The organism is Methylocaldum sp. 14B (assembly GCF_002005105.1).
Taxonomy (GTDB): domain Bacteria; phylum Pseudomonadota; class Gammaproteobacteria; order Methylococcales; family Methylococcaceae; genus Methylocaldum.
Map to the genome: position 1 here is coordinate 57,672 of NZ_MSCV01000006.1, position 113,274 is coordinate 170,945.

Here is a 113,274-nt window from a genome sequence, read left to right on the forward strand (position 1 = left end):
CCGTGGTGCCTTTCGGTCAGCAGATTTTGCCGGGCGACAACATCGGCAGCATCATCGCGGCTGATCTCGCACGTAGCGGACGCTTCAAACCTTTGCCGGAAAGCGAAATGCTGGAAACGCCGACGTCGCCGGAGCAGGTTCGATTCCGCACCTGGCAAGTGTTGGGGCAGGATCATCTGGTCATAGGGCGGGTACAGCCCGGTGCCGGCAGCCAGTACGAGGCCGAGTTTTTCCTGTACGACTCGATAAAAGGTACGCTGCTGACCAGCGCCAGAATCCCGTTCAATGCGCCGGAGACGCGCCGCACCGCGCACCGTATCGCCGACGTCATTTATCAGCAGTTGACCGGCGAGCCCGGCGCGTTCGCTACTCGCGTGGCGTACGTAACCGTGACCGGCAGCGGCCCTCGCGATCGGCAGTACCGTCTCCAAATCGCCGATACCGACGGGTATAACCCGCAAACCATCATCAGCTCGGTCGAACCGATCATGTCCCCGGCCTGGTCGCCGGACGGCAAGCGGATCGCTTACGTGTCGTTCGAGAACAAGACCTCGGCCATCTTCATCCAGACCCTTGCGACGGGCGAACGTCAGAAGGTGTCCGACGCGCCCGGCATCAACGGGGCGCCGGCCTGGTCTCCGGATGGCTCTCAATTGGCTATGACCCTCTCCAAGGATGGCAACCCTGATGTTTACGTGATGAATTTGGCGTCCCGCTCTTTGCGCCGAATTACGGATCATATCGGCATCGATACCGAGCCGAACTGGTCGCGGGATGGCGGGAGCATCGTATTCACGTCGGATCGAGGCGGGAAACCGCAGCTCTATCTCGTGTCTTCCTCCGGGGGGCCGGCGCAGCGCTTGACCTACGAGGGAGAATACAATGCGCGCGGAGTGTTCTCGCCCGACGGACGCAGCATTGCGATGGTCCACGGCAATGGCGGCGATTACCGGATCGCCGTGATGGATTTGCAGACCCGTACATTGCGCGTGCTAACCAAGGGGCGTCTGGACGAATCGCCGGGTTTTGCGCCTAACGGGAGCATGATTCTTTACGCCTCGAAGAGCGGCGGAGTAGGGCAGTTGGCAGCCGTTTCGATAGACGGCAGGGTTCAGCAGAGCCTTCGTATCGACAGCGGACAAGTGCGCGAGCCGGCGTGGTCCCCGTAAGGCGGCGTTGGCGGGTTTCGTGAGAAGGGCGGAAGCTTAGAAAAAACAGTAGGTCGATTTTTATCTTGCTAGTGGGGAAAACAGATGAAACTTGTCAAGACTGCATTGGTTGTCGCTATGATGTCTCTTGTCCTTAACGGTTGTAGCTCGAAAGGCGGCGTGCAAGAGGAGGCCGGCGCCGAAGCGGGCATGGAGGGCGGGCCCGGCGGCCCGCAGATCAGCAAGTACGGCGAAGGCACGGATGGCGGCGCATACGGTCCGGGCGGCGCCGGTTACGGTCCGGGTGCGGGCGGGACCGGCGATCCGATGCTGGATGATCCGTCCAGTCCGTTGTCCAAGCGAGTCATCTACTTTATGTACGATAGCTACGAAGTGCTGCCGGAGTATCAGCAGGTCGTCAGTGCTCATGCGAATTATCTGGCTTCCCATCCGGAGCGCAACATCATTCTGGAAGGACATGCGGACGAGCGGGGCTCTCCCGAGTACAACATCGCGTTGGGCGAGCAGCGGGCCAAGGCCGTAGCCAAGATGATGCAGTTCCAGGGCGCTAATGATGGCCAGGTCCAAGTGGTCAGCTTCGGCGAGGAAAAACCTGCCGTATCGGGTCACGACGAATCGGTTTGGCAGCAGAATCGTCGGGTGGAAATTTCCTATTCGGGACGTTAACCGTATGCATCTAAAAAAGCCGGTTTTCACATTGCTGTTTTTGGGATCGCTGCATGCGACGATTTCGAGTGCCCAGCAGTACGACCAGATATACGATCGAAGGTACGATCAAAATCAAACCGGCTACGGGGTGGCTACCCTCGAGGAGCGCGTCTCTCAGTTGGAGAGGCGTCTCTCGGGAAACACCTTGATCGAAATGTTCAATCGGATGGAGCAGTTGCAGGCTGAAGTCCTCAAGCTCCGCGGGGAAAACGAGGAGCTTGCCCATCAGCTCGAAGAGCTGAAAAACCAGCAACAGGCTATGTATACGGACTTGGACCAGCGTATGCAGCAGTTGTCCGCCGGCGGTTCCGCTGCGCCGCAGGCGCCCCTCGATCAGTCCGCTTCGCCCGATGGCGCGGCCCCGACGGAAGCGACCGCGTCTCAGGCACCGGCGCCACAAGCGCCCGTTTCGCCTGGCGATCCGGGAAATCGCCAGGCGGCCTATCAAAAGGCTTTCAATACATTGAAAGAAGGAAAATATCCGGAAGCGGTCAAGGAATTCAAAAACTTCATCGCGGCCTATCCGACCGGCGAATACGCGGACAATGCGCACTACTGGCTTGCGGAAGCGTATTATGTCAGCCGCGATTTCAATACTTCGCGCGACATTTTCCGGAAACTGATCAAGGACTTTCCACAGAGCAGCAAAGTGCCGGACGCTCTGTTGAAAATCGGTTTCATCGAGTACGAAATCGGCCAGAAGGCGAACGCGAAGGAACTGCTGACCGAGGTCGTCAAGCGTTATCCCGATTCCAGCGCCGCAAAGATGGCGGAGAAACGGCTGGATAAGCTACGGCAAGAAGCAAAGCGCTGATTTTTGGCAGCGCCTGATTAGTGAATCAACTTCGAGTAACCGAAATCTTCTACTCCCTGCAAGGGGAGTCCCGCACCGTTGGATTGCCGACGGTCTTCGTCCGTTTGACGGGATGTCCGCTGCGTTGCGTGTATTGCGACACGGCTTACGCCTTTACCGGCGGCCAAAAGATGTCCATCAACGAAATCGTGGCTGAAGTTGGGACCTACCATCCGGGTTATGTGACCGTCACAGGGGGCGAGCCGTTGGCGCAGCGCGGGTGTCTCGTCTTGCTGGATGCGCTGGTCGAGAAAGGCTATGAGGTTTCGCTGGAAACCAGCGGGGCTCTGGACGTGTCGGACGTCAACCCGAAAGTCGTCAAGGTTCTGGACCTCAAGACGCCTTCGTCCTGCGAAGAGTCGAGGAATCTCTATCGCAACCTGAACTATCTCGATCGGAAGGATCAGCTCAAGTTCGTCATCATGAACGAGGCCGATTATCAATGGGCAAAGGCCAAGATGGATGAATACGGCTTGTCGGATCGTTGCGAAGTGCTCTTCTCGCCGGCCATGGGCGCGCAAGATCCAGCGGAACTCGCCGACAAGATTTTGCGCGACCGTTTGCCGGTTCGTTTCCAAGTACAGCTACACAAGATCCTCTGGGGCGACACACCCGGACGGTGATGACGATGATGAAAAAAGCGGTTGTTTTGCTCTCCGGCGGACTCGATTCGGCGACGACTCTGGTTATCGCGAAGTCGCAAGGATACGAGTGTTACGCCCTCAGTTTCGATTACGGACAGCGCCATGGCGCGGAGCTCCATGCCGCCCGGCGCGTGGCGCAGAGCTGCGGCGCGATCGAGCACAAGATTATCCGAATAGGTCTCGGCGAGTTCGGCGGCTCGGCGCTCACCGACACCCGCATCGCCGTGCCGGAGACTCCGCAGGAAGGCATTCCGGTCACTTACGTACCTGCGCGGAATACCGTCTTTCTCGCATTCGCCCTCGGCTGGGCGGAAGTCTTGGGCAGCGCGGACATTTTCATAGGCGTGAATGCCGTCGACTATTCCGGCTACCCTGATTGCCGGCCGCAGTATATCGAGGCTTTCGAGCGCCTGGCGAACTTGGCGACCAAGGCCGGTGTCGAGGGGAAGCATTTCAAGGTACATGCGCCGTTGATCACGCTCAAAAAGGCCGAAATCATCCGCATCGGGACAGATTTGGGCATCGATTATGCTTTAACGGTGTCATGTTATTCGGCCGACGATGAAGGGCGAGCCTGCGGTTCGTGCGACTCGTGTCGATTCCGAAAAATCGGTTTTGCCGAAGCCGGTATTTCAGATCCCACGCGCTATAAATCCTAAAGATCGAATGGTTCGGCTTCCGCTATTTGCCCGGCATTTTGCCGCTGAGCGAATAGGCGAAAGCGATCACTTCGGCCACCGCAAGATAGAGTTCCCGCGGAATTTCATTGCCCAGCGGGACCTTGGCCAACACGTTCGCCAAACCCTCGTCCGCGTGCAGCGGAATATTGTGTTGCCGCGCCCGCTCTATGATCTGCTCCGCGACCGCACCTTTGCCCTTTGCGGTCACGCGCGGGGTGCTCTCTCCGTCGTAATGCAGGGCGACGGCGATATCGGGAGGATTGACCAGCCGGGTCATGCGCGGATATCCAGGATCGGCGGGGAGGGATTTTCGGAGCGCGGCGAATCGGGCGGTCGATCCAGCGCCGTCAGTTGACCTACGGCTAGCCCTGCGCCATGCAGTCGCGCTCTAAGACGTTCGCACTGCTCGCGGATGAGGTCGGATGTCGTTGCCGTGTCGCTCCACAAATAGGTGTCGATCCGGTCGCCCTTCAAGACGACGCGCGCACAGAACGTCCCGAGCCCCGGCGGGTGCAATTCCAGCGTAAGCGACCAAGAGTCGGGACTCTCCGCGCTGCCGGGCTTCGCATCCTTGGTTATCAGCAGTTTTGCCGCGTCCTTATGCTGTCCATCGGTAAAAGGGATTTCCAATTGCCAAACAGATGGCGCGGCATCGTTCCTGGGCAGTGACGCAAGCTGATCCATGACCACCCTGGCGATTGCGGCTTCGACTTTTTGCGCGATACGTTCGGCTCCGCGTTCATTCCCCTGCACGAGTTCGTTCTGTTCGTCCGGTGACGGAAGAGTCTTGCGGCGTGCGGTGGATAATTCGTGCTCCGGGGTGCGCGGCGTCGCGAGCTGCGAGTCTCCAGGCAGTTTCGGTGAATCCTTTTCGCCGCGCTCCGCAGTTCGCGCGATTCGCTCATCCGCGAGCGCGATATCTTCGGATGTGCCGGCGTCTTCGAAACGAAACTCGGTTAGTTCCGCTTGCTCTTCGGCATCGGCGCTGAACGGTCGGGTTTGAATCTCTCCTCCGTCCGCCGTAGTGCGGGGCGTATCGGGGATAGCGTCCGCACTGGTCCGAAGCACCTTCAGCCTATCGAGAACTCGGAGCAGTTGCGCTTTGAAATCCGAATCGGCGAATTCGGCCGACGAATCGGCATTGTCGGCGAGCTTCGCTTCAAGAAATATCCCCGAGTTCAATAAACCTTTTTCCAAGCCCTCGGGTGTCGCCAACTCGGATTTTTTCGGGATCGAGGCCAACAGATTTTCTAAAGCTTGTGTGATCGGGACGGGCAACGGGGACGTTTGTCTGGCCTGCGCGACTAGGCGGTGGAGTTCCTGGATCACATCGGCGAGCGGTTCCTGTTTCGGCAAGAACAGGCGTAAAGCCTGCTGAACCGTCGATTCCGGCACATCGGCGCCGGAATCGCGCGGCACGATGCGAAGCTCGGGCGTGGTGCCGAGCTTGACCACCTCGAGTTCGAGTATCTGCCCCGGCTGGAGGTTCGCGCTGCTGTTTGCCGTAAGAGTGCGGCCGCCGGCGTCGAGTCGGAGAAGGAAGCTGTTGTCCTTGAGTTGTGTCTCAACGACCGCTCGAAGAATGTCCCCGAGCTTTAGCGGCTGCGCCCCGGCTTGAAGCAGGGGAGTCGTCGGGACGAGGACAGGCAGCCGGATTTCCATTTGTGTCAACGTGTAAGCATTTGCTGAATCTGCAAAATTTCTTCCTTGGCAAGACCGAGCACGTCTTTGCTCAAATCCGTCGCCGCTTGTCCCTCCATGAGTTTGCGATAAGCCGGAATTTCATCCATGCGGGGGTATTTGTGGATCTGCAGCGTGCCGACGAAGCTGTGGAGCTGGGACAGAATGACCAGATCCGTATAATCCGGAGCGCCGGGGTGATCGCGAAACCAATTTTCGGCGTGGACCGTCACATCTTCGAAATCCGGAGGAAAATTCCACTTCCGTAAGATCATCGCGCCTACGGGGGCGCGCAAGGTTTGTATCGCCTGGTCGAGATGGCGGGGATCGGCGATCAATTCCGGATGCCGATCGGCGAAGGTGAGCACGGGAACGGTGCCGATATCGTGAACCAGCGCAGCCAGCATCGCCCGATCGGGATCGAACCCCCTGGTCTTATGGGCGAGCACGGCACAGATGGCGGCGACGTAGCTGCTGTGCGCCCACAGTTCATGCATCCGTTTCCGGATCTGGGACGACTTGGCGATAAACACCGCTTTCAAGGAAAACGTGGTGATCAAGTGCTGCGCCGCCTTGAGCCCGAGTCGCGTCAGAGCCTCGGGGCAGCTCTCTATTTTCTTGCGGCCGTGATAAAGCGGACTGTTGGCGATATGAATCAGCCGTGCGGTAATGGCCGGATCGATTTGAACGACCCGCGCGATCTTCGAATTATTCGCCCGGTCGTCGTTGATGGCCTTGCGTATCTTGAGGGAAATGTCGGGGAGCGTGGGCAGCACCAGTTTCTTCGCCCGCATTTCCTGGTAGCAAAGCTGCAATAATGGGTTTTGAAGAGTATCTGCCGTCTCGAGAGTCATTACGAATGGAATGCGTTCGTTGGATCGCCGATGACACTGAATCCGGGAAAAACAATAAGGATAGCCTGGTTCCGGTCCCTCGGTAACATCCCTCGATCTTCGCGATAAAGGAATACACCGGATTTTGGTATTATTAGCGTTCCTCCACCCTCTAGTCACTGAGGGCCGACGGCAAAAGTCGGCAACTCTAAGTACATTCCGTAAATATTTGCGGAATCTCGACAGATTGGTGGGGTTGTCCTGCAGGTTGCCTATGCCGCAAGACTTCCCTGAATGTACTTAGTCTTTTTTCAGGATTATTCGAATGACCATACGCACCCGATTTGCTCCCAGCCCTACGGGTTACTTGCACGTTGGCGGCGCGCGCACGGCGCTTTTCTCCTGGCTTTACGCACGCAAGCACGGCGGCACCTTTATCCTGCGCATCGAGGATACGGACTTGGAGCGTTCCACGGTCGACGCGGTCAATGCGATTCTGGAGGGTATGACCTGGCTCGGGCTGGAATACGACGAAGGACCGTTTTATCAAACCCATCGGTTCGAGCGTTATAAAGCCATTGCCCAGCAATTGCTGAACGAAGGCAAGGCCTATCATTGCTACTGCACTAGGGAAGAGTTGGATAACCTCCGTGCCGAACAACTGGCACGCAAGGAAAAGCCCCGCTACGACGGCCGTTGCCGCCATCGTACCGAGCCCCGCGAAGGCGTTCAGCCGGTGATGCGGTTTCGCAATCCGGACGACGGCGAAGTCGTCATCGAAGATCTCGTGCGTGGCCAAGTCATTGTGAAGAACAGTGAATTGGACGATCTCATCATTCTCCGCTCGGACGGTACCCCCACCTACAACTTCACGGTGGTGGTCGACGACCTCGACATGCAGATCACCCATGTCATCCGCGGCGACGACCATCTCAACAACACGCCGCGCCAGATCAACATTCTGAAGGCTTTGGGCGCGCCGCTGCCGAAATACGCTCACGTGCCGATGATCTTAGGGCCAGATGGAGCCAAGCTATCGAAACGCCATGGAGCGGTCAGCGTCATGCAATACCGCGACGACGGCTATTTGCCCGAGGCGCTCATCAATTATCTGGTGCGCCTCGGCTGGTCCCATGGCGATCAGGAGATCTTTTCGGTGGACGAAATGATCGAGCTGTTCGATGTTAACGACATCAATCATTCGGCCTCGGCGTTCAATCCGGAAAAACTGTTGTGGCTGAATCATCACTACATCATGCACAGCGATCCCTTGCATGTCGCGCATCATCTGCGCTGGCATCTGGGACAACTGGACATCGATCCCACTCGGGGGCCCGATCCCGTCAGGGTGGTCGAAGCGCAGCGCGAGCGGTGCAAGACCCTGGTCGATATGGCGAAGGCGAGCGTCTTCTTTTACAAAGAGTTCGAAGCGTACGACGAGAAGGCCGCCAGCAAGAACCTGACCGCCGATAATCTCGGGGCGCTGCAAGCGCTGGAAACAAAACTCTGGGCGCTGGGTAACTGGAGCCGAGAGGCGATTCACCAGGTGGTCGTGGAGACGGCGGAAACGCTTGGAGTGAAGATGGGCAGCGTCGCTCAGCCGCTTCGGGTCGCCGTATCGGGAACGACGGTATCGCCTCCCATCGACCTCACCCTGGAGTTGTTGGGAAAAGATACGACGCTCTCCAGGGTCGGCCGAGCCATCGCCTATATCAATAAAAAAGCCTAGACAAACGCGAAGTCTTTCTTTAATATTCGCGTTCTCGATCGCGTGGGGCCATAGCTCAGCTGGGAGAGCGCAACAATGGCATTGTTGAGGTCGCGAGTTCGATCCTCGCTGGCTCCACCACTCGCGGATTGACCAATCAAGTTCCTTGTCCCCATCGTCTAGAGGCCTAGGACACCGCCCTTTCACGGCGGTAACAGGGGTTCGAATCCCCTTGGGGACGCCACGTTTATATAACCTTGGGGCAGCAAGGTCCCAACGGTCGTTTGTCGTTCCGCCAGCAAGACTTTCTTGCCGTCCCGTTCCACCGGAATACGCCGAATCGGTTCCTTGAGCAGTTTCCGGAGCGCCTTTCGTGCCGCGGCCACATCGCCCTGCATCTGGATCTTGAAGCATCCAATCTCGTCATGAAGTTGCTGGCGAAGCTGGCGCGGATCCCATGCGGCCGGCGTTTCGCTCAAACGCCTCATGTCCTCGTCAAGGCTTTGGATCCGGGGTTCGCGTTTGGGGGTTTCTGCGAGGATGCTGGTGGACGTCTGGCCCGAGGCAATCAGCGCCATGAAGTTGGCCAGTTCCTTTTTGAGCTTTTGGATCTCGCCCAGATAGTCGGGCGGCTCAGTCGTCAGGGCTTGCTTGATGAGGCTCAGGGCCTTTTCAATCACATAATCGATCGCCTCGGACGTGAGAATCGTCACCCGGGACCGGACAGGATCTCCTGATCGAGCGTCTCCACCCGGACTTTGTGATCGTTCACGCAGACGCTGGCGCCGCGGCTGTGGTGGTACGAACAGTCATAGTAGTAGTGATTCCGCTTGCCGCCCAAGGCCACGATGTTGCTCCCGCAAAGACTGCTGCAGGCCAGGCTCGAGAGAAGATACTTCGATTCCTTCGGGGATCGGGGCGATAGAAGCGCTCGCCTCCGGTCGCTTTGAGATAATTTTGGGGCGCCGCTTCGAGCCGGCCTGGACTTCATCCCGGAGGTCTTGAGATACGATGGCGAGCTTCGGGCCGACGGATTTCGAGATGGTCCGCCTGGGGCATCCGCTTCTTCGCCGATCCGCCCTGACGGGTGTTTCGGTACTCGCCAAACGGGATTCACCCGAGATAGCGCCGCCGACGCAGCATCGGTTGGATCGCCGCTCAGGGTCTTGACCAGGGTGGTATAGCGATGTCCACCCGCATACATCTGAAAGATCGCACGGATACAACCTGTTCGGCCTGGGTGTTTGTTCTCAATTGATTTTCGGGACTCCGTACCCATATCGCCATTGCTCCGACTGGTCCTTATTCATCCGTTGTGAAGTTAAGTTCTTGAGCTTAAGCTCCAAATTTCTCGTTATTAATGATTGATGCTAAACCATGAAACGACTGGTTGTGATCGATATCGTTGGGCTTAATCCTTCGCTCTTGGGCGAGCACACGCCACATTTGAACCGGCTGATTACGGATGGATTTGTCGCTAATTTGGAGCCGGTTTTTCCGGGCGTGACGTGTACCGCCCAAGCATCGATGCTGACCGGTTCCCTTCCCCGGGAGCACGGAATAGTCGCCAACGGCTGGTATTTTCGCGATCTTGCCGAAGTATGGTTCTGGCGTCAGTCCAATCATCTCGTCCATGGCGAGAAGGTTTGGGATGCAGCGAAAATGTCCATCCGCGATTTCAGCTGCGCTCAACTCTTCTGGTGGTACAACATGTACGCTGACGTGGAGTACTCTGTTACCCCACGCCCCATTTATCCCGCGGATGGGCGGAAAATTCCGGCGCTTTACTCGAATCCCGCAGATCTGCACCGGAGGATCGAAGCCGAATTGGGTCCTTTCCCGATGTTTAACTTTTGGGGCCCGGCGGCGGACTTACGATCGTCGAGCTGGATCGCAAATGCCGCCAAATGGACGTTCGACCATCATCCCTGCAAACTGCAACTGGTGTATCTGCCGCACCTGGATTACAACCTTCAGCGCCTCGGGCCGGCCGATCCGCGAATATGGGAAGACGTCCGCGCCATCGATGCCGTCGCGGGAGACTTGATCGACCACGTTAGGGCTCAGGGAGCCGATGTTATGGTGGTCTCCGAGTACGGCATCGAGCCGGCCACGGGCTGTGTCCATATCAATAAAGTTTTGCGCGAACAGGGCTACATCTCCGTGCGCGAGACCCTCGGCTACGAGTTGCTGGACTTCGGCGCGTCGCGCGCCTTCGCCGTGGCCGATCATCAGATAGCCCATGTCTACGTGCGGAACGCTTCGGACAGTCCTGCCGTGGAACGCTTGCTTGGCACGGTACCGGGTATCGAGCGAGTACTGGCGGAGCAGGGAAAAGCCGAAATGGGCCTGGATCATCCGCGCTCCGGGGAATTGATCGCCATCGCCGAACCCGGGCATTGGTTCAGCTATTACTATTGGCAGGACGATGCGAAGAGTCCTGACTTTGCCCGTACGGTCGATATCCATCGCAAGCCGGGCTACGATCCGGTGGAGCTTTTCGTCGATCCGGACATCCGGTGGCCAAAGCTCAAAATTGGGTTTCGGCTGCTCCAAAAGCAACTAGGCTTCCGAATGTTGATGGATGTGATTCCACTCAAACCGGACCTGGTTAAGGGCACTCATGGCCGGTGCCACCAATCGGCTGACTTGAATCCCGTTTTGATCTCTTCCCGGCGCGACTTTGCGGTTGATCAGTTGCCGATAACCGGAATTAAACAACTGATATTGAATAGCCTTAATTGACAGCGGCTTCCGTAGAAGCCATTCACTGGATTTAGGGTCTACCGGTCCATGGTCATGGGTTCGCCTCCGGCATAGCTCACCATCATTTCTTCATTTGAAACTTCGGCGTTCATTCTTCCGGTTATCTCAGTCGTTCGCACATGATCGTCGGGGGCGCGATCTTCGCCCTTAGGCAAGCCGGGGGCCGGGCCCTATTGAATCAGGCGATAACCACGAGCGGTGATGTACGGGGCGGGGTGGCAACGGAAGTTCCGGCACTCTCGGCTATCGAGGTGGCTTAAACCGGAGTTGCAATGTCAAAAATTTTTACATACCAGAGTTCGGTGCGGCGTGCTCAATCTTCAATACAAACATGTGCTTAGGTGTATCAGTCTGAGAACACTCGTTAAAAAACCTCACCGCGAGTGTCGAAATCTTTTACGGTCTCGCCGGCCGATAAGGGACCTGAGTTGCTAAAGTTCCCTGCATCACACAAAAAGCTCCATAAAATCAATTTATTATCATATCTGTTGCATTTATGGCACAGGCCTTGCCTTGTACATGAGGCAGTTATGGTCGGCAAGTCATTTGAGTCGTCCGTACGCTTCTGATGTTCGACGGTAATAAGCGCTTATCCCGGTAGGCCGCTCGCTCGGAGTGACGTCGACGGGTTTCGAGCGCCAACCATAGGGCGTCTACGAACAAGCCCATTTTGTCCGCTTTGATTGGGGAAGGATCCGGATGAAAAGTCTTCTAAAAGCCAGTCTTGGCTTGCTCCTTATCTGTTCTGGTTCGAATGCAAGTGCGACGGTGATTCGCTATCAGGCGATCGATCTCGCCGACAGCGTGGTCGGTCAGGATCTCTGGCAATACCGCTATGACGTTAGCGGCTTGCCCGGATCGGCCGTGGGGTTCGATGTGTTCTTCAATCTGAGCGAGGGCTACCAGGCGGGCGACTTGAGCGATCCGCTGGCGCCCAATGGCGACTGGACGGTCGTCCTCCTTCAGCCCGACCCGGTCCTGCCGGACGACGGCCGTTTTTATGCCGAGATCGTCGCCGTTTCGCCGGTTCTACCGAATCTTCCCGATACTTATTTCAGCGTCAACTTTGTCTGGCCCGGGACCGGAGCCCCGGGTGGGCAAAGCTTTGCGATTTACGATGCCAACTTCGACATCCTCGAAGCCGGGCGCACCAGACCGTTCGGTGAAGCGATCCCAGAACCCGCGGTTCCCGCGTTGCTGCTCGTAGGACTGTTCGGATTGACCTGGTTTCGGACCCGGCGCAGCCAACGCGAGCTTTCCAAGCCGTAGCCATTTTTCCGCTGCCGGATTGTTGGCAGTGACAAAAGCGGCTCGTCTACACCTGCTGCCTACTAAATCTGAGGGGAGATAAGGATTATGGCGATGTCCATGCAGACCGATACCTACAAAGGATTTCTCGAGCATTTCAACGAGACCGCGCTATTCCGCTTTTTCGCGCGGCTTTTAATCTTCACTCAAATCTTTCTCGGTCTGCCGGCCCCCGCTGTTGCTGCAACGCCTTCCGACTCTCCATCATCCGCGGCAGTCACCGAGTTAGCGGTCACCGGGACCTACCAGCTGATCGGGTCCAAGCGCGTGTCCAGCACGCTGATCGACTTTACCTACCGCGCGGAGATCACCAACAGCGGTACGGAGACCTTCCCCGACGTCGCCGCCACCGTGGTGAGCCAGGCCGCCAGCACGATGATCGTCGATGGCGCGGTGTTTTTCGGCGAAGTAACGGGCGGCGCGACGCTGTTCAGTCAGGACACGTTCACCATTCGCCAAAACCGCACCGTCCCGTTTAATCCGAACGATTTGGTGTGGACGGTCCAGGCCAATCGAGCCCCGGCAGCAAACGCGGGGGCCGGCCAAACCATGGCCGTGGGCGGCACCGTCACCTTGGACGGCAGCGGCTCGTCCGATCCGGACGGCGATGATCTCACCTATGCCTGGTCCTTCGTGGCGGTCCCCCCGGGTAGTACGGCGCAGCTCAGCGATGCCGCCGCCATCAAGCCGACGTTTGTGATCGACCGGCCCGGCGACTACACCCTCCAGCTCGTGGTCGATGATGGCAAGGCATCCAGCCTGCCGGCCCAGGTCACGATCAGCACGCTCAATACTCCGCCCGTGGCGGTGGCCCGTCTGAACCAAGCGGTTCGCGTGGGACAAACCGCGCAGCTCGACGGCAGCGCATCATCGGATGTCGACGGCGACCCCCTGACCTTCCGATGGACCCTCACGAGCCAGCCGGCGGGCAGCACGGCGATTCTGTCGGATTCAGCCACCGTGACACCGACCCTGCCGATCGACAAGGCCGGCCAGTACACGGTCGAACTCATCGTCAACGACGGCACCGAGGACAGCACTCCGACGCCGCTCATCATCAGCACCGAAAACACGCCGCCGGTGGCCCATGCCGGGTCGGACCGCAAGATCGCGCTCCAGGCGGAAGTGGTGCTGGACGGCAGTGCCTCCATGGACATTGACGGCGACACCCTCAGCTTCTTGTGGTCGCTGATCGGAAAACCGGCCAATAGCACTGCCTCTCTCTCCGATCCGAGCCTGGTCAAACCCAAATTCACCGCCGATCTGCCCGGTGATTATGTCGCCCAGCTGATCGTCAATGACGGCAAAGCCAACAGCGCGCCGGCCTCGGTGATCCTGACGACCGAGAACACCAAGCCCGTGGCGAATGCCGGCACTCCTCAGACGGTACCTCTGCAGACTACTGTTACGCTGGACGGAAGTCTCTCCTCCGATGCCGAGAACGACCCTCTGACCTACCTATGGTCATTGACGAGCATTCCGTTCGGCAGCGCCGCCACATTGTCCGACCCTGGCGCGCAACAGCCGCAGTTCCTGGTCGATCTCCCCGGTTCGTATATCGCCCAGCTGATCGTCAACGATGGTCACCTGGCGAGTGATCCCGCGAACGTCATCATCAGCACCGAAAACAGCCGGCCGGTAGCGAATGCCGGACCCGACCAGGAGGTTAAAGCAGGCGATGCCGTGCAGCTGGACGGCGGCGCCTCCGGCGATGCCGACCACCACCCCTTGACCTACCAGTGGTCGTTCACGGCCAAGCCCCAGGACAGCACGGCCACGCTGTCGGATCCTGCCAGCGCGACCCCCACCTTCGTCGCGGATCGGACCGGCGCCTATGTGCTGCAACTCATCGTGAACGACGGCCAGCTCAACAGCGAGGCCGACACGGTCACGATCGAGGCCAAGCCGGTCATGGTCACGGTACCGAATGTGGTCGGTGAGACCCAGGCGGCGGCCGAGGCCACCCTTATCACCGCGCAACTGACGGTGGGCGCGATCACCGCACAAGCCAGCGACACCGTGCCCGCCGGAACCGTGATCAGCCAGGCTCCGGTGGCCGGCACCGAGGTGGAGAAGGCCAGTGCGGTCACCCTCGTGGTGTCCACGGGCCCGGCGCTGGTCAGTGTGCCGAACCTGGTCGGTCAGACCCAGGCGGCGGCCGCGGCGGCGATCAGCGCCGCCCAGTTGACGCTCGGCGCGGTCACCCCCGCGTCCAGCGACACGGTCCCGGCCGGGCAGGTGATCAGCCAGAATCCGCTGGCCGGGGCGTCCGTCGCCAAGGGTTCGGCGGTCAACCTAGTCGTTTCCTCCGGTCCCGCCCTAGTCACTGTGCCGAATGTCGTCGGCCAAACCCAGGCAGCGGCCACGGCCGCCATTACCAGCGTCGGACTGAGCGTCGGTATCGTCACCCAGCAGAGTAGCGATACGATCCTGGCCGGCAGCGTTGTCAGCCAGACACCGGTCGGTGGAACCAGCGTGGCTGCCGGTACGCCGGTCGACCTGATTGTCTCTACCGGGGCTGCGCCGGTGGTTCTGAGCCAGCTCACGGTAACTCCACCGAGCCCCACGATCCTGGTGGGGCAGACCCAGCCGTTCAGTGCCATCGGCACCAACAGCGACGGCACCGGTCAAGACATGACGGGGCAAGTGACTTGGGACAGCAGTAATCCGTCAGTGGCCACCATCACGGCCGATGGGGTGGTCACGGCCCTGACCGAAGGTAGCACGACGATCCGTGCCAGCCAGGGCGCGATCGCTGGCACTACCCTCCTAACCGTCAGTGCGACGGTCTCGGATACCACTCTGCCGACTGCGGTCCTCACCGCTCCCGCGGCAGACAGCACCGTGACCGAACCGACGGAAGTCAAGGGCACGGCGAGCGACGCCAACTTCCTGAAGTACGTACTCGATTATGCTCCTGCCGGCGAGACCCATTTCACTGTGCTCGCGACCGGTACGACGCCGGTGGTTAACGGCACGCTCGGCACCTTCGATCCCACGCTGCTGCTCAATGATCTCTATACCCTGCGCCTGACCACCTATGACAAAGGCGGCAACACGGCTCAGGTCAGTGTGCAGGTTCAGGTGGGCCGTGACCAGAAAGTGGGCAATTTCAGCCTGGCTTTCCAGGATCTGAACATCCCGGTTGCCGGCATTCCGATCACCATCACCCGGGTTTACGACAGCCGGGACAAGACGAGCGGCGATTTCGGCTTCGGTTGGCGGCTGGATCTGCAGACTTTGAGACTGCGCGTCAATCGAGAGCAGGGCTCGGGTTGGCAGGTGAACAAGAGCGGCGGCTTTTTCCCAACCTACACCCTGGTGCCCAACCAAAGCCATGTCGTCAGTATTACTCTGCCGGACGGCAAGGTAGAGCAATTCGACCTATCGACCGAGCCAAGCAGTCAGCTGTTGTTCCCGCTGGATTTCGTCACCCCGGTCTACAAGGCGCGGCCCGGGACCCTCGGCAAGCTAAGACCTCTAAGCGGCGGCATTTTCGTCTCCGGCTCGCAGCCCGGGGCAGTAACTTTGTTGGACGATGGCGACTTTTTCACTGTCTATAATCCAACTACCTTCGAATACAGCACGCCCGAAGGTCGTGTATTCATCATTAACAAGGATTCAGGTGTGCAAAAAGTCAGCGATGCTAACGGCAATTCGTTGACCATCGGAACGACGGGTATCATGCATTCCAGTGGCAAAGGCATCACCTTTACCCGCGATAGCCAAGGGCGTATTACCAAAATTACCGATCCTAATGGGAACGTAATTCAATATGCTTATGATGTCCAGGGAGACTTGATTACCCATACCGATCCTGAAGGTAACAGCACGAGATTCAAGTACAACTTCAGCCATGGCTTATTGGAGATTCGTGATCCGCGCGGTAATGTGCCTGCGCGTAACGAATATGACGCCGAAGGTCGGCTAATTGCAACGATAGATACTAAAGGAAACAGAGTTGAGCTAATTCATGATGTGGCCGGTCAGCGGGAAATTCGTCGAGACCGTAATGGCAATGTTACGGTTAGCACTTATGACGATAAGGGCAATTTGACCTCCGAAACTGATCCTTTAGGTAATACGACAACGCATACTTATGACGATCGCGGAAACGAGCTGTCAATCACCGACCCTTTAGGCAATCGAAAGACGTTTACCTATGACCAGAATAACAACCGGACTTCCGAGACCGATGCTGGCGGTAACGTCACTACCTATACCTACAATACCCGGAACCAGTTATTGACGATAACCGATCCGCTCGGGCGCAAAACGGTTAACAACTATGACGCCAAAGGAAATTTGATCAGTACCGTGGACCCAGCGGGAAATACAACCTCCCATACCTATGATGCGCGTGGGAATCGAACTTCTACGCAGGACGCCGAGGGTAATCTCTTTAAATATGAATATGATGCTTCCGGGAATAGAACTAAGTATATCGATGCTGCCGGGAACATCACGACCTATCAATATGACGTTAATGGCAATAAGACCTCCGAGTCCTCATCCAGGACTGACACAAATGGGAATGTGGTTGTCGTTACTACAAGCATGCTCTACGACAAACGCAATAAGCCGATTGAGCAGATCGATGCACTGGGTAACTCGGTAAGGTTCACATATAACAGTTTGGGCAAAGAGGAGACCTTTACCGATAAGAATGGCAATCGGCTAACCCGATACTATGACGACATCGGTAATCTCATTCAAACCACTTATGCTGATGGAACCTTTGAAGCGTATACCTATGATGCGGAAAACAATCGCATAGGTTCGACTGACAGGGCCGGTCGGATCACAAGCTATGAGTATGATGGCAACAACAGGCTGGTCCGTACCCAGTTCCCCGACGGCACTTCAGAAACCAGGAGCTATAACGCAATTGACAAGGTGGGTTCGATCACGGATCAAAATGGGCATACTACCCGGTATGACTATGATGCCGTTGGCCGCAAGATCAGCGTCACCAATGCGTTAGGTCACGTAACGCGCTATGCCTACGATGCCAAAGGCAATCAGGTCTCCATGACTGATGCCACCGGCAACATAACGCGCTTTGAATATGACCTGAACGATCGGAAAACCAAAACCGTGTTCCCAGACGGAACCTTCAAGGTGTTCGCTTATGACACGCTTGGCAGGAAAATTTCGGAGAGCGACCAGGCCGGGAATATCACGCAATTCGCGTACGATGCACAGGGAAGATTGATAAGAGTTACGGATGCGCTCGGCGGTGTAACTCAGTACGCATATGATGAAGTGGGAAATCGGACAGCCCAGATCGATGCTAACGGTCATCAGACTACATGGACTTACGATGGTCTAGGGCGAATTCTGAGTCGGACGTTGCCGTTGGGCATGACGGAAACTTTCACGTACGACGCAAACGGTAATATTTCCACGCATACCGACTTCAAAGGACAGACTATTTCCTATTCGTATGATTCGAATAATCAACTTATTTTGAAAACTCTTCCGAACGGAAGCCAGATAACGTATTCCTATACTCCAACCGGTAAAGTGACGACCATCGTTGATGATCATGGCGTTACTACCTTCGAATACGATCTGCGGGATATGCCCGTGAAAGTGGTGAACGCCGATGGAACGATACTGGAGTACCAGTATGATGCGAAAGGTAACCGAACATCGGTAACGCTGCCGTCGGGTACCATTAACCATGAGTTCGACGCAATCAATCGTCTGATAGCCGTTACTGACACTCAAGGCCGAGTTACGCGGTATTCATACGACAATGTGGGTAATCGGACGCGGATCGAATATCCAAACGGCAGCAAAGCAAATTACGGCTACGATGCATTGAACCGACTTACGAGCCTTTCCCATGTGACAAGCGACGGCAGCGTTTTGGCAGGGTTCGAATATATCCTGGATGCCGTCGGCAATCGCACAGCCGCAACTGAGGAAGGTGGAGTCAGGACCGATTATTCGTACGACAAACTGTACCGGTTGACCCAAGAGCAGATCACCGAATCCGGCATCGTGAGAAAAGTGGTTTCCTATACTTACGACGGTGTCGGGAACCGGTTATCCAAGACGACCGATGGCGAGGTCATTAATTACGTATACGATGACAATGACCGGATGATCAGCGAGGGAGTGGTAACGTATAGCTATGACGCCAACGGGAATCTCATTGAAAGGTCGAACGGCGGGTCGGCGTCTCAATTCGAGTTTGACTACGAGAATCGCATGGTCAAGGCGACCGAGCCAGGAAACGTCACCGAATATATCTACGATGACGACGGGGTGCGAATCGGTACTGTGCGTAACGGAGTGACATCATCCTATCTCGTGGATAAGAACCGGGAGTTACCCGAGGTACTGGAAGAGCGTGACTCTGCCAACGGGCTCATCGTGGTCTATATTCATGGCGACGATCTTATCAGCCAGCAACGCGGCACCGAGATTCGTTTCTACCATTACGATGGCTTGGGCAGCACGCGCTTGCTGACGGATTTTGGCGCCGGGATCACCGACCGCTATGCTTACGACGCATTCGGTAATCTGCTGAATTCCTCCGGAATTACCGATAACCGGTATCTGTTTACCGGTGAAGAGTTCGATCCAGAGACGGCTTTCTATTACCTTAGAGCCCGCTATTACGATCCGGGTGTCGGGCGCTTCACGTCGATGGATAGCTTCCAGGGCAACATCTATGATCCGAAATCGCTACACAAATACGTGTATGCAAACGGAGATCCGGTTAACTTGGTGGATCCCTCGGGACATTTTGCGGGTGTAGCGATGGCGATGCCGAGCATCAGCATAAGCATTAGCATCAATACCGCAGCGATCGCGAGCGCGGCGCTCCTTCTCGCGAAGGTGACGCTGGCCGTTGCCGGTGCCGCGGTTGCCGCCTGCGCTTTGAATGCCGCGCTGTCCTTCTCGACGGCAATCGGCTCGGGCGGGGCGTGCGATGTGAGCAAATTCAATATCTTCTACTCGGGCATGGATACCCCGTTTACGACCGCTCATATCGCATCGGCGATAGCGACCGGCGCGCCCGCATCGCCTTTGCGGCGGATTTCGCCGCCACATTCCAGAGCTTGGCTGCGGAGCGATCCGCGCTGTTCCGGAAACGTTGCAAGCCAGACTTTATTGTGGTGCGATGAGTATCCATTCGCATCCACTGACCGGGGTGGACAGGCAAATGGCCCGTCGCTGATGTTGGTTCCAGCGGTGGAGCAGATGTATCAGGGAGGTATGCTGTCGGCGTTCTACTTTGCTTGTAACGTGGTCGCCAACGATCCGTTGAACGGCGTTTTCGGAGTCGTGCCCGGAACACCGACAACCTCGTGGCAATGTAAGTAACCGCTTCGGGTGTGCCAGGTGGGTTTATGCTAAGGGATGAAAAGATTTATCAGATCTGGATGTTTGCTTGAGGTAATCGTGGCGGTCGCCCTTTACCTGGGGGCATATTCCGCCGGCCTGCGGTTACCCAATTCGGAAAACGCCGATCTAATGACCGGCCAACCGATTGACACTGAGTGTTTTATTCATTCTGCCGTGGACGACTGTTTAAACAATGCCCTTGGCCGGATCCTTGCCGCGATGGAGCGGAGTGGATATCCGTTGCCTGGTCTACTCAGACCCGGGTTGTCAGATAGGGACCGACAGGCCGTGTTAGCGGATTTCCCGTGGCAACTGCCGCGAGAACTCGACCGTTTCTATGCCTGGCGAGATGGAGTGGCCGAAGGGGCGAAGGTGGCTGAACTTTTTCCCGGCGGCACAATGTTAACTCTCTCCGAGGCTATGGCAATCTACAAGCTGCAAATCGAAACCGCGGCTCGAATCGCCACACTAGCCAAGATAGAACCAGACAAACTTTGGAGTTCGCGGTGGTTCCCGGTGTTTGTCAGTCACGGAGATTTTTACGTCGTAGAAGGTTCCGATCGGCCGATCGAGGTGTCCCCCGTTTACTTCATTACGAACGAGGACCGCATACCAGTCAGAAGATACGCAAGCCTTTCGGACATGATGGAGATCGTCGCTAGATGTTTTGAGCAGGGTGCCTTTCGAGTTGGCGATTCCGGAATCTTGCAGGAAGATATCAAGAGCGTTGCCGCCATAACCGCGGGTTATCGTGTGGTTAGTAACCAGGCTCCGGAGATTGGGAATATGAGTGAGATCGAACGACTAGTTCACATCCTGGCCTCCGCCGATGGCGAAGCGAGGGGAGAGGCTGCCGGCAGGCTGATGGAACTGCATGACGAGGCAGCCATACCACTGTTAGCGCAAGTTATCCGTAGCGCTGATCCGAGCGCTAGGGAACTGGCAACCCGAGTGCTGGCGGAACTCGGCGGCGACTCGGCCGTTCCGCCATTGCTAAATGCCCTCAAAGATCCGGAGGAATCGGTGCGCGGCGAGGCTGCCGCAGCGTTAGGACAACTTAGGCGGCCTCAGGCTGTCGATGCGCTCATCGTGGCGCTAGACGACCCCGCGACTTCCGTACGCATGCGCGCCGTGTGGGCTCTAGGAGAGCTCAAAGCCCATGATGCCGCGGTCAAACTGGAGGCGCATCTTAAGAAGGAAGAGCATATTCCTTTGCGAAACGCCATCATCCAGGCTCTGGGAAAGATCGGCGATACCTCCGTAATACCTGCATTAATCGAGTTCGTGAAGGAGTCTCCGATGGAGACCCGGATACTCGCCGCAGCAGCCTTGGGGGAGTTTGGGGGCGACGAGGCTGCGGGTGCGTTGCGGTTCGTTATCGAGGAGCAGGATCGCCTGGAGCAGACAAACTCCGGTAATACGAGCCTGGACAGCATTATCAAACTCCAGCAGGCGCGGCAGCTAAAACTGGTGTCGCAGCAGTCACTAGCCAAGATCGACAAGGGTAGGAAATGAGCTTTCGCCAGTTGTCCTAATGAAGCTGGGTAAAGTAGGGGACGGGTTGCCATTAGTTTAGCGCCGGTCTGTCTGTTGCCACCCCTTTTGTCTGGCATTGCGTCACAAACTGCGACAACGTCAAGTTGGCCTGTCCCGTCTCATCTCATCGGACCATGCCTACGCTTTTCCGTACGCGGCTTTCCAATGGTCTTCGCAACAAGGCATGTGCCGATCGCCAAAGCGCCTTTGTCGGCAGTCTAAAAAGTCCATTGCGTACATAGATCACAGGTCCCGAGAAGCGATGTATCCATGTGCTCGCTCCTGGCTTGTGATGATGCAGCAGATAAAATTGCACCCGCTCATCCACACGCAGCTTCACGTTGGAGATCGTCCTGGTGCAGTTACGGTCGTGGAAATAGTTGGCCAGCCGCGCAAGGTCCGGTTGAATTCTCCGATACTCTGCAATATCGCGACGCTGGGTACGCAGCCAGTCGGTCAGGGCTTTGTTCCGGTCTTTGATCCGCAGTATCGAACGAAGTGACGGCTGAACGAACGGCCGAGAAACGCGCGCAGGGCCATTCGCTTTTGCTGCGCCGGAGTCTCGACGACCCGAGCGACCGGGCATACTACGTGACCTTCGCGCCGAGGGACGGCATGCTGGACGCCCTGGTTTACGTCGCGGAAAGGCCTCGGTCCATCGAATATCGCATTTCGAAGCGGCCAAGCCAGACTGTGGGCTGGATGAATAGAAGGCAGGGCATGTGTGGGTCGCGTGGCATCGGCACATCGCCTTAGCCTTGGTGACGCACGCCGTCGAGATGGCCGCGGCTTGTTATAGCCTATCCCGGTAGGTCCGCGGACCCGTTCCACAAGCTCAGGGCGACCGGACTTCTGGGGTAAGTCCAAAGTTGCAGCACTTATCTGGCTATGATTTGCGTTGACAGGATCGAACTAGAAATCCAGGCCTCAAATCTAAGTACATTCCATAAACTTTTGCGGAATCTCGACAAATTAGTTCGATTGGCAGGTTTCTCCTGCAGTGGTGCGTATGCCGCAAGACTTCCCTGAATGTGCTTAGAGCGTTTTCATCGCGCTCGTACGGCAAAACCAGCTTGGCGGACGTCGTTGGCGCCTTCGGCTCGGGTGAATGGATTCAAGCATTCGTAGGTCGGCAACCCTTTCCCAATCGCAAACGGTCGCTTTAGTCGCGACCCTTCCGACGAAGACGCTTGGCCGGGACGTGGCGTCGGGAAAGGATTCCCGACCTACTCGCGAATGCCCGTACAGTAGATATGAAAATGCTTTAGCGATATTTGGTTATAGTGAAAATTCCCGGCGATAGATGTGATGACGGCGGGCATTCGTCAATTGCTTTTTTGGACGAACAACCGAATACGAGTTCCGACAGGGGGTAATAGGTCCTTTCTCGCCTCAATGGTTCCGAAAGCGCCGAGGCCGATGCCAACTCTATGCTCGATGACGCTGGCCGGATCGTGCACGAATCCGATTAACGTGCCGTCCATATGAGCCAGGTAGCGACCATCGGGCGTAAATGTCGATCCGGTATAAACCCACTCGTGAGTCGCTTGGCCTTCCGCTGCCGTCAATAGCTCCTCGGCCCGGCGTCGAACGGTTTTGCCGGAGGATTCCCAGGTAATCCACAATTCGAGCTTGTCGCCTGCGACCGGTTCTTTATCGAAATGAAAGCTGGCGGGCTTGGCTTTTTTTGCATCCAAGCCGATGAGAATGCAGGCCAAATTGAATTCGACCGCGTTGGCATCCAGTTCGAGAAGGCTTTCGTAGGATTTATACCCTCCCTTGGTAACCGCCAGAAATTCCAGCGGCGGCTCGGAGCGAATCACTGTGCCTGGAACGGCGAAGTTCCGTTCGGCCTTGTTGACTTCGATGCTGCCGACTTGGTATCGCTGGCCGCCCAGGTCGCGGATTTCAGGCTGCGGCGGCATGGGTTGAGAGCCGTATTCCAGCGGGGCTTCCGCAAAGGTGGCGGACGACACCAGAACACCGATCAAAGCGCTATAAATAACAAAGTTGATTTGTCGCATCGGCCGATCTCCTAGCCGACCATGCCGGTGACCACCCGATGCGGCATCGGGGAAGGAAAGGGAAGGGTTTCAATGTGCGTAAATCCGGCTTCGGCCATCCACGCCGCCACGTCCGTATCGGCATGTACGCCGCCCTCCGGCGCCGTCAGCATCATGTTGAGGCCGAAAAGGGTCGCAAAAAGAGGGCCGGTTCCGCCGTGGTCAGTGAAGACATCGCTCAAAATCAGCAGCCCGCCGGGTTCCAGGGTGTCCTTGGCACGGCCGATGAGTTCCCGGCATCCCATTTCGCTCTCTCGATGCAGGACCCCCGAGATCAATACCACATCGTTACCGGTCGGGAATTTCGTGGTGTGGTAATCGCCTGCGAGTGTAGACACCCGATCCTTGGCGCCCAGACTTCCTATGATTTCATCGGCCAGTTCCACCACATGGGGCAGGTCGAGCACTTTCGCCCGGAGTTCCGGATATCTTCGGACGAACAAAGCGGAATATGTACCCGGTCCGCCGCCGATATCCAGCAGTTGTTTGCGTCCGCTCAGGTCGACCAGGCCGGCCAAAGCATTGCCGATGCCCAAGGCGCGGTTGTGCATTCCATAGACGAAATGGCGCGTTTTCGCGGGATCGTCGCCGAGATAGGTTTCCTGGGCGAGAGGGGGGCGATTTTCCCGGAGCGCTTGTTCCAGCTTGCCCCATGTGGCGTAAAGGTCATCGCTGTAACGCACGGCATTTCCCATGAACGCCGGACTGCCCGGCACCAGAAAGACACTGGCCAGAGCGCTATTCGTGTAAACCCCTTCGGATTCTTCAAGTAACCCTAAGGCAACGCAAGAGTTCAGCAGCAGACGGGTAGGCCGAGGGTGGGTATTCAGGGCATCGGCTGCCTCGCTGACGCTCATGGATGTCTTGGCGAGAGCTTCGAACACGCCGATACGATTGGCCGTCAGAAATGTCATGGCATTCCAGTAGGCGGTGGTGAGTTGCATGATCGGTGTCGGATCGAGCATGTGATCGTTTCCTTGTGATGTCTTAGGCGCAAAGGGCATGGTCGATGTCGCATTCCATCTGCATGTAACCGCAGCGATGGCACATGAATCCATCCCAAATGTTCAATTCGTATTTCCGGCGGATGTCGAAATAGCCTAGGTTAACGCGCTCAAAGTAGCTGCGCAGTTTCTCCAGGTGTTTGGGATGATCCCGCCCCGCGATGGGCCAATAAAGTGAGTAAATCGGAATGATGCCCTTCGCACCAAGCGTCTCGGCGCCCTCGAGCGCAAGCTCGATCGCTTCTTTCTCGGTTAATCCGTACTCCGGCTCCAGTTCGATTCCCGCCACCATGGCCGTGTAGACACGTCCCTTACCCCAAAAAGACACTGCACTTTCGAGGGTCCCGATCCAACGCTGATAACCCACGAACCGGTGCTTGCCGGGACAAACCTGGCTAAACAATCGCTCGGACCAGACTTCCAGATTAAAACAAACGGCATCCACCAGATTCTCATCATGTAACCGGCGTAGACATTCCTCGGGCAACGCACCGGAACCGCAGGTGACCGGAATCCGATGCCGATTGACCGTTTGTACCTCGCGGGCCAATTCGATGAAGCGTTCGCCTTCTTCCCGCCAATCGGTCATGGAGCCTCCGACCAGATAGATGTGGCGGATTTCGCTTTCCCGCAAGGCGGCATCAAGCGTCTCCTTTAGGCGCGTGTAAGTCAGGGGCGACAAGGATGTGCGATCCATCACCTGCCCCAATTGCTCGGTACGCGCGTCGGGAGCGCCGTAACCGCAAAACAGGCAGCGCATGGACTGCCCGTCCTGTTTATCGGCGAGAAAATACTGACAAGCAGGCGCCACGTTGATGACCGCCATGTCGTGGTGCAAGGTGATGCCGGCCTGGGCCATGGGAAAGCCGTCGCTGGTTTTTCCGTGCATCCACTTGGGAAGATTCATGAACTCGACCGACGTTTCCGGGTGCGTACCGCGATCGTGAGCCAAGCGGTAGCCGGATTCGAAAGAGCCGGTTACGGACCAAGCCGAGTCCCCGTTTCCCTTGATCCTGGCGAAAACGCCGTCGGACGTGGCAAGCGAGTAGGGAACCATCGCCTTGCCCCTGCCGGTCGGATCGTGTTCGCCGGGTTTGAAACGATACGGGTAGAAACCCGGAAACGAGTGCTCCGTCGCCCGTCCCAAAGCGTCGGTGTAGCGAATGCCTTCGAAAATCAGATCCAGTTTGCGTTTGGCGGTTTCTGGGAGGGCGGGAGGCTGCATGGCATTGGTCTCCTGAGTTTTTCTTTGGGCTTAAAGCCTATCCCGGCAGGCCGTTCGCCCTGAGCTTGTCGAAGCGTGTTTTAAGGTCTACCGGGATCGGCACTTAGTGTAGTATGCCGAATCGCGTTCCCGATACGTTTAACCCATGAAAATCAACAGACAGCTTATTCTCGTGGTTTCCGCGGCACTGGCGATACCGATCATTCCTTTTCTCGTCATTGGCGAACTGCCCGGGGAACGATGGCTGTCGGCCACGGATGACAACGCGCTTCGGTTCGGCTTCCTCGGCGGTGCGCTGTTGGCCGGCGATACCCTCCTGCCCATACCGTCCAGCGTCATCGGAACCCTGCTCGGCGCGCGTCTCGGTTTCATCTCCGGAACATTATGGACATGGGCGGGACTGACTATCGGCCATCTTATCGGTTATGCCGCCGGGCGGCTGCTGCTGGCCCGGCTCGGCACGCGGCTCCCGGAAGTGCCGACGCTCTTAGCGGTGTTCGCGAGCCGGCCGGTCCCGGTGCTGGCGGAGGCCGTGGCTTTTACAGCCGGTGCCGAAGGTCTGGATTTTTCTCGATTTCTGCTGACGGCGGCTGCGGGCAACTTATTGTACTCGGTGGTACTGGCAGGAAATGGCGCCGCACTATTACCCGATGCGATAGTCGGACCAGGAATCATCGTTCCCATGACATTACCCGTCGTTGCCTGGCTGGGATGGCGCCTCCGGAAAAAGCAGAAGAGCAAAGTCATGCAAACGGGAAACTGAAACCTCGAAAACGGATCGGCCCTGCTACCGGGTTACGGCTGCTGGGTAGGACCGGGTTGAAGGTAAATCATTTCGACACCCTCTGCGCCTTGGACGACTGCACGCATCATCTGTCCCTGGTCCAGCTGCTGCTTGATTTGCGAGACCGAGTCCATCGGTTCGAAACTGAGGCCGTTGAGCTTCAGCTCTGCTGCGGACGGCAATCCCAGCATCGGTTTGAGGGCGAAATAAAGTTCGTCTACCGTCGCGGCGGGGGTTTTGGCCAGTTGTTCGATTTGGTAGGCCATCTCCTCGCTTACTTCCACCGTTCGGTGTTTCGGCTGTGTTTCGGCCTCGCTGGCTGTCGGGGCTGCCGCATCGGCATTGGATGACTCGGGCGACAACAAATTCCGATGCCCCTGCTCGGACGGCAAACCATCCGCGGTCAACTGGATCTCGATCTCGCCGGTTTCCGTTTTCAGCCAAAGGCGGTCGCGAGAAATCTTTTCGACTTTGCCCACGTCCGGAATCGAGGTATCCCGTCGCACCGTCTGTTGTCGGCCGTCCGGGAATTCGATCATGGCAACCCGAGCTTCGTCGCCGACCGTCACCACACCTGAAAGACGGAAGGGCGGTTCCGACGAAGATGCGGCGATTGCGATATCCACCCTGACGATAGCCAATAGAAATGCCGGTAACGAAAACAGGGTTGTCCTACGAATATTCATGCGCTTAATCGATCCAGCCTGGAACTTCCATCTCCGAAAACAACGGATGGGAATCAAAAACCACCCACCCGTTGTTCGCTAAACCGTTATTTTGATCGAACGCCGGCCCTACGATGCCTTTGGTTAAATGCGAACCCCAACAATCCCGCTCCCATCAGCATCACGACCGGCGGTTCGGGGACAGGGATAGGCTGTGACTGCTGGCAATTGCCCCCCACGCAAACACTGCCTCTTCCAGCCGATACCGGGGGAACAAACGGATCGCCGTTTTCATCTCCCAAAAACTCGCCGGTCGAAGCGATGTTATCCGTGAACGACAGTGGGCTGAGGCCGTTTGCAAGGGTATCGAAGGTCAATGTGAACAACCGGAATGCGGTGTTGCCGTCCTGGTTATCAAGTGACGAAAACGCGAACCCCCATACATTCACCTGACCAGAACCAGGAATAAAATTCTGAACGGAATCGGGATCATTCAAAGGGTCTTGATCATCCAAAAAGATATCGAACGTGACATCGGCAAGAGACAGAATGGTTGCGTCCCAATGCACGTTGAAATCGTAGGCGCCGACGAACTCACCGCTAAGGTCGGTGACTATGACATCGACCTTAGCCGGGTCACCGAGCGCCACGTCCTGGGAAACTGGATTAAACACCAGAGAAATTGCCGAGGCCGGCTGGGCGGCCAGCAGACTGAGCGGGACGGCAAGTCCCAATATCTTGAGTAATTTATTCATATCACTTTCCCCATCGTCTTAAGTCTCAATTCGAGTTATGTCCGACGCACCCCGCAAGGTGCGTCGGGTATTTCTTGGCTTTACTGAACAGTCATCTGAGTGGCGCATTTACGCGCATCCAGCACGGTAATCCAGCCGTTGCCGTCAGCATCGCGCGGGTCGTTCGGACCTGAGGCAGGCTGGTTCCGCGCCGCGGAAATGGCATTAATGTCATCGCGGTCGACATCGCCGTCCGGCTCCACGTCACAGCGCAGGAAATCGCAGACATCGCCTTTGCCGTTGCCGTCCGAATCCGTCTGATCGGCATTGGCAGCGTTCGGGCAGTTGTCGCAGGCGTCGCCCACGCCGTCGCCGTCGCTGTCTTTCTGATCCGGATTGGCAACCGCGCGGCAATTGTCCGTGTTATCAGGCACGCCATCGCCGTCGCTGTCGATAAAGGCGCCGCCGGTGGCCCGCTGCAACACCAGGAGCGCGTACGCTTGTTTGGAGTAGTTATTCCAAGAACCTGGAGCGCTGTTGCAAATGAAATTACCGTCGTTGCCGTTGATGGGCGCAGAGCCGTCCCAACACTGGTGTTCGAGGATTTCGTAGGCGTAGTCGAAATATTGGTTCTGGGTCTGCGTCGGGTCCGCGCCGTAATAACCTACGCCGCCGGCACCGAAGCTCGCCACGCGGGGCAGTGCATCCGGATCCTGGTGTACCTGGCGTACGGTACAGGCCGCATCGGGCGCCTTGGTGCCGAGATCGTCCGGACCCAGGTTGCCCGGCGCCGGCGCTATGCCCGATTGGCGCATGAACTCCATGCCCTTGAAAGAACTCCAGAGGTAATACCAGTAAGAGTTGCCGGGCCAGCTATTGCCCATGCTGTCCAGGTCCTGCCAGCGATAGTGGTTGTGCAGCCAGCGGAGATAAGCCTGAACGGATGGATCGTTGACGTTGGCCCCGCCCAGGAGCTGTACCCAAGTGCCCGAGGCGGTTTGCTGCAGGCTGGGGGCATAACCGGTTCTTTGGTAGCCGTGTCCTCGCTCTATAGCATCGATCGAGTCGCAAGCGGAGTTGTTCGAACCCGCCGCAGACCCATTGGCGGCGTAAGCCAGCTTCGAGCGCTCCAAGGCGGCATTAAGCGTGGGAAGCCGATTGCCCGGATCGCCGAAGGCCGGATCCGTGTACACGGCCTTGGCCGCCGCGAGACCGGCTACGCCGAACTGGGTGGTCGAGGAGTCCGCACCCGGACCTGTATAACCCCAATAACCGTAGTTGTTCGAAGTGCTCGGGGGATCTTCCGGAGGGGTGTTGTCTTTAGTCTGTCCGGCGACGATCCGGTCGGAAAGCGTGTTGATGGCGGTGATCAGATCCACGTAATCTGCGGTATCGGGGATTTCCGGAGCGCTGGGGTCGCCCTTGTCCGGTCCGCCGGAGCGCAGATATTCGCTCAGTGCCATGAGGAAGCTGCCGTCGCGATACAGGTAAAGCGAAGTCTCGTTGACGCGATCCAGCATATAGGCGACGACTGTGCGCATGCGGGCCTTGTCGGTTGCATTGGCGCCGGAATAGCCCTGTGGCGGATCGGCAGGGTTTCCGGTAGCGCGTTTCTCGAGCAATGCGAGCGCCGTCAGACCGGCTGCATCCCCGGCACTGCTGGGGTTGTTGTAGGCGCCCACGTTGGCTAAATATTCCAAGCCGCGGTCGATCGCCACGGCCACATCCTGCTCGAAAGGCGTGACCGCTTGCGCGCCCGTTCCGGCCAGGCTCAGCGCCGTGCCCAGTATCACGGGTTTCAATCGTAAGTTTTTCATTGGTTTTCTCTCTCTCTTCTCAAACTCGTCTCGATAGGCTTCCCTGCGCCCATGTCCGGGAATCCCCTCTCTCCAAGCGATTCCGGAAACAAGGAGGTTCCGAGCAAGAGTCGAGCCACGATGAAAGGTGACTTAAAAATCAAGTGGGTGGCTGCTTTCTTTGAAAAAGTGTTCACGATCGAGCCAACTGCTGTAAAAAAAACTGACAGTGATCCGGGCCTTCACGAAAGGTTGATGTAGACTTGCCGCTTCACTAGCATTCCGATTCGTCAAAAGTCGATTGGTCATGGCAAGAGCAAGCCTTTTGAGCCGGCACGCGCTCCGGAACTGGACGCCCAGCATTTATCTGAAACTGATGGTTCCCTTTTCGGTGGTTTTGCTGGTGACAGCCGCTATCGCTTGGTGGCTCACGACGCGTATGTTTTCCATAGCGCTGGAGGAGCGTGTCAACGAACAGCTTACGAATGTCGCGACCGTCTTGGCCAAGGGCAATCTTCCGCTGACCGACGATTTGGTATTCAAGGTTCGGCAATTGCTCGAGACCGAAATCGTGCTGATACAAAGGGATGGCTATATCGCGATGTCGACCTGGGGTAATGGCCGGGATGAAGCACATCGCCAAATATCGAAAATCTTCGCGCAGTGTCCTCAGGAAAGTGGCTGTATACGCCCGATGCCGATGCAATTGCCAAGCGGTCTTTACAGTGTGGTTCTCAGGCTAGTTCCGGCAGGGCGCGACTCCCGCTATCGGGCGGTGGCCGTCCTGTCATCGCTTGCCGACGTTCAGTCGGCTACCCGCAATGCGGCGGTTTGGATCGGCGCAGCCACGCTGCTGGGGGGCATGCTGATCGCGTGGGCAGGTCAGCGGATTGCGGCGGGCATCATCAATCCGCTGCGCGATCTCGCTCGCATGGCCGAAAGACTCGCCGGAGGCGACAGGGATGTGCGCGTCGAGTCTCGTCGATCCGATGAGATCGGTGAATTGATGGGCGCTTTGAACACCATGGCGGAAAAACTCCAATCTTTCGAACAGGCCCTGTCGCGAAGAACCAGGCTGGAAGCCCTGGGCGAAATGTCCGCCCGTATCGCCCACGAGGTGAGAAACCCGCTCACGGCAATCAAATTGCAACTGCAACTGATGCAGGAGAATGTCGATGAGGCTCAGGCGGAACCGATACGACAAACGCTCGACGAGATCCGTCGTCTGGAATTGGTGGTCTCCGGTGCCCTGGACTTCGGGCGGCCCCGGAGTCTCGATCCGGTCGAGGTCGACCTGAACGATCTGGTCGGCGACGTAAGGCGCCTGTTCGGTCCGCAACTGCAACACCGGGCCATTGCTCTCGAATGCCGGCTCGACTCTTCGCTGCCGCAGGTTCGCTTGGATGCCGACCGCATCAAGCAGGTGTTGCTGAATCTGCTCGTCAATGCCGCCGAAGCAATGACGACGGGCGGGCTGATCCGAATCGGAACGTGCCGGACGGGAAGCGATCATGTCTCGTTAACGGTCGAGGATTCGGGTTCGGGGATCGATCCGTCGCGGATGGACTTGATTTTCACGCCGCTGCATACCGACAAAAAAGGTGGCTTCGGGCTAGGGTTGCCCATTTCCAAAGAGCTCGTCGAGCTCCATGGGGGCACTATAGAGATATCGCGAAGCGATTTGGGCGGTGCGCGTTTCGCCGTTTTGTTGCCGATTGAGTCGATCAGATGACCAAGATTCTGATCGCCGACGACGAACGCGCCATCTGCCTGGCATTCAGTCAGCTGCTGAAGCGGGACGGTTATGAGCCGCTCATCGCTTCCGGGGGACGGGAAGCGTTGGAGCTGGTCGAGAGGGAGAAACCGGCGGCCGTTTTTCTCGATGTCAACATGCCGGATTTGAGCGGTCTGGATGCCCTCGCTCAAATCCGCGCACGCGATCCGCAACTGCCGGTCATCGTCATGACGGCTTACGGAACCATGCAAAGCGCAATGGAGGCGATGCGGCTCGGCGCGTTCGATTATCTCGGAAAACCTCTGGAACTGTCGCAGATTCGAACGTTGCTGCAGCGTGCCCTGTCGAGCCGTGCCGAATCTGCCGCCGGAATCCCGGCTGAGGCTAGCCTGGATACGAATGGCAAAGGTGTCATGATCGGTCAGAGCAAAGCGATGCAGGAAATCTTCAAGCTGATGTCCCTGCTGACCGCCAACGATCTCACGATTCTGGTAACCGGAGAAAGCGGCGTGGGCAAGGAATTGGTCGCGCGCGGCATTCATTTCAATAGCCCTAGGCGCGAGCATCCCTTTGTCGCGGTCAATTGCGCCGCCTTGCCCGAGAACATCGTGGAAAGCGAATTGTTCGGCCATGAACGCGGCGCGTTTACCGGAGCGGAGGCGAGACGCATCGGTCGATTCGAAGCGGCCGGCGACGGTACGCTGTTTCTCGACGAAATCGGAGAACTTCCCCTTCAATTGCAGGGCAAGCTATTAAGGGTTTTACAGGAGCGAAACTTCGAGCGTGTCGGCAGCGTCGCGTCGATTCCATTTAAAGCCAGACTTATCGCCGCCACCAACCGGAATCTGGATGTCGAAACGGCCGCGGGGCGGTTTCGCGAAGATCTCTATTTTCGGCTCAAACTGATTACGGTCGAAATCCCGCCGTTACGAACGCGCCGCGAAGATATCGCGTTACTGGCTCGGCATTTTCTTGGACAGGCAAACAACGAACTCGGCCGGCAAATCACGGGTATAGAGGCCGACGCCGTGAAAGCCATTCAAGCCCACGACTGGCCGGGAAATGTCAGGGAGCTGGAACATACGATCAAGCGTGCGGTGTTGCTCTGCCGGGGCAATTCGTTAAGCCTGCACGAACTCGGTATAAAACCGAAGGCTCGCACGGACGGCCATTCCCTGGATTCCACGGATTTGGACGATTTACTGGATGCCGCCCGGCGCGCGCTGCGCGACGCCATTAACGTCGATGGACCCAAAGATTCGACTTTGGGGGTTTTTTATACAGTGATCGAAGCGGTCGAACGCGCGATTATCGACGAGGCTCTGCAAATCACGAAAGGAAATCAGGTAGCCGCTTCTGAACTTTTGGGCCTGCACCGCACGACCTTGAGAAAAAAATATTTCCCCTCCTGATGCAAAATTGTACAGCGGTACTTGTTTCCTTCTCGGATTCGAATTCCGCAGCTGTACCGGCTTTACAAGCGGTTTTGAGTAAAGACCGAAAAAGGCGTCTGTACAAAAAACCGACACGCCAACGACCCGTCGTCAGCGTGCCCAAGAAAACCAGGTGATCTAAGTGTCGGAATTTACGGCAGATTCAGTCTTGAATCGGTGAGCTTTAAAACTTGGTCTATAGTTTGCTCTAAAATCAATCGAAAACTCTCTTCTCACGAAAGCCGACTCAATCTCTCTCCTGGGTCGGCTACTTTCTGGAACGGGTGAGCCGTGCGCGTTCTGGCTCGGAGTCCAAATTCCGACAGAGACACCTGCGCAGGTCCGGCGTCCGTACATCCAAGCCGCACGCTCGCCGGAGTTTCAAAGCCGGTAAACACCTGGGGCTGCTGGATCTACGGTCAGTGAGTTCTGTTGGTCAGAACTCTGACTTTTTGCCTGGTACGCATCGAGCGGCCTATTCGCTTCCGCAGCGGTCGTCCGCGCCTGAAAAGGATCGTGCCTCGATCAAAACGATAATAAGGTTTCATAAAAATGGTCTCGAAAACTGGAGTTTTCATAATCGGTGCCTTGGGGGACATCGCAAACACGCTGTTCGTGGGGTGTTCGGCGATACGGCGGGGATTAGTCTCCGGCGCCGGACTCGTCACAGACCTGACGCCTTTTGCCGATCTGAATTTGGTTGCCTTGGAGAATCTCGAATTCGGCGGGCACGACATTGCCGAGGGCTCCGTGCCGGAGTCCGCCGACCGCATTTACCGCGAGTCGCGGACCTTTTCGCGGGAAATTCTGGATGCGGTTCAGGCCGATCTGCAACGCATCAACGGTAACGTCGTCATCGATTCCTCCCTGCAATGGAACGTATTGAGTCCGTCAGACCGTCTGCCGCCGCTCGATGCGCTGATTGAACGGATGCGGGGCTATCTGCGCGGCTTCATCGACAAATTCGGTTTCGATCGTGTGGTGCTGGTCAATCTGACATCGGCCGAGCCGAATCCGCCGCTATCTGAATATCACCTGGATTTGACCGCTTTCGAAAAACTCCTGAGCGAGGACAGAAAGGATTTGATTTCGCCGGGCATGGCCTGGGTCTACGCGGGCTTTTCCGAAGGCTGCGCTTACGTCAACTTCACCCCCAATCTGGGTGCGAACGTGGCGGCCCTGCAGCAGCTCGCCGAGGCGAAAGGCGTATCGTACTGCGGCAACGACGGCAAAACCGGCGAAACGCTGGTGAAAACGGCGCTGGCGCCGATGTTCGCCTGCCGCAACCTTCGCGTCATGAGCTGGGAGGGCTATAACCTACTCGGCAATAACGACGGGCGGACACTGAACGATCCCGACAACAGCAAAGCGAAAATCGGCAATAAGGAAGCCGTTCTGGAGAGAATACTCGGTTATCCGGTTCAAGCGGGAGTTTCCATCAATTTCGTGCCTTCCTTGGGCGATTGGAAAACGGCGTGGGACTTGATCCACTTTCAGGGATTCATGGATGTGCCCATGACGATGCAGTTCACCTGGCAAGGCTGCGATTCCATACTGGCCGCTCCCTTGGTACTGGATCTGATCCGTCTGATCCATTTCGCCGGCTGTCAAGGAGAGTCCGGACCGACGCCACACCTCGCCAGTTTCTTCAAGAATCCGATCGGCGTGGCCGAGCAGTCGTTATCCGCCCAGTTCGGGCTGTTGCTCGAGTACGTCGAGCGCCATCGGTCCAAAATTGCAGCCCAGTCAGGCGGTAAGCACCTCGCCGGATTAAGGGCAGCGACTTAGGGAATTCACGGCTAACAGCACGAAGGATGATAGCCGGCTATGTGGCGCGGAAATCCACTGGTGGCCATGATCCCGCCGTATCTGCTGGGAATCGGGATCTCGCTGCTGATGACGCTCGATTTTTGGCGTGGCGGCGAATCGGGTTCTTCCATGCATGCGCTATTTCTGTATGCGATAGTCGGCACGGCGGTCGGCTATATTCTCTACCCTGTCAAATCGTCGGTTTGTTCTAGCCCGCTCCTGGCCATTTTCGTCTGGAGTTCCGGAGCCGCCATTAGCGTCTTTGCGTTTTGGCTCGTGGTTTCGGTCACCCTGGCCCTGCCGCTGGTCATTCGGCTCGGCCTGGCCATCGGACTGATCCAAGCCACCATTCTTCTCTTGAGACACGTGATCGGCCGACGTTTTTCACAAGCTCGCGCCGGCGTTCTCGTCGCGGCTCTGACGATACTCTGCGCCTCATCGCCAATATGGCTGAGCCCATGGCTGGAATGGTCGGGCGAGCACAGCCCGTTGATGGATCTGGCATTGGCCATGAGCCCGCCGACCTGCTTTGCCGTGGCGCTTGACTACGATTACTTGCGGAGCCCCTGGTTCTACAAGCACACGGCCTACGCCATGCACCGATACGAATACCCTTCGGCGGGCCTACTGATTTTCGTTTACGGATTCCTGTGTCTGGCTGCGGTACGGATAGACCGCCGATTCCGGAAAAGCAGTCCGAACGAACCGTTTGGAAAATTCCAACATGATACGTAATCGTCCGTTAATCCGAATAAAGAGCCAAACCATGAAATATCTGCCTATATTGGTCGCGTTGATGATGTCGGCGACGACGGTTTCCGCTGCCGCCAAGGAAACGAATAAATCGACGTCACGGAAAACCATCGAAAAGACCGTGATGCAGCAGGATGAAAAGCTCGCGGAAGAGGCCAAGCGTGCCATCGATCGAGGACTTCATTATCTGCGCGAGAATCAGGCGGAAGATGGTTCCTGGTCCAAGAACGTCGGCATAACCGCCCTGGCGCTGCGGGCATTTTTGGAAAGCCCCCGGAAATACACCGAGGACGACGGCGCCTTCATTACCAAGCCTGTCCAATACGTTCTATCCCGTGTTCGAGAGGACGGGGCGATCAGCGGTGAAATGCAGAATCTGAGCTACAACACAGCAGTCGCCATTACGGCGCTTCAGGCCACCGGAAATCCGAAGTATCAAGAGGCCATCAAAGGCGGCCAGAGTTTCCTGAAAAAACATCTGATCGACGAGGGGGAGGGCTATTCGAAGGACCATAAATATTATGGCGGCATAGGCTATGGCGGCGATGAACGCCCCGACCTCTCCAACGCCTACCTGGCGCTCGAGTCGCTGAAAGCCACGGCCTTGGATCCCAAGGACCCGGCCTGGGAAAAAGCCCTGGTGTTCATCAACCGCTGTCAAAACCGCAGCGAAAGCAACGACCAGACTTGGGCAGCCAACGACGGCGGCTTTACCTATATGCCCGGATACAGCCCGCACGAAGCCACCGCCTCCTATGGCGGCATGACCCACGCGGGTCTGCTCAGCCTGCTGTTTGCCGGCGCGGACAAGCAAGATCCGCGCGTTCAGGCGGCTTACGACTGGATTCGTAACCATTACAGCGTCGACGAAAATCCCGGAGCGCCTAATAAGCAGGGTCTTTATTACTATTACAACGCTTTTGCGAAGAGCATGTACGCCTACGGGGAAGCGGAAATTACCGACGGGAAAGGAAGCAAGCACAATTGGCGGGAAGATTTGATGCGCAAGCTCGTCAGCCTTCAGAATCCAGACGGTTCCTGGGTCAACTCGACCACGAAATGGTGGGAGGGCGACAAGAATCTGGTCACGGCATGGAGCATCATTGCGCTCAATTTGGCAGTGCGCTGAGTTTGACGCGATGATCGGCCGTCCGCTTCTGAAGTTGCTTCCCGTCTTCTTGGCGTTGAGCCTCGACGCGGGAGCGGACGAGCCGGAACAACTGACAGCGAAAATCGCTTGGGGCGGGTATTTTCGGAGCGGCGTCCGGACCGAGATCGGGCTCACCCTGATTTCCGCCGAGGGAGGCAGGGCCGCCGTTCGGCTCGTCTCCGGAGATACGGCCCCGATCGACGCGGCATTAGCGGTAGACCCCGGCACTCCCCGGTTTATCTCGATACCCGTCACGCCGTCCGCGGAACAACCGATTCGGATAAGCGGTTTCCTGCCGAACCGTCGGACTTTCGAAGCGGAGATCGCGGCCTCGTACCCGATCAGCGGCAGGGCGGTGGCGGTCGCGGCCGAAGGCGTCGAGACAAATAGCCTATTGGAATCCCTGGCCGGAACCGCCGCGGTCATAAGCGCGCACGCGTCCGACTTGCCCAGAATGGCTCAATCCTACCAGGTCGTCGACATGATTCTCCTGGGCGACCGGGAATTCGCCGAGCTCGATCCGGAGCAGTTCGAGGCTCTGTCGGACTATCTCCGGGATTGCGGGCGTCTCGTATTTCTGGGAGCGGAGGAAACCTGGGAAAACCTCGAAGCCGAGGCGGGATGCGGAGGTGCGTTCGCTATCCGCGCCGAACATCCCGGCCAGGGGGCGGAGCTTGCCGGTGAACTGCTCGACCGCGCGCAGCCGTCTCTGCCCGGCATTCAAGATCTCCGGGATTTGTCCGCGGCGCAGCCTCCCATGGCCTTGCGCACGGCGGCCGTTCTATTGTTTTGTTATTTCACCGCCTTGAGCGTGGCCGGCCTCACATCGCCGCGTCCCTGGCCCCTGTTTTTATTGCCCTTGGCTTTCAGCGCCTTGGCCGCGGCTTTGCTGACCGGCAAGCCGCCGGAGATGCGGCTGACCGGCTGGACCGAAACCAGCGTGGGAGACGACAACGCTCGCTTCGTCGCGCTCCTGACCGTGTCGGGCACCGGCCGCTGGCAAGGCAGGCTGCCGGCGCCGATCAAATTCTGGCTACCGAAGGCAGAGACCTACCCGGACATTCAATTGGACATCGACCGGCCCGAAACTCACGGGCTGGCGCTAAAGACCGAATTGTTTTCGTACGACGAGCTGCTGTTTCGGGGAACCATCCGCCGATTCCATCCGCCATTGACGCTCGATCTCGACCAGGATGCCGTCGCCGTCGCGAATCCCGGCGGAACGACTCAGCCGGCTGGACTGCTAGCCTGGGACGGCAAGCTGTTCGCTCTGCCGTCATTGCGTCCCGGCGAGCGCTGGTCTGCCGAGAACCAAGCTCCGGTCGCTCCTGACAGTCCCGAAGCCTACAAGCTGCGCCCCTACCTAAATCGGGATCGGATGGCGGCGCTGCTTATTCCCTATGCATCGCGCCTGTGGCGCGGGAACGAAGTGCCGGGCGATGCGGAATGGCTGCTTATCAAGGCCCGCTTATGAATTCGGTTCGCTTCGGTTTGTTGATGGCGCTGTTGTGCTGCGGACCCGTACTGATCTGGACGGCCGGACAATTAATGTCGGATTCGACGGCAGCGTCGGCGAAAACGGATGAGACGTTGAGAACTGCCGTCGAAGCGTTGTGGCTGGTTCAAGCTTGCGCGGCGGCGCTGATGGCAACGATGCCGGTCGAGAATGATCCGATTGAACACGCCCAAGGAATGCTGGCGTTCTGGCTCGTGCCGCTTCCCTTGCTTACCCTCGTTTGGGCAGGCGGTGCCGCGGATGCATGGATGTTGGCGAGAGGATTGGCGGCGGCTCTCACATTCTCGTCGGTGCTTCTGGCCATTAATCGTGGGCTCGGGAGGATCAGTCACAGCTCTCCTTGGCCGTGGCACGGCGTCTTGAGTCTGGTGCTCGTCTATTTCGTCTGGCGGTTCGACAAGGTATGGCTCGGCTGGATCACCCATTAGCGCGTTTTTCACCCCGGTTTAGCGGTACGGGTCGGAAGATCGTAGGTCGGCAATCCATTGCCGACGCACAAGATCGGCAAGGGGTTTTGTCGGCAAAGGATTGCCGACCTACATTTGGGTTCCGCTACGCCGAATCGGAAAATGCACTAGTCGATTGCCCGAACCTTTCCGCGCTGCTTAAGACAACAGCCGCGCGGCTTCGGTGGTGCGGCGCGTGGAAGCTGTTCCGAATCGGGTCATGGTGTTCCGCTGTGCTTATGGCTCTGGCAGGGGCCGTTCATCTCGGGCTACGTCCGCTGCCGCTTTCTGCGACGTTTGCGATTTCATTACTGCCCGTACTGATTCCTCCCGTGTTTTTCATGTGCTTTTCCCGTTCCGATTATCGGAAAGCCGCAAAACGACTGGATGAAACATTCGACGGCAAGAACCTGTTCATTACGAGCCTCGATCTGGTGCTCCAGGATTCCGTCGACCGGAGCCGCATGAGGTTTTATGTGCTCGAGCAAGCTGAATTGTCCGCCGCCTCCTGGAAACAATATCCCGAGCGACTGCCCCGCCTCGAGGCCTGGTCCAATGCCTGGATACCGCTCGGACTGGGGCTGGGCGGCTTTTTCGTGCTGTTTTCCGTGGGCGCGGACCGAACATTTCCGGTTGCGGCCGATGGGAAGACGCCCCTTGAACAAGTCGGACAATTCACGCCGGAAAAGCCGATTTCGTTTTCCGAAAATCCCGATACCCACTCCAAGGTTTCGCAATTCGTTGCGGCGAGCAGTCTTCGTGAGGAAACGGAGCGAAATCCTCGACTAGCGCAGCCGCCGAAATCCCATACGAGCGAAACGCCGATTCGGAACGCCGCGAGTGCGAAAAACTCGGGACAGGAAACCGGGGGACGACAGTCCATAAGGTCCATGCCGTCGCCGGATCGATCCGGCGGGCAGTCGACGACATCGGATCACGTATCGCCCGATGATCGGGCCGCTCAAAAAACCTCTGCGGCGGGCGAGGGCTCGGATTTTTCGAGAACCTACGGCCGTAGCACGGAGCAAGCGGAACTCACGCTTCGTTGGACCGACCTCGAACGGGGCAAAGGCGAACACGCTTCGAACCGGCGCCGGGCGCTGAAGCACAGTTCGGTAACGCGGCCGGCATCGGGGGAGCTCGCACCGCCGTCCGGGGCGTCCAGACACGGAGAATCGCGAGCATTCGTTCCCTTGTCTCCGGCCATGCGCCGCTATTCGGACCGCTACTTTCAATTTTTGACGAAACACTCGGATTGACACCATGGCGCTATCGACTTCCCGTCGTGCGGACCCGGATATCGGAACGGCAATCAAGCATTTCCGGGATGATATGAATCGGCTGTGCGAATCCCTGGCCCGGGTCATCGTGGGCCAGGAAGCACTGATCCGGGATATGGTCAGCGCGATGCTGGCGGGCGGACACATTCTGCTCGAAGGCTATCCCGGCCTCGGCAAGACCCATCTGGCCAAGGGGTTGGCCTGCTGTATCGGGGTTCCCATGTCGCGGGTGCAATGCACGCCCGATCTGATGCCCGCCGATATCACCGGGAGCGAAGTCCTGCTGAGAGCCGAGGACGATCGCGAACACCGTCTGGAGTTCCGGCCGGGGCCGATTTTCGCGCCCATGGTACTGGTCGACGAGATCAATCGTGCGACTCCGAAGACGCAGGCGGCGCTGCTGGAAGCCATGCAGGAGCGGCAAGTGACCGCCGCCGGCAGAAGCCATCGTCTACCCGATCCGTTCTGGCTCATCGCCACCCAAAACCCGATCGAGATCGAAGGGACCTTTCCGCTTCCCGAGGCGCAAACCGATCGGTTTCTGTTCAAGTTGTCCGTGGGGTACCCGGCGGTGGACGCGATGCTCAGACTGATCGACATCTCCCTGGACGAAGAACCCACCGAAAACATGAACGCCGTGATCTCGCTTCAGCGGATCAGCGAGATGATGGCCTTGTGCCGCGAAGTCGTGATCGCCGACGAGATGAAGCGGGCGGCGGTTTCCTTGGTACTCGCCACTCATCCCGAGCACGGTGCGGGCAGCGAAGAGGCGCGCCGTCATTTTCGTTACGGCGCGAGTCCGCGGGGCTTGCAGGCTCTCTTGCGGGCCGCGCGCGTCCGGGCTTTGCAAAGCGGGCGCGGGCACATGGCTGCGGACGATATCGCGAGCGTGGCGCTGCCGGCTTTGCGGCACCGCGTACTCCTCAACATCGAAAGCGAAATGGACGGTATCGCGATCGACTCTGCACTGGAGAGAGTGATCGGCTCATGGCGACGTTCGATCTAGATGAATGCTTTATCGATGAGCCGACCCTCCGCAGACTTGCATCCGTAGCCGGACATCTGTTCCGCGGCCGGGCGGCGGCTCTGCCCGGACGTCGTCCGCGGCGAAGCCCCACCGCATCCGGCAACGATTTTCTGGGCTATCGCGACTATCGGGCGGGCGACGATCTGCGAGCCCTCGATTGGCGCGCTTCGGCGCGCGCCTGGCATCCCCAGGTGAAACAATTCGGAAGCGAATGCTCGACGCGTTGGTTCATCTGCCTGGATCGCAGCGCGTCCATGCGTTTGCCGGAAAGCGGCAAGTGGGCGCTGGCCTCGCATCTGACGGCAGCTTTCGCCTATGTACTGCTCCACGCGGGCAACCGGGTCGGCCTGATCGTCTTCAGCGGCGGAATCGATACGCTGTGCGCGTCCGGAAGCGGACGGGAACAATACACCCGGCTGCTGGACGCCGTGCGCCGCTGCCGCCCTCGAGAGGAGGGAGGCGGTTCGAATCTGGCCGCCTGTATCCCCGCCCTGCGCGCCGATGCTTCCGTGTTGGTGATCAGCGACTTGCTGACGGAGGACGGCATGCGGCCCGCCTTGGACCTTCTGCTGCGGCGCGGCCACGAAGTGCAGGTCGTGCAGACGCTCTCGGCCGAGGAATGCACGCTGCATCGGACCGGGCCGACGCTTATCCGGGACGTCGAAAACGGCGTCAGTCTGCCCGTCGATGCTTCGGAATCCGGCCGAGCCGCCGCCCAAACTAGCTTAAACCGGTTTAGAGAATCGTCGGACGCGTATTGCCGCCGACGCGGCATACCGTTCAGTTCGTGCGAGACCTCGCGGACCTGGGACCGATGGCTGATCGATCACATCGGAAAACTCGAGGCCTCGAATGATTGAGTGGTCCTCGCCCGGATGGCTCTGGGGCCTCGTCGTTCTGCCGCTGGTTTGGGCCTTGCACAAACTAAGGGCCAGACGCGGAGAACTTGCGGTGTCCGCCGTTTTTCTGTGGCGATTTGCGGCATCCGAAGAAACAACGGGAAGCCGCTGGAGTTCCGCCGATCCGGCGTGGCGCCGACGTGCTCTGATCCTTGCCCTGCTGATTCTCGCCGAGGCCGGAGCCCGCTGGACCGATTCGCGCTCTATCGAAATCTGGCTGGACGATTCCGTGAGCATGCTGGTCGACGAGGGTGAAGCGAAGCGCCACGAGATGGCCTTGCAGGTTTTGCGCGAAGCCCTGGAAGACTTGTCTCCCTTCCGGGCGGTCATTCATTCGTTGACGTATCCCGGCCGTTCCGTCCGTTTTGATTCCTTATCCACGAATCACTGGGAAGGGGAAGTCGACAGTTGGTTTCAAGATCCCGGACCCGGTGTCCAGATGCCTCTGGCGATGGAAATGAGTCCCGACGCCGTTCATTGGCTGGTCACCGACGGGGCCGACCCCGATGTGAATCGGTGGGCGGATGCCGCCCGATTGAGTCGTGTCGTGCAAGTGGGCGCCGCGCGCGACAACCTGGCTTTCACCGCTCTGGCTCTGCGGCCGTCGCTCAAGAGCGAGAGCGGATTGAACGGCATTCTGGAATTGGCGAACACGGGCGATGCGGAAGCCCGGCGGACAATCGAACTCTATGAAGGCGAACGCTTGCTCCAAAGCTGGTCCGCGACCGTACCGGGCGGAGGCACTAAAACGCTCGCGTTCGATGTGCCGGAACAGATCGACAGTCCGCTCATCGCGCGCAGCAAACCGGCCGATGCGCTCGCTTACGACGACGAATTGGCCCTGGCTTATCCGCAAAGAGTTCGTGCACGACTTTTCGGCGCTTGCGGGCGTCACTTATCGGCGGCCTTGAGCGTGCATCCCGCCCTGACGTTTCCATCGGGCGACGGAAACGATGTCGATCTCGCCGTCGTCTGCGGAAACGGCGAAGCCGGCGCGAGCCGGGCGCGGCTTCGTTTTCAACGAACGGGGCGTTCCCACACCCTCGGCAAACCGGTCCTGTGGACATCCGGGGCGCGAGAACTGAAACACGTGTTTCTCGACCACCGATGGCTACGCGCTTTTCCCGCCGGTGCGTTTGGCCCGGATTCCGGCAAGGCGCTCCTCGCTGCGGGATCGGAGTGGCTGATCGCCTCTAACGAAAATCCCAGTGAGATTGATGTTCGCCTCGACATGGAATTTCAGGCGTTCGCGGAACAGCCCGAATATCCCGTGCTGATCGCCGGATTGATCGAACGGCTCTTGCCGGAGGCGCGTCTCGACCGGGTGCATGCGGCCCGGCGCTCGAGCGGCGAATCGCGGATAGCCCCCTTACCGATGCCCGAACCGATGGCTGGGCCGGATCGGATTTCAGGCGGAGCCGGTGTCGATCTGAGTCCTTATCTGATCATCGGAGCGATTGGGCTGCTGGTGCTGGATATGCGGCGATGCATCGGGCGGGCGGAAAAATTCGCCAAGCCGGTTTGAACGCCCATGACCGGTGATATCCCGTCATCCCGCGCTCTGTACGCCCGCTTGGGCGTTTTGGGCCTTTTGCTGCTGGCTCTGTTCAATCCGACGATATCCCGGAATACCGCCATCGAAGAGTTTTTCATTCTCCTGGACGACTCCGCGAGCATGGGGAACGGACTCGATACGACATGGCCGGTGTTGGCGCAACAGCTCGCCGAAGCTCCGGGCGCGGAACTCCATATCATCCGTTTCGCCGCCGCAGCGGTCGACGATTACTCCGCATCCATAGACGGACAGAAAGGGCGGGAAAAATTACTGTCGTCACCGAGTTATCCCCGGCGGCTGCCCTTGGACCGTAGCGCTACCGACCTCGAGACGGCTTTGCGAGCCGCGCTCCGGCGGGTTCGCCCCGATCGGTCATCCGCCCTGCTGGTGGTCAGCGACATGCGTGAAACCCGTGGCCAAGCGGAACATGCCCTGAAAATAGCCGCCGCATCGAGTGTTCCGGTCTACGGCTTTATTCCATCCGGTGAAGCCGACCCTGGAGATGGCGCGATTCTGGACGTCCAATACCCGACTTACGTTCATGCCGGGCAGAAGATTCCTGTCATCGTTCGCGTATCCGGCTCTCCCTCGACGACGGGGCGGCTGGCCTTGCGGGTGAACGGGCAGGATCGCGAAAGCATCGAAATCGATTTCGGGCGACGGGGCGAAAACGTCGCCCAGATTCCGATCGACCCCTGCCCGCCGGGCATATGCAGGCTCGAATTCTCACTTGAATCCGGTACGGACCGGGATTTCAGCAATAACGCGCGTATCGCACTGATCAATGCAGTCGACCCGCGGCCCATCCTTTACGTCAGCTCGGCAAACCGCCCGCCGCCCGCCGCGCTCGGCTTACAGCGAATAGGGCGGGCCGTGCGGATCATCCCGCCGGTGGAGTTTCCCCGGCGTGAGCTCGACATGCAAAGCTGGGGCGCAGTGGTTTTGGACGACGTGGCCATCGGCGACATGGTTCCGGATGCCTGGTCGGCCTTGATCGACGGCGTGCGTCGGTCGGGGCTTGGGCTCCTGGTGCTGGGCGGTGCGAACAGCTTCGGCGCAGGCGCTTACCGCCATTCGGCCCTGGAGAAAATCTTGCCGGTGACGGCCGAAGGCCGGGACACCCAGCAGGCGGCATCGGTTTTATTCCTGCTCGACAAGTCGGGCAGCATGGACCAGGACCGCGGCGGAGTCAGCCGCTTGGGCATGGCCCGTCGAGCCGTGCTGGAAACGGTCCGGGGTTTATGGGAGAGGGACCGCGTAGGTCTCACCGTATTCGACGCCGGCGTTCACGAGGTCCTGCCTCTCGGCGTTTACGAGGAGCCGGCGAAAATGCTGGAACGGACTTTGGCCTTCACGCCTTCCGGCGGCACCCGGTTGCTGCCGGCCCTCGAATCGGCGGTCGAGCGTTTGTCACACGACGGGACCGAAAGGCGCATCCTGGTGCTGGTCAGCGACGGCCGCTTCCTGGAGAGCGATTTCGGCGGCATCGAGAAAAAATTCGCGGACGCCGATATCGAAGTGATCGCTCTGGCAGTGGGCAACCAAGCCGCCATGCCCGCGCTCGAGCGGCTCGCCCGTATGGGGCGCGGCAAGGTCATGCACGTTCGGCAATTGGCCGAACTTCCCCGGCTCATGCGGCGCGAAGTGGAAAAACACCGCGATGCGGCGGAATTGGGAAAAGTCGCTCCCCAATCGCGAAAAACGCTGCCTTTCTTTACCGATGTCGTGTCCTGGCCGGTCTTGTCCGGGTATATGGTCACCAGCCCCCAACCCGAAGCGACGGTCTTTCTGGAATCGCCGAATGGCGATCCGCTGCTGGCGGTCAGGCAGGCCGGCAGCGGTAAGGTCGCGGTTTTTCCGGGTGGCTTGAACGCGTGGGCCCCGGCTTGGCTGGCGTGGTCCGACTGGGGGCGTTTTTTCGGCGGTCTCATCGATTGGATCAGTGCCGCCACCCTCAGTCCCTTGCTGCATGCCCAAATCCATGACCGTCCGGGCCGTCTGGAGCTGGAACTCGAAGCTTTGGCTTCCGATAAGAGCGAGTGGGCCGAGTACCCGGCGGTTGAGTCCGTCGTCACCACGCCTTCGGGCGGCACGTACCGGATTTCCCTGAATCGCATCGCTCCCGGCCGCTATCGGGGCGATCTGCCGGTCAGCCTGCCGGGTGTCTATCGCGCGGTATTCAAAGCCGGGGACCGGAGCTTGCAAACGGCGGCCGTGCATGAATCGGAGGAAGAGGCCGGTTCTTCCGGAAACGGCGAGGCGCCGGGGGATAGATGGTCTCGGGAAGGATTGATTCGCCCTTGGCCGGCAACCGGCGAAATCGGTCCTGAATCGCCGGCTTCCATGCGCTTGCGCCCCCTTTTGGCGGGGTTGGCGGGCGCGAGCTATCTGTTGCTGCTGGTTTGCGAAAGGGTCGGCGGTTTTCGGGGGTTTTTGTGCAAGAAGACAACAAAAAATGACTAAGCATCCCTTTACCTTCACATTGCTGACGATCAGCCTGATCAATGGATCTCCGGCCGGTGCCGATACGGCAAAGCGGGACTCACTATCGCCCGGAACCGAGTTCTTCGAATTTGCCCCGATCATGATCACCGGTACCCGGACCGATAAGCCCGCTTTCGATCTGCCTTACAGCACCGAGCGCGTCACCGACGGGGATATTCAGAACCGCCGCATGTCACGGACGGTGCCCGAAGCACTTAGCGGGATGCCGGGGGTTATGGTGCAAAAGACCGGCCACGGCCAGGGTTCGCCATTTCTGCGCGGCTTCACGGGTTTCCGGACCCTGTTCCTGATCGACGGCATCCGGCTCAATAATTCGGTCTTCCGCGACGGTCCCAACCAATACTGGAACACTGTCGATCCGCTCACCGTCCGGAGCTTGGAAGTCATCAAGGGGCCGAGTTCCGTGCTTTACGGCAGTGATGCCGTCGGCGGCACCGTCAATGCTTTGACCCGCGGCCGCGATGAGTACGGCGACGGTTTTCTGTGGGACCGGCGAGTCTATTATCGTTTCGCCGATACCGAGGACTCCCACACCGGCCGGGCGGAAATCAGCGGCAGTTGGGATCAGCGCATCGGCTTCCTGGCCGGCGCGTCGATCAAGAGCTATGGAGATTTGGAGGCAGGCGAGCCTACCGGCAAGCAGCCGATGACCGGCTACGACGAGCAGGATGCCGATTTGAAGCTGGAGTATTTCCTCAATCCAGACCACAAGTTCGTGCTGGCTCATCAGAGGGTCGATCCGGACAATGCATGGCGTACGCACAGAACCGCGTTCGGCAAGAGTTTCGCCGGCACTCAAGTCGGAACCGACCGGGAACTCTCCTTGGATCAGTATCGGGAGCTGACCTATCTCCAGTACCATGGCAGGAATTTCGATTCTTTCGTGGACGGCGCTCGGGTCAGCGTTTCCTATCATCTCCAGAGCGAGGACCAGTTGCGGGTCCGGAACAATCTTCGCAGCGAGCGAAACGGATTCGACGTGGGCACCACCGGCTTTTTCGCCCAGCTCGACAGTTTTAGCCCGGTGGGGTTTTGGACTTACGGCGTCGAGTACTACCATGACGAGGTGCGTTCCTATCAGAATAACTACAATGCCGCCGGGCGGTTGACATCGAAGGAAATTCAGGGCCCGGTCGCCGACGATGCGCGCTACGACACGCTGGGGGTCTTCGTTCAGGACGATATCAGGCTGATCGATTCGCTCGATTTGGTCATAGGCGGCCGTTACAACCACATCGAAGCGGGCGCCGATCGCGTCAAGCACCCCCTGACCGGCCGGCAGACACGGCTTGAAAGAAGCTGGGACAACGTGCTCGGGACTGTCCGAGCCACCTACCACGTCGACGATGCGGAACATTGGCACGTGTTCGGCGGCATCTCCCAAGGATTCCGCGCGCCGAACCTTTCCGACCTGACCCGCTTCGACATCGCCCGATCGGGGGAGTTGGAGACTCCGGCGCCAAATTTGAGGCCGGAAGACTTCATCGCCTACGAGTTCGGCATCAAGACCCAGCACGAAAACTTTTCGAGCCAGATTGCTTATTTTTACACCGACGTCGAAGACATGATCGTTCGAAAACCCACGGGCAGAACCGTGAACGGAAGCCGAGAGGTGACCAAGAGCAATGCCGGAGACGGATATATCCACGGCGTCGAAATCGCCGGGAGCTATCGGTTTCTGTCCCAGTTCACCGCGTTCGGCGCATTCACCTGGATGCACGGGCGTATCGACGGATATCCGTCGGCGAGTTCCTCTCCGACCGAGGAATACATCGATCGGCTGATGCCGACCATGGGCAACGTAGGGCTCCGATGGGATCATCCGGACGGCAAGTTATGGGCGGAAGGCGTGGTGACGGTCGCCGAGGAACAGGACCGGCTGAGTTCTTCCGATCGTGCCGACAATCAGCGCATTCCTCCGGGAGGAACGCCGGGCTACACGGTTTTGACGCTGCGCGGCGGCTGGCAAGTCTACCGCGACCTCAAGCTGAGCCTGGCCCTGGAAAACGTGACCGACGAAGACTACCGCATTCACGGATCGGGTCTGAATGAACCCGGCCGGAATTTCGTTCTGGCGGCCGACTGGAAGTTTTGATTAGGGGACGACGGCAATGCAGCTCGCGTATAGCACAAACGCCTTCACCCGCTTCGATCTGCCGGAATCGCTACGGCAAATTGCCGCGCTGGGATTCGCCGGCGCCGAGATACTTTGCGACCGTCCGCACTGGTTTCCGGGGCAGGTCGACCTGAGCGCCTTGAATGAGGTCAAGGCGATCTTGAACGAGACGGGACTGGGGGTAAGCAATCTGAATGCGAATACGGCCAATGGATACTATTCGCCTTCGCCGCCGGAAAATGTGTTCGAACCGGCCCTCACCAACCCGGACGAAAAGCTGCGGCGGTGGCGCGAAAACTACACCATCGAAGCCGTCCGGCTAGCCAGAGAGGTCGGCGCACAATGTGTGAGCGTGACCTCCGGCCGGCCGACGTCTGCCTGCGAACCGGAGCGGTCGATAGCCTATTTCGTCGAAAGCCTAGTCAGAATCTGTGGCGTGGCTGCCGATTACGGCGTTCGAATCGGCATCGAGTACGAACCGGGCTTGCTGGTCGAGCGGGCCTCCGAAGCGCTGGACCTGATCCGCGCCGTGGGTTCGCCCGTGCTCGGCGTCAACCTCGATATCGGCCACTCATTCCTTGACGGCGAGCCTGTCGAGGAAACCGTTTCCGCTCTGGAGGGACGCATCTGGAACGTGCACGTCGAGGACATCAAAGACCGAAAACATTTCCATCGAGTTCCCGGCGACGGCGAACTGCCTTTCCAGCGTTACTTGCACGCCTTGCGGGGTATCGGCTACGGGGGATTTATTACCGTCGAACTCTACAGCTACCCCGATAAACCCGTGGAAGCGGGAAGCCGGGCGCTCGCTTATCTCACTGCGCTGTTGGGAGAAAACCCGTGATCGCCGAGAGAATCTGGCTGCCTTATTTGCAATTGGTGCGCATTCCCAACGCCTTTACCGCCGTTTCGAACAGCCTGGCAGCCCATCTGATTGCAACGGGTGGGCAGATACGCTGGGGAAGCTTGCTGCTTCTCATGCTGGCCTCGGCATTTCTTTATTCGGGCGGAATGGTCTTCAACGATTGTTTCGACTACGAGGAAGATCGCCGCGATCGTCCGTTCCGACCGCTCCCCTCCGGTCGAGTCCCGATTTCGACGGCATGGTTGCTGGGGGGGCTGCTCCTGGCGTTAGGCGTCGTCTCCGCGGGGATGGTCGGCGAGACTCAGTTGTATTGGGCGCTCGCGGTGGCCGCGCTCATCTTTATCTACGACGGCTTGGCCAAAGGGAGTGCCGTCGGCGCCCTGGCGATGGGCGGCTGCCGCTATTTGAACTGGGTACTCGGGTTGTCCATCGTCGATCTCGACGGCGCGCTGCTGTCCGTGCCCTTGGTGATCCTGATTTACGTGATCAGCCTGACTCGGCTCAGTTCCATAGAGACGTCCGGATTCTCCCGAAGGCCTATCGTGCAGTGCATCGTAGGAGTCATCGGCGCCGCTCTGCTTCTTGTCGGTCTGGTTATGTCGGGAACGCTGCCGCACGCTTGGCCTTTGGTCCTTTTGGTGCTCGCTCTATGGAGCGTTCTGCGGGAACTGGTAGCGACCTACCGCGAGCCGACACCGGAGAGCGTGCAGCGTTCCGTCAAGAGCCTGGTGCTGGGCATCATTCCGTTCGACGCCTTGCTGGCTTTCTGCGGCGGACCTTGGTGGGGTGGAGTACTGGTGTTATTCTTCGTTTTGCCAAGCCGCCTGCTCGCCCGGCATATCAGGGTTACATAAACAAGAATCGATCGCTCCCGTGGCAGGCTTTTTACCGGATTCATCAATGACTGAGATGTTGAACAGCCTGGTCAGCGCGATTGGCGACGTTTGCTCCGACCAGCAGAATGACTGGCTGCGGGAAGCGCTGACTAAACTCGAGAACAGCAAAGCGCCGGCAACCGATCTAGGCCGGTGTTCAACCCAGGCCCGCCGGCAGCTTGGCCGCCAACCGCTTGGCGCCGGATATTCGCCTTTGATTAGCTCAGTCGGGCCGGTCGCGATAGATCACTGGGAAAGCGGCGACGCAGGCCGTATTGCCATGATTCTTCTATGTTTGCAGCGGGAGCCGGAGCAGGCGGAGACGCTGGCGACGAGCCTTTTTCGCCAAGGGGATGAATCCGAGCGTGCCGCGATCGTCAGAGGGCTGGCTCTGTTTCCTTCCGCCGATCGCTTGAAGCCCCTGGCGCTGGAAGCCGGACGCGCCAACAGCCTTGTACTGGTTTCGTCGATCGCACTGCTGAATCCTTATCCCGCGGCCTATTATTCCGATCGGGAATTCAATCAGATGGTGCTCAAGGCTCTCTTCGTACGCCTTAACGCCGATTTGATCTACGGTCTCGGACAACGCGTGAGTTCCGAACTCTCGCGCATGTGCGAGGACTACGTCGACGAACTGTTGGCGGCCGATCGCGACGTGCCTCCGGAAATCTGGATGGCCCTTTTACCCTATGCCTCAGTGAAGGGTGTCGAGTTTGTACGTCGTTATCTTGACGACCCGAACCCACTGCATCGGTACTACTCGGCGAAGGCCATGGTGCAGTCGTTAAAGCGGTTTCCGGAGCTGCGCGCCGCGCTCGATCAGCGGTTTACCCTCGAAACGGACGAGCACGTGCGGGAAATTCTAGGCGCCGCCGCAGGTGGTTGATATCAGTTGAAGTCCAGGAGTCTTTCATGCGCTATTTCGACCCTCACATCCATATGCTTTCCCGTACCACCGACGACTACGAGAACATGGCCGCCGCCGGCATCGTGGCCTTAGTGGAACCCGCTTTCTGGCAGGGGCAACCGCGTACCCAGCCGGGCACTTTTATAGATTACTTCGACTCGCTCGTCGGTTGGGAGCGGTTCCGGGCCAGTCAGTTCGGCATTCGGCATTATTGCACTATCGGACTGAACCCGAAGGAAGCCAACAATACGGCTCTAGCCGAAGAGGTCATGAAACTCATACCGCTTTATTGCGAGAAGGACGGTGTCGTCGGCGTAGGCGAGATCGGCTACGACGACATGACCGACGGGGAAGAGCGATTCTTCGCCGAGCAGTTGCAAATCGCCAAGGACTTGAACCTGCCGGTGTTGGTGCACACCCCCCATCGGGATAAAAAGCGCGGCACCGAGCGAACCATTGCCCTCATTCGGGAGATGAACATGGATGAAGAAATGGTGTTGATCGATCATCTGAACGAGGAGACGCTGCCTTTGGTTTTGGAGACCGGCTGCTGGCGCGGGCACTCGGTATATCCGCACACCAAGATGAGCGAGGAGCGCATGGTGGCCCTGCTGCAGAAATACGGATTGGAAAAGATGGTCGTCAACAGCGCCGCTGACTGGGGGCGGAGCGATCCGCTCAAAGTGCCGAAGACGGGCGAAGCCATGCGTCAGGCCGGGTTCAACGAGGATCAGATCGAATACGTGCTGTACGTCAACCCAATCAACTTTTATGCGCAGAGTGGCCGCATTTCCCTGGAAGAAGTGGGACCTGTCAAAATCGACCAGACCCGACTCTGGGAGAACAATTCGGTGCTGCGCGGACAACTACCGGTCGTGCAGTGAGTGACGCATCTCGACCCAAATGGCATCGCCATGAGCTCACTTATTGCGCCAACGTTCACCCGGGAGAAACCTTCGACGAGGTTCGCCGCGTAATCAGCTATTCGGTCAACGGCGTGCGCGAGCGTCGCCGGATTGCATCCATGGGAACCGGGCTCTGGCTCAGCCAAAGCGTTGCGGCAGAGTTGCGGGAAATATCCCGGCAGGGCCTCGAATTTATCGATCTTCTCAATCGATGCAGGCTCGAACTCTTTACCTTGAACGGGTTTCCATACGGCGGATTTCACTCGATCTCGCTCAAGGAACGGGTCTACCTGCCCGCTTGGACGGAACCGGCACGTTACGATTACACCCTCGATCTCGCCCAATTGCTCGCGGCATGCTTACCGGAATGGCAAAGCGAGGGCACCATATCGACGGTTCCCCTTGGATACCGGTATGGGTGGACGATCGAGCAAACCCGAAAAGCGGCAGATACTTTGTGCAGACTTGCAGCAGCACTGGAACGGCTGCACGAAGTCAGCGGCAAACGTATCCGCGTGTGTCTGGAAATGGAGCCCGATGCCGCACTGGAGTCCACCGATGAAGCCATTGTTTTTTTTCAGCGCGATCTCCCGGAAGCGGCACAGCGCGCACGCCTGAAACCCGAACTGATTCGCGAGTACTTGGGCGTATGCCTCGATGTCTGCCACCAAGCCGTCATGTTCGAAGATGTTGCCGCGTCATTGGCTCGACTTCGAAACGCGGGCATTGAAATCGGAAAAATTCAGCTTTCCAGCGCATTGGAGGTCATCGACCCGTCGGACCCGGAAGTTCGGCAAGTTTTACAAGGTTTTGCCGAGCCGCGGTACCTTCATCAAGTACGTTCGCAACTTGGCGATGGACGAGTAATAGGTGCAAGGGATCTTCCCATCGTATTGAATGACTCCGCTTGGGCGGCGCATGCACCTTGGCGTATTCACTTCCATGTCCCGTTACAAATCAGCGGGTTCGGAAATGGAGCATTAGGAACGACCCGTGATCAGATCGGTAAGGTGTTCGACTTTCTCAGGAACACGTCGGACTCAAAACCGCACCTGGAAATTGAAACCTACACCTGGCATGTTCTGCCCGAAGAGCTAAGACCCCAGACCGAGGACGGTCTTCTGACAAGCCTTGTGCAGGAAATTCAATGGGTTGAAGCAGAAATGAACGAGCGAGAGCTGCTTCATGGCTCGGAGTGTGATCAAGAAATAAGCATGTAAGACGAGGATATTCTTGATGCAACGGGTCTATCAAAGGGTAAAGGTCTGTGCCACGTCTCGATCCTGTCTAAGGACCTGTCTTCAAACCTAGCACTTGGTTAGAGCAGCGAGGTTTGAAAAGAATGTGGTCCAATGAGCGAGGCGGCCATGTGCCAAGCGACTTGAAAGATGCGTATTGTCCTTTCTTGATCCCATCCGGTCCCTTTGCGGGTGTTCCAGCCGGCACAAAAAGGGCGAGCCGCGGTTATGTGCCGCCGGCAAGGAGGTGATCCCAAATCGCTTTCAATAAGGCATTAATTTTTGTAGGGTGGGTTAGGCCGCAAGGCCGTAACCCACCGAGCGACCTCGAATCGGTGGGTTACGCTGCGCTAACCCACCCTACGATTAATGTTCACTCGAATGCCGAATGGAATCAGACCGCTTGGTCGTGGCCTACATGCGCTTCAGAGAAACAACTCCATGCTCGGTTTTTTCCACCAACCCCTGCGGCAGCAGGTTTTTCCAATCGCGGCTTTCCGTAGCTGCAGAAACATTGCGGTAAATAGAGCGATACCAAAGATTGCGTTCATAAAGCTTAATTCCGCTCGGACGGGACGCCAAATATTCCAGTACCTGGTACTGTCGTGGGTTGATTTCTTTACTATTCAACAGCTTTTTAATGCTTCTGGTTTGGCCCCGACGCGAAACGTGAATGGTCCTGCCCGATGGGTTTCGACAGTGATGTCCGACATTGGTGAACACTTTTGTGCAAGTCAATATGCAAACGTATTATGTTGATTTTTTTATAAAAAAGAGAACTTCGCGCCAAATGATGCAAAGTTGTGTGCAAAGCATCTTGCTAGATGTCGCTTGTCACAAGACATGATCTTTTGATCAATCATCCGATAAAAACCCGGCCAAACCGGGTTTTCCGCCCGATAAACATAACCAAGAAGGAGAGTTAGCGGTGCTTCCCCCCTGTAATTTCCTGTATTGATCGTGTAACGCCCCGAGCGCATTCTCTCGCCGGAGTGGGCAGCGAAATCCATCCTGGGGATTTCGAGGGCGATCATTCGGTCTTTGCCGAGACTGCCGATCGAGGAAACGCTCCGAATAACGGCGGCCTGAGTATGGAGAAGTAAGGGGCCGTGAGGCCAACAACAGGGAGGAACGATGGCAAAGGACGACAGCACCGAATCCGGCAAGACGGCCGCGTCCTCTGATGAGGGGACGGCGCAGCATCAAGCTTCTATGTCATACGAATATTGGCTGGACATCGCCAGCGCGATCCTGCTGTCGGTTGCGGCTCTGGCTTCGTCGTGGGCCGGTTACCAGTCCAAACGCTGGAGCGGCGTTCAATCGACCAACTACAACACTTCCTCCATACGGTGGGTCCAAGCGACCCGCATGTCCACGTTCGCCTATCTTTACCGATCCGTCGACCTGGAGCTTTTCATCGAGTGGCTCAATGCCTATAAGGACGGCGACGAAGAACGGGCGAGATTTTTCGAACAACGCTTTCGACCCGAATTCAGGCCGGCCTTCGAAGCCTGGGTGGCCAGCCGGCCGCTGGAAAATGCTGCCGCACCCAGCTCGCCCTTCGTCCTGCCGGAGTACCGCCAGGAACTTTCCGACCGGGCTGCTCAATTGGAACAGGAAGCGGGGACAGCTTCCGATCAGGCCCAGGCAGCCAACCAGCAGGGCGACGACTATGTACTCACAACGGTGATCTTTTCCGCCGCCCTGTTCTTCACGGGCATCGCCGCGCATTTCAGTAAGTTTCGGGTCCGCGTCGCATTGTTGAGCATCGCCGGGGTGATGGTTTTGGTTGGGCTGGGCCAGTTGGCGACCTATCCGGTTAGGTAGAAAGGCGAAACCACTCGGCCGGCCGTTGGTAAACCGGGGATCAGGACGAAATCACAATCCTGCTCATCATCTGCTTAACGCATTTTCGGAGGATTTTTCTCGATGAAACCCAAAGTTGCCATCGCCTGCCAGGGAGGCGGAAGCCAAACCGCGTTTACGGCCGGCGTCTTCAAAGCCCTTGCGGAAAACAATGTTCAAGATCATTTCAACATCGTCAGCATTAGCGGAACCTCGGGCGGTGCCATCTGCGGTTTCATGCTTTGGTACGCCTTGAAACACGGCGAAAAACCCTTTTGCAAGCGGGTTTTGGATTTCTGGAACGACAATACCGCCCAGACGTATCAGGAACGCCTTTTCAATGATTCCGTTATCCACTCGCTTTATCTGACGGGAAAGGGACTGATGCCCCAGTACAACGTGAGCCCCTCGTCTCCGGTGGCGCGCAGTTCCTTTTCGGTTGCGACTCTCGGTATTCGGAACGAATTCACGGATCTTCGGACGCTGTTGGAAACCCATATCGATGCAGACAAACTGGCCGCTCTGGGTCAGCAAACGGAGCCGCCGATTCTGATCATAGGCGCTTGCAATGTGCTCACCGGCCGACTGCATAAGTTCAGTTCATACCTCGAGCCGATCAAAATCGACTATCTCCTCGCTTCGGCGTGCGTTCCCAGCATCTTCCCGGCGGTGTCGATTGGCGAAATGGCCTATTGGGACGGGCTGTTTTCCGACAATCCGCCGATTTCTACTTTGATCGATCCCCGGTTCGTCGGCGCTCGAAACATCCCCAATGAAATCTGGGTGATTAAGATCAATCCAACCACGGCCGATGAAATCCCGGTCGCGCCGGACGACATTCTTGATCGCCATAACGAACTGACGGGCAACATATCCTTGTTTCACAGTCTGCGCCAAATCGAGCGGATCAACGATTTCATCGTCGCAGGAGCGTTCAAGGACGAATTTTTGGCCGAATTCGATATCAAGGAACCAATAAAGATTCCTCGATCGTTCCCCGACGATCCGGACGCGCCCTACCATATCCCGAGAATAGAGATGTCGGTCGAATTGGCGAAAAGCTTGAATTACGAAAGCAAACTCGATCGCTGCCCCGAACATATCGCCCGTCTCGTCCAGGATGGCGAAGAGCAAGGACGGCGGTTTTTGGAATCAAGGTTAAAACAAACGAGTTCCCGTCCGCCGATGGACCCATAAAAAACCCGGCTACGGGGTGCGAGCCGGGTTGTCGCCGAAGACAATCACAAGAATTGATGCGACATATTCAGCGTAGACCAAATTCTCCGGACGGCAAACCGTAATATCCCGGAATACGCATTAATACGCATTCCCGCGCGGGTAACGGTGCGACAGAATGGCGCCGCCAACCAGGTTCACGGACGAACCGCCCCGACAAACGGGGCTTTTTTTATTCTCAATAAAAAACCCGGCCGAAGCCGGGTTAACTCAACACTCGTTGAAGTGGGAGGATAAGATATGCCGATAATCTTTAAGCAACGGTTGTGCCAGATATTGACCATCCGATAAGTGTTTGAACCATAGCGCAATTTTCGAAGGTATGATTCGGCCACGGAAAACGTATCCGCCGGCTATGCGCTAATATGGTGCCGCGCCGTCCATAGTGGTTCAGCGCGAACCGCAAATCCTCACGAAAAACTCAACGACTGCACTATAAGGGGCAAGCTTATGCCCCATCCGCGATCGTCTCGAATCTCCAAGAATCGTTTGGACGACGAGAACGGATTCGCCACCCGAATTTGTAAGAAGTCTCACAATTAATTACGGATTGTCGTGTTTGCCACTATCGGCATCGATCGGCATAAGTCCGCCAAGCGTTGATTTAAAGGCATTTTGGTCTGGATTTGTCATGGCATGAGGCATGCTTCCGAAGAACCAAATCATTGCCGAATGGCTGTACCCGAATGCGAATTCATCAAACCGAGGCCACCGGCAGTCGGTATTTCTCCACGAGTACTTTTCAAGCCGTCAACGGCGCACGAGCGAGATAGAGGTAGCGGGACCATGAGACATCAAGCGAGCTATGAGATTCTGGACCGCAAAGTTGAATCTCTCTCGGATTCGGACGCTCGGCCCGCGTCGGCCCCGTCGCCAAGACCGCCCTCCGGTTCCCGGGCGCAGAATCTATTCGCGGAATGGCGAGAAGACGTGGCCTGCGTTTTCGGCCGCGATCCCGCCGCCCGTACTCGCTTCGAAGTGTTGACGACTTACCCCGGCCTGCATGCCGTTCTCATACACCGCGTGGCCCATCGTCTGTGGCAACGCGGATTTTTTTACGGGGCGCGCTTGCTGGCGTTCTTGACGCGGCTTTGGACCAATATCGACATTCATCCCGGAGCGACCATCGGCCGCCGCTTTTTCATCGATCACGGAGCCGGGGTGGTCATAGGCGAAACGGCGGAAATCGGCGATGACGTCACGCTTTACCATGGCGTCACGCTGGGAGGTACGAGCTGGAACAAAGGCAAGCGCCACCCGACTCTAGGCGACGGCGTTCTGGTCGGCGCCGGCGCCAAGATTCTCGGGCCGATTACCCTTGGCGACAATGTGCGCGTAGGCGCCAATTCGGTCGTCGTCAAGGACGTGCCGGCAAACCGGACCGTGGTCGGCATTCCAGGGAGGATCGTGCAGCCCAAGGAAGGCGTTACCATGAATCCGCAGCGGATCGATCTCGATCATCACCACATCCCGGATGTCGTGAATCAGACCATGGCCGACATGAAGGCTCGCATCGAGTCGCTGGAAAATCTGGTTGCCGCGATGACTCCCCCTGAAAATGACCGTTTATACGCATTGCGAAACGTCGGCAATATAAGAGGTGGGCGGCTCTGAGCCTGGCTCGCCCGACGTGATGAGGATGGGACGAACTCCGACCTCGAATACAGCAAATCTCCGTCAATGTTGAACCGTTTATCGACGTGTCCCATGCCGCATTTTCCGTAGCTTGATCGAACCAGTCCCGCCGGTCCGATAGCGACCGGCATTGCCCTTCGGGGCTACCTATGACCAAGGCAGCCGTTCCGGATCGTAACCGAGCGGCCGAGGTCCATTTCCAAAGCCGAAACCGGGCATAAAACCTGCTTCATCCCATTAATCGAGTTCTGAAGTTGCCAGCGGAGGCTCATCAGAGCTGCATTCGAGCATATCAGGGAATTGCGGGCTAACCCCACCGTACGAGGCCGGCTATGTCAGCAAGAGAAGCAGCTAACCCATTGGAAAAGCAAAGGAATTTGGAGCTGATCACGATTTACGAGATCAGCAAGATTCTCAGCTCCTCCCTGGATCTCCATAAAACCCTCCGGGAGGCGCTCAACGTTCTTTCATCGCACATGCACATGCTGCGCTGCATGATCAGCTTGGTGCAGGACAACGCCGACGTGCATGTTATTGGGGCGGCGGGTTTGTCTCGCGATGAAATCGAGCGAGGACAATTCCGGAAGGGCGAAGGAATCGTCGGCAAGATCATCAAAACAGGCGTTCCCATCGTCGTTCGCAATATCGCCGAAGAGCCGCAGTTTCTGAACAGGACGGGCTCGCGCGATCTTTCGAGCGGGCAAAGGATCGCGTTCATAGGCATTCCGATCAAGGCCATGGGGGACACGATAGGCGTCCTCAGCGCCGACCGCGACATGACGACCTACCATGGGCATCTGGAGCACGACGTCCGTTTGCTCAAGATGGTGGCCAATCTGGTCGGCCAGGCGATCAGGCTCCACCAGCTCGTGGCTGCGGAACGCGAACAGCGGATCATAGAGCAGCACCGCTTGCAAAAGGCGGCCCAGCCCGTTCGAGGGCTGGTCAACGTCATCGGCCAGAGCCAGCGCATGCAAGAGGTGTTCGCCGATGTGGAACGGGCGGCCTCGGTTCATTCCACGGTGCTGCTGCGCGGCGAAACCGGGACCGGCAAGGAGATGATCGCGCACGCGATTCACCATCTGAGCGCGCGCAAAGACGGGCCTTTCGTGCGGGTCAATTGCGCCGCCTTGTCCGAGACCCTGCTGGAATCCGAGTTGTTCGGCCACGAGAAAGGATCTTTCACCGGCGCGACGCAGGAGCGAAAAGGCCGCTTCGAGCTGGCCCACGGCGGAACGCTGTTTCTCGACGAAATCGGCGACGTATCTCCCAATTTCCAGGTCAAGCTTCTGCGCGTGCTGCAGGAACGGGAATTCGAACGGGTGGGCGGCAATAAACCGATACAGGTCGACGTACGGCTGATCGTGGCCACCAACCGCAATCTCGAGGATGCGGTGCTCAAGGGCGAATTCCGGGCCGACCTTTATTTTCGGATCAATGTGATATCCATTCTCCTGCCGGCGCTGCGCGAACGGCGCGAAGACATCTTTCCATTGGCCGATCATTTCCTGGAACGCTTCAACCACGCCAATCAGCGCCAGCTCATGCTGTCGCCGGAGGCGAAACAGATCCTGGCGGAATGCTATTGGCCCGGCAACGTCCGCGAGCTGGAAAACTGCGTGGAGCGGACTGCGGCCATGTCCCGCGGCAAAACGATTCGCGACATCAATCTGCCATGCCAGAAAAACATGTGTTTTTCGCTGGCGCTGAGGCCGATCTCGCAACTGTCGAGCCCGGTTCCGGCCGTTTCCGCGGAAGCTCCCGCCGCAGCCGAACCCGATCACGATTCGCAAGCGGGAAGAGGAGTGCCGGAATTCAAATCGACGCGCGAAAGGCTGATCTGGGCGATGGAGGAGTGCGGGTGGGTGCAGGCCAAGGCCGCGCGGCTGCTCGGGATGACGACGCGGCAGATGCACTACGCTCTTCAGAAATACAACATCGAGATCAAGAAGCTTTAGAGCCTTTCCCAGTTGGCCGCCCGCCTTGAGTCCGTAGGATGCGGTGAGGCATGAACCGCATCGTTCGCGATGACCCAGGAATCGAAACCTGTTTGAAGTGAAAAGGCGCTAACGCTCGATCTCCGCTTCCTCGACGAGCTCCGGCGCTTGCGTAACGAAGCGGCGGGGGCATCGGTCGAGGCGATCGGCCCAGATTTTCAGCTTAAGCCATAGTCCGCTGACGAGCCGCCAGGCGATGACCCTTTCCCAGTAAACGCCGACCTCGACGGGAAATTCCTCCGCGTCGAAGCGGTCCTCGGTCAGCGTGAATTCATGCCGATAGAAGCATCGTTCTCCGGCATCATCGAATCCTAGCTCCTTGCAGGCATGAGCGAAGGTATCCACGTGGCGCTCGAAACTCACGGGTGCTATGGCTTGCCGGTGATAGTCGTCCGGCAGATCGGCGTTCCACTGAATGGTCATGGCGAACCCCCATCGAACAGGAAAGTTGTGCAGATTCGGCAGCCTGTCGAGTGCGATGCAAGCCCCGAACGCGCCCGATTCTACATTCTTACGCTATTTAGTAAAGGAAATAGCGAGCTCGCGATTTGTAAATAGCGGCGGGGACTTCCGAACCTCGATGAACCCCGTTTTGTCGGAAATGCGCCTCGGGGTCGCGACAAGAGGAATACGGAGACAGGGTTTTGTCACGAACCTGACATAGCGAAAAATCGAATCAGGCGCTGGCGATTTCAAAAACATCCTTATAAAACAGTATTGTGCGTCTATATTGAGAATGGGCATCGTTATTGCTTGATGCTTGGCGACGGCTTTTTATTCTCATTGAGCGCGATGGATACCCAACTCGACTGGTCGGCCTATGACAGCTACGGTGCTGGCGACGCCTACGCGGCGGTACCTGCCGCGGGCGGCGCCTTCGGCAAGGCGGCGGCCGTCTGTATCGGCAACCGACAGTGCCAGCGCACCGAAAAGGGCGTGATGTGCCCGAGCTTTCGCGCCACTCAGGATGTCGCACACTCGACTCAGCACCGGGCTGCCACGCTCAAGGCTGCCTTGAACGGCGAGTACGGCGTTAAGCCTTTTGTCGGTCCGGAACTCGCCGAGGCAATGGATTTATGCGTGGGCTGCAAAGGCTGCAAGCGCGAGTGCCCGAACGGCGTGGACATGGCGCTGCTTCGCGTCGAAACGCTCGCTCAGCGCTGGGCAGCGCTCGGCGGAGCGCCGTTACGCGAGCGTCTCTTCGCCCATCTGCCTCGTTTCGCCCACCGGCTCGCGGCGCTGAATCCGCTGATTTCTTTCCGTGAACGCTTCCCCTTTTTGGCGCGATGGGTCGAACGCGTGTTTGGTATCGCCGCCAAGCGTTCGCTGCCGCGTGGCGCAGCCCGGAGTTTTCTTGCTTCTGCACCGAGAGAAGGCATCGGTGCTCCGGACGGCCGCGAAATCGTCCTGCTAGTGGATACCTTCTCCAACCATTTCGATACCGAAACCGCGGAGGCCGCGCTGGAAGTACTGCTGGCGGGAGGCTATCGGATACACATCGCGAGGCCGCCGGCCGGAGAACGGCCTCTATGCTGCGGGCGCACTTTTCTTTCTCACGGCTTGATCGCGCAAACACGGGCGGAAGCCCGGCGCATGGTCGAAACGCTGTGGCCTTATGTGGAGCGCGGGCTCCCGGTTGTCGGACTGGAGCCGTCCTGTCTCCTCATGCTGCGCGACGAGTATTACAGCCTCGGGTTGGGGGAGAAGGTCGACAAGATCGCCAAGGCGGCAGTCCTCCTGGAAGAGTTTTTGGCCCGCGAACACGACGCCAAGCGCCTCAAGCTGGCGCTCAAATCCGTGCCCGGCGCGCGGGCGATGGTACACGGACATTGCCACCAAAAGGCCTTTGGCGCATTGAAAGCGATGCGGAAAGTCTTGGGTCTGGTGCCTGAACTCCAGGTCGAGTTCATCGAGTCGAGCTGCTGCGGCATGGCCGGCGCCTTCGGGCTGGAGGCCGAGCACTACGAAATGTCCATGCGGATGGCCGAGCTCGCGCTGTTGCCGAAAGTGCGGGAAGCCGATACCGACACCTTATTGATCGCCAACGGTACCAGTTGCCGTCATCAGATTCGCGACGGCGCACAACGCGAGAGCGTGCATTTCGCACGGGTGCTGCGGATGGCCTTGGCTACTTGAAGAAGAGGAGAGAAGAGAGCATGACGGTTGCATCGGGTTTTTTCGTGGATTGGGCCGGCAATGCCCGCCGGACCGAGGAGCCAGGCGGCGGTTACCGCTGCGAGGTCGATACCGTGGCGCGTTATGTCGCGGTGCTGTCCCAGAAAGGCACGCTCATCCATGAAGGCACCTTTTACAAAACCCTGGCGGACATGGAAGCGGCCGGAATCAAGGCCAAGCTGGTAGACGCCTCGGTCCCCTGGTAGGTGGTGACGGTGAGTTACACCAGCCTATGCAAGCACAGAAACCTCGGCGAAGGCGACATGGTGCCCTTTACCGTGGAAGGCCGCGAAATATTGCTGGTCTGGCCGGATGGCGGGGAGCTCAAGGCCTTTCAAGGCACCTGCCCGCATCACAACGCCCGTTTGAAATACGGCGGGTTCAACGGACGGACCATCACTTGCACCTTCCATAACTGGGTGTTCGACGCGCGTACCGGCCAAGGCCTGATTCCGCCGCGCTGTGCGCTGGAAGAGTATCCGCTGCGGGTCGAAGACGGGATGGTTCAGGTCGATCTTTCGGGGTGCTCCCCGTCCTGATGCGGAGAGCGTTCTCACGAATCTTGGGGTTTTTTATTGGTAGTAACTTGGGAAGACTGTTATGGCGAATTACGAAAAATTAAAGAACGACATGTCGATCTGCGACGGTGAAAGGATCGGCGGGTATGCCAGTGCCTGCAGGGGCCAGCTCTACCGCTGCACGGCCTGCGGAGCCGTGGGCTGCCGGCAAGCCAAGGAACATGCCTGCAGCAAGCAGGGATTCAGCGTCGCGTTCAAGTGTTATGCCTGCGGCGCGATCGGAAAGGAAGAGCTCGTCGCTTCTGGTCATGAGGCCAGCAAAAGCGCCGCGAGCACGCCGGCGCGAATGGAGAATACGGACTGACAATACGGCAATCGGCGGAGGCGAGAACACGATGCGCGATTACTTGATGCTTTTGCTGGGCACCGCGTTGGTCAACAACGTGGTGCTGGTCAAGTTCCTGGGGCTGTGTCCCTTCATGGGCGTGTCGAAGAAGCTGGATTCGGCGCTCGGCATGGGTTTGGCGACCACCTTCGTGCTCACGCTGACCGCCGTGGCCAGTTGGCTCCTGGAGCACTACCTGCTGGCCCCCCTCGACATCGGCTTCCTCAGGATTCTGTCGTTCATCCTGGTGATCGCCGCCGTGGTTCAGTTCACCGAAATGGTCGTTCGCAAGACCAGCCCGGTGCTTTATCAAGTCCTCGGCATTTTTCTGCCGCTCATCACGACCAACTGCGCCGTGCTGGGAGTGGCCCTTCTGAACATCCAGCAGGAATACGATTTCCTGCACAGCGCCCTATTCGGATTCGGTTCCGCCCTGGGATTCACCCTGGTCATGGTCATCTTCGCCGGCATTCGGGAGCGCCTGGCCCTCATGAGCGTTCCGGAAGCTTTCGCCGGCGTGCCGATCGCTTTCATCTCCGCCGGGATTCTGTCCCTGGCATTCATGGGATTCGCAGGACTCAACACACATTAGGCCAGCTTATGTACATCCTATTCGCCGTACTCAGTCTTACCGCTTTAGGACTTGCTCTGGGCTTCATGCTGGGCGCCGCCGCTCGCTACTTCAAGGTCGAAGACAACCCGCTGGTCGACGAGATCGAAAAGATGATGCCGGGCTCGCAATGCGGCCAATGCGGCTATCCCGGCTGCCGGCCGGCGGCGGAAGCCCTGGTGGCCGGCAAGGCATCCGCCACCCTGTGCCCGCCCGGCGGAAAAGCCTTGGCCGAACAATTGGCGAGCAAGCTCTCGCTGGACATCGATCTGGCCGGCGTGGAAGACCAGGTTCCCATGGTGGCGAGAGTCAGCGAAGCGACCTGCATCGGCTGCACCCGCTGCTTCAAGGTGTGCCCTACGGACGCCATCGTGGGAGCGCCCAAGCAGATTCATGCCGTGGTCGCCGATGCCTGCATCGCCTGCGGAAAGTGCGTGGAGGTCTGCCCGACCGAATGTCTCGGGATGCAGCCCATCAAAACCACCTTGCGTAACTGGCGCTGGGCCAAACCCGATCTCGCTGCCGCGGGAGCCTGAAAATGGTCGTACTGGACATCAATGCGCTATGGCGCCGACGCAGCAAAATCCGGGGCGGTGTCCATCCGGAACCGCGCAAGGAATCGACCGCCGATAAACCCATAGTCACCGATTTTCCTTTGCCGGAACGGCTTTACCTGCCGCTGCAGCAACACTTGGGGCAACCTGCGGAACCGGTGGTCCGGGCGGGCGACAAGGTGCTGAAAGGGCAATTGCTCGCGGCGAGCCGGGGTGCGGTCTCGGCCTCGGTGCATGCCTCGACTTCCGGAACCGTGGCCGGCATCGAAGAATATCCGGCGCCGCATCCTTCGGGACTCCCGACCCCGACCATCGTTCTCGAACCGGACGGGGAGGATCGCTGGATCGAGGGGGCTGGCGAAGCCGATCCGTTCAGTCTGACACCCGAGGAACTCTGCGCCCGCGTCGACCAGGCCGGCATCGTCGGCCTGGGAGGAGCCGCCTTCCCGTCGGCGATGAAGCTGAACCTCGGATGGCGGACCCGGATCAACACGCTCATCATCAACGGCGGCGAGTGCGAACCGTATCTGACCTGCGACGATCGGCTGATGCGGGAGCGCGCCGCGGAGATCGTCGAGGGCGTCCGGATCATGCTGCACGGGTTGCAATGCCCGACCGCCCTGATCGCGATCGAGGACAACAAGCCGGAAGCGTATGCCGCCATGCTCGATGCGGCGAAAAAACACGGCCGCATCGAGGTCGTTCAGGTGCCGTCCCTGTATCCCATGGGCTGGGAAAAGAATCTCGTCACCCATCTGACCGGCAAGGAAGTGCCCGCGGGGGGGCGTCCCACCGACGTGGGCGTGCTGCTGCACAACGTCGCGACCGCTTATGCGGTGCAACGGGCCGTTCGTTACGGACGGCCGCTGATCAGCCGGGTGGTTACGGTGAGTGGAGAAGCGGTGGAGGCGCCGCGCAACGTGGAGGCGCCGCTCGGCACGCTGTTGTCCGAGCTGCTCGCCTTCTGCGGGCACAAGCCCGAACGGACGGCCCGCTATGTGATGGGCGGGCCGATGATGGGCGATCATCTGCCTCACGTTCAAGTGCCCTTGGTCAAGCGCACCAGCGGCATCCTGGCGCTGACGCCCGAAGAAATCCAGGCTGCGGACGCCAGGCCCTGCATCCGCTGCGGGCGCTGCGTCTCGGCTTGTCCGGTCGGATTGCTGCCGCTGGAAATGATGACCCGCATCCGCGCCGGCCAGCTGGACGCCGCAGTGAGTTTCGGGCTTAGGGACTGCATCAGCTGTAGTTCATGTTCCTATGTCTGTCCGTCGCGAATTCCCCTGGTGCACTACTTCAAATATGCGAGCGGGGAATTGATGGCGCGCCAACAGGCGCAGCAGAAAACCGAACAGACCAATCGCCTGGCCGAGGAGAAGCGGCGGCGGCTGGAAAGGGCCAAACAAGCGGCTGCTGCGCGCAAGGCGCAGGCTTCCGCCAAGGAGGATGCGTCATGAGCAAGGTTTACCTGCCCGTCGCGCCGTTAACCGGCGCCGACCATCCGGTGCAAGCCATCATGGCGCAGGTGGTATTGGCGCTGGTGCCGGCTACCGCTTTCGGCCTGTTTCTATTCGGCTGGCCGGCCCTTTATCTATTTTTGACGACTGTCTTGTCAGCGGTGCTGTTCGAAGCCGTTTGCCTGAAGTTGGCAGGCAAACCGGCTTCGCTTTTTTTGTTGGACGGTTCCGCACTGTTGACCGGGTGGTTGCTGGCTTTGAGCCTTCCGCCCTGGGCGCCCTGGTGGATAGGCGTGACCGGAGCGGGTCTCGCCATCATCGTCGGCAAGCAGATCTACGGCGGCATCGGCCAAAATCTGTTCAATCCGGCGATGCTCGCGCGTGTCGCCCTGCTGGTGTCGTTTCCCCTGGAAATGACGACCTGGGCCCAGCCGGCGCCTCTATTCTCCGGGCAGGCCCCCGGCCTGCTCCAGGCATTGGGAATCACCTTTGGCGGTGCCGGCATCGATGGTTTCGCCAGTGCGACCGTCATAGGCCATGCCAAGACCGAATTGTCTCAAGGCAAAACGCTAGTCGAGGCGTTTGCGAACGGACAGTTCGGCCTGGCTGGAGCATGGCTGGGCTGGATTCCCGGCAGCCTTGGCGAAACCTCGGCCCTGCTGGTGGCGGTCGGCGGCGTATGGCTGCTCCGGAAGCGGATCATCACCTGGCACATCCCGGTTTCCTTGCTGGCCACCGTCGCCGCTCTCGCAACCGTCTTCCACCTCATCGACGGCGATCGTTATCTCGGCCCGCTGTGGCACCTCGGAGCCGGCGGCGTGATGCTGGCCGCGTTCTTTATCGCAACCGATTACGTCACCTCGCCCGGCAGCCCAAAAGGGCAGCTGATTTTCGGTGCCGGCTGCGGGCTCTTGATCTTCGTCATCCGTACTTGGGGCGGGTTTCCCGAGGGCGTGGGCTTCGCCGTGCTGTTGATGAACGCGTTGACCCCGGTGATCGACTATTACGTCCGGCCCCGCATCTACGGGCGCGATTACAAGGGCAAGCCCTTGAAATTGCCGGAGGGTAAAGAATGATCGCCTTGAATAAAGAGACGCTTCTGCAATTTGCACTCCTGCGATGGCAAAGACTGCGCCGAAACTTCGATGATCTGGATGCGCTTCGGCAGCGTTTGGACTATCAGACCTATTTGCTGGCCGTTTGCGCCCTGGCTGCCAGTCTGCTCTTAGGGATAGGCGATCTGGTCACCAAAGAGGCGATCGCGGAGCGCCAGGCCGAAGATCTCCGGGCGACGCTGGGACAGGTGCTGCCGGAAGCGCTTTACGATAACGACGTGCTTGCAAGCCTGCGGGTGATTCCGTCTGCGGGAGAAGGGACCGGCCTTGATCGAACCGAGGTTTTCGTCGCCAAAAAAGGCGGCGAAGTCAGCGCCGTGGCGTTCAAGATGCTGGCTACCGGCGGCTATGCCGGCGACCTTACCCTGATGGTGGGCGTGGACCGCGACGGAAAAATCCTGGGCGTTCGGGTTATCTCGCATGCCGAGACGCCGGGCTTGGGCGATAAGGTCGAAACCTCCAAGTCCGGCTGGATTCTGGGGTTTAACGGCCGATCCCTGAGCAATACGTCCCCGCAAGGCTGGCGGGTCAAAAAGGACGGCGGCGACTTCGACCAATTCGCCGGCGCCACCATTACGCCGCGGGCGGTGGTCAAGGGCGTCGAAGGCGGGCTCAAATTCTTCGAGCGCCACCGCCAGGAGCTTTTAACGGCAACCGAGTAGCGGAGGAAAGCCGTCATGTCCGAATCCTTGAGCAGAATCGCCAAAGAAGGTTTGTGGAGCAACAACATCGTCTTCAGCCAGAGCATCGCTTTGTGCCCGCTCCTGGCGGTCACCGGCACGACCACCAACGGGCTCGGCATGGGGCTCGCCACGACCGCCGTTCTGATGGTATGCAATCTGTTGATTTCTTACGGCCGGCTGCTCATACCGTCGGAAATCCGAATTCCCGTCTTCGTGGCTCTGATCGCCATGGTCGTCACCCTGGTGGACATGCTGATGAACGCCTGGCTGCATGAATTGCACAAAGTGCTGGGGCTCTTTATTCCGCTGATCGTGACCAACTGCGCCATTCTCGGCCGGGCGGAAGCGTATGCTTCGCGCAAGCCGCCGGTTTACGCCCTGTTCGACGGGCTCATGATGGGGCTTGGGTTTACGCTGGCTCTGGTCGTCCTGGGCGCGGCTCGGGAAGTTAGCGGCTCGGGAACGCTGTTCGCCAATGCTTCCCTGCTGTTGGGGCAGGGGTTCGCCTGGCTGGAAACCACGCTGATCCCGGAGTATCGCGGATTCCTGCTGATGGCCTTGCCGCCGGGCGGTTTCCTGATGCTGGGTTTTATTCTTGCCGGAAAAAGATTGCTGGATAAGCGTTTGGCGCGCAGGCCGCTGCGAAACGCGGCGATCGAACAGCCTTTGGCCGAAAACGTCTAATTGGGTGAAGAGATATGCACGTCGGTGTATGTTACGCGGAAGCGGATCGCCAGGTATGGATGCGGCTGGAGGTCCCGGACAACAGCGTGGTGGAAGAAGCGATCCGCCGCTCGGGCATCTTGGAGTGCTTCCCGGAAATCGATCTGACCAGGCAAAAGGTCGGTATATTCGGCAAGCTGGTGAAGCTGGACAGTCCGATCAACGATGGAGACCGCATCGAAATTTACCGTCCCATCACGGCCGATCCGAAAACCGTCAAGCGTCGCCGCACCGCAAGCGATGACGACGATGACGATTGAGCGCGCCGCGCTTGGGCTACTTTTTCAATAACAATACAAACGGAGAACTTTCCCCGTGAAAGGCGACAGCAAGGTTATCGAATATCTCAACAAAGTCCTCACCAACGAATTGACCGCGATCAACCAGTATTTCCTGCACGCGCGGATGTTCAAGAACTGGGGGCTGCATAAACTCAACGAGAAGGAGTACCACGAATCCATCGACGAGATGAAGCATGCCGATCAGGTGATCGAACGCGTGCTATTCCTCGAAGGCCTGCCGAACCTCCAGGATTTGGGCAAGCTCAAGGTCGGCGAGCATACCGTGGAAATGCTGGAATGCGACTTGGCCCTGGAAATGGACGCCATTCCGCTGTTGCGCGAGGCCATCGCCTATTGCGAGCAGGTCAACGATTACGTGAGCCGTGAACTCCTCGAACACATTCTCGAAAGCGAGGAAGAACATGTCGACTGGCTGGAAACGCAATTGGGTCTGATCGCCAAGATCGGCATCCAGAATTACGAGCAGTCGATGATGTAAACGCTATCGCATGCGAAAGGCGAACTCGGGCGGTCGTTGACCGCCTTTTTTTTGTCCGCTTTTAAACAAATTCCCATGAATGTTGGCTGCTTTGTATTTGTCCGGACATTCCCATACCGGCTGGCATGAATCTATCCACTTGAATATAAAGGCGTATATGGATGGTACGCGGATTGCACTGTAAACCATCGGTACTAGGTTCAACGGATGTTTCGGCTCTGACGGTCAAGCCGCACGATGAGGAAGTGCCGCTATGCCCGCACTGAGACGGAACAGCGCGAATAGACAGACAGGAGCAAGCCATGCAGACAGTGCAGCATCAATCGGGTGCCGAGGGCGTCGACACGCACGCCGGAGCGGACGTAGACGAAATCATGCAAAAGGTCGCCGAGCATAAAGGCTGCGGGACCTCGGGAGGATCCGGGAAAGCCAGTTGCGGTTCCGGTGCGGGCGAAAACGACCTGCCGCCCGAAATCTGGGAGAAGGTCAAAAACCATCCCTGTTACAGCGAGGAGGCCCACCACCATTACGCGCGCATGCACGTGGCGGTGGCTCCGGCCTGCAATATCCAATGCAATTACTGCAATCGAAAATACGATTGCGCCAATGAAAGCCGTCCGGGCGTGGTGAGCGAGAAACTCACTCCGGAACAGGCCGCGAAGAAGGTTCTGGCGGTGGCGTCCACCATTCCCCAGATGACCGTGCTCGGCATCGCCGGTCCCGGCGATCCTCTCGCCAATCCGGAAAAGACCTTCAAAACCTTCGAACTGATAGCCAAAACGGCGCCGGACATCAAGCTGTGCGTGTCCACCAACGGCCTGGCGCTGCCCGACCACGTGGAGCAGCTTTCCAAGTACAACATCGATCACGTCACCATCACCATCAACATGATCGACCCGGAAGTCGGGGCCAAGATCTATCCCTGGATCTACTACAAGAAAAAGCGCTATCACGGCGTCGAAGCGGCCAAGATCCTGACCGATCGGCAATTGCAAGGGCTCGAGATGCTGACCGAGCGCGGCATCCTGTCCAAGATCAATTCGGTGATGATCCCGGGCATCAATGACCAGCACCTGGTCGAAGTCAACAAAGCCGTCAAATCGCGCGGCGCGTTCCTGCACAACATCATGCCGCTCATCTCGGCGCCCGAGCACGGCACGGTGTTCGGCCTGACCGGTCAGCGCGGCCCCACGGCCCAGGAGCTCAAGGCGCTGCAGGACAGCTGCGAGGGCGAGATGAACATGATGCGCCACTGCCGCCAGTGCCGAGCCGACGCGGTGGGGCTGCTGGGCGAGGACCGCAGCGCCGAGTTCACCACCGACAAGATCATGGAAATGGAAGTCAGTTATGACCTCGAATCCCGCAAGGCCTATCAGGCGGCGGTGGAGAAGGAGCGTGACGCGGTGGTCGCGGCCAAGAAAGCCGAGATGGAATCCCTGGCGGGCGAGCATTCCGACATCAAGATGCTCATCGCCGTGGCCACCAAGGGGGGCGGCAAGGTCAACGAGCATTTCGGACACGCCAAGGAGTTCCAGGTCTACGAGCTCTCGACCGCGGGCGCCAAATTCGTCGGCCACCGCCGCGTCGATCTTTACTGCCAGGGCGGCTATGGCGAGGAAGATTCTCTCGCGACCATCATCCGCGCCATCAACGACTGCCACGCGGTATTCGTGGCCAAGATCGGCGGCTGTCCGAAGAACGATCTGAAGGCGGCCGGCATCGATCCCGTCGATCAATTCGCGGGCGAGTTCATCGAGCAATCCGCGATCGCCTACTTCAAGGATTATTTGGACAAGGTGAAAAGCGGCGAAGTCGAGCACGTGGAACGCGGCGACGCGCAAATCCGCCAGGGTGCGCTGACCTCCGCGGAAGCGGCTTAGAGCTACCGTTTTCCGGTATTCACCCGCCTTTCGGGACGGCTAGTCCCGGAAGGCGGCCCCACCACTGACAGAGGAGTAAACACATGGCCTACAAGATCGTGAAAGACAACTGCACCGGTTGTTCCGCTTGCGAGCCCGAATGCCCGAACCAGGCGATTTCCGAGACGAAGGACGGTCTTTTCGTCATCGACCCCGCCAAGTGCACCGAGTGCATCGGGCATCACGACGAAGCGCAATGCGTCGCCGTCTGCCCCATCGACGACACTTGCATCATCGACGACAACTATCCCCGTTACCAAGCGGCCTAGGTGGATACCATGGATCTGACTATTACCCCGACTGCGGAAAAGTTCATCCGGCGCATGGTGCGCTTCGGCGGCGTCGGTGAAGACGCTGGGTTTCGCCTGTCGGTGAGCCCCGGCGGCTGCTCCGGCCTGGCATCGGAATTCAGCGTGGAAGCCGAGCCCAAGGCGGGCGACGCCGTGGTCGTAGTTAACGGCCTCAAACTGTTCCTGCCGGCGGAAAGCCGTTTGCTGCTGGAGGGCGTCACCATCGACTTTTCCGAGACGCCGACGTCCAGCGGATTCGTGTTCCACAACCCCAATTCGACGGGTTGCGGCACTTGCAGCAGCAGTAGTTCGGCGGGCGCAGCGACGGTGTCGGTGTCCTCCATCCAGGTCAAGAGCAGTCATTGACGGACGGTTGCGCCGACATGCAGAACAGTTTCGCGCAAGCACAATCCTCAGAGGCGCCATCGCTCATGCCGGATGCTTCGGACTTCGGACTTGGTATAGATGCCGCCGCGGCAGCCTGCCTGGGCTCGGGATTGCCCGAAGAGGCCGAGCGGCATCTGCGCCAGGCCGGGCTTAGCTACCACCGGGACGAGGAAGCGCTTGCGCACCTGCAAGCCGCCTGGCAGGCGGCACCTGGCCACGCCGCCGTGTATATCGGCCTGTACCGGTTCTATTTTTACAAGAACCGGTTGCAGGAGGCCCTGGACGTTGCCCGCGACTGTCTGAAGAAAGCCGCTCTCGACAACGGCTTGCCGGAAGACTGGCGTGCAGCGAAAGCGACGGACGCCGATTTCGGCAGCTTTGACGCGATTCTGCCCCGATTCTTCCTGTTTACCCTTAAGGGTTACGGTTATCTGAATCTGCGATTGGGACAGATTGAGGAAGGGCGGGCCGCCGTCGAGAAACTGGTCGAACTCGACCCGGGCGACAAGCTCGGCGGCAAGGTGCTGCTGGATGTCCTTGAGAGGCAAGCCAATGGGGACGACGACTGAAATCGACGAAGCCCGCGACTGGCACGGCAATCTGCTGGACTGCTCCGGATGCGAGCGCCTTGCGGAATCGGCGAATGGGCGGTGCCGATTGGGCCACGCTTGCGTGCATGACCGTTACGCCCGCCGTATCGACCGGTTCTTCCGGTGGAATCCGCATCTCGCCAAGGAGTATCTGGAGCACCCGTATTTCGAGACGCGGGCCGTGGCGGCGAAATACGTGGAGGTGTTTCAGTTGCCGCGCCTGATCGCGGACCCGGACGAAACCGTGCGGCAGAGCGTAGCGCAGCGCCTGCCGCTTCGCTCCCGGCATCTGAAGGCGCTCGGCCGGGACCCGCATCGGGAGGTGCGCATCCGGGTGGCGGAACGCCTGGAGCTTAGTGATCTCGCCTCGATGATCGACGATCCCGACTACTACGTCAGGCAGATCGTAGCCCGGCGTCTTCCGCCGAGCATGCTGGTTCGGATGCTGCACGATCCGGATCGGGAAGTGCGCAAGGTCGTGGCGCGGCGCGCAGGCGCCGAATGGCTGCACACGATGGCGAAAGACCCGGAACTGGACGTGCGGCTGGAAGCGATTAGACGCATGGATGCCGGTCAACTGAAACATTATCGGGACGACCCCGACTGGCGCGTGCGCTACGAGGTCGCCAGCCGGCTGGATCTCGCCGAGCTCGCGCCGATGCGCGGCGATTCCGACGCCACGGTGCGGGACTTGGTCGAGCAGCGCCTCGCCGGGCGGCACGATGCCGATGTTCTACCGGAAGCTTGTTAAACCACAATCACTCATCGAGGAGCGATATGGCTACCACTATTGTACGCGACAGCGATGTCAACGAATTGAACGATCCGCCGCGCTTCAAGTTCGGCGAAAAGGTGAAGTCGAAAAAGGTGGTCCGGAACGACGGCACGTTTAACGGCCGCGATATCGGCGAGGTCCTGGTCAAGAAAGGTGAGGTGGGATACATCAAGAGCATCAACACCTTCCTTCAACAGTTTTACATCTACGCCGTGGATTTTCCGGAACGGGGTTACGCGGTGGGCATGAAGGGCCGCGAAATCGAATCCCTGGACAATCCGCCGCCCCCGAAAACCGTTCCGGTTCCCGAAGGAGGGGAGACGGCATGATCGAGCCACGCACACCGATTTATCAATGGGGACAGAAGGTCTGGGCGGAAACGGATCTCTTCAACGACGGCACTTATCCTGATCGCGAGCCGGGGGCCTTGCTGGTGGCAGCGGGCAGCGAAGGCGAGATCGTGCAGGTGGGATTCCACGAGGAAGCGAAAATTCCCGTGTACCTGGTCGAGTTTCCGAACGGCTGCGTCGTGGGCTGCTTAGAAGAGGAGCTTCGATCCGACCAAGCCAGAGGGCAGGTGGCCGGGATTCTGTAGAAGGCATACGCATTGCGCTGGTTCCCGACTTCTGGTTGGGAACCGGATCTTTAGGAAGCTCCGGCTTCCTGTGTCGCGAAGCGGGAGCTTCTCGAGGCCGCGTTCCCGAGCGGGAGCTTGGGAACGAGCGAGAGCGAACGGACGGAACATGGACGGAAAGAGTTGTGCGGAGGTCTTGATCCGATGAACGGCAATCTTGCGGTATCCAATTTGATGTCCGTGTGTCCTCATCCCAACGAGGTGGATCGGAAGCGTATCGACCGCGCGCTCGGGAAGCGCAAGCGCTACCGCTACGTGACTCCGGTGGTCCGTCCGATCGAGGCCGGATATGAAATCGTCAGCCCGTGCTGCTCGCGGAACATCGATCCCGATGGCGGGGTGATCGATATCGCCCGGCTGGAATTTCAGGATAGTTCGCGGTGCTGGAGGCTGTACCGCAAGGATCACAAGGCGGGCCTATGGATCGAGCACGGCGAATACCACGCCTTGTCTCAGATTCTCGAACTTTTGAACGAAGACCCGGATAGGCAGTTCTGGCAATGAGCGACCCAATCATTTATCTGGACAACAACGCCACCACGGCGGTAGCGCCGGAGTGCGCCGACGCGATGGCCCGCTGTCTCAGGGAGAGTTACGGCAATCCGTCCAGCAAGCACCGGGCCGGCGAAGCGGCCAAGGTCGAGAGCATCGCCGGCCGCGCCAAAGTGGCGGCGCTCCTGGGCGCCACGCCGCCGGAAATCGTCTTTACCAGCGGCGGCACCGAGGCCAATCACCAGGCTGTTCTGGGAGCGCTCGCCCTGTCGCCGGGGCGGCGCCACATCGTCACCAGCCGGGTGGAACATCCGTCAACGCTGGCCCTATTGCGCCATCTCGAATCCCAGGGCGTGCGGGTGACCTATTTGCCGGTGGACGGACAGGGGCGGCTCGATCTCGGAGAACTCGAACGCGCCCTGACCGAGGATACGGCCCTGGTTTCGCTGATGTGGGCCAATAACGAGACCGGCGTCCTGTTCCCCGTCGAGGAAGCCGTGGCGATAGCCCAGGCCAGGGGCGCGCTGTTTCATACCGACGCGGTTCAGGCGGTCGGCAAGACGCCCATCGATTTAGCCCGAGTTCCGGTGGATTTCCTGTCCTTTTCGGGCCACAAGATTCATGCACCCAAAGGCATTGGCGTGCTGTTCGTGCGCAAGGGCCGAAAGCTTCCGCCGCTTTTGTTCGGACACCAGGAGCGCGGGCGCCGCGGCAGCACCGAGAACGTGCCGGGGATCGTCGCCCTCGGGGTGGCGGCCGAATTGGCCGCAGCCGCTCCGGCAAACTCCGGGTCCCGGATCGGGGCTTTGCGCGATCGTCTCGAGGCGGAACTGCTGGCGCGTATTCCCGGTGCCTTCGTTAACGGCGGCGGCGCCGAGCGGGTGGCGAACACCACCAGCCTGTGCCTGGGAACGATCGAGGCCGAGCCGGTTCTCGACAAGCTCGACCGGGCTGGAATCTGCGCCTCGGCCGGAGCGGCCTGCACCGCCTCCGGAACCGAACCCTCGCACGTGTTGACCGCCATGGGCTTGGCCCCGGAAGCCTCGCTGGCCACGATCCGCTTCTCCTTGAGCCGCTATACCACGGCAGAGGAAATCGACCGGATCATAGCGGTGCTTCCGGAAATCGTCCGAATGTTCGAGGCGGAGGCCGCATGACTCCTAAGAGCACCGGCCTTTGTCTCCCCTCACAGCGTGAGAAAGGGCAAGACGTAGGATGCGCTGAGGTACGAAGCGCCCTTCGACTAGGCTCAGGACAGGCCCTTCGACTGAGCTCAGGACAGGCATCAATCGCGAACGATGCGGTTCACTTCGTTCAGCACATCCTACTAGCTGGAGGACGTCGCAGATGCCCCGAAACGACAAAACATTGATTTTTTGAAACCAACTGGAGTACCGCATGAAGGTCATGATCAGAAGAAATTCCGCCGGCGAGCTGTCCGTTTACGTTCCGAAAAAAGACCTGGAGGAACCCATCGTTTCCCAGGAAAAGCCGGAACTGTGGGGCGGAATGGTGACGCTGGCGAACGGCTGGGAGCTGTCGCTGCCGGCCATGGCCGCCGATACCGCGCTGCCGATCACGGTCGACGCGCGTCGGGTGAGCGGGGACTGACCATGGCGCTCAGTAACGAGGCGCTCGGGGAAATCCGGATGCTTCTGGAAGGCGAGGCGCCCGCCGCCGAACGCTGTGCGAGCGTGCGCAAGAATTTTCCGGGGCTGTCGCTGACACGTTGCGACGCCAGCGACATGAGTTCCGAAACTCCGACATTCGAAACTCCCGAGTTCTGCGTTTACCTGATAGACACCTCGGAACACTGCGTACGCATTACCGGCGATCCGGCCGCGGCAACCGGTCTGATCGTCGCCCAGAAACGGTAGTTATCGACCATGAAAAACTCACCTACCATCTTGCTCTCGGACCCCGACATCAGCCTGTCCGAACTCGAAGCCGTGGAAGAGGTCCTGAAATCGCCGCGGCTGAGCGCGGGGCCCACGGTCGAAGCTTTCGAAGAGGCTTTCGCCCAATATCTCGGGCGCAAACACGCCGTGGCGGTGAGCAGCGCCACCATCGGCCTGATGCTGGCGCTCAAGGCCTACGGCATAGGTCCGGGGGACGAAGTCATCGCGTCCGCGTTCGGTTTCCGCGAAACCGTTCACGGCATCGCGCTGGCCGGGGCGACGCCGATCTTTGCCGACATCGATTATTGGTCGGGGACGCTGGTTCCCGAAAAGGCCGCGGCGGGAATCACGTCGAAAACCCGCGCCATAGTCGCCGGCAATACCAACGGCCATCCGGCGATGTGGCCGGCGTTCCGTGAATTGGCCACGAAACACGGCCTGCTGCTCATCGAAGATTCCAGCGAGGCGATCGGTTCGCGTTACCAGGGGAAGCTGGTGGGCAGCTTCGGGGACTGTTCGGTGTTCGATTTGTCCCAGCCGTCGCCGCTGACCTGCGGCGAGGGCGGCATGGTGGTGACCGACGACGGCGATTTGGCCGCTCGGCTGCGGAGCTTCCGAGGCCGCCGCCTCGACGAACGGCATTCGGTGGTACTGGGCGAAACGCCGCCGTATCGGGCGGAACTCAGCGAACTCGGCGCCGCTCTCGGGCTGGTGCAGCTCAAGCGTCTTCCGGGAATCCTGGAGCGCCGGAAAGAGATCGAAGCCTATTACAACGCCCACATGCAATCCTTCGAGGGCATCAAGCCGCCGTATCTCGCTCCGGACGTGGACGAGGCGCACTGGTTTCTCTACCTGGTCCATCTCGGCACCCGTTTTTCCCGTTCCAGCCGGGACGCCATCATTCACGATTTGGCAACCGAGCAGATCGAGGCCGTGGCCTATTGCCGGCCACTGCATCAGCAGCGTTTTTACGGAAACCTGGGCTATCGCAAGGGCGATTTCTTCGTCACCGAGAAGCTGGCGGACCGCGCCGTTGCGCTGCCTTTCCACAACCATATCACGGAGGACCAGGTGGGCTTCATCGTCAAGACCGCCAAGGACGCCTCGATCAATATCGGGGCGGGATCGGCCATTTACCTCTGACGCCGCTCCGAAACCATGTCGGGCTTTTTGCGGACCGAAAAGAGGCGGAATGCAAAAGCCTGGGTGACCGTACTGCCTTCGGGCAAGACGGTGCAGGTGGCGAGAGGCGCCAATTTGCTCGAGGCCATCGCGGCGGCGGGCGAGGCTGTCGCCCACCGTTGCGGTGGACGGGCCCGCTGCGGCGAGTGCCATGTGCTCGTGCGGCAGGGCTGGCGCGGCTTATCCAAGGTGCGCCAGGCAGAACGCGATCGGCTCACGCAGCTTTGCGGAGCCGAATCGCTGTCCAGGCTGGCTTGTCAGGCCGCCCTGGGCGTTCATAACAAAGTAATAATCGAACTTATAAACCATTAACCAGAGGATCATTGTTATGGATACCAAAGAAGCTGTCGCTACTCCTTCTGAACCCCAATCGGCCGTCGTCGCGTCCGGCGCGACGCTCAATGCCGAGCAGCGGACGGAATGCGTCATTCACCTGCGTTTCTTTCCGGACGGCACCGTGGCCGAAATCGGCGAGCGTCCGTCAGGGGTGGAGCCGCACGACTGGTACAAATACCTGTGCAACAACACCCAGAACAGTTACCAGGCCTTGTCCGGCGGACGCGGGCTGTTCCGCCTGCTGCGCACCGAGGTGGACGCCTTGAAGGCCTCTTGCGCCGCGGGGATGACATCATGAGCACGCCGTTTCCGAGTCAATTGGCAGAAGATTTGGCGGCGGGACGGGTCATTCCGTATCTCGGCCCGGAGATTCTGAGTCTGGCGCCCGGCGGCGCGATTCCGAGTTCGCCGGAGGCCTTGGTGGAACTGATTACGGCCAAGGTCACCGTGCCCCACAAGATCCGGAAGAATCTTACCGCCGCCAGTCAATACATCGAGAATTTCAAGCATCGGAAGACGCTGGTCGGACTTTTGCAGGAAGCCTTTCGGAGCCCGCCGGAACCGACCGTTCTGCACGGTTTCCTGGCGAATCTCCCGAACCCGCTGCCCTTGATCGTCGACGTCTGGTACGACGCCAGCATGGCGGCGGCCCTGGCTTCGCGCCGCGATTTCGGGCAAGTGCAGGGCGTGAGCCGCGCGGAGCACCTGGGAGACTGGGTTCACTATTTCCATGCCGACGACACAAAGGCGGAGCCGGGGGAAGCCGCGGGATGGGCGACCCTGCTCTACAAGCCGCTGGGTTCCATCGCGCCTGCGTCCAACTTCATCATCTCGGATTCCGACTACGTGGAAGTTCTCACCGAAATCGATATCCAGACGCCGATTCCGGACCGGGTAAAGGAAATTAGGACGGGCCGCAGCTTCCTGTTCCTGGGCTGCCGTTTCCGCAACCAGCTGGAGCGCAATTATGCGCGGCAGATCATGAAGCGTTCCAGCGACCGGCATTTCGCGGTGCTGGAAGGCGATCTCACCCGCAACGAGGCGCGGTTCCTCGCGGAACAGGGCATCGAACGGATCGACATGCCCTTGGCCGAGTTCGTCGCCGGGCTCACCGGAACGCCGGCGGAGTCCCGCAGGGCCGTGGCCTAATCCGAATCTCGTAGGCAGCGGCGTACGGAGGTTAGGGAGGCGTCGGCGGTTCCGTAGGTCGGAAATCCTTTTCCGACGCAAGGCGCGGATCAACCGCTTTGTCGGCAAGGGATTGCCGACCTACGAACCGCATGGCTCGGGAGAGATCGTTTATACCTTTGAGATGAATCGCGGAGGCAACGGCTCATGACTACGAATCGCGGCGCCCGTCTTCGGGCGCTTTTGGAACAGGCCTTCGAGCCGGTTCACCTGGAAATCGTCGACGACAGCCGGTCCCACGCCGGCCATGCCCATGAGGGTGGCGGCCACTTTTTCGTGACCGTGTGTTCCCGCCGTTTCGAGGGCCGTTCGACGCTGGAGCGCCATCGACTGGTTTATTCGGCGGTGAGCGAAATGATGCCGGGCGACATCCATGCCCTGAGCATCACTGCCTTGACGCCAACGGAGCAGGCGGCTTAGCACGAGGTTCATAAACGGCTTTTTGGGGATAAGCAGAGAATGAAGCTTCAGATCGAGCGGCCTTACATCGAAGCGATGGTCGAAGAGTTCCCGGATTTGGCGCACTTGAAGGAACAATTGCGTTTCGGCAATCGCGTCGAGGTGCCGTTCAGGCAACTGTCGAGCCCTGCGCTCGCGTTTTTAGGGAATCTTTACCGGCAGGCGGGGCCGGAGATGCAGGCCAAGGCCGCGCAACTCGCCACCTTGCAGCAGGCCATGAACGACGACGGAGTGCGCTTCGAAGCCGAAGACCTCGAGATGGTGCTGCCTGCGATTGCCCGCTACTTGGCGGCGGATGCCATCCGCGGCTGGCTGTTCACCGCGAGCGTGGCCGGCCGACCCCTGCCTTACGTCATCACGCGGCTCGACTACACCCCGACCTCGAACGACGAGATCGGGAAAGTCTTCATCGAGCTGAAAGCCAATGCCAAAGGGGCAATCGCCACCCAAACCATCCGAATCATGCCGAGCGACATCGCCGGCAAGACGGTGGCCGAGATTTTCGCCGCCAAGGGGTTCCTCAAGGAAACGCCCGAACTCATCCGCAATTACGACGAGACCGCGGAGCGTTACTTCGATTGGCGTGCCCGTTACGGCGCTCAGTTTTCCGGAAAAGGCACCGGTTTCTACGCGGAGGACCCGACGGCTTCGCACCGGGATACCGATTGGTCCCGTAAGGACGTTGTGGTGCTCTCGTCCGGCGGCGGCAGCGCGCGCCTGGTCAACGATGAGGGCATCCTGAGCTCGCGCGCGCTGACCCTGGATGCGCCCGGGGATATTCTGGGGCCTTATCTGCGCAAGGCGGCCAAGAGCAATCACTATGAGGCCGAGGACGAGGTCCGGGAGTCTCAGGACGCCATGCCCAAGGGACTGTTCACCCAGTTGCCGGTGCATTTCTACATCCTCATGTTCCACCTTGACCTGCACCATTATCTCTGGGTGCACGTGGACGACATCACACCCTACGAGTATCAGCCGGCCCTGAAGCAAAAGCTGATTCTGCCGGAGGAACAGACCGATCTCATCGACATCCTGACCGCCGAGATGGATGTCCTGATGGACGATATCGTCGCCGGCAAGTCCGGAGGCACGACCGTGCTGTGCGCCGGTCCTCCCGGCGTCGGCAAGACTTTGACCGCGGAGGTCTATTCCGAAATCATCCAGCGGCCGCTGTACCGGGTGCATTCCGGTCAGCTGGGGCTGAATGTCGCTGCCATGGAAACGGCGCTCAAGGACGTTCTGACCCGTGCCCAGCGCTGGGGTGCGGTGATGCTTATCGACGAGGCGGACGTCTACATCAAGCGGCGCGACGACAACATCACCATGAATGCCGTGGTCGGAGTGTTTCTGAGGGTGCTCGAATATTTCAACGGCCTGTTGTTTCTCACCACCAACCGGGTGGACGACATCGACGAGGCCATCGTGTCGCGCTGTATCGCGCTGATCAAGTTCTACCCGCCGGATCGGGAAAATCGGATCAAGATCTGGAAAGTGATGACCGAACAGTTCGCGTTGGAGGTCGCCCCGCCGCTGATCGACGAGCTGGCGGATCTGTTTCCGGCAGCCACCGGGCGTGACATCAAGGGACTGGCCAAGCTGGTGGCGAAATACTGTCAGCAGAAGCGGGTGCCGCCGTCCCTGGAAGTTTTCAAGCGCTGCTCGATTTTCCGGGGGATGGACTTGGGTCTGGCTGCATAGCGTTTCCCGCAGAGCGGTACACGGAAGCCATTCGGCGGAATACGCTTCGCTATTCCGCCCTACGGATGAGCCTTGATGGCCTCGAAGGTGCTCGCCATTTCGTCGAGGCTGATTTCGGTCGCCAAAGCGTCGGCGAAGACGTCGTCGCCCGCCGTCCAGCGTTCCTGGAGCTTGCCGTCGGCCAAGGCCATGGAGACCGCCTGGTTGAGCTCGTAGGCGCCGAACGCGTAGCCGGCATCCCGAAGCGCCGATTGCATCGCGTGCTGAACCAGGCTGCGGACGGTCATGTGCGGGGCGGAGAAGGGGATGTCGCCGGCGCGTCCGGCCGCGGCCTCGACACAAGCGCGCTTGTCGTAGGAGGCATGGCCTCGGCAGGCGAGTGGCCGTACCGGGTAAATGACGCAGACGCCGTTGGCAATGAAGGGACACCGGCGCCTGAGAGCCACCCGTTGCTCTTCGCTCAAGCCTCGGGTTACGCGATCGGCATCGGCTAGGCGCTGCTCGAGATCGACTTCGGCGCGTTTCAGCGCGTCGGAGGCCCAACGAACGTAACGCGCGATCAGCAGAATTTCGGGCGCCGTCGCCGTGACGCGGAGCGTGCAGCAGGTGGAGCATCCCTTGTGGCAGGCCAAGGGGGGCAGTCCCTCGGACTGAATTTCGACATTGCCTTCGAAACTGCTGAAGGCCTGTTCCAAGAGTCCGTCGATCAGGTCTTCGCGACCGCGCCGGGCGGCGAGGGTTTCGGTAAAGGCTTGGTGCTGCGCCTTGAAGAAGGCCAGAGGACCGGATTCATCCGGCATCGTTTCTTCCGACATGGGTGATTTTGTCATGTGTGAAAGTGCGCATATTGCGATCTCGACGTATCCGGGTCAATGCACCTGTCCAGCTTTCGAGCTTTTCGGCGCCTCGGCGTACGGGATGGGGTATTCGACTAAGGATCGGGTTTTCCTATGAGCACGGTGGCACTTGCCTGGGGTGCCCACCCCGATTTTCCCTTGATTCTGATTGCCAACCGGGACGAAAGGCATGCACGCGCGACCGCACAGGCGGCATGGTGGTCGGAGGAGCCCTCCTGTCTCGGCGGTCGCGACCTGGCGCGGGGCGGAACCTGGTTCGGCGTGGCCCGCGACGGACGCTTCGCGCTGGTCACGCCGTTTCGCGACGGCGCGCCTTCGGACCCGGACGCGCCGTCGCGCGGCCAGCTGCCGCTGGACTATCTCTCTTCCGGCGAGGAGCCGGTCGTCCACGCCCGCCGCTTCGCTCGCAGCCGGGGCGGACATTCGCCCTTCAATCTGCTGATCGGGTCGCCGCGTCACATGTACTACGCCGCCACCCGCGCCCGCTTGCCGTTGGCGCTGACTCCCGGCATTCACACCTTGTCCGACGGGTTGCTGGACGAACCCTGGCCCAAGTGCGTGCGCCTGGACACGCTGCTGGGTTCTTATCTGAGAACGCACGGCGGCTTCGCGATGCTGCTGGGCGCCTATTCGGATCTGTCCAAGGCCGGCGTTCGGGGCGCCGACGATCCGATCTGCACCGCCAAGCCGGTCGCGCCGGCCGACTTCGCGAAAGCGGGTTTCGCCATGCTGGCGGATCGCGAAACCACAAACGAAGGGCTGCCCGATACCGGCATCGGCCGCGCGGAAGAAGAACGCCTGTCCGCCTGTTTCGTTGTGGGGGTGGAATCCGGAACCCGCTCCAGCACCGCCTTGGTCATGGCTCGGGACGGCCGGGTTTACTTCGAGGAACGCAGCTTCGATCCGGAAGGCGCCGAATCCGGGCGTGTGGTCGAAGAATGGAGCATCGACCCTCAAGTCTTTTCCGGGAGCGCCGGCGATGACTGAGACTCGTAACGCCCACACCGGCGCCATGCCCGCACGTCGGAAAGCTTCAACGAGGCGGGGTCAGGCGGACCGTGCGCCGTTGCGATCCGAAATGATGCACGGGTTTTCTCCGCGCCATTCTCATCGGGAGCTCCCCTTGGCTCCGCGCTACAAGGAATTGGGCGAGCCCTATCATGTCCCGGTGTCGGCAGCACTCTTGCCGGAGCCGAGGATGGTCCATTTCAACGGGTCTCTGGCCCTGGAACTGGGGCTCGACGTCAGCGAAGCCGATTCTCCGAAACTCTTGGAGATTCTCGCGGGCAACCGGCCGTGGCCGAAATACGAGCCTTCGGCATCGGTCTACGCCGGGCATCAGTTCGGGGCATGGGTTCCTCAGCTCGGGGACGGGCGTGCCCTCCTGATCGCCGAAGTTCGGACGCCCGCCGGGGCGAGGATGGAGCTTCAACTCAAGGGTTCCGGGCCGACGCCGTATTCGCGCGGGCTCGACGGGCGCGCGGTGCTGCGTTCCTCGATACGGGAATATCTCTGTTCGGAGGCGATGCACGCCCTCGGCGTACCGACCACCCGCTGCCTGAGCCTGGTGGCGTCGCCGGAGCCGGTGTACCGCGAAACGGTGGAAACCGCGGCCGTGGTCTGCCGGGTGTCCCCCAGTTTCGTCCGCTTCGGACAGTTCGAGTTTTTCTATCACAACGGACAGCGCCAGCACCTTGCGCCTTTGGCCGACCATGTGATCGACGAGCATTTCCCGCATCTGAAAGACCGTTCCGACCGTCATGCCGCCTGGCTCGGCGAGGTGGTCGAGCGCACCGCCCGGCTGATGACGCAGTGGCAGACCTTCGGGTTCTGCCACGGCGTCATGAACACCGACAATTTCTCGGTTCTGGGCTTGACCCTGGATTACGGTCCCTTCGGCTTCATGGACGCGTTCCGGCAATACCATATCTGCAACCATTCCGATTTCGAGGGCCGCTACGCCTATTACGCACAGCCCGAAATCGGCCAGTGGAATTGCTCGAGGCTGCTGCGGGCGACCTTGCCGCTGCTCTCGGACAGCGAGGAGGAGGCCCTGGAAATCGCGACCGGCATTTTCGAGCGCTACGCCCCGGTGTATACCCAGGCGATCATGCGCCGCTGGGCCGACAAGCTGGGCCTTTACGAGGTGCGTGACGGCGATGTCGATCTGGTCAACCGATTCCTGGCCATCCTTCAGCGCGGCAAGAGCGATTTCACGCGGAGCTTCCGTCATCTTTCCAAGGTGCGTACCGACAGCGACGAGCCGGCGGTCGGGGCCCGCGAGGAGATCGTGGACCTGGAAGCCTACGACGCCTGGATCGCCGATTACCGGGCACGATTGCGCGCCGAAGGAAACACCGACGACGAGGCCCGTGCCTGGGACATGAACCGCGTCAACCCCAAGTACGTGCTGCGCAACCATCTGGCCCAGGCCGCCATCGAAAGGGCCGAAGCCGGGGACGATACCGAAGTCGCCAAGCTCGTTCGTCTGCTCGCCCGGCCTTACGACGAGCAGCCGGAGATGGACGCCTATGCCGCCCCGCCTCCGGAAGAACTGCGGAACATCGAAGTCAGCTGCTCGTCATGATTACCTATGCCATCCCACCCGCTCTAGGCGAGGATCCGCTGGACATCCTGCGGCTGGCGGCGTGCGCCGCGCACATCCCGGATTTCGTGGTGCCACCCGAATCCATGGTCAGGCTCGTCGCCCTGGTGGCGGACGGCGCTCTCGACGCGGTGAATCCCGAGGCGGCCTGGCCGGAATTGTCCCAAGGCCTGATGGGCGGGCGTCCGTCGCGGATGCTGGAAGTCCTGCGCGGTTGCGGCGCTCTGGCTCGATTGCTGCCGGAACTGAACGCGCTGTTCGGAATTCCGCAGAGCGCGGACGATCCGCCGGAAGTCGACGTGGGCGAACACCAGCTGCTTCTGATCGACGAAACCGCGCGGATAGACGCCCCGCTCGCCACGCGCTGGGCGGCGCTGCTGCACAAGGTGGGGAAAGCGGCGTCGCCGCGCGAATTCTGGCCCGCCCACTACCGTCACGAAGCACGCGGCGAACCCCTGGTCGAAGCGGTTTGCGAACGCTTCAAGGTTCCCGCCGAATGCCGCGACCTGGCGCTCTTGGTGCTGCGCGAATGCGATCGAGTCCACCGTGCGGTAGACATGCGGGCCGCGGCGATCGCCGCCATGCTGGAACGGGCGGAAGCGGTCCATTACCCCGAGCGTTTCGAGCAGTTGTTGGCGGTATGCGCCTGCGACTATCGAGCCTATCCGGGGCGGGCCGGTGCGGAGTATCCCAAGGCCGAGCTGCTTCGGCTAGCTTTTAAGGCTTTCGCCGGACAGATGGCGCCCGCCTCCGAGCCGACCGAAACCGACCCGGAAGTTTCGGCGCAGGCGTTCGAAAAGCGAGCTCGGGCCATTGCCGAAGCATTGCGCAGCGAACGCTGGGCCGACGCGTAATTCCATTCGGCATTCGAGTGAATATTACGTAGGGTGGGTTAGCGAAGCGTAACCCACCGATTCGAGGCCGCTCGGTGGGTTACGGCCTCGCGGCCTAACCCACCCTACAAAAATTAATTCCTTATTGAAAGCAATTTGGAATAACACGGGTTTTCCAGTCCAGACTTCATCACCAACCTTCTCTTGAGGAGCAAGCCCATGAAATGGAGCGATACCTTCGACATCGCCATCGCGCTGGCCGAGAGCCATCCCGACGTCGATCCCAAGTATGTGCGGTTCACCGATCTGCTCGACTGGATCATGCGCCTGGACGGCTTCGACGACAGCGCCGAGAAATGCAACGAGAAAGTGCTCGAAGCCGTGCAGATGGCCTGGATAGACGAGGTGAGCTAACCCCGCAGAAAGGATTGCAGCACGCGATCCGCCCTGCCAATCGGGTTTGGTCGTTTTTTGTTGGATATGTGCCGTTTTCGTATTCGCATGGAAGTAGGTCATGACCAAATTTACGACATATCGTATTAGATACGAATTGACGTAAAAAACGGCCTCGGCTGGGTCGAGCCGAGAACCCGCCGCTTTTCCTCCTTGTTCAATAATTTGATGCTAAAACAAAGCCTTGGAGCGTTGTTCCCGTTTCTCTCACGACCTGGCATCGCTTTTGAGACAGAGAAGTCACGCGATAGGAATTATTCCCCTGCGTTATTTCACTTCCACTCGAAAGGAGATTACGGTCATGAAACACATTGCTGGTTTGACTCTGGCTCTCGGACTTGTCTCGATCACTTCAACCGCGGCGGCTGGCGGACTGCCGGTCAATAGTTCGCCGGGGAGTTCCAGCTACTCTGCGAATATCGATAGTTCCAGCGATCCGGCTTCCGGAATGGTCTTTGAATTGCAGGCCGGTGAGTTCCACGTTTACTTCAGCAATTGCACACTCGGTTCGGAGACCGAGGTGACGGAGCATAAAGTTGTAAGTCAGAAAGGCCGGGAGGATATTGTGCAAAAGATTCCCGGTCGATTGAAAATGAATAGCGTGGTGTGCATGAAAGCTCTGGATTCCGGTGCCGACCTTTGGGCTTGGCGACAGATGATCATTGAAGGGAAGTTGAGGGAAGCGCGCAAGAGTGGGTCACTGATTGCTTACGACTACACCATGGCGCCCATAGCAACGTGGTCGTTTTTCAATGGATGGCCTTCTTCGGTCAGCCTCGGCAATAAGGATCACAAACTGGTCGAGATCGTGGTATTGGCTGTGGATGGCATCCGGCGTGACCGGTAGGTCCTCGGGATGTGCCGAATACCACAGCTCCGCTCTCTTGAATATACAAACGATAACCGGGATTTAGTGGGGTGGGTTAGGCGCACTCCGGTATGCGCTGATGGTCGATCACCGTACTTCGAGTGCGCCGTAACCCACCGATGTTCGGTAGCCTTGTGTTGGTGGGTTACCGTGCGCGCCAAAGTTAGAGCGTTTTCATCCCGCTCGTACGGCAAAACAGGCTTGGCGGAAGTCGCTGGCGCCTTCGGCCAGGGTAGATCGACTCAAGCATTCGTAGGTCGGCAATCCCTTGCCGACGAACCCGTTGGCCCAACCGCACCTTGTGTGAGGGCGTACCTAACTCACCCTACCATGGACATGCGCGTTCCGGGCCAGTAGATCGGGAATCCGTTCCCGACGAGTTCTGCGTCGGCAAGGGATTGCCGACCTACTTTAGGGTGCCGCTCGTAGTCAGCGGCTTTAGATCGGTTCGCCGTTCTCGTCGAACGCCATCCCGTTCAATTCGCCGTCGGCGTCGACGATTTCGACCGACTTGAGGGCGCCGTTGGCGTGGTAGGCATAGCGGTGTTCCATTTCCACTTCCCCGTAGACCAGCTTTTGCAGGCCGACCAGCCGGCCCTCATCGTCGAAATATCCCCGGAAATAGGTGTTGCGGTTTTCCAGTTGGGCGGGTTCCAGTTCGGTCATCAGCTTGAGCGGCAGTTTCACGCCGGTGTAGGTGAGGAAATAGCGGCAACGACCTTCGATCGCATCGGTCATGGTGTGTTGGTTTCCTTGGAAATGAAAAGATGGAACACGAGCTAATAGACGCTCAAACACGATAGCCTTCTTCCCGCAATACCCTCTGCACGGCCGGTCGGGCCAGCATGCGCCGATAATGCGTCCGGCAGTTTTCCGGCAGTTCGAGCTTGAGCTTGTCGCCCCAGAATTCCACGTAGAACAGCGCCGCATCGGCGATGGAAAACCGCCCCGCCACGTATTCCCGCCCGCTCAGCAGCGTATCCAGCACCGCGTAACCCTTGGCGACGATCTCTATGCCACGCCGTTTGACCGCGTCTTGGTCGGCTTCGTTGGACGTGAATTGATCGGTGGTAAATATGCGCGCGAAACCCTGCATGTGGATCGTGCCCACGGCATAGGCCATGGCCTCGATCACCCGCGCTTCGCCGTCCGGATCGTCCGGCAGCAGTTTCGCCTTGGGGTAGGCGCGGGCCAGCCACCAGGCGATAGCCTGAAACTCGGTCAGCGCCGAGCCGTCATCGCGTACCAGGGTGGGAATCGTGCCTTTCGGATTCAGGGCCAGATAATCGGGCCGGTTCTGATCGCCCGCCAGGAGATTGACCAGATACGCCTCGAAAGGCAGGTCCAATTCTTCCAACAAAATGTGTATGCCGGTCGAGCACGAACCGGGCGTCATATAGAGTTTCATGATCCTATGGTGATGATTAAGGGTTCGAGCCCCGCAACCGTCGCTTCGATGACATCGCCCTTGACCACGGGAGCGGTCCCGGCCGGCGTGCCGGTAAAGATCAGGTCGCCGGGACAGATTTCCACCAGGGTGGACAGATAGCTGATGGTCTCGGGTATCTTCCAGATCATGTCCGAAACGTCGGCGCTCTGACGGACCTCCCCGTTGACCTTGAGCTCGATCTTGCCCTGGGCGATCACGCCCGTATAGAACTCCGGAGTGATCGCCGAACAGGGCGCCGAGTGATCGAATCCCTTGGCCATATCCCAGGGCAGTCCCTTTTCGCGCGCGGTCTTTTGCACATCCCTCAGTGTCATGTCCAGGCCGACCGCGTAGCCGAAGATGTAATCATTGGCAATCTCGATGGGGATTTGCCTGCCTCCGAGCTGCATGGCGACGACCAGTTCCACTTCCGGTTGCAGATTCTCGGTTCCGGGAGGATAGGGCAGGACCGAGTTGTTGGGCAGGATGGCATCGGTTGGTTTCATGAAGAAGAACGGCGGCTCGCACTCCGGGTCGGCGCCCATTTCCCGCGCATGCTCCGGATAATTGCGCCCGACGCAGAAGATGCGCCGCACCGGAAACGGATTGCACGACATGGCTGGAAGCGTAACGATCTGAGGAGGGGCAAAAGCGTATTTCATGGTTTTAAACCTCTTCGAATAACGGATAGGCTGGCGGCTTCTTTGACGCCGTGTATCGACAAACCGGCGATTGTTCGTTCAGCAAAGAGACCGTATCGGGTTGCAAAATAACCATACTTTTTGTGGTAGAATTTGGCCCCGAAGTGCCTCGCGCGCACTTAGATAAGTTCTTATTTTTATTAACCAAAAATAATCCAAGATCAGGAGGTAACATGGTGCGTGAATTCTCGTATCGGGGAGAAACCTTCAGGGCCACGGTACACGGACGCCCCGGCATCGAAGAGCTTTTCCTCATCCACATGATCGACGGTGAAGAAGGCCCGGAGATTTCTCTGGACCGGTTCGAAGACCCCAATAATGATCCGGCTCAAAGCCTGGAAAGTAAGCTCGCGGATCTGGCTGACCAGCTCATGCAGGAGCATGGGCTGGCGCCGATGGACCCGGACGCGGGATTCGCCTGGGCGGAGCCCAAGACCGGAGTGAAGGTGCATAGCGGGGTTCAACACCACGCCATGGAAGCCTAGGCCGGTCGACAAATCTGCGCGCAGCGGCACGGATCGCTACCGTGCCGCTGCGCGCAGCAAGTTCAAGCAATCCAGATTGGCGGCCATGTCCAGGGCGGTGAAATCGTCCAGGGTCTTGATGCCGGTATCGGCGCCGGCCGCCAGCAAGCGAGCGACGACCGCTGTTTTGCCGGTGGATGCGGCGTACATAAGACAAGTCGCACCGTTCTCGTTTTGATGGTCTACGGCGATTCCCCGCTCGATCAAGCGACCTATGACGCCGAGGTTTTCCCCGTAACAGGCCAGCCACAGTGCATTGTTGCCGTCGCTGTTGAGGGGTTCCAGCGAGGCGCCGGCTTCGAGCAGCGCCTCCACGATGGCTTCGTCGCCGAGCCGGCAGGCGTGCATCAGGGGCGTCATCCGGTTGTCGCGGGTTGCCTCGATGTCGTCGGGCGGAAACCCGTGCTCGCTCAGCCAGTCGCGAAGGGCAGGGCTCAAGTCCGCGGAACCCGGCGCGGGCACGGTGGCGCGCCAGGCCTCGTAGCCGTCGATCAGATCGTAGATCGTCTTGAAGCCGAAGTCCCGGAACATTTGCGCATAGGTCTGGCTGGCATTGCCGTGATAGCAGTAGATCAGCACCGGCTGCGATTTGGGCGTCCGCATGAGCACCTGCTCCAGATTGGCACCCGACAGATGCCGAGCGGCTCCTATGCGTCCCGCCGCGAACGAATCCGCGTCTCGCACATCGAAAATCAACAGCTCCGGCTGTTCCAGCAAAGCTTGGGTTTCGGCGACGTTCAGCCGTCGCCACGCGGTTTCCGCGGTCATAACGTCTCCTCGATATTCAAAGTACTTGCCCGGTTCGTTCATTCCTCGTCCGGAGTCGCCATCCAGCTATAGCCGCCTTGGTCCCAAAGCTGGGCCAGCAGCCGATCGGTGTCGTAGTTCGGGTACTGCGCCTTCACTGTGTCGAATTCCGTGAGAAACGCCGCGACATCGTCCCCCTCGATGTAAGTCGATGCCCGGTCTTCCTTTGAGCGGAGTATGTAGGTGGCGCCGTTTCCGCTGGACAAGAGCGCATACTGTTCGCCTTCCGCCACGACGATTACAGGTTCCTGTGTGTCAGGCATCGCTTGATTCTCCTTCCGCAGTCGTACCATCAGTGATCTTGCTCATGTATCTATCCACCGTAATGCTCAATGAACTGTTCTCGGGATTCGTAAAAAGTCGTACTGTGATGCGCGGATCAGTCCGGATCGCGCCCCGCATAGGGCGGCAGGGTGAGTATCCGCGTGTCGGTCAGCGGGAAACCCACCGTGAAGTGGTACAGGGACTGAAAGGCCCGGCCGGAAAGTCCGAGGAGGTCGTGAAAGACATCGTCGAAATAGCAGCCGATGCCGGTCCCGCGGATGCCGACGGCTTCCGCCTCCAGATAGAGCACCTGGCCCAATAGCCCCGCCTCCCAGAATAATTCCCGATAGCGCCACGGCTGCGCGGCGACGATCGGCTCGAATTCCGTCAGCATCCCCAAGGCGAAAGCGCAGTCAGAGCCGATCGCCTGGTGGCAATGGAGGGCTCTGGACAGCTTGCCGCAGTCGGCCTCCGCGATCCTGAACAAGGGCAGATGTTCCGGGCAACCCGCCGGCTTGGTCCAGGAGAAATCGCTACGGAAGGCGGCTCTCAGTTCGGGTTCGATCGCGGTCCGGCGCGGAAGGGCATAGAGTCCCGGCTCCAACCCCTCGACGCGATGCACGAAGAACACCGGGTGCACGCGCGGGGTGAGGTTCCACACGTCCCAGGGCGTAATCCGGCGGGGCAGCAGGGCATCCAGCAGATGGTAAAAGCCCGCAGTGCTCAGTACTTCTCGCCGGTCGAAATGTTGCGCGCTGCGCCTTTGCCGGATGAGCGCGGCAGCCGGCTCCGGGCAATCGGTCCGCCTCGGCGGGTAGGTTTCGATCACGCCGGGTTCGGGCGGAGTGGCGAGCGCTCGGGTTGCTTCCGCGACCTCTTCGATTATCGGCCAGCGGTACATGGGATGGGGATCGAGCACGTTGGCTTGACCGCTCCACGCGCTTCCGGGCGGAACCAGTTCCGAGGGATCGAACTTCCCGGAATTCGCGTCCTCGGGATCGGCGATCACTTCGAGCAGAAGCTCCGCTTCCTCCCGCTCGGCTCCGGAAAAGTCCTCGTTCCGATCGAGCCCGAGACCGGCGGCCAATTCGGCAAAGCCGATACCGCTCACCCACCTAAGGCGCCAGCCCAGGGTTGCTGCGGCGTAGCGCAATGCGCCGATGGCATGGCCGGTATCCAGTTGGCAATAGCGGAAGGCCCGTTCGCCGTATTTCCAGGCTTCCCTCCAGTGGATCGAACTCAAGGCGACGAACAGTCGCGGGGCCGTGGAGGGCTCGGCAAACCGGCAGCGCTGCTCCAGTACATGATCGCGGCTGACATAGTGGTACACGCCGTCGGGAACCTCGGGAACCGATAGGCAGACGACATAGCCCTCGGTAGGATGCAGATTGCCGCTAGACGGATTGCAGCGCAGGGCCCAGCGATCCGGGCCGTACTCTTTCCAGGCCGAGAGTCCCAGGGACAATTCCAGCAAAATACCGACGGTTTCGAGCGAAAGCGCTTGCGGCGTCACGGTTTCGGGCAGCGACAAAGCGCCGAAGGGCGTCGCCAGCCGATCCGCGGCCAAGGGCAGTCGGATCGCGGGGGCGCCCTCGAAACGGCGGAACGGGTCGGGCTGGCTGTCCCAATCGAGCGTTTCCGGCCCCGCGGCATAACGCTCCAGCCGATGCTTGGTCCGCTCGTGATAGGCCAGTACCCGCGCCAGAGCGTCCGATACGGTATTCATGGTTGCGCCCCCGGTAGCTTCATGGCGTCGGCAAAGGATTGCCGACCTACCCGGCGTTCCTCGGTGGTGGGTTGGTAGGTCGGGAATCCTTTCCCGACGCAGGCCTTATCAGAATTCATCAGACTGAATGCTTCACGGCCGGCGTCGGACAGTGTTCGGCGCGCCGGCACTGTTCGAGGTTCGCGGTTTCGCCCGTGCTCGGAGCCAGACCGATCCAGTCGTGGACGCGCTGCGTGTCGAAACCCGCTTCCCGGCGCTCGCCCACTTGCATCAAAGGCCGTCTTATCAGCAGGGGATCTTCGAGCATGAGAGCCAGCGCTTCCTGTTCACCGAGCGCTTCCGGCACCACCTCTCCGGATTTCACTCTGGGCGCCGCCCGGTTGAACCATTCGGATACCGGGCGTTCTCCGAAGAACGCGCGCAGATCTTCGGCGGTCCAGCGGGTTTCGAGAAGATTGCGAACGATGAGCTCGTGTCCGGCTTCCAATAACAGGTGCTTTTGCCGGGCGTTGTTGGCGCAGCCGGGTTTTTCGTAAAAAAGAATGGTTGCCATGGATTCGATCCGCTTTGTAGGAGAATTCATAGGATGCGCTGAGGTACGAAGCGCCCTTGGACTAGGCTCAGGACAGGCATCACTCGCGAACGATGCGCTTCACTGCGTTCAGCACATCCTTCGCCTCTGCTCCGGCTAGCCGACGAACACGGGCGTAATCCCGTCGGTATCGATCAGCACCTCCTCGCCCTCGATCTTCAGGGGATATTCGGCGAGCGTGCAGGGCTTGCCCTTGACACAGGCCCCGGTAGCGCCTTCGAATGCCCAATCGTGGTGCGCGCAGGTCAGGGTTTTGCCATCGAATCGGGCATCGGCCAGCGGCTCCTTGAAATGCGGACACAGCCCCTGAAACGCACGGGGCTGGTCGCCTTGTGGCCAAACCACCAGCATCAGGGTGCGGTTGACCGCCACCACTTCGTATTTTCCCTCCCGGAGTTCGTTCAAGTCGCAGGCTTTCGTAAACATGTTGAAAATCCTCACACGGTAAATGATTTGGACAGAAATCCGGCGGTACCGGACAGGGTGAGACTGGTGGTATCGAACGGAAAGTCGCGGACGTATTCGCTGTTTTCCGGCGGTTTGTGCTTGAAGATCAGCGCCGCCGCGCAGCGTTCGAGCGTTTCGGCATCCATCGGGGCGAAGTTGAAGCAGAGTTCTTCGCCGGTGTCGATGTGGGATTCCCAATCGGCCTGTTTGACGTGATCCTCAAGGCAGTCGCGAACGTTTTCCGAGGCGCCGATATAGATGAGCTTCTGCGGCGAGCAGGTCTGCTTCTTGCCGCTGTAGATGCAGGTGTAAACGCAATAGACCCCGGATTTAGCGGGTATCCCTCTCTTTTTCTTTTCTCTCCAATAGCCTTCGAACGCGATCGAAAAATTGCCCATGATTTCCGTCCTCTCGAAGTCAAGTGCCGGTTGGCGGAACCCAGCCCGGCGATTGCGCGTGTTCGTCCGCGATTCCGAGCAAGGCGGCGGTCTGCCGCTCGATGTGCCGTACCACCTCGGTGTCCAGGCTTTTCAGCCAGCGCGCGGGGATGGCGGAGACTCCGTAAGCCGCACCCGCCAGCATGCCGGCGAGCGCGCCCGTGGTGTCGGCGTCATCGCCTTGATTGACGACGCCCACGACGCAGCCGGCGAAGGAGTCCGTGCCGAGGAAAAAATGCAGCACGGTTTGTACGGTGTCGACGATGTAGCCGCTGGCGCGTCCGGGATAGGGATCGAAGCAGAATTCCGGATGGGTCTCGACCAGCGCCGCGACGAGCGGACGGCATTCTTCCGGCGAGCCGCCGCAAACCAGGCGCTGCACCATGCGGCCCAGAGTCAGCGTGGCCGCGTCCGAAAGCGGATGGTGGTGGGTGAAATGGCACTGCTCCAGCGTCCACAGGGAGAAGGCGTCCGCATCGCCCAAGGTGGCGAGGGCCACCGGCAGGTTGCGCATGCAGGCGCCGTTGCCGGCGTCGCCGGGGTTCGGAGGTCCGGAAAGGCTTCCGTCCAGCAGATAGCGGCGAATGCCGCGGCGGCAAGTGTTGCCCACGTCCGGCGGTTTTCGCTTGAGCCACGCGGCGAAGGCTTCCGCCACGGCCTTGAGGTCCCAGCCGCCGCTTTCGATGATCGCCCCGCCCAGTGCCAGGGACATTTCGGTATCGTCGGTCACCTGTCCGGCTTTGAGTTTGAGCCAGCCGCCGCCGACGATCTTGTCGTGGACGCCGTATTGATGCCGGATTTCCCGCGGCGTCATGAACTCCACGGTGGCGCCCAGAGCGTCGCCGACGGCGAGTCCCAAATAGGCACCGAGGGCGCGGTCATGGAGTAGTTGCGTGTCCATCAGTAGTAGGAGGCCTTGACCCGATACTCGCCGCCGATGACCAGGTATTCCCATTCGCCTTTGAGCGGATGGCGCGGCAAAAGGTTATTGAAGAAGAAGATTTTCACCACGGGCACCTGTACCTCCAGGATGAAGTCGCCGAACTCGCAGGCGGTCTCCCGGTTTGCCGTGAACGACACCAGGTTGTTGAGCCGCACATTGAGCCAGCGGCCCTCGCGGGGACCGATCTGACGCTGTTCGTCGAAGTGATTCTCGCCCCGGTACAGGGTGACATGGCGTCGACCCCACAAGCCGAAACGGGCGATGGCCCATTGGCAGAATTCATACATCAGGTCGAGCTGGAGATTGATGCTGTTGTTGTGGAAACGGCTCGACATCTTTTCCTCGATATAGGCGATCCAGGCCGGAGAGGTGAAGCGCGTCAAGGGCTCCTTGTGGAAGGTCGGAAACAGGCCGAAGCGGCTTTCCACCCAGCCCTTGAGAACCGCGCCCTGGGGATTGTTGGAATCGAACCCCCAGCCGCTCAAGAGCTTCAGATAGCTGGAACGGAAGCGGCGCGGACCGGTACCGTCCTGCCCGGCCGGCGGTTCGCCGTTGAGGCCGAACAGGACGTACATGTATTCCTGAAAGATCTCCGCCGCCGTTTGAGCGTCCTCGGCTTCCCTGAGCCGATCGAACAATCCGTAATTCGCTTCCCGCACGCCGCTGATATGCAGCGGCAGCGGGTGCTCGTTGAATGCCGTGCTGGCCAAGAGCCCGGTCGGGACGCCTACCAGATTGGTGCTGTGACCGATGCGGGCGATGTCTTGCGCCATGCAAGGGCGAATCCCATTCCGTCTAAACGGGCCGATTCTCGGGGATCTTTATCGGACCCATGATCTTCAGGCCTTCCTCGAAGGTGATTTCCGGAAACTTCTCGGTGAACTCGGCGGCGGCGTCGGCGATGATCTGCAGCTTGCCGGCGGTGTCGAGCTTTTTCAGATCGCCGCGATCGATGTTGAACAAGTCGCGGAGTTCGTTGTACACGGTCGCTTCCTCCAGCGGCAGCACCCAGAAGGTGGTCCCGCCGTAAGCGATCTGATAGCGGCTCGAGATATCCAGGTTGCCGGCGAAGAAGAAATATTTTCCGGTGGGCGACAGCTTGTCCCCCATGACCTCGCACAACAGCTTGAGGTGCTCCAGGGACAGCGCCACGCCCGCCAGAAACGGGATGGTCGGCTCGCCGGCCTTGGCGACGATCATGACCTGATCGAAGCGGATCTCAGGGGGCCGCGCCTCATCGCTGAATTGTTGCGCGAACTTCAAGGCGATCTCGCCCCGGAAACCGAAATATCCCGGTTTGGTCTCTCCCTTGAAAACCGGAGAGATGAGACGCTTTTCGGCGTCCAGGCTGGCGAGAGGTGTTTCGGTGATAGTGGTCATAACACTCCTTCAGGGTTGGTTGCGAAGAAAATCTGCGGTTTTGAAAAAAGAAGCGGCGAGTTGGGCTCGCAGATCGGCGTCGGAAACTTGCTCCTCCAGCGCCCGGTTCATGCAAGCCATCCAGGCATCCCGCGCGGCGGTGTCGATGGGGAAGGGCAGATGCTTCTGCCGAAGCCGTGGCGGTCCATGGCGCTCGGCATACAGCGGCGGGCCGCCGAGCCAGCCGGACAGAAACAGGAACAGCTTCTCCTTGGCCGGAGCGAGATCCGGAGGATGCATCGCCCGAATGGCCCGCGCTTCGGGCAGCTCGTCCATCAACTGGTAGAAACGCTCGACCAAGCGGCGTACGGCTTGCTCACCCCCGATCTGGCGGTAGTGAGGATTGTCGACCGACGCCGGAAGCGTGACCGCCGTGGCGAGTGGAAGCGTGGGCGACCGTTTCACACCACTTGAACCGGTATGCTCAGTTTCACCTTCCGTCCCAACTGCGCATCGACCTTTTGCCGGGTCTTTTCGATGGTCAGGGGTTTCGGCAGGATGGAATTCACGCCGTTCTTGAGACATTCCTTGGCCAGGGGATCGGTTGCGGAGTCCGCGACCAGGATGATCTTGAGGTCGGCAATCTTCGACCGGATATCCGCCAGGACTTCGATGCCTTTTTCCTGCACGATGCCTATCCCTAAAAGCAGCACGTCCGGTTTCCAGTCCTTCGCCTTGGCATAGGCGGCGTCCAGGCTGGACAACTCGTGCGTTTCGATTTCGTCGTGAAGCATGAACTGTAGGGCGGCGCTGGTGATTTCGTCGCTGTCGACGACGAACACCCGTCTGTTGTCCACGGCCCTTTCTGTGTCTACACCGATCTGCATGGGCTACTCCTCGAGTGTATTGAAGCGATCGCGCAAGCGGCGGGAAATATTCTCGGACTGCCATAAGGCATAGGAGACGACCCGCGCACGCTCACGAGTGACGCCTAATCTTTAGCAATCTTCGTTCCATTAGCTCGGCGGGAGATGACGGCGGCCGAAGTGCCTGATTTTCCGTTTATCGGGCGATCGACATTGGATTCGGAGCAGTCCGGATCGTTTGTATCGTTCCTTACAAACCGTATGGTTTTGTCCGGTTAGTAACACCTGATCGCTGCTCGAAAAGCTACAAAAACGGCGAGGAATGGGAAACTTTCAGCTGAAGAAACAAGGGCTTAAGTGTCGTATTTTGCGTGTGGCACAGTCGTTGCTCGATAGCTGTCGACCAGTACTCGTCCATTCACCGAAAGAAACGGTGAGCGGCAGAAGAAAAAAAAGAAAAGCTCGCCGTGTTTGAGCCAGACATTTTTTCTTTCGGCGGATTTGCTGGCCACAGAGGTTTTATCGATCAACGTGTTTATTGACTGGAGATTGATCATGTCAGATTTGAGACAAATCGCTTTTTACGGGAAAGGCGGCATCGGCAAATCCACCACTTCCCAAAACACCCTGGCGGCTCTGGCCGAAATGGGTCAGCGCATCCTTATCGTCGGCTGCGATCCGAAAGCCGACTCCACCCGTCTGATCCTTCACGCAAAGGCGCAGGATACCATCCTCAGCCTGGCCGCTGCTGCCGGCAGCGTAGAAGACCTCGAGCTCGAGGACGTAATGAAGGTCGGCTATCGCGACATCCGTTGCGTTGAATCGGGTGGTCCGGAGCCGGGTGTCGGCTGCGCAGGTCGCGGCGTTATCACCTCCATCAACTTCCTGGAGGAAGAAGGCGCCTACGAGGACATCGACTACGTCTCCTATGACGTACTCGGCGACGTCGTGTGCGGCGGTTTCGCGATGCCCATCCGCGAAAACAAGGCGCAGGAAATCTACATCGTCATGTCCGGCGAAATGATGGCCATGTACGCGGCCAACAACATTTCCAAGGGCATTCTGAAATACGCCAACTCGGGCGGCGTACGTTTGGGCGGCTTGGTCTGCAACGAACGTCAGACCGATAAGGAGCTGGAATTGGCAGAAGCTTTGGCCGGTAAGCTCGGCACCAAGCTGATCCACTTCGTGCCGCGCGACAACATCGTGCAGCACGCGGAACTCCGCCGCATGACCGTCATGGAATATGCTCCGGATTCGAAGCAGGCCAACGAGTACCGTCAGTTGGCTCAGAAGATCCACAACAATTCCGGCAACGGCATCATCCCGACCCCGATCACCATGGACGAGCTCGAGGATCTCTTGATGGCCCACGGCATCATGAAGCAGATCGACGAGTCGCAGGTCGGCAAGACCGCGGCGGAAATCGCGGCGTAAGAAGTTGGTTGGGGAGCGGGACCTCACGGCAAACGATCCGCCCGGCCCGCTCCTCTCCTTCAAGCGTCATCCATCCAACAACTGAATCTGGAGAGCAACATGAGCCTCACAGTTGAGCAAACCAAACAGAGAAACAAGGAACTCATTAGCGAGGTCCTGTCGGTCTACCCGGAGAAGACCGCGAAAAGGCGTGCCAAGCACCTCGGCACATTTGAGGAAGGCAAGCCCGACTGCGGGGTGAAATCCAATGTCAAGTCGATCCCCGGGGTCATGACCATCCGCGGCTGCGCTTACGCCGGCTCCAAGGGTGTGGTCTGGGGTCCCATCAAGGACATGATCCACATCAGCCACGGTCCGGTCGGTTGCGGCCAGTACTCCTGGGCATCGCGCCGCAATTACTACATCGGCACCACCGGCATCGACACCTTCGTCACGATGCAGTTCACCTCCGACTTCCAGGAGAAGGACATCGTCTTCGGCGGCGACAAGAAGCTGGAGAAAATCATCGACGAGATCCAGGATCTGTTCCCGCTGAACCACGGCATCACCGTGCAGTCGGAGTGCCCGATCGGTCTCATCGGCGACGACATCGAAGCGGTCTCCAAGAAAAAATCCAAGGAATACGACGGCAAGACCATAGTGCCGGTGCGCTGCGAAGGTTTCCGCGGCGTTTCGCAGTCCTTGGGCCACCACATCGCAAACGACTCGATCCGCGACTGGGTATTCGACAAGTCGGGCGACAAGCATCCCGAGTTCAAGACCACGCCTTACGACGTATCCATCATCGGCGACTACAACATCGGCGGTGATGCCTGGGCGTCCCGCATCCTGCTCGAGGAAATGGGTCTCCGCGTGATCGCCCAATGGTCCGGCGACGGTTCTTTGGCCGAATTGGAGAACACTCCGAAGGCCAAGCTGAACGTGCTCCACTGCTACCGCTCGATGAACTACATCTCGCGTCACATGGAAGAGAAGTACGGGATTCCGTGGGTGGAATACAACTTCTTCGGCCCGACCAAGATCGAGGAGTCGTTGCGCAATATCGCCAGCCACTTCGACGACAAGATCAAGGAAGGTGCCGAGCGCGTCATCGCGAAGTACCGTCCGCTGATGGATGCGGTGATCGCCAAATACCGTCCGCGTCTGGAAGGCAAGAAAGTCATGCTGTTCGTCGGCGGCCTGCGCCCGCGTCACGTGATCGGCGCTTACGAGGATCTCGGCATGGAAATCGTCGGTACCGGCTACGAGTTCGGCCACAACGACGACTACCAGCGTACCACTCACTACGTCAAGGACGGCACCCTGATCTACGACGACGTGACTGGCTTTGAGTTCGAGAAGTTCGTCGAAGCGATCCAGCCCGACCTGGTCGGTTCGGGTATCAAGGAAAAGTACGTCTTCCAGAAGATGGGCGTGCCGTTCCGTCAGATGCACTCCTGGGATTATTCGGGTCCTTACCACGGCTATGACGGCTTCGCCATCTTCGCCCGCGACATGGACATGGCCATCAACAATCCGGTCTGGAGTTTGGCCAAGACACCCTGGAAACGGAACGGGGCCCACGCCTAGTCCGGTGAGGGAGAGTAGGGTGCGCCGCGCGCACCATCCAGACCGACCCGGTGCGCACGTCGCACCCTACAACCGCTACTTTGGAGTTACATCATGAGCCAGAATGCAGAGAAGGTGCTCGATCACTTCAACCTGTTCCGCCAACCGGAATATGTGGAATTGTTCGAGAACAAAAAGAAAGAATTCGAATTCGCCGAATCGGACGATAAAGTCGAGGAGGTGAGGGAATGGGCCAAGACCTGGGAATACCGGGAGAAGAACTTTGCCCGCGAAGCCCTGACGGTCAATCCGGCCAAGGCCTGCCAACCGTTGGGTGCGGTGTTCGCCGCCGTGGGATTCGAGGGGACCATTCCCTTCGTGCACGGTTCGCAAGGTTGCGTCGCCTACTACCGCAGCCACTTCAGCCGCCATTTCAAGGAACCGTCGTCGTGCGTGTCTTCGTCCATGACCGAAGATGCCGCAGTATTCGGGGGCTTGAGCAACATGGTCGACGGCTTGGCCAACACGTACAACATGTACCAGCCGAAGATGATCTCGGTATCGACCACCTGCATGGCTGAAGTGATCGGCGACGACCTCAACGCCTTCATAAAGACCGCCAAGGAAAAGGGCAGCCTGCCGGCGGAATTCGATGTGCCTTTCGCCCATACCCCGGCCTTCGTCGGCAGCCATATCACCGGCTACGACAACGTGCTCAAGGGTATTTTGTGGCACTTCTGGGACGGCAAGGCGGGTACCACGGCTCCCTTGACGCGCGTGCCCAACGAGAAGATCAACTTCATCGGCGGTTTCGACGGCTACACGGTCGGCAATCTGCGTGAAGTCAAACGCATCTTCGATCTGATGGGCGTCGAATACACCATTCTCGCGGATAACAGCGACGTTTGGGATACGCCCACCGACGGCACCTTCCGCATGTACGACGGCGGCACCACTCTGGAAGAAACCGCTAACGCTCTGCACGCCAAGGCAACCATCTCCATGCAGGAATTCAGCACGGAAAAGACCCTGCCGTTCATCGCGGAGCACGGCCAGGAAACGGTCGCGTTCAATCATCCCATCGGCGTAAAGGCGACCGACGCATTCCTGATGGAGATCTCGCGCATCACCGGCAAGCCGATTCCGGAAGCCCTGGAGAAGGAACGCGGACGCCTGGTGGATGCGATCGCCGATTCGACCGCGCACATTCACGGTCAGAAGTTCGCCATCTACGGCGACCCCGACCTCTGCCTGGGGTTGGCCGCCTTCTTGCTCGAACTGGGGGCCGAACCGACCCACGTGCTGGCCACCAACGGCGGTAAAGCCTGGGAAAAGAAGGTGCAGGAGCTGTTCGATTCCTCGCCCTTCGGCAAGAACTGCCACGTGTACGCCGGCAAGGATCTGTGGCACATGCGCTCGCTGCTGTTCACCGAGCCGGTCGACTTCCTGATCGGCAACACCTATGGCAAGTACCTGGAGCGCGACACCGGAACCCCGCTGATCCGCATCGGCTTCCCGGTATTCGATCGGCATCACCATCACCGCTATCCGGTATGGGGCTACCAAGGCGCGATGAACGTTCTCGTCTGGATTCTGGACAAGATCTTCGACGAGATGGACAAGAACACCATCGTGCCGGCCAAAACCGACTACAGCTACGACATCATTCGGTAGGGTTGGAAGCTATCAGGTCGGACACATCCAGAGTCGTAGGGCGGGTTAGCGGAGCGTAACCCGCCTATCGCGGAATCGGCGGGTTACGCCGGATTACCGGCTAACCCGCCCTACGGCACTTTTTAACCAAGCAGAGGATTATTAATGGCTAATGTGACTTTCAGTTCGCCCGCGATGCGCAAGGACGTCACGGTGTATGCCACCGCCGGCGACTGCCATACGCTGCTCGCGGTGGCGCAGAAGAACAAGATTCCCATCCATTTCGAGTGCGAAAACGGGGAATGCGGTTCCTGCGCCGTGGAAGTTACGGTTCTTTCCGACAAGCTGCCCATGGGCATGCACTTGACCGAAAAGGAAAAGACCGTGCTCCGGCTGGCCGGAAAAATCACCCGAGAGCAGATCGAGCAGGCGGAACTGACGGACGAACCGCCGCCCTGGCGGCTGGCCTGCCAGTACATCGTCCGTGACGAGGACATCGTAGTGCGATTCTAAAGGGCCGATAGCCTAAGCCGGAGGGGTTATGAGCAGCTTGAACGATATGGTCGTAGGTCGGCAATCCTTTGCCGACGAAGGCGTCGGGAAGAGATTCCCGACCTACTCTAGGGCACCTCGAAAAACCTACTGCGCGCCCCCATGTGCTGCGTTGCGCGGTGCTCGGAATCCTCATGTACTCCATGTACACTCCGGTTCCTGTGCTCCGGGCGCCTTGCACTCGGGGCGCTCGCGACGGTTTTTCGAGGTGCCCCTACTGTCGCAGCGCCCTGGAGAGCGGAGTAACCCATGAGCAGCTTATCCAACAAGATTCAAGACGTTTTCAACGAGCCCGGTTGCGGAAAAAACCAGGGCAAGTCGGAAAAGGAGCGCAAGAAAGGCTGCACGAAGCAGTTGCAGCCTGGCGGAGCGGCCGGCGGTTGCGCTTTCGACGGCGCCAAGATCGCGTTGCAGCCCATCACCGACGTGGCTCACCTGGTTCACGGGCCCATCGCCTGCGAGGGCAACTCCTGGGACAACCGCGGCTCCAAATCCTCCGGCTCCAATCTCTGGCGCACCGGCTTCACCACGGACATCAACGAAACCGACGTGGTTTTCGGCGGCGAGAAACGGCTGTTCAAATCGATCAAGGAAATCATCGACAAATACGACCCGCCGGCGGTCTTCGTCTACCAGACCTGCGTGCCGGCCATGATCGGCGACGATATCGAAGCCGTGTGCAAAGCGGCCTCGAAAAAATTCGGGAAGCCGGTCGTACCGGTCAATTCGCCCGGCTTCGTGGGTCCCAAGAACCTCGGCAACAAACTGGCGGGCGAGGCCATCCTCGACCACGTCATCGGCACCGAGGAGCCCGAATACACCACGCCTTACGACATCAACATCATCGGCGAATACAACCTTTCCGGCGAGCTGTGGCAGGTCAAGCCGCTGCTGGACGAGCTCGGCATCCGCATCCTGTGCTGCATCTCCGGCGACGCCAAATACAAGGACGTGGCCAGCTCCCACCGCGCCAGGGCGGCCATGATGGTGTGCTCGAAATCCATGATCAACATCGCCCGCAAGATGGAGGAACGCTACGAAATTCCGTTCTTCGAAGGCTCCTTCTACGGCATCGAGGATACCAGCGAGGCGCTTCGGGAAATCTCGCGCCTGCTGATCGAGCGCGGCGCGCCCGCCGAACTCATGGAACGCACCGAAGCCCTGATCGCCCGGGAGGAAGCGCGGGCGTGGGCCGCCATCGAGCCGTACAAGAAGCGCCTGACCGGCAAAAAGGTGCTGCTCATCACCGGCGGCGTGAAATCCTGGTCGGTGGTGGCCGCGCTTCAGGAAGCCGGCATGGAGATCGTCGGGACCAGCGTCAAGAAGTCGACCAAGGAAGACAAGGAGCGGATCAAGGAGATCATGGGCGAAGACGCCCACATGATCGACGACATGACGCCGCGCGAAATGTACAAGATGCTCAAGGATGCCAAGGCCGACATCATGCTGTCCGGGGGCCGTTCGCAGTTCGTCGCCCTCAAGGCCAAGATGCCGTGGCTGGACATCAACCAGGAACGCCATCACGCCTATATGGGTTACGTCGGCATGGTCGAACTGGTCAAGGAAATCGACAAGGCGCTGTACAACCCGGTCTGGGAACAGGTGCGGAAGCGCGCGCCCTGGGAAGAAGCGACGTGGGAAGAGGTGGCCGATTCCGCCATCGCCGCCGAGGCGGCTGTCTTGGCCGCGAATCCTGAACTGGCTCGCGAAAAACGCCGCTCCACTCCGGTTTGCAATTGCAAATCGGTCGCTCGCGGCGCTATCGAGGACGCCATCGTCGAGCATGGATTGAGCTCGGCGGACGCGGTGTCGGAAAAGACCCAGGCGGGAACGGGCTGCGGCAGTTGCAAAGGCAAGCTGGAAAAGATTCTCGAAACGATGGACCACTGGCACCCGGACGCAGGGAAAGCGGCGTCGCAAGCTCAGCAGGCCGCATGAGGTAACGCCATGGCCACCGTGATAACGCCCAAGAAATCCTGCTCGGTCAACCCCTTGAAGATGAGCCAGCCGATCGGCAGCGCGCTCGCTTTCATGGGGATCAAGAACTGCATGCCGCTTTTCCACGGCTCGCAGGGCTGCACCTCGTTCGGACTGGTCCTGTTCGTGCGGCATTTCAAGGAAGCGATTCCGTTGCAAACTACCGCCATGAGCGAAGTGGCGACCGTGCTCGGCGGACTCGAAAACGTGGAGCAGGCGGTCATCACGATCGCCAACCGGCAAAAGCCTTCCATTATCGGCATTTCGTCCACCGGCGTGACCGAGACCAAGGGCGACGACGTGGACGCCTATATCAAGCTGATCCGGGAGAAGCATCCCGAGCTGGACCACATCGCTCTTGTTTATGTGTCGACGCCCGATTTCAAGGACGCGTTTCAGGACGGCTGGGCCAAGACCGTGACCAAGCTGGTCGAGCAACTGGTCGAACCGGTTCCGGTCGGCGCCGCGCGCCTTCCCAACCGGGTGAATCTTTTGCCGGGCGCCCATCTTACGCCCGGAGACATCGACGAACTCCGCGACGTGCTCGAAGCCTTCGGCCTTGAGGTCCTGGTCCTGCCGGACCTCTCGGGCTCCCTGGACGGCCACATCCCTGACGATTTCACGCCGACCACCCTGGGCGGCATTTCCCTGGAAGAAATCGCTAGCCTCGGACGATCCGCGCATACCATCGCGGTCGGCGAACAGATGCGCGAGGCCGCGGTCGCCCTGGAAGCCAAGACCGGGGTTCCCTACACCCTGTTCGATCGGCTCACGGGGCTCGAGCCGAACGATGCGCTAATCAGCCTGTGTGCCCGAATCAGCGGACGGCTGGTTCCGACCAAGATCCGCCGCCAGCGCGGCCAGCTGGTCGACGCCATGCTCGACGGCCATTTCCATTTCGGCGGCAAGAAAATCGCCATAGGCGCCGAGCCCGACTTGCTCTGGACCCTGAGCGAATGGGCCAGGGAACTCGGCGCCGAAACCGCCGCGGCGGTGACGACCACGGCCTCTCCGCTGCTGGAGCGAATCTCCACAGAGGAAGTCCTGATCGGCGACTTGGAAGACCTGGAAGCTCGCGCTGCCGGCTGCGATCTTCTGATGACTCACTCTCACGGGAGGCAAGCGGCGGAAAGACTGAAGATTCCGTTCTACCGCATCGGCATCCCCATGTTCGATCGACTAGGCGCCGCGCATCAGACCATCGTCGGTTATCGCGGGACCCGCAACCTCATTTTCGAGATTGCCAATATGTTCATCGCCAACGGCCATGAGCCCACGCCTGAAACCTGGTATCGATCCGAGGAGAACGAACGTGCTGGCACGGCGGCGGTTGCGGCTCATTAAGCCGGAAGCTCAATCAAACGAATCCTTTTATCGCGGAGGAAGCATGAAGGTCGCATTCTCTACCCAAGACCTACAACGGGTCGACGCCCATTTCGGATGGGCCAAGAACATCGCCATCTATGAATTGTCGGCGGAGGGCTATCGCTTCCTCGAAGCCGTGCAATTCGAGGGCGACCTGCAGGAAGACGGCAACGAAGACAAGCTGGCTCCGAAGCTCGAAGCCATCAAGGACTGCGCAATTCTTTACGTCGCCGCCATCGGCGGTTCCGGCGCGGCGCGGGTGGTGGCCCAGGGCATACATCCCATGAAGGTTCCGCAGCCCGAGCCTATCACCGATCTCTTGGACAAACTCCAGCAGGTCCTCAAAGGCACTCCGCCGCCCTGGCTCCGCAAGGTGCTGGCGAAGGAAGGCAAGGGGCAGGACCGTGAATTCGATTTTGAAGAAGAAGAGGTGGAACATGGCTGAAGCATTGGCAGTAAAAACCGAAGGCGCGGCATCGCCCATGGAGTCGGCGTTCATCAAGGAATTGGTCAAGCAATGGCGCGCGCAGGATTCCTACGGCACCTGGGACGGCAAGAGCGACGAAATGCTGCTCGAACCTTACATCCTCACCAAGGAGAAGCGGCAGGCGATTCCCATCGTCGGCGATCCCGACCCCGAGATTTTGTGGCGTCTGGAACTGTTCTATAACGCCGTCGGCCTTTCCATCGAGCGGGCCAGCGGGGTCATGGTGACGCCCATGATGAAGATGTCGCACGAAGGCTTCGGCCGCATGGTACTGATCGCCGGCCGGCTGATCGTGGTGAACAAGCAGTTGCGCGACGTTCACCGGTTCGGATTTCCGTCCATGGAAAAACTCGCGGAGGAAGGCGAGAAACTCGTGGCCGCAGGAGTGGACATGATCAACAAATATTCCGAAGTGGCCCGCTACAGTTGAGAACAACGTAGGGTGGGTCAGGCCGGATCCGGCCGTAACCCGCCGGAAACCGCGAGAAGGCGGGGCACAGTCATCGACGGAACCCCGCCCGAACCGGCAAACCAACGAGGCACCCATGACAGACGCAGAAGATACGAAAGCCAAACTGAAAAAACTGAACGCCCAGGCGACCGCGCTGAAAATGGATCTCCACGACTTGGCCGAGGATTTGCCCACCGGCTGGGAGCGAATCCTGGAAGTCGCGGAGAAAACCTATCAGGCCTATCGTGAACTGGACGAATTCCGCAAAACCAGCGCTGGTTAGGAGTCTACGATGAGCGAATTTACGGTCACCCTACCCGGGGGCAAGGTATGGACCCCCAAATTTGTCGAGATCATCGACCAGGAGAAATGTATCGGCTGCGGACGCTGCTATAAGGTCTGCGGACGCGAAGTCCTGGAGATGGTCGGAGTCAACGAGGACGGCGAAATAGTCACGCTCAGCCAGGACGAGGACGAGGACGACGAATACGACAAGAAAGTGATGTCGATCGCCAACGTCGCGAACTGCGTGGGGTGTGAGGCTTGCGCCAAGATATGCCCCAAGCAGTGCTATACCCACGAAGCGGCGGCAGCCTGATGCCAGCCCCCATGCGCCAGCCCATCCCGAACGCTTCGGCGCCCGTTCCCTCGGCGGTCCATTACGATCCGCTGATGGGCTACGCCCGCGACCCGCAGGACTCCGTGACCCGCACCTTCGTTTCGGCGATCGAGATGGCGCGGAGTTCGTCCAGGCTGACGGGGCGGGCGGCCTTCGGGCTCGATGCGGATGAGTTCGAGGGGCTGCTCGACCGGTATTTTCCGGGCGCCGCGAGCATTTATCTCACGCCGGCGTTGAAAGCATCGCTTGCGGGCACCAAAACCCGCCGGATAGAGACGGACGAATTCGAAGATCTCGTGGCGCTGCTTTTGGAACACCGCGGCGACGACAGCCGGGAGAGCCGCTGGCTGGCTTACGCGATCGCCGCCTGCTGCATGGGGGACGACCATCTCTGGCAGGACATGGGCTTGCCCGACCGAAAGGCCCTATCCGACCTTCTGGCACGCCGTTTTCCCGCGCTGTTCGCTCGAAATACCGGCGGCATGCGCTGGAAGAAGTTTTTCTACAAACAGCTCTGCGAACGCGATGGGGCCTTCGTCTGCCGCTCCCCCAGCTGCGCGGAGTGCGTCGAATATTCCAATTGTTTCGGACCCGAGGAGGAAAGCGCATGGCAACCGGCGAAGCGATGACCGTACCGGGACTCGGCAAGGCGCCTCCCGCGGGCGCTTGCACCGCGGCGGAATCGCCCCCCGAGTTATGGCAGGCGGTTTTGGAACAAAGCGGAGCGCGGTTCGACAATTCCGGAGTCATCGACTTCGGGCATGTCGAAGCCGAGCGCCGGCAAGCGCTGAGCGCCGATGTGATGGCGGACCTGTCCCATTACGGACTGATCGAAGTCAAGGGCGACGACGCCCAGAAATTTCTGGCGAGTCTATTCACCGGCGACGTGCGCCTGGTGTCGGCGGAAAAGGGACTGTTCACCGCCTGGTGCGACGCCAAGGGAAGGGCGCAGGCGACGTTCTGGCTGTTCGTGCACGACGGCGCCTTTCACCTTCTTCTGCCGAAAGGTCTCGTGAAGTCGGTTTTAACCGGATTGAAACTATACCTTCTCAGGGTCAAGGCGACTCTCACTGATGCCGGCAGCGACCTGGTCCGCGTCGGTTTATCCGGTCCGAGCATGGAATCCCGGCTCGCCGCCTTGTTCGGCGCGCCGCCGCCCGAACAGGCCGGGGATACCCGCAGCTACGGGGCTTGCACCCTAATGGCGATCACCGGACAACCACACCCCCGCTGGGTTCTTGTCGGCAGCGCGGCGGCGGTTGCCGAAACGTGGCAAAACCTTCTGTCCAGTGTTTCGCCCGTAGGGCGGGACGCCTGGTCTCTGCTGGACATTTTGGCCGGCATACCGCTGCTGGTGCCGGAAACGGCCGGCGAGTTCATCCCGCAGATGCTGAACATGGAGGCCCTGGGCGGCCTGTGTTTCACCAAAGGCTGTTATCCGGGACAGGAAGTCATCGCGCGGCTGCATTACCGCGGGCAGCTCAAACGGCGCCTATACCTGGCCTACGTCGCCGGCGATTCGGTTCCGCCGCCCGGTACCACGCTTCATATCGAAGGCATTGCGGAAAGCGTCGGAACAGTGGTCTCCGCCACGCGCCATCCGGATGGGCGGACGGCTCTTCTCGCGGTGGTGAAGATCGAAGAAAAGGATCAAGGGGAAGTTCGGTTAGCGGATGCTCAAGGACCTGGGCTTCGCTTCATCGAATAGCGGAGTTCCAGACGTAGGTCGGCAATCCTTTGCCGACACCGCAGGTCGAACATCCGTTTTCGTCGGCAAAGCATTGCCGACCTACATCTGGGATTTAGAAAAATCAGGAGTCCCCTCTCTCCGCGAAAGGGAGAGGGAATCGAAAAACGGGCGAGTTGGACGGTAGGCGAAATCGCCTTATCGCGGTGCCCGGCGGGTTACGGCCGCCGCCTAATCCGCCCAACAACGCTACAAGCCACCGAAAGACAATCGATCCAAGACCAAATGGAGACGTTATGACCAGCAGAATCCGCGAACTCAAAGTCGACGTTAAAACCGTTTATCTCGGAGAAGAAACCCATCGCGACGGAGAGCGTTACGTATTCGCCTACACCGTGACCATGGAAAACACCGGCACCGTTCCGGCGAGGCTGCTCGGCCGACGCTGGGTGATTACCGACGCCAACGGCAAGACGATCGAAGTCGTCGGTGAGGGCGTGGTGGGGGAGCATCCGTATTTGCGCCCCGGCGAAGCGTTTCAGTACACCAGCTCGGCAATGATCGAAACCCCGGTGGGCAGCATGCAGGGCAGCTATCAGCTGCTGGCCGACGATGGGGTGCCTTTCGAAGCGCCCATCGCGCCCTTCCGACTGGCGATTCCGCGTACTCTCCATTGACCGGCAACCTGACAAGAGCATGACCTTGAACCATTCGCCCAACCAAACCTATGCCCCTTCAGCCGCCGCCGGCTTGGTGCCCATCGTCGTCGAGCAGTCCCCGCGTGGCGAAAGAGCGTTCGATATCTATTCGAGGCTGCTGAAAGAGCGGGTCATCTTCCTGGTCGGCCAGGTCGAAGACTATATGGCCAACCTGATCATCGCCCAATTGCTGTTTCTGGAATCGGAAAACCCCGACAAGGACATTCACCTTTACATCAATTCTCCGGGCGGGTTGGTCACCGCAGGCCTCGCCATTTACGACACCATGCAGTTCATCAAACCCGATGTCAGCACCCTGTGCATAGGCCAGGCCGCCAGCATGGGCGCCTTGCTGCTGGCGGGCGGCGCGGCGGGGAAACGTTTTTCTCTACCCCATTCCAGGATCATGATCCACCAGCCTCTGGGCGGGTTTCGGGGACAGGCCAGCGATATCGATATCCACGCGCGGGAGATCCTGTCGCTCCGCGATCGCCTGAACGGGATACTCGCCAGGCACACCGGGCAGCCCATCGAAAAAATCCGGACCGATACCGACCGCGACAATTTCATGAGCGGGGACGACGCCAAAAGATACGGCCTCATCGATAACGTACTCAGCCAGCGGAATCGGCCTGGCGACGAGCTTTGACGCGAAAGGCGGCATGCCGGCCGGACACGGGCATGACCGAATCAACATCCAGCTAAGAGGGTAAAAGCAATGAGCGACGAAAAAAACGGCAAGGAAAGAGGCGGAAAGCTTCTCTACTGTTCATTTTGCGGAAAAACCCAGCATGAGGTCAGAAAGCTTATTGCAGGTCCGGCGGTATTCGTCTGCGACGAATGCATCGAATTATGCAACGACATCCTTCGCGAGGAGTTGGAAAGTACTTCCGATGGTGGGGACAAGCTTCCCACACCCAAGGAAATCAAGGCCATATTGGACGACTATGTCATCGGCCAGGAAAGACCCAAGCGGATTCTCGCGGTCGCGGTTTACAACCACTACAAAAGGCTGCGCGTCAAAGCCCACGCCGGGAAAAACGACGTCGAACTGGCCAAGAGCAATATCCTTCTGATAGGGCCTACCGGTTCCGGCAAAACCCTGCTGGCGGAAACCCTGGCGCGTATCCTCAACGTGCCCTTCACCATCGCCGACGCCACCACCCTGACGGAAGCCGGCTATGTCGGCGAGGACGTGGAAAACATCATCCAAAAGCTCTTGCAGAAATGCGATTACGATGTCCAAAAAGCCGAGTCGGGCATCGTCTATATCGACGAGATCGACAAGATCTCGCGCAAATCGGCCAATCCCTCGATTACCCGCGACGTGTCCGGCGAGGGAGTGCAGCAGGCCTTGCTCAAGCTGATCGAGGGCACCGTCGCATTGATCCCGCCCCAGGGCGGGCGCAAGCATCCGCAGCAGGAATTCCTGCAAGTCAACACGGCGAACATTCTGTTCATCTGCGGAGGTGCGTTCGCGGGTCTCGACAGGACCATCCGGGCACGTTCCGAAAAAGGCGGCATCGGTTTTTCCGCCGAGGTGAAAAGCAAGGAGGACCGCCGCAATGTGGGCGAGATCTTAGCCGGAGTCGAAGCGGAAGATTTGATCCGTTACGGCCTGATCCCCGAGTTCGTCGGACGGCTGCCGGTGGTGGCGACGCTCGAAGAGCTGGACGAGGAGGCGCTGGTCAAGATCCTGACCGAGCCGAAAAACGCTCTGGTCAAGCAGTACCAAAAACTGTTCGAGATGGAAGGCTGCGACCTCGACATCCATTCCGACGCCCTGAAGCTGATCGCCCAGCGCGCCATCGAGCGCAAGACCGGCGCGCGCGGCCTCAGAACCATACTCGAGAACGTTCTGCTCGACACGATGTACGAACTGCCGTCCGACGAGTCGGTGACCAAGGCCGTCGTCGACGAAAGCGTGGTGCGCGGCAACAACCCGCCCTATCTGGTCTATCGAACCGAAGAAAAGCAATGCGCGTCGGCGTGAGCCGCCCCGCGGAGTCTTGGCTTATCAACCCGGCGCGGCGACAAGCCGCGTGAGTTAGGCCTAAGCGCGTACCGGCTTGGGCGGCGACCCGAAAGACCAGGAGGGTATTTACGGGCCTGATTAATAGTTTGGAGGGCTTTTATCGTGGAAACTGAATCGACCGACAACGTTCATCCTGCGGAAAACCGCGTTCCGGTGCTGCCTTTGCGCGATGTGGTGGTCTATCCGCAGATGGTCGTCACCCTGTTCGTCGGGCGGGAGAAATCCATCGCGGCGCTGGACGATGCCGTGCAATCCGGCCAGAAAATCCTGGCCGTGACGCAGAAGGACCCCAAATGCGACGAGCCGGAGTTCGCGGACTTATACGAAACCGGCACCCTGTGTACGGTCGATCAGCTATTCAAGCTGCCGGACGGTACCGTGAAGGCTTCGATCAAAGGCGCAAAACGCTGCCGAATTAAGGAGTATCAGGTGGCCGACAGCCATGACATGGCCCTCGTCGCGCCGCTGCACGATCAAGTCAATTTAAGCATCGCGGAGATGGACGCCCTCATGCGTATCGTCACCGGCGCTCTCGATCAGTACGTCAAACTCGATCATCAGATTCCGCGGGAAATCGTAAACGCTCTTCCGGATATCTCAGAGCCAGGCCGGCTGGCCGATACCATCGCCGCGCATATGGCTCTCAAGATCGAAGACAAGCAGGCGCTGCTGGAAACGGTCGATATCGCCGCCCGCTTCGAAAGACTGATCATGGCGATGGAAAGCACGGTCGACCGCCTTGAGGTGGAAAAGCGCATCCGCGGACGAGTCAAGCAGCAGGTGGAAGACAACCAGCGCGAGTATTATCTGAACGAACAGATGAAAGCGATCCGGAAGGAACTGGGGGAATTGGGCGAGACGCCCGACGAGTTCGACGCGCTGGCGGAAAAGATCGTCAAGGCGAGAATGCCCAAAGCCGCTCGCGCCAAGGCCGAATCCGAGCTGGACAAGCTCAGGCGGATGCCTCCGATGTCGTCGGAATCGACGGTGGTTCGGAATTACCTCGATTGGATGATTGACCTGCCCTGGAAAAAACGCAGCAGGGCCCGCTTCGATCTGAAGCAGGCGGAAGCGCTGCTCGAGGCCGAGCATTACGGCCTCGACAAGGTCAAGGAACGCATCTTGGAGTACCTGGCGGTGCAACAGCGCGCCGGGAACGCGAAGGGACCGATCTTGTGCCTGGTCGGGCCGCCCGGCGTAGGCAAGACATCATTGGGCCAATCCATCGCCCGCACCACTAACCGCAAATATGTCCGCATGGCCCTGGGCGGGGTGCGGGACGAAGCCGAAATCCGCGGGCACCGGCGCACCTATATCGGCGCACGGCCCGGCAGGATCCTTCAGTACCTGGCCAAGGCGAAGACCCGCAATCCCTTGTTCCTCCTCGACGAGATCGACAAGATGGCGATGGATTCGCGCGGCGATCCCGCCTCGGCCCTGCTCGAAGTGCTGGACCCCGAACAGAACCGCGCGTTCAACGATCATTTTCTCGAGGTCGATTTCGATTTGTCGGAGGTGATGTTCGTCGCCACCGCCAATACCCTCAACATCCCCGGCCCTCTCCTGGACCGTATGGAAGTGATCCGCATCGCCGGCTATACCGACGACGAGAAGATCAATATCGCCGCTCGCTATCTCGTTCCCCGGCAAGTCGAGCGGAACGGTCTTAGGGAAAATGAAATCCAGATCACCGATTCTGCCTTGCAGTCCATGATCCGCCATTACACCCGGGAAGCCGGGGTGCGGAGCCTCGAACGGGAAATCGCCACGATTTGCCGCAAGGTCGTCAAGAATCTGCTGCTCAAACCCGGAACCAAGAAATGCGTGGTGACGCACCATAACCTGGAAGATTTTCTGGGCGTGCAGCGCTACCGTTACGGCCGCGCCGAGGAGACCGACCGGGTTGGCCAGGTGACCGGGCTCGCGTGGACCGAAGTGGGCGGCGAATTGCTCACCATCGAATCCGCCGTCATGCCGGGCACGGGCCAGCAGATCTATACCGGAAGGCTGGGCGAAGTCATGCAGGAGTCGATCCGCGCCGCGATGACCGTGGCCCGTTCCCGCGCCGTCGAACTGGGCATTTCTCCCGGTTTCTATCAAGCCAGCGATATGCATATTCACGTGCCGGAAGGGGCCACGCCCAAGGACGGCCCCAGCGCCGGGATCGGCATGTGTACCGCCCTGGTCTCGGCCTTGACCGATATTCCGGTGCGGGCCGATGTCGCGATGACCGGCGAGATCACCCTTCGCGGCGAGGTACTGCCTATCGGCGGCTTGAAGGAAAAGCTCCTGGCCGCCCATCGCGCAGGCATCAAGACGGTGGTGATCCCTTACGAAAACGAGAAGGATCTGGCCGAGATTCCCAAAAACGTCAAAAAGGATCTCAGCATCCTTCCGGTTCGCCGGATCGACGAGGTTCTCGGCGCCGCGCTGCTGCGCCAGCCCGAATCGCAGGACGCGGCGTCCCTGCCCATCGAACAGGACCGCGCTGCCCATGGTGTCGAAAGCGGGGTGGCGATTGCTCATTAAGAATCCTAAACAAGCCTTTGCCCTTAGGGCAGAGATATCTACACAAGGCGCCACCCCGGCAGGGAGTACTCGCCCCTTCCTTGGGGCTTGTCCTTCGGACCGTGCTCCACACGTCCAAATTCGCTCCCCGCGAATTTGTGCCGGGGGCCAGAAGCCAAGGACGGCAACGGCTGGTCACATCCATGTGTCCTGGATTCCGGCAATCCATGCCGGAATGACGGCTGTAGGAACTTGCGTAGATACCTGTGCAACTTTGGGGGTGAGCACCGTTTAGCCGTAAATCGGCAATCTCTTGCCAACGAGCTCTGCTCAAACAGTTACGCGCTTCAGCGTTTTTTATAGAGGAACCTTATGGCCAACAAGATCGGTATATTTTTCGGCTCGGACACGGGTAACACGCGGCGCGTCGCGAAATCGATCGCCAAGAAACTG

Annotated in this window: 113 protein-coding genes and 2 tRNA genes (2 of these 115 running past the window's edge); 87 read left to right on the forward strand and 28 right to left on the reverse strand. The window is 59.2% G+C overall.

The window, feature by feature from the left end; translation table 11 throughout:
* The 5 genes from tolB to queC form a co-directional block, all read left to right on the forward strand.
* Positions 1–1,169, forward strand: partial view of a Tol-Pal system beta propeller repeat protein TolB gene (gene tolB / locus B2A78_RS05845; RefSeq protein ID WP_077728975.1) — the 3' portion only. It extends 121 nt beyond the left edge of the window; only the last 1,169 of its 1,290 coding nucleotides appear in the window; its start codon lies off the left edge, out of view; it ends in the stop codon at positions 1,167–1,169.
* An 84-nt stretch (positions 1,170–1,253) separates the two neighbouring features.
* On the forward strand, positions 1,254–1,835 hold the full coding sequence (pal, locus tag B2A78_RS05850; protein WP_077728976.1) for a peptidoglycan-associated lipoprotein Pal: 582 nt from the start codon (positions 1,254–1,256) through the stop codon (positions 1,833–1,835).
* Between the two features lie 4 nt (positions 1,836–1,839).
* The gene (gene ybgF, locus B2A78_RS05855) at positions 1,840–2,691 is read left to right on the forward strand and encodes a tol-pal system protein YbgF (protein ID WP_077728977.1); all 852 of its coding nucleotides are present in this window, start codon (positions 1,840–1,842) and stop codon (positions 2,689–2,691) included.
* A gap of 20 nt (positions 2,692–2,711) precedes the next feature.
* Entirely contained in the window at positions 2,712–3,353 is a 642-nt protein-coding gene (gene queE, locus B2A78_RS05860) for a 7-carboxy-7-deazaguanine synthase QueE (protein ID WP_077728978.1), read from the forward strand.
* Positions 3,354–3,358: 5 nt separating this feature from the next.
* Entirely contained in the window at positions 3,359–4,033 is a 675-nt protein-coding gene (gene queC, locus B2A78_RS05865; protein WP_205780682.1) for a 7-cyano-7-deazaguanine synthase QueC, read from the forward strand.
* A 22-nt stretch (positions 4,034–4,055) separates the two neighbouring features.
* Here the strand turns inward: queC and B2A78_RS05870 are convergent, their stop codons facing one another.
* From B2A78_RS05870 to B2A78_RS05880, 3 genes are read right to left on the reverse strand one after another with little or no spacing between them, the layout of a single operon-like run.
* Positions 4,056–4,331: an EscU/YscU/HrcU family type III secretion system export apparatus switch protein gene (locus B2A78_RS05870; protein WP_077728979.1), complete on the reverse strand. Its 276-nt coding sequence runs from the start codon at positions 4,329–4,331 to the stop codon at positions 4,056–4,058.
* Complete coding sequence (locus B2A78_RS05875) at positions 4,328–5,716, reverse strand: flagellar hook-length control protein FliK (RefSeq protein WP_143735085.1); 1,389 nt, start codon at positions 5,714–5,716, stop codon at positions 4,328–4,330. The genes B2A78_RS05870 and B2A78_RS05875 overlap by 4 nt, the downstream gene beginning before the upstream one ends.
* Positions 5,717–5,721: 5 nt before the next feature.
* Positions 5,722–6,588, reverse strand: coding sequence for an HDOD domain-containing protein (locus B2A78_RS05880; RefSeq protein WP_077728981.1), 867 nt, complete (start codon positions 6,586–6,588; stop codon positions 5,722–5,724).
* Positions 6,589–6,892: 304 nt separating this feature from the next.
* Here B2A78_RS05880 and gltX point away from each other — a divergent pair, with 304 nt between their 5' ends.
* The 3 genes from gltX (at position 6,893) to B2A78_RS05895 (ending at position 8,519) form a co-directional block, all read left to right on the forward strand.
* Entirely contained in the window at positions 6,893–8,296 is a 1,404-nt protein-coding gene (gltX, locus tag B2A78_RS05885; protein WP_077728982.1) for a glutamate--tRNA ligase, read from the forward strand.
* Positions 8,297–8,340: 44 nt separating this feature from the next.
* Positions 8,341–8,416, forward strand: a tRNA-Ala gene (locus B2A78_RS05890).
* Between the two features lie 27 nt (positions 8,417–8,443).
* A tRNA-Glu gene (locus B2A78_RS05895) sits at positions 8,444–8,519 on the forward strand.
* A gap of 465 nt (positions 8,520–8,984) precedes the next feature.
* Here the strand turns inward: B2A78_RS05895 and B2A78_RS25585 are convergent.
* Positions 8,985–9,479, reverse strand: a complete 495-nt coding sequence (locus B2A78_RS25585) for a recombinase zinc beta ribbon domain-containing protein (protein ID WP_143735086.1) — start codon at positions 9,477–9,479, stop codon at positions 8,985–8,987.
* A 173-nt stretch (positions 9,480–9,652) separates the two neighbouring features.
* Here B2A78_RS25585 and B2A78_RS05905 point away from each other — a divergent pair, with 173 nt between their 5' ends.
* The 4 genes from B2A78_RS05905 to B2A78_RS05920 all read left to right on the forward strand — a co-directional run bounded on the left by B2A78_RS05905 (position 9,653) and on the right by B2A78_RS05920 (position 21,226).
* Positions 9,653–11,020, forward strand: a complete 1,368-nt coding sequence (locus B2A78_RS05905; protein ID WP_077728984.1) for a nucleotide pyrophosphatase/phosphodiesterase family protein — start codon at positions 9,653–9,655, stop codon at positions 11,018–11,020.
* A 720-nt stretch (positions 11,021–11,740) separates the two neighbouring features.
* Positions 11,741–12,310, forward strand: a complete 570-nt coding sequence (locus B2A78_RS05910) for a PEP-CTERM sorting domain-containing protein (protein ID WP_077728985.1) — start codon at positions 11,741–11,743, stop codon at positions 12,308–12,310.
* 93 nt (positions 12,311–12,403) lie between these two features.
* Positions 12,404–19,690 carry a PASTA domain-containing protein gene (locus B2A78_RS05915; RefSeq protein ID WP_168175357.1) on the forward strand — a complete coding sequence of 2,429 codons (7,287 nt, stop codon included), beginning with the start codon at positions 12,404–12,406 and terminating at the stop codon, positions 19,688–19,690.
* Positions 19,691–19,726: 36 nt separating this feature from the next.
* Entirely contained in the window at positions 19,727–21,226 is a 1,500-nt protein-coding gene (locus tag B2A78_RS05920; protein WP_077728987.1) for a HEAT repeat domain-containing protein, read from the forward strand.
* Positions 21,227–22,572: 1,346 nt separating this feature from the next.
* Here B2A78_RS05920 and B2A78_RS05935 read toward each other — a convergent pair.
* The 3 genes from B2A78_RS05935 to B2A78_RS05945 are packed head-to-tail and all read right to left on the reverse strand — an operon-like array spanning position 22,573 to position 25,539.
* Entirely contained in the window at positions 22,573–23,271 is a 699-nt protein-coding gene (locus tag B2A78_RS05935) for a YdjY domain-containing protein (protein ID WP_077728990.1), read from the reverse strand.
* An 11-nt stretch (positions 23,272–23,282) separates the two neighbouring features.
* Entirely contained in the window at positions 23,283–24,275 is a 993-nt protein-coding gene (locus B2A78_RS05940; protein ID WP_168175358.1) for a methyltransferase, read from the reverse strand.
* 22 nt (positions 24,276–24,297) lie between these two features.
* A complete protein-coding gene (locus B2A78_RS05945; protein ID WP_077728992.1) occupies positions 24,298–25,539 on the reverse strand; it encodes a radical SAM protein in 1,242 nt (413 codons plus the stop codon).
* Positions 25,540–25,684: 145 nt separating this feature from the next.
* Here B2A78_RS05945 and B2A78_RS05950 point away from each other — a divergent pair, with 145 nt between their 5' ends.
* The gene (locus tag B2A78_RS05950; RefSeq protein ID WP_077728993.1) at positions 25,685–26,302 is read left to right on the forward strand and encodes a VTT domain-containing protein; all 618 of its coding nucleotides are present in this window, start codon (positions 25,685–25,687) and stop codon (positions 26,300–26,302) included.
* A 32-nt stretch (positions 26,303–26,334) separates the two neighbouring features.
* Here B2A78_RS05950 and B2A78_RS05955 read toward each other — a convergent pair whose 3' ends face one another.
* From B2A78_RS05955 to B2A78_RS26275, 3 genes are all read right to left on the reverse strand, one after another.
* Positions 26,335–27,009, reverse strand: a complete 675-nt coding sequence (locus tag B2A78_RS05955) for a hypothetical protein (protein WP_077728994.1) — start codon at positions 27,007–27,009, stop codon at positions 26,335–26,337.
* An 86-nt stretch (positions 27,010–27,095) separates the two neighbouring features.
* Positions 27,096–27,743 carry a cohesin domain-containing protein gene (locus tag B2A78_RS05960; protein WP_077728995.1) on the reverse strand — a complete coding sequence of 216 codons (648 nt, stop codon included), beginning with the start codon at positions 27,741–27,743 and terminating at the stop codon, positions 27,096–27,098.
* Positions 27,744–27,823: 80 nt separating this feature from the next.
* Entirely contained in the window at positions 27,824–29,539 is a 1,716-nt protein-coding gene (locus tag B2A78_RS26275) for a thrombospondin type 3 repeat-containing protein (protein ID WP_240502426.1), read from the reverse strand.
* A gap of 286 nt (positions 29,540–29,825) precedes the next feature.
* Between B2A78_RS26275 and B2A78_RS05970 the strand changes: the two genes are divergently transcribed.
* From B2A78_RS05970 to eboE, 18 genes are all read left to right on the forward strand, one after another.
* Positions 29,826–31,250: a HAMP domain-containing sensor histidine kinase gene (locus B2A78_RS05970; RefSeq protein WP_077728996.1), complete on the forward strand. Its 1,425-nt coding sequence runs from the start codon at positions 29,826–29,828 to the stop codon at positions 31,248–31,250.
* Positions 31,247–32,665: a sigma-54 dependent transcriptional regulator gene (locus B2A78_RS05975; protein ID WP_077728997.1), complete on the forward strand. Its 1,419-nt coding sequence runs from the start codon at positions 31,247–31,249 to the stop codon at positions 32,663–32,665. The genes B2A78_RS05970 and B2A78_RS05975 overlap by 4 nt, the downstream gene beginning before the upstream one ends.
* Before the next feature lie 573 nt (positions 32,666–33,238).
* On the forward strand, positions 33,239–34,474 hold the full coding sequence (locus B2A78_RS05980) for an inositol-3-phosphate synthase (protein ID WP_077728998.1): 1,236 nt from the start codon (positions 33,239–33,241) through the stop codon (positions 34,472–34,474).
* 39 nt (positions 34,475–34,513) lie between these two features.
* Positions 34,514–35,230: a hypothetical protein gene (locus tag B2A78_RS05985; protein WP_077728999.1), complete on the forward strand. Its 717-nt coding sequence runs from the start codon at positions 34,514–34,516 to the stop codon at positions 35,228–35,230.
* A gap of 31 nt (positions 35,231–35,261) precedes the next feature.
* Entirely contained in the window at positions 35,262–36,377 is a 1,116-nt protein-coding gene (locus B2A78_RS05990; RefSeq protein ID WP_077729000.1) for a prenyltransferase/squalene oxidase repeat-containing protein, read from the forward strand.
* A gap of 10 nt (positions 36,378–36,387) precedes the next feature.
* Positions 36,388–37,872, forward strand: a complete 1,485-nt coding sequence (locus B2A78_RS05995; RefSeq protein ID WP_077729001.1) for a hypothetical protein — start codon at positions 36,388–36,390, stop codon at positions 37,870–37,872.
* Positions 37,869–38,342, forward strand: coding sequence for a hypothetical protein (locus B2A78_RS06000; RefSeq protein ID WP_077729002.1), 474 nt, complete (start codon positions 37,869–37,871; stop codon positions 38,340–38,342). Before B2A78_RS05995 ends, B2A78_RS06000 begins: the two co-directional genes overlap by 4 nt.
* Positions 38,343–38,599: 257 nt before the next feature.
* Complete coding sequence (locus tag B2A78_RS06005; protein WP_077729003.1) at positions 38,600–39,619, forward strand: hypothetical protein; 1,020 nt, start codon at positions 38,600–38,602, stop codon at positions 39,617–39,619.
* A 4-nt stretch (positions 39,620–39,623) separates the two neighbouring features.
* Positions 39,624–40,646, forward strand: coding sequence for a MoxR family ATPase (locus tag B2A78_RS06010; RefSeq protein WP_077729004.1), 1,023 nt, complete (start codon positions 39,624–39,626; stop codon positions 40,644–40,646).
* Positions 40,628–41,527, forward strand: a complete 900-nt coding sequence (locus B2A78_RS06015; protein WP_077729005.1) for a DUF58 domain-containing protein — start codon at positions 40,628–40,630, stop codon at positions 41,525–41,527. Before B2A78_RS06010 ends, B2A78_RS06015 begins: the two co-directional genes overlap by 19 nt.
* Positions 41,520–43,091 carry a BatA domain-containing protein gene (locus tag B2A78_RS06020; protein WP_077729006.1) on the forward strand — a complete coding sequence of 524 codons (1,572 nt, stop codon included), beginning with the start codon at positions 41,520–41,522 and terminating at the stop codon, positions 43,089–43,091. The genes B2A78_RS06015 and B2A78_RS06020 overlap by 8 nt, the downstream gene beginning before the upstream one ends.
* A 6-nt stretch (positions 43,092–43,097) precedes the next feature.
* Complete coding sequence (locus tag B2A78_RS06025; protein WP_077729007.1) at positions 43,098–45,584, forward strand: VWA domain-containing protein; 2,487 nt, start codon at positions 43,098–43,100, stop codon at positions 45,582–45,584.
* Positions 45,577–47,721: a TonB-dependent receptor gene (locus B2A78_RS06030; protein ID WP_077729008.1), complete on the forward strand. Its 2,145-nt coding sequence runs from the start codon at positions 45,577–45,579 to the stop codon at positions 47,719–47,721. The genes B2A78_RS06025 and B2A78_RS06030 overlap by 8 nt, the downstream gene beginning before the upstream one ends.
* Positions 47,722–47,737: 16 nt before the next feature.
* On the forward strand, positions 47,738–48,586 hold the full coding sequence (locus B2A78_RS06035) for a sugar phosphate isomerase/epimerase (protein ID WP_077729009.1): 849 nt from the start codon (positions 47,738–47,740) through the stop codon (positions 48,584–48,586).
* Positions 48,583–49,461, forward strand: a complete 879-nt coding sequence (locus B2A78_RS06040; protein ID WP_077729010.1) for a UbiA family prenyltransferase — start codon at positions 48,583–48,585, stop codon at positions 49,459–49,461. The genes B2A78_RS06035 and B2A78_RS06040 overlap by 4 nt, the downstream gene beginning before the upstream one ends.
* 46 nt (positions 49,462–49,507) lie before the next feature.
* The gene (locus B2A78_RS06045) at positions 49,508–50,368 is read left to right on the forward strand and encodes an EboA domain-containing protein (protein ID WP_143735087.1); all 861 of its coding nucleotides are present in this window, start codon (positions 49,508–49,510) and stop codon (positions 50,366–50,368) included.
* 26 nt (positions 50,369–50,394) lie between these two features.
* A complete protein-coding gene (locus tag B2A78_RS06050; protein WP_077729012.1) occupies positions 50,395–51,273 on the forward strand; it encodes a TatD family hydrolase in 879 nt (292 codons plus the stop codon).
* On the forward strand, positions 51,270–52,514 hold the full coding sequence (eboE, locus tag B2A78_RS06055) for a metabolite traffic protein EboE (RefSeq protein ID WP_077729013.1): 1,245 nt from the start codon (positions 51,270–51,272) through the stop codon (positions 52,512–52,514). The genes B2A78_RS06050 and eboE overlap by 4 nt, the downstream gene beginning before the upstream one ends.
* Before the next feature lie 432 nt (positions 52,515–52,946).
* Here the strand turns inward: eboE and B2A78_RS25590 are convergent, their stop codons facing one another.
* Positions 52,947–53,162: a hypothetical protein gene (locus tag B2A78_RS25590; RefSeq protein WP_143735088.1), complete on the reverse strand. Its 216-nt coding sequence runs from the start codon at positions 53,160–53,162 to the stop codon at positions 52,947–52,949.
* 134 nt (positions 53,163–53,296) lie between these two features.
* Complete coding sequence (locus B2A78_RS06060; RefSeq protein WP_077729014.1) at positions 53,297–53,566, reverse strand: hypothetical protein; 270 nt, start codon at positions 53,564–53,566, stop codon at positions 53,297–53,299.
* A 100-nt stretch (positions 53,567–53,666) separates the two neighbouring features.
* Between B2A78_RS06060 and B2A78_RS06065 the strand changes: the two genes are divergently transcribed.
* The 4 genes from B2A78_RS06065 to nifA all read left to right on the forward strand — a co-directional run bounded on the left by B2A78_RS06065 (position 53,667) and on the right by nifA (position 59,206).
* On the forward strand, positions 53,667–54,359 hold the full coding sequence (locus tag B2A78_RS06065) for a hypothetical protein (protein WP_077729015.1): 693 nt from the start codon (positions 53,667–53,669) through the stop codon (positions 54,357–54,359).
* A gap of 102 nt (positions 54,360–54,461) precedes the next feature.
* Positions 54,462–55,574, forward strand: coding sequence for a patatin-like phospholipase family protein (locus B2A78_RS06070; RefSeq protein ID WP_077729016.1), 1,113 nt, complete (start codon positions 54,462–54,464; stop codon positions 55,572–55,574).
* A gap of 825 nt (positions 55,575–56,399) precedes the next feature.
* Positions 56,400–57,227 (forward strand): serine O-acetyltransferase, encoded by an 828-nt coding sequence (cysE, locus tag B2A78_RS06075; protein WP_077729017.1) that lies wholly within the window; start codon positions 56,400–56,402, stop codon positions 57,225–57,227.
* Between the two features lie 353 nt (positions 57,228–57,580).
* The gene (gene nifA, locus B2A78_RS06080) at positions 57,581–59,206 is read left to right on the forward strand and encodes a nif-specific transcriptional activator NifA (RefSeq protein WP_077729018.1); all 1,626 of its coding nucleotides are present in this window, start codon (positions 57,581–57,583) and stop codon (positions 59,204–59,206) included.
* Between the two features lie 108 nt (positions 59,207–59,314).
* Here nifA and B2A78_RS06085 read toward each other — a convergent pair whose 3' ends face one another.
* Complete coding sequence (locus B2A78_RS06085; RefSeq protein ID WP_077729019.1) at positions 59,315–59,668, reverse strand: hypothetical protein; 354 nt, start codon at positions 59,666–59,668, stop codon at positions 59,315–59,317.
* A 369-nt stretch (positions 59,669–60,037) separates the two neighbouring features.
* Between B2A78_RS06085 and B2A78_RS06090 the strand changes: the two genes are divergently transcribed.
* From B2A78_RS06090 to B2A78_RS06230, 29 genes are all read left to right on the forward strand, one after another.
* On the forward strand, positions 60,038–61,381 hold the full coding sequence (locus B2A78_RS06090; protein ID WP_077729116.1) for a 4Fe-4S dicluster domain-containing protein: 1,344 nt from the start codon (positions 60,038–60,040) through the stop codon (positions 61,379–61,381).
* 20 nt (positions 61,382–61,401) lie between these two features.
* Positions 61,402–61,626, forward strand: a complete 225-nt coding sequence (locus B2A78_RS06095) for a hypothetical protein (protein ID WP_077729020.1) — start codon at positions 61,402–61,404, stop codon at positions 61,624–61,626.
* A gap of 9 nt (positions 61,627–61,635) precedes the next feature.
* Positions 61,636–61,959, forward strand: a complete 324-nt coding sequence (locus B2A78_RS06100; protein WP_077729117.1) for a Rieske 2Fe-2S domain-containing protein — start codon at positions 61,636–61,638, stop codon at positions 61,957–61,959.
* Positions 61,960–62,020: 61 nt separating this feature from the next.
* A complete protein-coding gene (locus B2A78_RS06105) occupies positions 62,021–62,302 on the forward strand; it encodes a hypothetical protein (RefSeq protein ID WP_077729021.1) in 282 nt (93 codons plus the stop codon).
* 31 nt (positions 62,303–62,333) lie between these two features.
* Complete coding sequence (gene rsxA / locus B2A78_RS06110) at positions 62,334–62,915, forward strand: electron transport complex subunit RsxA (protein ID WP_077729022.1); 582 nt, start codon at positions 62,334–62,336, stop codon at positions 62,913–62,915.
* A gap of 8 nt (positions 62,916–62,923) precedes the next feature.
* Positions 62,924–63,469: an electron transport complex subunit RsxB gene (gene rsxB / locus B2A78_RS06115; RefSeq protein ID WP_077729023.1), complete on the forward strand. Its 546-nt coding sequence runs from the start codon at positions 62,924–62,926 to the stop codon at positions 63,467–63,469.
* 2 nt (positions 63,470–63,471) lie between these two features.
* The gene (rsxC, locus tag B2A78_RS06120) at positions 63,472–64,944 is read left to right on the forward strand and encodes an electron transport complex subunit RsxC (RefSeq protein WP_077729024.1); all 1,473 of its coding nucleotides are present in this window, start codon (positions 63,472–63,474) and stop codon (positions 64,942–64,944) included.
* A complete protein-coding gene (locus B2A78_RS06125; RefSeq protein ID WP_077729025.1) occupies positions 64,941–66,020 on the forward strand; it encodes an RnfABCDGE type electron transport complex subunit D in 1,080 nt (359 codons plus the stop codon). The genes rsxC and B2A78_RS06125 overlap by 4 nt, the downstream gene beginning before the upstream one ends.
* On the forward strand, positions 66,017–66,721 hold the full coding sequence (gene rsxG, locus B2A78_RS06130; RefSeq protein WP_077729026.1) for an electron transport complex subunit RsxG: 705 nt from the start codon (positions 66,017–66,019) through the stop codon (positions 66,719–66,721). The genes B2A78_RS06125 and rsxG overlap by 4 nt, the downstream gene beginning before the upstream one ends.
* Before the next feature lie 15 nt (positions 66,722–66,736).
* Complete coding sequence (locus B2A78_RS06135) at positions 66,737–67,426, forward strand: electron transport complex subunit E (RefSeq protein WP_077729027.1); 690 nt, start codon at positions 66,737–66,739, stop codon at positions 67,424–67,426.
* Between the two features lie 14 nt (positions 67,427–67,440).
* A complete protein-coding gene (locus B2A78_RS06140) occupies positions 67,441–67,725 on the forward strand; it encodes an RnfH family protein (protein WP_077729028.1) in 285 nt (94 codons plus the stop codon).
* A 55-nt stretch (positions 67,726–67,780) separates the two neighbouring features.
* Complete coding sequence (gene bfr / locus B2A78_RS06145; protein ID WP_077729029.1) at positions 67,781–68,245, forward strand: bacterioferritin; 465 nt, start codon at positions 67,781–67,783, stop codon at positions 68,243–68,245.
* A gap of 302 nt (positions 68,246–68,547) precedes the next feature.
* The gene (gene nifB / locus B2A78_RS06150) at positions 68,548–70,125 is read left to right on the forward strand and encodes a nitrogenase cofactor biosynthesis protein NifB (RefSeq protein WP_205780683.1); all 1,578 of its coding nucleotides are present in this window, start codon (positions 68,548–68,550) and stop codon (positions 70,123–70,125) included.
* An 83-nt stretch (positions 70,126–70,208) separates the two neighbouring features.
* Positions 70,209–70,433: a 4Fe-4S binding protein gene (locus B2A78_RS06155; protein WP_077729030.1), complete on the forward strand. Its 225-nt coding sequence runs from the start codon at positions 70,209–70,211 to the stop codon at positions 70,431–70,433.
* Between the two features lie 9 nt (positions 70,434–70,442).
* Entirely contained in the window at positions 70,443–70,820 is a 378-nt protein-coding gene (locus B2A78_RS06160) for an iron-sulfur cluster assembly accessory protein (protein ID WP_077729031.1), read from the forward strand.
* A 17-nt stretch (positions 70,821–70,837) separates the two neighbouring features.
* A complete protein-coding gene (locus B2A78_RS06165) occupies positions 70,838–71,410 on the forward strand; it encodes a tetratricopeptide repeat protein (protein WP_240502427.1) in 573 nt (190 codons plus the stop codon).
* Positions 71,394–72,182 carry a 4Fe4S-binding leucine-rich repeat protein gene (locus B2A78_RS06170; protein ID WP_077729032.1) on the forward strand — a complete coding sequence of 263 codons (789 nt, stop codon included), beginning with the start codon at positions 71,394–71,396 and terminating at the stop codon, positions 72,180–72,182. The genes B2A78_RS06165 and B2A78_RS06170 overlap by 17 nt, the downstream gene beginning before the upstream one ends.
* Before the next feature lie 26 nt (positions 72,183–72,208).
* A complete protein-coding gene (locus B2A78_RS06175) occupies positions 72,209–72,535 on the forward strand; it encodes a nitrogen fixation protein NifZ (protein WP_077729033.1) in 327 nt (108 codons plus the stop codon).
* The gene (locus B2A78_RS06180; RefSeq protein WP_077729034.1) at positions 72,532–72,801 is read left to right on the forward strand and encodes a nitrogen fixation protein NifZ; all 270 of its coding nucleotides are present in this window, start codon (positions 72,532–72,534) and stop codon (positions 72,799–72,801) included. The genes B2A78_RS06175 and B2A78_RS06180 overlap by 4 nt, the downstream gene beginning before the upstream one ends.
* 183 nt (positions 72,802–72,984) lie before the next feature.
* Complete coding sequence (locus B2A78_RS06185) at positions 72,985–73,344, forward strand: DUF3024 domain-containing protein (RefSeq protein WP_077729035.1); 360 nt, start codon at positions 72,985–72,987, stop codon at positions 73,342–73,344.
* Positions 73,341–74,489, forward strand: coding sequence for an aminotransferase class V-fold PLP-dependent enzyme (locus tag B2A78_RS06190; RefSeq protein WP_077729036.1), 1,149 nt, complete (start codon positions 73,341–73,343; stop codon positions 74,487–74,489). Before B2A78_RS06185 ends, B2A78_RS06190 begins: the two co-directional genes overlap by 4 nt.
* 241 nt (positions 74,490–74,730) lie before the next feature.
* Positions 74,731–74,943: a putative nitrogen fixation protein NifT gene (gene nifT, locus B2A78_RS06195; RefSeq protein ID WP_077729037.1), complete on the forward strand. Its 213-nt coding sequence runs from the start codon at positions 74,731–74,733 to the stop codon at positions 74,941–74,943.
* A 2-nt stretch (positions 74,944–74,945) separates the two neighbouring features.
* On the forward strand, positions 74,946–75,209 hold the full coding sequence (locus B2A78_RS06200; RefSeq protein ID WP_077729038.1) for a hypothetical protein: 264 nt from the start codon (positions 74,946–74,948) through the stop codon (positions 75,207–75,209).
* Positions 75,210–75,218: 9 nt separating this feature from the next.
* Entirely contained in the window at positions 75,219–76,373 is a 1,155-nt protein-coding gene (locus B2A78_RS06205) for a DegT/DnrJ/EryC1/StrS family aminotransferase (RefSeq protein ID WP_077729039.1), read from the forward strand.
* Positions 76,374–76,436: 63 nt separating this feature from the next.
* Positions 76,437–76,724, forward strand: a complete 288-nt coding sequence (locus B2A78_RS06210; RefSeq protein ID WP_240502428.1) for a 2Fe-2S iron-sulfur cluster-binding protein — start codon at positions 76,437–76,439, stop codon at positions 76,722–76,724.
* Positions 76,725–76,740: 16 nt separating this feature from the next.
* Positions 76,741–77,046, forward strand: a complete 306-nt coding sequence (locus tag B2A78_RS06215) for a hypothetical protein (RefSeq protein ID WP_240502429.1) — start codon at positions 76,741–76,743, stop codon at positions 77,044–77,046.
* The gene (locus B2A78_RS06220) at positions 77,043–77,897 is read left to right on the forward strand and encodes an SIR2 family protein (RefSeq protein WP_077729041.1); all 855 of its coding nucleotides are present in this window, start codon (positions 77,043–77,045) and stop codon (positions 77,895–77,897) included. The genes B2A78_RS06215 and B2A78_RS06220 overlap by 4 nt, the downstream gene beginning before the upstream one ends.
* Before the next feature lie 186 nt (positions 77,898–78,083).
* Positions 78,084–78,356, forward strand: coding sequence for a BolA family protein (locus B2A78_RS06225; protein ID WP_077729042.1), 273 nt, complete (start codon positions 78,084–78,086; stop codon positions 78,354–78,356).
* Positions 78,357–78,395: 39 nt separating this feature from the next.
* A complete protein-coding gene (locus B2A78_RS06230; RefSeq protein ID WP_077729043.1) occupies positions 78,396–80,093 on the forward strand; it encodes an ATP-binding protein in 1,698 nt (565 codons plus the stop codon).
* 59 nt (positions 80,094–80,152) lie between these two features.
* On the opposite strand, the gene B2A78_RS06235 is transcribed toward B2A78_RS06230, so the two are convergent.
* Positions 80,153–80,908, reverse strand: a complete 756-nt coding sequence (locus B2A78_RS06235) for a YkgJ family cysteine cluster protein (RefSeq protein ID WP_205780684.1) — start codon at positions 80,906–80,908, stop codon at positions 80,153–80,155.
* A gap of 135 nt (positions 80,909–81,043) precedes the next feature.
* Here B2A78_RS06235 and B2A78_RS06240 point away from each other — a divergent pair, with 135 nt between their 5' ends.
* The 5 genes from B2A78_RS06240 (at position 81,044) to B2A78_RS06260 (ending at position 85,688) form a co-directional block, all read left to right on the forward strand.
* Positions 81,044–81,937, forward strand: coding sequence for an NRDE family protein (locus tag B2A78_RS06240; RefSeq protein WP_077729044.1), 894 nt, complete (start codon positions 81,044–81,046; stop codon positions 81,935–81,937).
* Positions 81,930–83,537 carry a protein adenylyltransferase SelO gene (locus B2A78_RS06245; RefSeq protein WP_240502430.1) on the forward strand — a complete coding sequence of 536 codons (1,608 nt, stop codon included), beginning with the start codon at positions 81,930–81,932 and terminating at the stop codon, positions 83,535–83,537. The genes B2A78_RS06240 and B2A78_RS06245 overlap by 8 nt, the downstream gene beginning before the upstream one ends.
* Positions 83,534–84,409 (forward strand): tRNA nucleotidyltransferase, encoded by an 876-nt coding sequence (locus B2A78_RS06250; RefSeq protein WP_077729046.1) that lies wholly within the window; start codon positions 83,534–83,536, stop codon positions 84,407–84,409. Before B2A78_RS06245 ends, B2A78_RS06250 begins: the two co-directional genes overlap by 4 nt.
* Before the next feature lie 198 nt (positions 84,410–84,607).
* Positions 84,608–84,802, forward strand: a complete 195-nt coding sequence (gene iscX / locus B2A78_RS06255) for a Fe-S cluster assembly protein IscX (RefSeq protein WP_077729047.1) — start codon at positions 84,608–84,610, stop codon at positions 84,800–84,802.
* Positions 84,803–85,142: 340 nt separating this feature from the next.
* On the forward strand, positions 85,143–85,688 hold the full coding sequence (locus B2A78_RS06260) for a phage tail protein (protein ID WP_077729048.1): 546 nt from the start codon (positions 85,143–85,145) through the stop codon (positions 85,686–85,688).
* A 459-nt stretch (positions 85,689–86,147) separates the two neighbouring features.
* On the opposite strand, the gene B2A78_RS06265 is transcribed toward B2A78_RS06260, so the two are convergent.
* The 3 genes from B2A78_RS06265 to B2A78_RS06275 are packed head-to-tail and all read right to left on the reverse strand — an operon-like array spanning position 86,148 to position 87,800.
* Positions 86,148–86,447, reverse strand: coding sequence for a DUF6156 family protein (locus tag B2A78_RS06265; RefSeq protein WP_077729049.1), 300 nt, complete (start codon positions 86,445–86,447; stop codon positions 86,148–86,150).
* Between the two features lie 52 nt (positions 86,448–86,499).
* Positions 86,500–87,117, reverse strand: coding sequence for a glutathione S-transferase family protein (locus tag B2A78_RS06270; protein WP_077729050.1), 618 nt, complete (start codon positions 87,115–87,117; stop codon positions 86,500–86,502).
* Entirely contained in the window at positions 87,114–87,800 is a 687-nt protein-coding gene (locus B2A78_RS06275) for a fumarylacetoacetate hydrolase family protein (RefSeq protein WP_077729051.1), read from the reverse strand. The genes B2A78_RS06270 and B2A78_RS06275 overlap by 4 nt, the downstream gene beginning before the upstream one ends.
* 212 nt (positions 87,801–88,012) lie before the next feature.
* Here B2A78_RS06275 and B2A78_RS06280 point away from each other — a divergent pair, with 212 nt between their 5' ends.
* The gene (locus B2A78_RS06280) at positions 88,013–88,324 is read left to right on the forward strand and encodes a hypothetical protein (RefSeq protein WP_077729052.1); all 312 of its coding nucleotides are present in this window, start codon (positions 88,013–88,015) and stop codon (positions 88,322–88,324) included.
* 36 nt (positions 88,325–88,360) lie between these two features.
* On the opposite strand, the gene B2A78_RS06285 is transcribed toward B2A78_RS06280, so the two are convergent.
* From B2A78_RS06285 to B2A78_RS06335, 11 genes are all read right to left on the reverse strand, one after another.
* Positions 88,361–89,131 carry an ankyrin repeat domain-containing protein gene (locus B2A78_RS06285; protein ID WP_077729122.1) on the reverse strand — a complete coding sequence of 257 codons (771 nt, stop codon included), beginning with the start codon at positions 89,129–89,131 and terminating at the stop codon, positions 88,361–88,363.
* 38 nt (positions 89,132–89,169) lie between these two features.
* Positions 89,170–89,433 carry a hypothetical protein gene (locus tag B2A78_RS06290; RefSeq protein ID WP_077729053.1) on the reverse strand — a complete coding sequence of 88 codons (264 nt, stop codon included), beginning with the start codon at positions 89,431–89,433 and terminating at the stop codon, positions 89,170–89,172.
* Between the two features lie 116 nt (positions 89,434–89,549).
* The gene (locus B2A78_RS06295) at positions 89,550–91,160 is read right to left on the reverse strand and encodes a nitroreductase family protein (RefSeq protein WP_077729054.1); all 1,611 of its coding nucleotides are present in this window, start codon (positions 91,158–91,160) and stop codon (positions 89,550–89,552) included.
* A gap of 118 nt (positions 91,161–91,278) precedes the next feature.
* A complete protein-coding gene (locus tag B2A78_RS06300) occupies positions 91,279–91,713 on the reverse strand; it encodes an ArsC/Spx/MgsR family protein (RefSeq protein ID WP_077729055.1) in 435 nt (144 codons plus the stop codon).
* A gap of 135 nt (positions 91,714–91,848) precedes the next feature.
* Entirely contained in the window at positions 91,849–92,178 is a 330-nt protein-coding gene (locus tag B2A78_RS06305) for a Rieske 2Fe-2S domain-containing protein (protein ID WP_077729056.1), read from the reverse strand.
* Between the two features lie 11 nt (positions 92,179–92,189).
* Entirely contained in the window at positions 92,190–92,597 is a 408-nt protein-coding gene (locus B2A78_RS06310; protein WP_077729057.1) for a GIY-YIG nuclease family protein, read from the reverse strand.
* A gap of 19 nt (positions 92,598–92,616) precedes the next feature.
* Complete coding sequence (gene draG, locus B2A78_RS06315) at positions 92,617–93,537, reverse strand: ADP-ribosyl-[dinitrogen reductase] hydrolase (protein WP_077729058.1); 921 nt, start codon at positions 93,535–93,537, stop codon at positions 92,617–92,619.
* The gene (locus tag B2A78_RS06320) at positions 93,537–94,352 is read right to left on the reverse strand and encodes an NAD(+)--dinitrogen-reductase ADP-D-ribosyltransferase (protein WP_077729059.1); all 816 of its coding nucleotides are present in this window, start codon (positions 94,350–94,352) and stop codon (positions 93,537–93,539) included. The genes draG and B2A78_RS06320 overlap by 1 nt, the downstream gene beginning before the upstream one ends.
* Before the next feature lie 22 nt (positions 94,353–94,374).
* Positions 94,375–94,959: a hypothetical protein gene (locus tag B2A78_RS06325; protein WP_077729060.1), complete on the reverse strand. Its 585-nt coding sequence runs from the start codon at positions 94,957–94,959 to the stop codon at positions 94,375–94,377.
* A 9-nt stretch (positions 94,960–94,968) separates the two neighbouring features.
* Positions 94,969–95,403, reverse strand: coding sequence for a group II truncated hemoglobin (locus B2A78_RS06330; protein WP_077729061.1), 435 nt, complete (start codon positions 95,401–95,403; stop codon positions 94,969–94,971).
* A complete protein-coding gene (locus tag B2A78_RS06335) occupies positions 95,400–95,825 on the reverse strand; it encodes a response regulator (RefSeq protein ID WP_077729062.1) in 426 nt (141 codons plus the stop codon). The genes B2A78_RS06330 and B2A78_RS06335 overlap by 4 nt, the downstream gene beginning before the upstream one ends.
* A 534-nt stretch (positions 95,826–96,359) precedes the next feature.
* Here B2A78_RS06335 and nifH point away from each other — a divergent pair.
* The 17 genes from nifH to B2A78_RS06420 all read left to right on the forward strand — a co-directional run.
* Positions 96,360–97,241, forward strand: coding sequence for a nitrogenase iron protein (nifH, locus tag B2A78_RS06340; protein ID WP_077729123.1), 882 nt, complete (start codon positions 96,360–96,362; stop codon positions 97,239–97,241).
* Between the two features lie 99 nt (positions 97,242–97,340).
* The gene (nifD, locus tag B2A78_RS06345; RefSeq protein ID WP_077729063.1) at positions 97,341–98,810 is read left to right on the forward strand and encodes a nitrogenase molybdenum-iron protein alpha chain; all 1,470 of its coding nucleotides are present in this window, start codon (positions 97,341–97,343) and stop codon (positions 98,808–98,810) included.
* Between the two features lie 93 nt (positions 98,811–98,903).
* Positions 98,904–100,463: a nitrogenase molybdenum-iron protein subunit beta gene (nifK, locus tag B2A78_RS06350; protein WP_077729064.1), complete on the forward strand. Its 1,560-nt coding sequence runs from the start codon at positions 98,904–98,906 to the stop codon at positions 100,461–100,463.
* Between the two features lie 144 nt (positions 100,464–100,607).
* A complete protein-coding gene (locus B2A78_RS06355) occupies positions 100,608–100,955 on the forward strand; it encodes a 2Fe-2S iron-sulfur cluster-binding protein (protein ID WP_077729065.1) in 348 nt (115 codons plus the stop codon).
* Between the two features lie 288 nt (positions 100,956–101,243).
* Positions 101,244–102,932, forward strand: a complete 1,689-nt coding sequence (gene nifE / locus B2A78_RS06360; protein WP_077729066.1) for a nitrogenase iron-molybdenum cofactor biosynthesis protein NifE — start codon at positions 101,244–101,246, stop codon at positions 102,930–102,932.
* Positions 102,933–102,941: 9 nt separating this feature from the next.
* Positions 102,942–104,315: a nitrogenase iron-molybdenum cofactor biosynthesis protein NifN gene (gene nifN, locus B2A78_RS06365; protein ID WP_077729067.1), complete on the forward strand. Its 1,374-nt coding sequence runs from the start codon at positions 102,942–102,944 to the stop codon at positions 104,313–104,315.
* Positions 104,316–104,358: 43 nt separating this feature from the next.
* Positions 104,359–104,781, forward strand: a complete 423-nt coding sequence (gene nifX / locus B2A78_RS06370) for a nitrogen fixation protein NifX (RefSeq protein WP_077729124.1) — start codon at positions 104,359–104,361, stop codon at positions 104,779–104,781.
* Entirely contained in the window at positions 104,774–105,253 is a 480-nt protein-coding gene (locus B2A78_RS06375) for a NifX-associated nitrogen fixation protein (protein WP_077729068.1), read from the forward strand. The genes nifX and B2A78_RS06375 overlap by 8 nt, the downstream gene beginning before the upstream one ends.
* 115 nt (positions 105,254–105,368) lie before the next feature.
* On the forward strand, positions 105,369–105,557 hold the full coding sequence (locus B2A78_RS06380; RefSeq protein WP_077729069.1) for a CCE_0567 family metalloprotein: 189 nt from the start codon (positions 105,369–105,371) through the stop codon (positions 105,555–105,557).
* A 9-nt stretch (positions 105,558–105,566) separates the two neighbouring features.
* Complete coding sequence (gene fdxB, locus B2A78_RS06385; protein ID WP_077729070.1) at positions 105,567–105,872, forward strand: ferredoxin III, nif-specific; 306 nt, start codon at positions 105,567–105,569, stop codon at positions 105,870–105,872.
* Positions 105,872–106,522, forward strand: coding sequence for a nitrogen fixation protein NifQ (locus B2A78_RS06390; RefSeq protein WP_240502431.1), 651 nt, complete (start codon positions 105,872–105,874; stop codon positions 106,520–106,522). Before fdxB ends, B2A78_RS06390 begins: the two co-directional genes overlap by 1 nt.
* A complete protein-coding gene (locus tag B2A78_RS06395; RefSeq protein ID WP_077729072.1) occupies positions 106,501–107,601 on the forward strand; it encodes a folate-binding protein YgfZ in 1,101 nt (366 codons plus the stop codon). The genes B2A78_RS06390 and B2A78_RS06395 overlap by 22 nt, the downstream gene beginning before the upstream one ends.
* 275 nt (positions 107,602–107,876) lie before the next feature.
* Positions 107,877–108,257: a Co2+/Mg2+ efflux protein ApaG gene (gene apaG, locus B2A78_RS06400; protein WP_077729073.1), complete on the forward strand. Its 381-nt coding sequence runs from the start codon at positions 107,877–107,879 to the stop codon at positions 108,255–108,257.
* 19 nt (positions 108,258–108,276) lie between these two features.
* Positions 108,277–108,927 carry an ATP-dependent Clp endopeptidase proteolytic subunit ClpP gene (clpP, locus tag B2A78_RS06405; RefSeq protein WP_077729074.1) on the forward strand — a complete coding sequence of 217 codons (651 nt, stop codon included), beginning with the start codon at positions 108,277–108,279 and terminating at the stop codon, positions 108,925–108,927.
* A gap of 69 nt (positions 108,928–108,996) precedes the next feature.
* The gene (clpX, locus tag B2A78_RS06410) at positions 108,997–110,271 is read left to right on the forward strand and encodes an ATP-dependent Clp protease ATP-binding subunit ClpX (RefSeq protein WP_077729075.1); all 1,275 of its coding nucleotides are present in this window, start codon (positions 108,997–108,999) and stop codon (positions 110,269–110,271) included.
* A 144-nt stretch (positions 110,272–110,415) separates the two neighbouring features.
* Positions 110,416–112,842 carry an endopeptidase La gene (gene lon / locus B2A78_RS06415; protein WP_077729076.1) on the forward strand — a complete coding sequence of 809 codons (2,427 nt, stop codon included), beginning with the start codon at positions 110,416–110,418 and terminating at the stop codon, positions 112,840–112,842.
* A 351-nt stretch (positions 112,843–113,193) separates the two neighbouring features.
* Positions 113,194–113,274: the start of a flavodoxin gene (locus B2A78_RS06420; protein WP_077729077.1), read on the forward strand. It continues 456 nt past the right edge of the window; only the first 81 of its 537 coding nucleotides appear in the window; it begins with the start codon at positions 113,194–113,196; its stop codon lies beyond the right edge, outside the window.

Coding starts and splice junctions, on each gene's coding strand:
- pal (WP_077728976.1), top strand. CDS start 1,254: ATGAAACTTGTCAAGACTGCATTGGTTGTCGCTATGATGTCTCTTGTC.
- ybgF (WP_077728977.1), top strand. CDS start 1,840: ATGCATCTAAAAAAGCCGGTTTTCACATTGCTGTTTTTGGGATCGCTG.
- queC (WP_205780682.1), top strand. CDS start 3,359: ATGATGAAAAAAGCGGTTGTTTTGCTCTCCGGCGGACTCGATTCGGCG.
- B2A78_RS05870 (WP_077728979.1), bottom strand. CDS start 4,331: ATGACCCGGCTGGTCAATCCTCCCGATATCGCCGTCGCCCTGCATTAC.
- B2A78_RS05875 (WP_143735085.1), bottom strand. CDS start 5,716: ATGGAAATCCGGCTGCCTGTCCTCGTCCCGACGACTCCCCTGCTTCAA.
- B2A78_RS05880 (WP_077728981.1), bottom strand. CDS start 6,588: ATGACTCTCGAGACGGCAGATACTCTTCAAAACCCATTATTGCAGCTT.
- gltX (WP_077728982.1), top strand. CDS start 6,893: ATGACCATACGCACCCGATTTGCTCCCAGCCCTACGGGTTACTTGCAC.
- B2A78_RS25585 (WP_143735086.1), bottom strand. CDS start 9,479: ATGTATGCGGGTGGACATCGCTATACCACCCTGGTCAAGACCCTGAGC.
- B2A78_RS05905 (WP_077728984.1), top strand. CDS start 9,653: ATGAAACGACTGGTTGTGATCGATATCGTTGGGCTTAATCCTTCGCTC.
- B2A78_RS05910 (WP_077728985.1), top strand. CDS start 11,741: ATGAAAAGTCTTCTAAAAGCCAGTCTTGGCTTGCTCCTTATCTGTTCT.
- B2A78_RS05915 (WP_168175357.1), top strand. CDS start 12,404: ATGTCCATGCAGACCGATACCTACAAAGGATTTCTCGAGCATTTCAAC.
- B2A78_RS05920 (WP_077728987.1), top strand. CDS start 19,727: ATGAAAAGATTTATCAGATCTGGATGTTTGCTTGAGGTAATCGTGGCG.
- B2A78_RS05935 (WP_077728990.1), bottom strand. CDS start 23,271: ATGCGACAAATCAACTTTGTTATTTATAGCGCTTTGATCGGTGTTCTG.
- B2A78_RS05940 (WP_168175358.1), bottom strand. CDS start 24,275: ATGCTCGATCCGACACCGATCATGCAACTCACCACCGCCTACTGGAAT.
- B2A78_RS05945 (WP_077728992.1), bottom strand. CDS start 25,539: ATGCAGCCTCCCGCCCTCCCAGAAACCGCCAAACGCAAACTGGATCTG.
- B2A78_RS05950 (WP_077728993.1), top strand. CDS start 25,685: ATGAAAATCAACAGACAGCTTATTCTCGTGGTTTCCGCGGCACTGGCG.
- B2A78_RS05955 (WP_077728994.1), bottom strand. CDS start 27,009: ATGAATATTCGTAGGACAACCCTGTTTTCGTTACCGGCATTTCTATTG.
- B2A78_RS05960 (WP_077728995.1), bottom strand. CDS start 27,743: ATGAATAAATTACTCAAGATATTGGGACTTGCCGTCCCGCTCAGTCTG.
- B2A78_RS26275 (WP_240502426.1), bottom strand. CDS start 29,539: ATGAAAAACTTACGATTGAAACCCGTGATACTGGGCACGGCGCTGAGC.
- B2A78_RS05970 (WP_077728996.1), top strand. CDS start 29,826: ATGGCAAGAGCAAGCCTTTTGAGCCGGCACGCGCTCCGGAACTGGACG.
- B2A78_RS05975 (WP_077728997.1), top strand. CDS start 31,247: ATGACCAAGATTCTGATCGCCGACGACGAACGCGCCATCTGCCTGGCA.
- B2A78_RS05980 (WP_077728998.1), top strand. CDS start 33,239: ATGGTCTCGAAAACTGGAGTTTTCATAATCGGTGCCTTGGGGGACATC.
- B2A78_RS05985 (WP_077728999.1), top strand. CDS start 34,514: ATGTGGCGCGGAAATCCACTGGTGGCCATGATCCCGCCGTATCTGCTG.
- B2A78_RS05990 (WP_077729000.1), top strand. CDS start 35,262: ATGAAATATCTGCCTATATTGGTCGCGTTGATGATGTCGGCGACGACG.
- B2A78_RS05995 (WP_077729001.1), top strand. CDS start 36,388: ATGATCGGCCGTCCGCTTCTGAAGTTGCTTCCCGTCTTCTTGGCGTTG.
- B2A78_RS06000 (WP_077729002.1), top strand. CDS start 37,869: ATGAATTCGGTTCGCTTCGGTTTGTTGATGGCGCTGTTGTGCTGCGGA.
- B2A78_RS06005 (WP_077729003.1), top strand. CDS start 38,600: ATGGCTCTGGCAGGGGCCGTTCATCTCGGGCTACGTCCGCTGCCGCTT.
- B2A78_RS06010 (WP_077729004.1), top strand. CDS start 39,624: ATGGCGCTATCGACTTCCCGTCGTGCGGACCCGGATATCGGAACGGCA.
- B2A78_RS06015 (WP_077729005.1), top strand. CDS start 40,628: ATGGCGACGTTCGATCTAGATGAATGCTTTATCGATGAGCCGACCCTC.
- B2A78_RS06020 (WP_077729006.1), top strand. CDS start 41,520: ATGATTGAGTGGTCCTCGCCCGGATGGCTCTGGGGCCTCGTCGTTCTG.
- B2A78_RS06025 (WP_077729007.1), top strand. CDS start 43,098: ATGACCGGTGATATCCCGTCATCCCGCGCTCTGTACGCCCGCTTGGGC.
- B2A78_RS06030 (WP_077729008.1), top strand. CDS start 45,577: ATGACTAAGCATCCCTTTACCTTCACATTGCTGACGATCAGCCTGATC.
- B2A78_RS06035 (WP_077729009.1), top strand. CDS start 47,738: ATGCAGCTCGCGTATAGCACAAACGCCTTCACCCGCTTCGATCTGCCG.
- B2A78_RS06045 (WP_143735087.1), top strand. CDS start 49,508: ATGACTGAGATGTTGAACAGCCTGGTCAGCGCGATTGGCGACGTTTGC.
- B2A78_RS06050 (WP_077729012.1), top strand. CDS start 50,395: ATGCGCTATTTCGACCCTCACATCCATATGCTTTCCCGTACCACCGAC.
- B2A78_RS06060 (WP_077729014.1), bottom strand. CDS start 53,566: ATGATCGCCCTCGAAATCCCCAGGATGGATTTCGCTGCCCACTCCGGC.
- B2A78_RS06065 (WP_077729015.1), top strand. CDS start 53,667: ATGGCAAAGGACGACAGCACCGAATCCGGCAAGACGGCCGCGTCCTCT.
- B2A78_RS06070 (WP_077729016.1), top strand. CDS start 54,462: ATGAAACCCAAAGTTGCCATCGCCTGCCAGGGAGGCGGAAGCCAAACC.
- cysE (WP_077729017.1), top strand. CDS start 56,400: ATGAGACATCAAGCGAGCTATGAGATTCTGGACCGCAAAGTTGAATCT.
- nifA (WP_077729018.1), top strand. CDS start 57,581: ATGTCAGCAAGAGAAGCAGCTAACCCATTGGAAAAGCAAAGGAATTTG.
- B2A78_RS06085 (WP_077729019.1), bottom strand. CDS start 59,668: ATGACCATTCAGTGGAACGCCGATCTGCCGGACGACTATCACCGGCAA.
- B2A78_RS06090 (WP_077729116.1), top strand. CDS start 60,038: ATGGATACCCAACTCGACTGGTCGGCCTATGACAGCTACGGTGCTGGC.
- B2A78_RS06095 (WP_077729020.1), top strand. CDS start 61,402: ATGACGGTTGCATCGGGTTTTTTCGTGGATTGGGCCGGCAATGCCCGC.
- B2A78_RS06105 (WP_077729021.1), top strand. CDS start 62,021: ATGGCGAATTACGAAAAATTAAAGAACGACATGTCGATCTGCGACGGT.
- rsxA (WP_077729022.1), top strand. CDS start 62,334: ATGCGCGATTACTTGATGCTTTTGCTGGGCACCGCGTTGGTCAACAAC.
- rsxB (WP_077729023.1), top strand. CDS start 62,924: ATGTACATCCTATTCGCCGTACTCAGTCTTACCGCTTTAGGACTTGCT.
- rsxC (WP_077729024.1), top strand. CDS start 63,472: ATGGTCGTACTGGACATCAATGCGCTATGGCGCCGACGCAGCAAAATC.
- B2A78_RS06125 (WP_077729025.1), top strand. CDS start 64,941: ATGAGCAAGGTTTACCTGCCCGTCGCGCCGTTAACCGGCGCCGACCAT.
- rsxG (WP_077729026.1), top strand. CDS start 66,017: ATGATCGCCTTGAATAAAGAGACGCTTCTGCAATTTGCACTCCTGCGA.
- B2A78_RS06135 (WP_077729027.1), top strand. CDS start 66,737: ATGTCCGAATCCTTGAGCAGAATCGCCAAAGAAGGTTTGTGGAGCAAC.
- B2A78_RS06140 (WP_077729028.1), top strand. CDS start 67,441: ATGCACGTCGGTGTATGTTACGCGGAAGCGGATCGCCAGGTATGGATG.
- nifB (WP_205780683.1), top strand. CDS start 68,548: ATGCAGACAGTGCAGCATCAATCGGGTGCCGAGGGCGTCGACACGCAC.
- B2A78_RS06155 (WP_077729030.1), top strand. CDS start 70,209: ATGGCCTACAAGATCGTGAAAGACAACTGCACCGGTTGTTCCGCTTGC.
- B2A78_RS06160 (WP_077729031.1), top strand. CDS start 70,443: ATGGATCTGACTATTACCCCGACTGCGGAAAAGTTCATCCGGCGCATG.
- B2A78_RS06165 (WP_240502427.1), top strand. CDS start 70,838: ATGCAGAACAGTTTCGCGCAAGCACAATCCTCAGAGGCGCCATCGCTC.
- B2A78_RS06170 (WP_077729032.1), top strand. CDS start 71,394: ATGGGGACGACGACTGAAATCGACGAAGCCCGCGACTGGCACGGCAAT.
- B2A78_RS06175 (WP_077729033.1), top strand. CDS start 72,209: ATGGCTACCACTATTGTACGCGACAGCGATGTCAACGAATTGAACGAT.
- B2A78_RS06180 (WP_077729034.1), top strand. CDS start 72,532: ATGATCGAGCCACGCACACCGATTTATCAATGGGGACAGAAGGTCTGG.
- B2A78_RS06185 (WP_077729035.1), top strand. CDS start 72,985: ATGAACGGCAATCTTGCGGTATCCAATTTGATGTCCGTGTGTCCTCAT.
- B2A78_RS06190 (WP_077729036.1), top strand. CDS start 73,341: ATGAGCGACCCAATCATTTATCTGGACAACAACGCCACCACGGCGGTA.
- nifT (WP_077729037.1), top strand. CDS start 74,731: ATGAAGGTCATGATCAGAAGAAATTCCGCCGGCGAGCTGTCCGTTTAC.
- B2A78_RS06200 (WP_077729038.1), top strand. CDS start 74,946: ATGGCGCTCAGTAACGAGGCGCTCGGGGAAATCCGGATGCTTCTGGAA.
- B2A78_RS06205 (WP_077729039.1), top strand. CDS start 75,219: ATGAAAAACTCACCTACCATCTTGCTCTCGGACCCCGACATCAGCCTG.
- B2A78_RS06215 (WP_240502429.1), top strand. CDS start 76,741: ATGGATACCAAAGAAGCTGTCGCTACTCCTTCTGAACCCCAATCGGCC.
- B2A78_RS06220 (WP_077729041.1), top strand. CDS start 77,043: ATGAGCACGCCGTTTCCGAGTCAATTGGCAGAAGATTTGGCGGCGGGA.
- B2A78_RS06225 (WP_077729042.1), top strand. CDS start 78,084: ATGACTACGAATCGCGGCGCCCGTCTTCGGGCGCTTTTGGAACAGGCC.
- B2A78_RS06230 (WP_077729043.1), top strand. CDS start 78,396: ATGAAGCTTCAGATCGAGCGGCCTTACATCGAAGCGATGGTCGAAGAG.
- B2A78_RS06235 (WP_205780684.1), bottom strand. CDS start 80,908: ATGTCGGAAGAAACGATGCCGGATGAATCCGGTCCTCTGGCCTTCTTC.
- B2A78_RS06240 (WP_077729044.1), top strand. CDS start 81,044: ATGAGCACGGTGGCACTTGCCTGGGGTGCCCACCCCGATTTTCCCTTG.
- B2A78_RS06245 (WP_240502430.1), top strand. CDS start 81,930: ATGACTGAGACTCGTAACGCCCACACCGGCGCCATGCCCGCACGTCGG.
- B2A78_RS06250 (WP_077729046.1), top strand. CDS start 83,534: ATGATTACCTATGCCATCCCACCCGCTCTAGGCGAGGATCCGCTGGAC.
- iscX (WP_077729047.1), top strand. CDS start 84,608: ATGAAATGGAGCGATACCTTCGACATCGCCATCGCGCTGGCCGAGAGC.
- B2A78_RS06260 (WP_077729048.1), top strand. CDS start 85,143: ATGAAACACATTGCTGGTTTGACTCTGGCTCTCGGACTTGTCTCGATC.
- B2A78_RS06265 (WP_077729049.1), bottom strand. CDS start 86,447: ATGACCGATGCGATCGAAGGTCGTTGCCGCTATTTCCTCACCTACACC.
- B2A78_RS06270 (WP_077729050.1), bottom strand. CDS start 87,117: ATGAAACTCTATATGACGCCCGGTTCGTGCTCGACCGGCATACACATT.
- B2A78_RS06275 (WP_077729051.1), bottom strand. CDS start 87,800: ATGAAATACGCTTTTGCCCCTCCTCAGATCGTTACGCTTCCAGCCATG.
- B2A78_RS06280 (WP_077729052.1), top strand. CDS start 88,013: ATGGTGCGTGAATTCTCGTATCGGGGAGAAACCTTCAGGGCCACGGTA.
- B2A78_RS06285 (WP_077729122.1), bottom strand. CDS start 89,131: ATGACCGCGGAAACCGCGTGGCGACGGCTGAACGTCGCCGAAACCCAA.
- B2A78_RS06290 (WP_077729053.1), bottom strand. CDS start 89,433: ATGCCTGACACACAGGAACCTGTAATCGTCGTGGCGGAAGGCGAACAG.
- B2A78_RS06295 (WP_077729054.1), bottom strand. CDS start 91,160: ATGAATACCGTATCGGACGCTCTGGCGCGGGTACTGGCCTATCACGAG.
- B2A78_RS06300 (WP_077729055.1), bottom strand. CDS start 91,713: ATGGCAACCATTCTTTTTTACGAAAAACCCGGCTGCGCCAACAACGCC.
- B2A78_RS06305 (WP_077729056.1), bottom strand. CDS start 92,178: ATGTTTACGAAAGCCTGCGACTTGAACGAACTCCGGGAGGGAAAATAC.
- B2A78_RS06310 (WP_077729057.1), bottom strand. CDS start 92,597: ATGGGCAATTTTTCGATCGCGTTCGAAGGCTATTGGAGAGAAAAGAAA.
- draG (WP_077729058.1), bottom strand. CDS start 93,537: ATGGACACGCAACTACTCCATGACCGCGCCCTCGGTGCCTATTTGGGA.
- B2A78_RS06320 (WP_077729059.1), bottom strand. CDS start 94,352: ATGGCGCAAGACATCGCCCGCATCGGTCACAGCACCAATCTGGTAGGC.
- B2A78_RS06325 (WP_077729060.1), bottom strand. CDS start 94,959: ATGACCACTATCACCGAAACACCTCTCGCCAGCCTGGACGCCGAAAAG.
- B2A78_RS06335 (WP_077729062.1), bottom strand. CDS start 95,825: ATGCAGATCGGTGTAGACACAGAAAGGGCCGTGGACAACAGACGGGTG.
- nifH (WP_077729123.1), top strand. CDS start 96,360: ATGTCAGATTTGAGACAAATCGCTTTTTACGGGAAAGGCGGCATCGGC.
- nifD (WP_077729063.1), top strand. CDS start 97,341: ATGAGCCTCACAGTTGAGCAAACCAAACAGAGAAACAAGGAACTCATT.
- nifK (WP_077729064.1), top strand. CDS start 98,904: ATGAGCCAGAATGCAGAGAAGGTGCTCGATCACTTCAACCTGTTCCGC.
- B2A78_RS06355 (WP_077729065.1), top strand. CDS start 100,608: ATGGCTAATGTGACTTTCAGTTCGCCCGCGATGCGCAAGGACGTCACG.
- nifE (WP_077729066.1), top strand. CDS start 101,244: ATGAGCAGCTTATCCAACAAGATTCAAGACGTTTTCAACGAGCCCGGT.
- nifN (WP_077729067.1), top strand. CDS start 102,942: ATGGCCACCGTGATAACGCCCAAGAAATCCTGCTCGGTCAACCCCTTG.
- nifX (WP_077729124.1), top strand. CDS start 104,359: ATGAAGGTCGCATTCTCTACCCAAGACCTACAACGGGTCGACGCCCAT.
- B2A78_RS06375 (WP_077729068.1), top strand. CDS start 104,774: ATGGCTGAAGCATTGGCAGTAAAAACCGAAGGCGCGGCATCGCCCATG.
- B2A78_RS06380 (WP_077729069.1), top strand. CDS start 105,369: ATGACAGACGCAGAAGATACGAAAGCCAAACTGAAAAAACTGAACGCC.
- fdxB (WP_077729070.1), top strand. CDS start 105,567: ATGAGCGAATTTACGGTCACCCTACCCGGGGGCAAGGTATGGACCCCC.
- B2A78_RS06390 (WP_240502431.1), top strand. CDS start 105,872: ATGCCAGCCCCCATGCGCCAGCCCATCCCGAACGCTTCGGCGCCCGTT.
- B2A78_RS06395 (WP_077729072.1), top strand. CDS start 106,501: ATGGCAACCGGCGAAGCGATGACCGTACCGGGACTCGGCAAGGCGCCT.
- apaG (WP_077729073.1), top strand. CDS start 107,877: ATGACCAGCAGAATCCGCGAACTCAAAGTCGACGTTAAAACCGTTTAT.
- clpP (WP_077729074.1), top strand. CDS start 108,277: ATGACCTTGAACCATTCGCCCAACCAAACCTATGCCCCTTCAGCCGCC.
- clpX (WP_077729075.1), top strand. CDS start 108,997: ATGAGCGACGAAAAAAACGGCAAGGAAAGAGGCGGAAAGCTTCTCTAC.